Origin of the sequence: Zooshikella ganghwensis (assembly GCF_018263875.1) — a bacterium.
Lineage (GTDB): Bacteria > Pseudomonadota > Gammaproteobacteria > Pseudomonadales > Zooshikellaceae > Zooshikella > Zooshikella ganghwensis.
This window is the reverse complement of sequence record NZ_JAEVHG010000010.1, coordinates 115,344-208,111: the sequence shown is the minus strand read 5'-3', so window position 1 is coordinate 208,111 and position 92,768 is coordinate 115,344. Positions and strand designations below refer to the sequence as shown.

Genomic DNA, 92,768 nt, shown 5'->3' with positions numbered 1-92,768 from the left:
AGGTTTATGCTTGACGACGATAGCGAGTGGGCACCACCTGATTCCATCCCGAACTCAGAAGTGAAACTGCTCAGCGCCGATGGTAGTGTGGCGTTTCGCCATGTGAGAGTAGGACATCGTCAAGCGCATATTGGAAGCCCTGGTACACCGTGCCAGGGCTTTTTGCTTTGGGGTTTTTAAGTGAGATTACGGTTGGTGGTAATAAACTTGTGAACTCTTAAATAGTCTCTATTGCCTTGGTTACGTGCTAAATAAGACGCTTTAAAATGCAAATCGGCGCTTGTACATGTAAGGTTGAGCAGATATAGTTACTAACACATAAATATTCGCTAAAACTAAAAATCGCTGATTTAAAGATGTGTAATAAAACTAAAACGACAGTGGTATTTCGTGACTTAAAAAATAGTTACCACCCTGCTTTTCTTACCCTCCTCCTCCTGCCTTAGGGCAGAAATTTATTATTCCATAAAAAAATCCTTTCAGAACTATACCTATTAGCTTGAGCTTTTGTTTTGGAGTGTTTTGCTATGAGCGAAAACCAGGTAATTATCTTTGATACAACATTAAGGGATGGGGAGCAGAGCCCTGGCGCATCAATGACGCGTGAGGAAAAATTACGTATTGCCAGAGCTTTGGAGAAAATGCGAGTTGATGTGATTGAAGCGGGTTTTGCAATGGCTAGTCCTGGTGACTTTGAGTCAGTGAAAAATATTGCTGGTCACATTAAAGATAGTATTATTTGCAGCTTAGCCAGAGCATTAGATGCTGACATTGATCGAGCAGCAGAAGCATTAAAACCAGCAAACTCAGCGCGTATTCATACCTTTATTGCAACATCACCAATTCATATGCAATACAAATTGCGTATGACCCCTGAGCAAGTTATTGATCAAGCCGTTCATGCGGTTAAGCGTGCAAGAAACCATGTAGAAGACGTCGAATTTTCTTGTGAAGATGCGGGACGCTCTGAATTAGACTTTTTATGTCGTATTATTGAAGCAGCGATTAATGCTGGAGCCAAGACAATTAATATCCCTGACACAGTGGGATATGCCATTCCGCACCAGTTTTCTGAGACAATTTCGCAGTTGCTGAATCGGATCCCTAATGCAGACAAAGCGGTATTTTCAGTACACTGTCATAATGACTTAGGCTTAGCTGTGGCAAATTCAATAGCGGCGGTAGCCAGTGGTGCTAGACAGGTAGAGTGTACGATCAATGGCTTGGGTGAGCGTGCAGGGAATGCCTCTTTAGAAGAAATAGTAATGGCTATAAAAACACGCCATGACTTACTCAACGTCGATACTAAGGTTGATACGACTCAAATCGTACCTACTTCTAGGCTGGTATCAAGCATCACAGGTTTTTCTGTCCAACCTAATAAGGCGATTGTAGGAGCAAATGCATTTGCTCACGAAGCAGGTATTCACCAGGATGGAGTGTTAAAGCATCGAGAAACCTATGAAATTATGCGTGCAGAGGATGTAGGGTGGAATGCCAATAAAATGGTTTTAGGTAAGCATTCTGGTCGTAATGCATTTCGAGCAAGGTTGGTTGAGCTAGGCATCGAGTTTGAGTCAGATGCTGAGCTGGCAGTTGCTTTTGGTAAGTTTAAGGAACTGGCAGACAAGAAACATGAAATTTATGATGAGGATTTGCAGGCCCTGGTGAGTGATACTCAACACTCAGAGCTTGTTGAAAACTATCGGCTAGTCTCTTTGGAAGCATATTCAAAAACAGGAGAAACGCCTATAGCTCATGTTACTCTTGAGATTGATGGGAGTGAGCAAACAGCTTCTGAGCAAGGGGATGGCCCTGTTGATGCAATATTTAAAGCTATTGAAAAAATGGCCTGTTCAAATGCGAATTTACAGCTTTACTCGGTAAATGCAATTACTGGTGGTACTGACTCACAGGGTGAGGTTACAGTTCGTTTAGAGCGTGATGGTCGAATAGTAAATGGCTCTGGGGCTGATACTGATATCGTTATCGCTTCAGCTAAGGCATATATTAATGCATTAAATTTGATTACATCAGATGCTTATCGGGCACACCCACAAGCAGCTGATGTTTAAGAGGTAATGTAGTGTGATTGAGCAGCAGCGTCAGGAGTACTTAAAAGCGATGGGAATTACCTCATGGTATTCTCGTTATTCTTTGGCTCATGCGCTGCCTTCAAACCCTTTGTTATGGACAGACGTTTCCACACCAAGCATAAATCAAATAGAGGCTGATGATACTAAGCGTGTTGATTTTCAGGAAGCAGGAAGTACTGCAGCTACAAACTTGCCAAATCTTCACGGCTTTTTACATACACCTAAGCGTAGTGAAGAAAAGCGTTCCTTACAGAAGCAGACAGCAGTATTAAGCCAGCAGCTTAAGTCTGTAATCAATACAGATGAAAGCCCTTCTTCTCAGGATTTAAAAAATAATCAACAGGTTGAGTCAAAAAACAAAGCTACGGATGTGTCTTCGGCTCAACCAGTTAGTAGCAGGCAGCCAGTACCGACATTTCGATTGGCAGTTTGTACTTGTCAGGATGCATTGATTATTACTGATTTACCCTATTCTTCCAGAGAGGGCTTCACTAAGCAGCATCAGAGCTTATTGATGAATATTCTTGCCGCTTTAAATTGGTCAGTGTCATTAAAGGATATTAATATTTTTAGCTGGCCTTTTACTCATCAGCAAATGATTGATCAGCACCGACAGATTGCACTTGATGCCCTTTCCCGTTATTTAGACTGTCATTACGATTATAATAATCACACAAATATTCTGTTGCTAGGTCGAGATGCTGCAGAGTTTACCTTGAATGCTGATAAACCTTTTGAACAGTTAAGGGGAAAGCAGAAGGTTAATAACGATAAGCAGCGAATTGTTGTCACGTACAGTATCGATGAACTATTGAAAATTCCTCAGTATAAGCGTGAAACATGGGTTGACTTAGTCACGTTGGTAGCCGGACAATAAAGATCTTGGGGTGAAATGCTCAGTGTCAACGCAAGAAATTGAACTGATTGTGCAGCCAATGACAATAAATAATTTGGACGCTGTATTAAGTAATGAAATGGAAGCTTATTCTCACCCGTGGAGTAAAGGAATCTTTCTGGATTGTTTACAGTCTGGCTATCACTGTAATGTACTGTACACACAAGAAAAAGCTGTTGGCCATAGTGTTTTGATGACAGTAGTTAATGAAGCTCATCTGCTAAATATTACTATCGCTCCTTGCTTTCAAGGGCAAGGTTTAGGGTGTTATTTACTGGATGTACTTATTGAGCATGCTAAACATTTAAATGCGACAACGATGTTTCTTGAAGTTCGTGAGTCTAATCATACCGCAATTGCACTATACCAAAGAGCTGGGTTCAACGAGGTAGGAATACGAAAAAACTATTACCCTTTGGCAAAAGGGCGTGAAAATGCAGTATTAATGGCATTACCACTGACTTCAGGTGGGTAGCTGTGTCATTCCACTCTTCGCTACTGACTTTCCACCAGTTATGGTTAGGTACTGTAATTTTTAGTGTTTTTTTTATTGTTGCGGTTGTCGCTATGCCGTGGCGATTGTGGTTGCAAAATAATACATGGCAACAGGTCACTTTTGCATCTTCCGTTGCTTTACTCGTTTTGTGGTTGATCCATAAAACGATAGTGCCAGGGTTAAGCTTTCACTTTCTGGGTATGGTTGCTTATACCCTGGTTGTTGGCTGGCCGTTAGCGCTGATTGGGGCTGCGCTGGTACAGTTTTTACTTACTACTGTTGGTATAACTGATGTCGCTAGTGTGGGGGTCAATAGCCTAATGGTTGGAATACCTGTCTTGATAACACAGTTGATGTTGCAGTGGGTTGAAGCCCGTAAGCCTAAAAATGTCTTTGTTTTTATATTTATTGTGTCGTTTATTCCTGCATTATTATCAACATTAATTGTACTAACTTTAGCGTTACTCTTGATGACTTGGGCTGGTAGTCAGTTACCTTTTGGTGTCAGCTGGGAACTTTTGGCTTTCGCTCCATTAGTTATGCTGCCTGAAGCTTTCATCAATGGCATGATAATTTCTGGATTAGTTGTTTATTATCCTGAATGGGTAATAACGTTTAATGAAAAGCGTTACTATCACAAATAACGCTATGTTAAACCCCATCAATATTACTCACGAACGGGTCGTTTTTGAAGTTTACGCTGCAGCGTTCGGCGGTGCATACCTAATTGGCGAGCAGTAGCTGAAATATTGCCCTGATTAGCGGTGAGTACTTGTTGAATATGTTCCCACTCAAGCCTATCAACAGACATTGGACGCTCTTTTACTGGTTGCTCAGGATTGGCGGCTTTGCATAGTAGCGCAGAAATGATTTCGTCTGCATTGGCTGGTTTGCAAAGGTAGTTGCTTGCACCTAGTTTTATAGCTTCAACAGCAGTTGCGATACTTGCATAACCTGTCAGAATGACAATTTTCATTTCTGGATTAGATGCTCTGAGAGACGCAATAAGGGCTAGCCCAGAAGGTCCCTCCATTTTCAAATCAACTACCGCAAAATCAGGGCTATGTTTAAGCAGTAAAGACTCTGCTTTTGGCACATTATCCGCAGTTAAAACATCAAATCCCCGTTTACGCATAGCACGAGCAAGCACTTGTAAAAACGTAAAATCATCGTCCACTAATAACATCTTAGGCGTAGCTTCATGTGCTGACATGTTGACCTCAAAATCTCTCTGATTTATCTCCCCTTTTATATAAGAGGATATGCTCATTGTTCACTTCTTTATTTTATAGGGCACTGACTACTGATCAGAAACTAGCGGCAGGCGAATATCAGTCAATGTGCCACCACTGGGTACATTAAATAAATGAACGGTACCTCCTAAGCGGCTAATTGTAGCTTTACTCAGAGATAAGCCTAATCCAAGCCCCGTTGATTTTGTTGATATAAATGGTTTGCCTAGCTGTTCTGCAATTTCTAGCGATATTCCTGGTCCATTATCGAAAAGCTGTATGCTAACCATTTGCTCAGTTTTGCATATCTGTATGTTGACCTGAGATGCACCTGCTTGTTGAGCATTATCTATCAAATTCAAAAAGGCTTGGTATAGCGCTAGATCACATTCTATTTTGTTTTCTTCAATGGGGTGGATGAATTGTATTGAGATTGGAAATGAGGGTTTAAGCAGTTGATATTGGTCGGTGAGATGCTGACAAAAGTCTGAAAGGTTGACGGTAGATTTTTGTTGGCTGGCTTCAGCTGCATTTACAAGGTTTTTTAGCAGCTTCCTGCAGTGGGTTACTTGCTGTTCTATACACTCAAGGTCTTGATATAACTCGGTGTTTTGTTGATGTTCGTTTAGTAAGTCATGAAGAAGTACAGATATCGTGGAAAGTGGGGTGCCAAACTCATGAGCGGTTCCTGCCGCAAATGTTGCCACAGTCATTAGTTGCTCATTATGAAGGTCTTCTTCTCTTTTTTTGCTGAGTAACTCATGTTGGAGTGCTACTGTTTTGGACATTTTAACAATGAAGTAAGTAACCAGTAAGGCACTGAACATAAAGTTTATCCACATACCAGCAATATGCAGGTTGACCATGCTGATTTGTCCCTTTTCAAGAAAAGGAACTGGAATAGCAATAGGCAATGGCTGGTAAAAGAATAACAACCCGCTATAGGCAGCAATACTGATAGCGGTAACGGTCCAAGTATAGAGCCAGGGCAAAATGGCTGATGAAATAATTATCGGAATCAAATAATAAAAAACAAAAGGATTACTGGCCCCTCCACTAAAGTACAGCAAAATAGAAAAGCTAATAACGTCAAAAAGGAGTTGAGCAAAAAACTCTCGCTCTGTTACAGGTAGCTGTTGGTATGTTCGAATCCAAGTGAGTAGCGTGATAATGGATACAATGAGCATTGTTGAGCCTAGTGTCCAACCATCAAGGATCACTTTGGCCCAGAGCATATAAGCTAAGGCAATGCTTTGGCCACATAACGCCAAGAACCGAATAAAACAAAGGCGGCGCAGATTTTGTCGGGAAGGTGAAAATGAGAAAGGCTTATCAAACATAGGCTCATTAATGTTGAAAGTTGAGTGTGTTTGATTATTGTGCGGCAAAAAAAAAAGGCAGGCTAATTTAATTTGCCTGCCAATAGAACCTTATGAGCATGTAAACCAGGGGTGAACGGTTATCGCCAAAACCGATCACTGATCACAACCCTATATAAATCGCCTAGCACAGAGTTGTGAGGGTTTAACAACATGTGAACGAGGCTAATGTTACATGGCTGAAGCAACAATGTGTATGCGACACAGTGTCGCACCAAAGATCAGCCAGTTTGGGAGTAAATTTGAACGGTAAATTGGTGTGGATAGTTTGAACAGCTTTAGTATGTTTTTTATGAAATACTCAATAATAAAGTAGAGGTGGGTGTTTAATAAATATACAGAAAAACATTTATGATCTAACCTAAAGAGGCAGGCAACATAAGCAACCATGTTTGTGAATGATGCTATAGCCAGTAGTAATAGCAGGTTATTATGTTGTCTGCCTCTTTTAGCCAACTCATTGTTATATTCTTATTTTTCCTCATCACTTCCTGCCTTAAAGGCTTTGCAAGCTGGTTATCTATGTTTCCGATTACGACAGTATGGATGTTTCATAGAGATTTTTATTGTAACATTTACTCGCTTTAAAACAGCATATATCCCTAATGATGAGAGTAATAGTGACGAGAGTAAATGACGTATAAAGTTCGCACACCTTTATTTCCTCTTTATCATGATGTGCGCTCCCTCATGGGAGCTATTTCAGGGGTAGAAAAAAAACGCGTCATACAGCTTAATAATGCGATTAAAGAGCAGGTGGGTAGTCCTCAACGAACTGTTGATTGGGGGGATCCTGATAGCTGGATTGTGGATCGGTTAACAGGAGATTCTGCAGGACTTGCTTTGCGAATCTGGCATTTTGGTGATCCTCCTTTAAATCCCAGGCATATGTATGGTGCCTATCTATTTATTAATAATTATGGGTTACTGAAGCCTGATTTGGATGGTAAGTATCAAATAACAGCTAAAGGACAAGCTTTTTTAGCAAAGCGCCCAGAACTTCTTAGAGAGTTAGATGGAACTGAAGGGGTATTGTATATTCTTGAGTTATTATCCGTTAAAGAAAAAGCAAAGACCAGTGAGCTGCTGACAGACTGGCATATCTATTTACAACAAGTGTCTAAAAATAATACTAAAAGTACAGCAAAAGATGCATTGCGACGCCGGTTATTGAATTTAGTGGAGCGACAGTTAGTTGAGCGAGTAGGTAACTATTTTCATATCGTGAAACAAGGACGTGACTGGTTATCAAAAAGCCTGCCTACTTTGCAGGATGATCCAACACGAGAGGTCATTACTGCCTTAAATGCCTATAACGAGAAACAAAAAGAAGCATTGCACCAAGCGTTATGTCAGATGACCCCGCTCCAATTTGAACGGTTAATTGCTGAACTATTGGAAGTGATGGGGTATCAGGATGTTGAATTAACCAAACCCTCTGGTGATTTAGGCGTCGATGTTGTGGCTAATGTACAGGTAGGCATCACGACAGTTCGGGAGGTGGTTCAAGTAAAGCGCATGACTTATACGACACTGACCCGGCCATTTATAGACCAATTACGTGGTGCATTACCTTATCATAAAGCAATACGAGGTACTTTAATTACCCTTGGGCGGTTTGCAAAAAACTGTGCAGAAGCAGCCCTCTTTCCAGGTGCTTCCCCTATAACACTTATAGATGGTGAGCGACTATTAGAATTGCTTATTGCTCATGAAGTTGGGATTCGAAAACGTAGTATTGAGATGCTAGAAGTGGATTTTGCATTAGTAGAGGAAAGTGAAGAAAACCGAGCACAACTATATGAATTGGTCGATTAGCTTTATCGTTAAATTCATATAAATAAAGTGTACTTTCTGCAGAAGAAAGTACACTACACATGTCTTATAGTGCGAATACTAAGACGTTTTTTGGCTTAAGCTTTTACAGCTCACATCGGTGAGTTAACTAGCTCAAAGCTTCGAGGTCCCATAATGGTAATATCTGTCCACTTGATGATGCCAGCATTTTTAGCAAAGTAAATACTGCCTAACCCTGCATCATAGCAGCGGTGAGGACCTGTGAAAAAGCTAACTTCAGTGACATCAGTAAAGGTACCAGCTGCCGTAGACATTTTTTTATGATGCTGTTTTATTACAGTACCTGCTGCACAAAGATATCCTTTGTAAGCGTTGGTTGTGCCAACGTCTTGCGAAAAGTCTACGTAAAGTTTAGCCTTTTGGTTTTCTTCATCCCATACATAAAGTTTGCCATCTTGTTCAGGGCGCAGCCAAACCTTACCTAAGCCTGGAAAACCATTATATAAAAACCAACCATCAGCTTCTCGTTCTACTGAAGCACTCGCATGTTGGCCAGTATAGGATAAATCAACATACTCCATTTTTTTACCAGCAAAGGCAGGCAGATAAGTATCTGCTTGGCTTAAAGCGGGTGTTAAGAGTGTGGCAAGTATAATGGGTGTAAGCTTTACTGATTTAATCATTATATATCCCCCAAGTTGTAATCTATTATTATCGTGATAAAACTATACGACACATGAATTATTATAATTTGATTTGTGTCAAATTGTAATAGTTTAATACTTTGCAAAAGAAGTGGGTATAAGTAGTTCTATAGCCCTATACCCACCGCAAAGCTTTTTTAGGAAAGATCATCAAGCGATAAAGCTAAACGTGTTATGACAGAGTGTCAGTTACATCTAAAGCTGATTCTGCTTACTGTAATATGGTCAGGTGTTAGAGGTTTACGATCTTTAGTTATTATCTGAAAAGCTAATTTGTCATTTTTATCATCAAGCATTGAAACATCAACGCCTGCTTTAAATGCAAATGTAGCATTGGGTTCTATTTCAGTATCGGTAGGCCCATAGCGAAATACAAAAGGAGGTTGCTCTCTATTAGGAATTGACCATATACGTGGTTTAACTTCATTTGAAAACACTAGATTATTACCAGATATATTCGTAAAGGTTATTTGAACAGCAACTCTTTCTACATCTTTAAATGAATCAGTTGTAAAGCCGTGTTCATTAGTATTAAGTGTTGTTGGACATACTGGATCAGGAGTAGGGTCTGGTGGTAATGGGTTGGCAGAAAAGTTACCATCTGCTTGCCCTGTATAGACAAGAATTAATTTTGCACCTTTAGGTGAACGTAAAATAAGCACCTTATCAGCAAGCCCATCACTTGTAACATCTGCAAATGACTGATAGCTATTACCAGGGCTAAAGTCAATAACATTAGGTTTATGGGTGATACCTTCTTTAGCAAAATAGCCTGTGCCTGTACCTAAGAAGGCAACTGAGATTCCCTGTTTTTTTATTGAAATCAAGTCCTTAGTGCCATCGCCATTTATGTCTGTCAAAAAGTAGTTACTTGGAGGTGGTGGCTCGTCTAGTAATGATAAAGTATTAGTTTGGCTCCATGATGAGGTGATAGTTAAGCTCGCAAGTAACGCAATCTTTGGCATATAGTATGAGAAATTTTTCATTTGTTATCCTTAACAGTAGATTCCATTGCAGTTGTATGTGGCTAATCTTATACCTAAAACGAAGGGTTCTTAGAGTGGCAATTAAATGCTCCTCAGCAATTGCTCATGCATTGTTCTACTTCATGGCTACTGTTTTAAATAATAACACTATATATAAATATAGTTATGTAGATATTTACGCTAAAAACAGTGCTAATTATTAACTATCTAAATAATATTTTATGGTGGAAAGATTTTTGTTGTTTAATTGGTTGCTGGTTGTAATAAATATTTATTACTGTATTTTTTGTTTGGTTATGAGTTTTATTGGTTGTGAAAAATATTAATAGTAAATTTATAAAACATCGTAAAATAATAGCGGTTCAATTAACGCTATATTGATTCAAAAAATAAGTTGTATATTTTACGTTAGGCTAATGTCTTAATATTTAGAAAGGGGGGATATCGCCTGTTTTATTTTTGTGGCAATTACATCGCAGTGCTTCAAGATACTTTGTGAAAGGAATAATATATAAATTGGATGGTTGATGCTTCCCCATAGGCACTTGAATGAAAGATCGCTATAATGGTTGGCTTTATGATGCCCATGCATCCTGACTTAAGAGCGGCTGAGCACCAAACAGCGTCCAAAGTGAAGATCTAGACTATGTCAAACACACAGTTTGTTGATGAAGTAAAGCGCAGAAGAACATTTGCAATTATTTCACACCCTGATGCCGGTAAAACAACGATTACAGAGAAGTTGCTGCTGTTTGGAAATGCCATCCAGTTAGCAGGGACGGTGAAAGGTAAGAAAGGCTCCAGAATGGCTACCTCAGACTGGATGAGTATGGAGCAGCAACGGGGTATTTCTATTACCACATCGGTGATGCAGTTCCCTTACCATGACCGTATGGTTAACTTACTAGATACTCCAGGTCACGAGGACTTTTCGGAAGATACCTATCGCACATTGACTGCCGTGGACTCAGTGTTGATGGTGATTGATGGTGCTAAAGGGGTTGAGGACAGGACCATTAAGTTGATGGATGTTTGTCGGCTGCGTGATACCCCAATCTTCACCTTTATCAATAAAATGGATCGTGAAGTACGTGAGCAAATTGAAGTCCTTGATGAAATTGAAAGTATATTGAAAATCCAGTGTGCGCCAATAACATGGCCTATTGGTATGGGGAAAAACTTCAAAGGAGTGTACAACCTGTATACGGATACAATCCATGTGTTCACTTCTGGGCAAGGTCACCGTATTCCTGACGATATCAAAATCCATGGCCTTAACAGTGATGAGGCAAAAGCGGTTCTGGGGGATTTGCTGGATGACCTCATTGATGAGATAGAGCTGGTTAAAGGTGCCAGCCATGAATTTGATTTGGATGCGTATTTAGCAGGAAAAATGACACCTGTGTTTTTTGGTACAGCATTAGCGAATTTTGGTGTAAGGGAAATGCTTGATGACTTCGTTAAGTGGGCGCCAGAACCTCAGTCTCGGACGACAGATATCGCTGAGGTTGATCCGTACTCCGAGACTTTTTCAGGTTTTGTATTTAAAATTCAAGCCAATATGGATCCAAAGCATCGTGATAGAATCGCTTTTATGCGAGTTTGCTCTGGTAAGTACACCAAGGGAATGAAAATGCGTCATGTGCGGATTGGTAAAGATGTTAAAATTTCCGATGCGGTTACATTTTTAGCGGGCGATCGTGAGAATGTAGAAGAAGCCATTTCTGGTGATATTATTGGCTTGCATAATCATGGCACAATTCAAATTGGTGATACATTCACTACAGGGGATCATTATAAATATACTGGTATACCACACTTTGCCCCTGAACTGTTTAAACGTGTTCGACTTAAAGATCCGCTAAAGTTAAAACAGTTACAAAAAGGCTTACAGCAGCTTTCAGAGGAAGGTGCTACCCAGCTATTTATGCCGTTGAATAATAATGATCTTATTCTTGGTGCAGTAGGTATTTTGCAGTTTGAAGTTGTCGCTCACCGTCTTCGAGAAGAGTACAAAGTAGAGTGTATTTACGAACCTGTTAATGTAAATACTGCTCGTTGGGTTGAGTGTGATGATCCTAAAAAACTAGAAGAGTTTAAACGAAAAGCTGCCGATAACCTGTCACTTGATGGGGGTGGTTTTCTGACGTATTTAGCGCCTACACGTGTTAACTTATCCTTAACGGAAGAGCGCTGGCCTGAGGTGCGTTTTAGAGCAACAAGGGAGCACTAAGTTAGCACTGCTAATTAAATATATATCCACAGTGAAGGATTTTTAGGGTGAGCGCTATGGATAGCGCACATAAAATTGATTCGCGAAGGGTATAGAATATAAAAAAATAGCCCCAGCTTCTTGTGATGAGTAACTGGGGCTATTGATTAAAACAACTTGACAGGGTTATTATTTGTTAGAAATAAAATATTCAATGAGCTAAAAGCTATTCAGTTACATATTAATTAGTATAGCTTTTAATAATTTCGTCTATTTTTCCATCTTTTTTTAGTTTTTCAAGCTGAATATGATATTTTCCTTTAAAATCATTAAGAAACTTAAATTTTCCTGAATTTTTGGTAAAACCAAGATAACCAAAATTACCACTAACCGTGGCGCCGCGAGTAATACCACTCCCTGAGTACTTTCCGGCTTTTTTCAAGTTGCCTAGTTCCCACTCAATAGACAGTGCATCGTTGATATAACAGTCAATACGTTTATTGATCAATTTAAGCAGATTTTTATCATTTCCTTTTGTTTCACTAAGCTTTATTTTACCGGCATAAACAGCTTCCTTAAACTTGTCACCACCAATTTCAAAACCAGAATTTCGGCCTATCGTTAAGCCATGGTAATCATCTGGCCAATTAGGGCGGGGGTTGGTAAGTACTTTATCTGTGCAATAGGCCGCTACTTCCTCAGAAAGGATTGGCATGGAGTATTCCATGTAGGGGCGGTTAGCATGTTTATAGGGTGGGTATAGTGCAAAGGATTCACTTTCTTCCATCATTTTCAACCCACGCTTCCAAGGAACGCCTTCAATCGTCACTTTGTAATCAGGCATACCGTCAAAGACTGCACGAAGAATATCAGTATAAATACCTGTCATTTTTCCATCTTTTTTATAGGAGTAAGGAGGATAAGCTTCATCAGCGATAACAGTGACGGATTCTGCAGCAATAACGAGTTTAGCTAATACTAAGTTACCAACAAGAGTAATAAAAATCATAATTTTATGCATGACAGCTCATTCCTTTTTTATGAAAAGATAAGTCTTTAAATTTTTAGTTCAGACTCTGTCATTCGTAAAGTAGAGATTTATTTGAATGATGGTTTAATTAAAGAGTTAAATAAATGGTAGTGTGTTCATGAGTCAATTTTTTCAACGCAGTTTTGCAGGCAGGGGTTTTGGGAGGAATGTGTGAGGTGGGATACTCCTATCGTAACTATACTCTTCGTTTCGTGAGTAATGCCTACGATAGGAGAAAATATATTTGAAAGTAAGAGTTATTATCTGAGTTGTTATTTTTGAACGTGCTTCATATCACCTCTAGGATTCGGTGTTTTCATAATGGAAGCATCTACAGTTAATTGCTCACCATTGCTAAAAGTTAATTTCAGGGTTGTTTTGCTGCCGGCTTTGCTAGGCTCGTTTAAACCTAAAAACATTATATGCAGCCCTCCAGGTTTTAGATGTGTGCTGCCTTCAGCAGGAACCATGATTTCTTTTTGCTGAATCATTTTCATTACACCTTCGCTCATTTTGCTCAAATGTAGCTCAACATTCTTGGCAATCGGGCTTTCAGCTTTAATGAGGCTCACAGGTTGTTTGCTATGATTATGAATTTGCATATAGCCTGCAGTATTTTGAGCCGTTGGTGGCATTGCGCGCACATATACATCACTCACAGTGATCGCTTGTTCTGCGTTGGCACTATGACTCAGCATAGTCAGTGCGAGGGCTAGGCTTGAACTTAACAAGTTTTTACGTGCAGTTGATGATGGGTTGATGCTCATGTTTCCCTCTTATATCTCCATGTTTTAGTTGTCGTTAAGTACTGATCGTAGTGCTTCAATGAGCATTTCAGTTGAAATGGTATGAGGCACGACATGACGAAGGATGCCCTGCTTATCGATTAAATAAAAGTTAGAGCTATGGTCTAACGTATACTGCAAAGCTGAACCTTCGATCATCTTACGTTGATAAATCACCTGATACTGGCTCGCCACATTGCTAATGCGTTCTGAAGTGTCACTTAACCCTTTAAACTCAGGTAAGAAGAATTGGGCATAGGTGTTAACCGTGTCAGCAGGGTCTCGTTCAGGGTCAAGGGTAATCATTAGTCCTTGAATTTGTGCTTGCTCGCTGGCTGTTAGACGTTTAATTGCATTTGCTAGTTGACTTAGACCTGTTGGACATACATCAGGACACGCGGTGTAACCGAAATAAATAGCAACAGCTTGCTTATCTTTAAACGAAGAAAGTGAAACGGTTGATTGGGCAGAGTGGAGCGTAAAGTCTGGTGCTTGTTCATCAATCATTAGGTTATGATGGGAGGTGGGTAAAGATTCAGTGTAAAAAAACTGAAAATAAGCCGTAATAATAATCGCAAGTATTAGTAAATATTGTGCAGCAAGAATAGCTTTCTTAGGTGTCATCGTTAGGTATTAAATCAATTAGAATTTGGTGTATACCTGTTGGGGTATGTAGCCGTATATCAGCCTGCCACTGCATACTGGGATCAATGGTGCAGTAACTAAGAATGACATTACCCTCAAACTGTTGAGGTGCAATCTGCTTCAGCTTGATCGGTAGTAACCCCATATTCATTGTTTTACCAACCAATTGCAGAGTGACATAGTTTTGATCTGTAGCCTGGCTTTGATCTGTAATCTGGCCAAGCTTAACGTTGAATGTTATTGGCTTATCATAAGGCAGCGACGTGGGCGTAACCTGTAAATGTGTAAATACAGGTGATGAATTAGTGAGCAAGCAGGGTTCAGTCGTTAGTTGGCAGTGTTGGCTTGATGTACTAACAAAAGCGTTATTTTCTTTTAACAACCAACGAGGCAGTATAATAACGGCTAACAAAATTAAGCCTAATACTACCAGTGAAGTACTTGTGCGTTCTGCTGTAAGCCATTTAGATACGATAATCATTTTCAACGCCGATTATAGAAGTATTAGTAATAATAAACAGCCGTTAAGGTGCGACATATTGTCACACTTCCTCAGTGGCGAGCAAATGAAATAAGTAGGTGTTAATTAAGCTATTACTTAACTGGTATGTATTGGATTGGTTTTAAATTAACCATGCTAATTTTAAGGTTAAAGGTCACGAATAGCAGCCAGAAAATGGTTAGTTCTCAGTATATTTCTGGTATGAATGTTTGTTCGTGATAGGGGCGTCTTACATACTTAATGCTTTCTTCTGGTTCCGGTAAGTGTATTTTTTTAGGAAGTACGTCCTTGTAGTCAATGGTGCTTAATAAGTGTGCAATACAATTCAAACGAGCACGTTTTTTATCATCGGCATCCACGACGTACCAGGGCGCTTGTTTTATATCGGTATACGCAAACATTTTATCTTTTGCTTCTGAGTATTTATGGTAAAGACGCCTAGACTCCAGATCCATGCTACTCAATTTCCAGCGTTTTAAAGGGTCATTGATTCTAGCTTCAAATCGTTTACGTTGTTCTTCTTCACTGACAGAAAACCAATATTTGATAAGAATAATACCGGATCTGACGAGCATTCGCTCAAATTCTGGACAAGAGCGACTAAACTCAATGAGTTCATGCTCATCACAAAAACCCATTACCGTCTCAACACCCAGTCGGTTGTACCAGCTGCGGTCAAAAAGGACGATTTCTCCACCCGCGGGAAGGTGAGCGACATAACGCTGAAAATACCACTGAGTGCGCTCTCGTTCTGTTGGGGTAGGTAGTGCTGCGACTCTACAAATTCGTGGACTCAAAAACTCAGTGATGCGTTTAATAACACCACCTTTACCTGCAGCATCTCGACCTTCAAAGATCACGACAATTTTAAGATGCTTTTGTTTTACCCATTCCTGCAGTTTGACTAATTCTACTTGAAGTTTCACTAATTCACGCTCATAGCGGCGCTTAACTTTTTGCTTTTCTGTCTTCGACATTGCTTTGGGATCAGCTATTCCTCGGTAAATAGCCTTATTACTCTTGGTTTTTTTGCTATGCTTTGGGTCAACCACTAGTTTGTCTCCCAAGCTGTTGATTATAAAAAAGTCAATGCCAGTCAGTTAGGTACATTTAATCAATAACTGGACATGTTCAATTTTATGCCATATATGAAATAGATAAGCCTATTAAAAAAATAGCATTACCAAATACTATTTGGCGAGAAACCATTATTTAATGCTAAAAAAACTTTTACTGCCTACCATTCTTATTTTACTTGCCTATGGCTTTTGGATAAGCCCTGACTTTAAGGTTGTTTCTGCTGGTGTAGCGGTTTTCTTGCTCGGAATGATTTTTTTAGAACAAGGGTTTAAAGCTTTTACAGGAGGTATTTTAGAAAAAATACTCCATTTCTCTACAAATAAGATGTGGAAAAGTTTGACATTTGGCATAGTTTCGACTTCGTTACTTCAGTCGAGCTCTTTAGTATCGGTTATTGCTATATCATTTTTAAGTGCAGGCCTAATAGGTCTAAGCCAAGGTATAGGTATCATATTTGGAGCCAATTTAGGCACTACGACAGGTGCATGGCTGGTAGCTGCATTTGGCTTAAAAGTCAATATAGGTAGCTATGCGATGCCTTTTCTTGTGTTTGGTTTAGTATTCCTATTCGATAAAAATAAAGCTCTGCAGGGTATTGGTAATGTGTTTATTGGGGTTGGTCTGTTGTTTTTAGGCATTCATTATATGAAGGAGGGGTTTGAAGCATTCCGAGCTAGTGTGGATTTATCTCAGTTTGCAATGACAGGCACCTTAGGTCTTTTGTTTTATACCTTGATTGGCATTGTTGCTACGGTGGTTATGCAGTCAAGCCATGCAACGTTGATTTTAATTATTACTGCACTAGCTTCACACCAAGTCAGCTACGAAAACTCGCTCGCTGTTGCTATTGGCGCAAATGTAGGCACAACAATTACAGCAATATTGGGGGCATTAAGTGCAAATATTCAAGGCAAACGACTGGCTGCAGCACATTTAGTATTTAACTTATCAACAGGTGCCATTGCTTTATTATTTATAGAACAGATGGTTTGGGTGGTCAGTCATTTATCCAATGTTATCGGAATTGATTCGAATAATTACACATTGCAGCTAGCGCTTTTTCATACTGTTTTTAATACGATTGGTATTGTTGTATTGCTACCATTTTTGGGGCATTTAGTGAAAATGCTCATAAATTGGTTACCTGATATTAGGGGTAATGGTGTATCAATAAGTACGGAAGGTAAGGCCATTCATCGTGCAAAATTTTTAAATGAAATTTCACTTAACTATCCCGAAACTGCTATTCAAGCAATGGTGAAGGAGTCAGTCCATTTATTTCAAAATGCTTATCAGATAGTCTCTTTGGGGGTGTTTGTAAGAGCGTTAGATATTAAAAAAACTAAAGAACTGAAAGAGTTATTAAATCTTGAAACTGAGCTGGTCACCGTTAGTATTGATGAACTATACCAGCGGTATATAAAAGGTATTTATGCTGATATTTTACGTTATGGTAGTCAAATTGAAGCTGGGCTTAGTGTGGAGCAAAGTACACAAGTATTCTCTCTGAAGCTTGCCTGTAGAAAAATTGTTGATGCTATCAAGGATATAAAACACCTTCATAAAAACTTAGCAAATTATGTAAAATCTGATGATGAGGTAGTGAGGGAGCAATATGATTTGCTGAGGCTTCGTGTGATCATTATTTTGAAACAAATTTATGAGCTTCGATTATTATCTGATGCTGATGAACTGACCACAAAAACTGACTTAATAAAGCTGGCGATTGCTAAACAGGATATTGGCAGTAATGGAACATTGGAGCAGTTGATACGTAAACATCGAATTGATCCTCTAGTCGCAAGCTCTTTGATTAATGATAGTGGCTATGTTCACTCTATTTGTAATAATCTTGTGGATAGTGTTATTGGTATCTTTCGTCGTGCAACAGGTGATATTATTCTGGCAGAACAAGAAATGGAGCTTGATCAAGATGAACTAATGGCAATCCTGAAAAAGCATAAGGGGTCGCGTTAGATATTTAGCTTATTTCAAATGATTTGACTAACTTAAGCTTCTTTATGAAAGAAAAATTAATTAGACGTTTAAATAAAGTTAAAGCCTTTTTGGATAGTTCTTATGCGGAGCAAAAGGAACAGCAAGACTCCATAAAAAAAGTACTAAAAAAATTGAAACAAAAGCAAAAATCCTTGGAAAAAGAATTAGATGATGAGAAAAGCAAAAGACGTCGAGCAGAGCTTCAGGATGAGATTGCTATTATCAAAGAGCGACGCAAAAAGGGTATTCAGGCATTACAAGATTTAAATGGTAAACCATCTGAGTAAGTTCTAACCTCTTGAGTGTAATCTTGGATATTATCGCTTGAGAAAGGTATAACGCATAAAAATAGCTAAAAGTTAGCTATATTAGTCGGCTATATTGCCGTATTTCATGTCAAAGGAGCTACCCTGTCGTGTATTTTGATAGTCACTGCCACCTTGATTTCGAAGCCTTTGATCAAGATCGTACGGAGCTTTTAGAGCAATGCGCTGAGCAACAGGTAACCAGTCTATTTATCCCAACGATCACTCAAGCAAACTGGGCCAAGTTACTGGGGCTGCTACGTTTAATTCCTGGTCAGAATACAGGCGTAACCTGTGTGGGCGGGTTAGGTTTACACCCTTACTTTTTAGCACAACATATGGAGCAACACTTATTAGAGTTAGACAGCTTGCTCGCTCAGCAGCATCCAGGCATTGTTGCGGTGGGTGAAATTGGTCTTGATTACATGCTTAAAGAGTTAGATGTTGACTGCCAGGTCAACTACTTTGTTGAGCAGGTTAAGTTGGCTGAAAAACACAGCTTGCCTGTAGTGATGCATGCTCGTAAATCCTTTGATCAACTGACCAAAATACTCCAAGACCATCCGCTAACCAAAACAGGTATTATTCATGCGTTTGCGGGAAGTAGTCAACAAGCTCACCGGCTGATAGAGATGGGTTATAAGCTTGGGTTTGGAGGAGCAGTCACATTTGATCGAGCAACTAAGTTAAGGTCTTTAGTGAAAACATTGCCGGTAGAGTCCCTGGTATTGGAAACGGACGCACCAAATATGCCTCCTGCTTTTGCGCCAGATGAAAGAAACTCACCATTAAATATACCTAAAATTGCATCAATCATTGCTGATATTCGAGGCGTGGCTATAGAAGAATTAGCTGAAGCATGTGCACAAAACTCAAGAGAAGCATTTGGTCTTCTGTAATAAGTGTTCATCTATCTAGGGTATTCAGTTGTTTTTGCCCCAAACACTTACTGAAAGGTGCTTGGAGCAATAGTGAGATATTTGCTGTAGCATAAGATAAGGCTATATAGCGATACATTTACTGGTTTAGAGTGTGTGTCTTTCTTGCCAGTAAATGCGCAAGAGCAAGTATATAGCGTACGGAATAAGCAACAAACCAAGTATGTTTTGTAGTTCGGCATAAAGTGAAAACATAGTATTCACCACTATCTTAAGTTACATACCTACAAGTATAACGCATAAAAAACAAGTTATGACAGCTTGTTGAATATGTACTGTTTGACTCTTTAAAGGTGGAGGCTATAGCAAAAGGTTAGGGGTAAAGCAAATACGAGGCAAAAATCAGCGAAAAAGAAGAGTTCATAGTTAATAAATAGGTGTTTTCTGTGAGCTGTCTGGAGAGCTACCTTTGATAGGCATTAATCTGATTTAGGTACTATTTTCGCTTTGTTAAATGCTTTGCAGTTGATTTATGGAGTGTTATAAGGCGGCATAGACAAATGTAGGATAAAGAGCACCACTATGCTTTTTTTCTGTGATAGCTGTTTAAGCGTTATATTCATAACCCAGCGAGTGTTTATAAAAATTAAGGTGCTACTGTGAAACTTGCGGTAGCGACTTTAATTAGTAAAGCAGTGCTGTTGGTTGATTATATTAATATGTAGTAGCTGTTTAGTTCTCATGTAGTCCCTTATATACTATGGTTCTTTGTGTAGAGCTTCCTCGTTATCACAAGTAATCGCTATTTTTGAATTGCTCTGTAGTGAATATCAAGTGCGGATAATTAAATCGCTAGACGAGGACTGCTTGGTGGATTTGATGCCAGAAAAATTATTAAATGGGAAACGCTAGTAAGCCATGCGTAAAGTAGGTAATTTCGTTCTGTTAGAGGGTTAGTGATTTGTTATTGGTTTTAAACACCCTTCGCTAAGAGTATACGATGGCTTGTACGTCAGTTGGTGATCAATTGACAGTCTCAGAAAGGGCTAATGATAATGGGCGTATAACAGTGTATAGCGTAGTCGTTGTGTACAGGATACTGAGTAAATGAAAAGAGTCTATCAACAACTGCTTGTCGCAGCTTTTTCGGTGTTTGTTACCGCATGTTCGCTGAGGCCCAGCCATGAAGACTTTAGTCCTCGGTGTAGTGGTGTTGCATGTGATAAAGTAGCAGAACGAGAAAATTTATCTAACTTCAGCCCAGCTAAAATATTATCGGGTACCGTCAGTATAGGGCCTTATCACTTTAATGTACCGGCAGAAGGGAGGGCTTACCAGAAGCGTAGGGGAAGAATACAAATTGTATTTCCTGATAAGTCTGGCATTTTGTTCAATATAATGTACGCTGACGACTTCGACTTAGAACATTTTGCTCATGTGTTTGATGAAAGCCAGTATACGGTTGCAGACTATCCGCTAATTATGTTTATGAAGCGTGACAGTGATCCTGAGCCCGAAAATATTTATGATGGATATATCTGGCGTCTGGCATTAAATAATAAAGGTTATATGCTACGTGAGCAGCTCTATTATCATCAAGTGGATCAAAACTTAACAATATACTTTGGTCGTGCGGCTATTGGGCCGATCAGTCAAGTAGCGTTTATTGCGGATAAAAGATACCCTGGGCAACTGCTTAAAATATTGGGTTATCAATTAGAAATGGCGACGTTTAAAAGCATTTTAGCTTCAATGGTTACCAAGTAAGCAGAGAGGATAAATGGAATAGTATGCAGATGACTATTAAACTAGGCGCGCTATAAATAAAGTGAATGCGCGCCGCAAAGCAAGTAGAAGCTAGATCATTTCCTTTGGTACTTGATATTTAATCTTACGTTTTTGGTCTTTCATAGGAATTTCATCAGCAAGCTTAGCTGTAGCTTCACAATAAGCGGCACCTACCAAATGTCTTACTTTGGATTTTTCTGCTTCAAACCAGTCATCTGAGATTTCTAGCTCAACTTCATTAAACTGGTAGAAATCAGTGTTTTTCGGGTCTTCAACTAAAAAACAGAAAAGTCGACAATCATCAATTTCAGGCTTTAAGCCCTTATTAGTCAATGCTTCTAGCATATTGCGAAATGCTGGGTCAGCATCTGGATTACTTCGAATAACTTTACCTTGGTGTATATTAATGGCTAATTTAGCATCACGACTGTTACGAGCGCGCAAGCATAAATATTTTTTCATCTAACACTCACTTAAAAGACTTATTTGACCCAATAATGATCTTAGTTTTTTCAGCCATAACATTAAATTTTAAATCATAAACTAACATGATAGGGTGTGTTGCCCTTACTTGCATAAAAATATGATTTAAATGAATACTGCAAATTAATCCTGGCTGCACTGTTTTAAACAAATAAAAATTCAAAAATTAATACAAATTTACATATTCTACGTGCAACAAGCAGCTTAACAAGGTATAACTTATGAGGTTATTTTTACCTTTTACGGCTTTTGTTACGCGCAAACACACCCACCCCAAAAGCTCTTCTAGTGGTTATCATTTAGCAATATCGTTTGAGATACTTATCTTATATATGCTCAAAACGTTTTGCCTGACAACAATACCAAAAGCCCCTTTGTAGTGGGTATAAGACACTGGATTACTAAATTTAAGTCGTAAGATTTCAGAAGTTTCTGAGTGCAAAGTATCATTCCTAGCTATAGATTAGCTTTCAGGATAGATGTATTCATACGACCAAACTAAATTGTTATATTGGCTATACGTGGAGCCAATAACTACTCAGTGTCTTGGGTTATTATGTTGTGCAAGTTGCAACATACCTTGTGTTAAACACACTGTCAACGACAACTACTAGCCATATACACAAGCTACTGCTAATGGTATGACCAAGCAGGAATACAATTGTAGAGTAGCAGAGTTGTTGTCAGTGCTTAGCAACCTTGCTTATTTCAACAACATAACCCTTTGAAAGAATAAGGATGTACTCTACCTGAGTTCAGGGCCGTTGGTCAACCTTTGCTATAACTTGAGGTAACAGAATAAGTCTATACTAACAATATTAACACTGGTTACTTATTGGTGCCAATTCAATTTGCTTTTTATATGTCCTTAGAGCAATCTTTTTTTAGAGCTTATTGTCTTTTTTGTCATTAATTATCTATATATTCTTTCAACCTGCTACATAAAGGTCTCATTAGAACATTTAATTGCAGCCCTAGTTATACAAGATAACATGGCCTATCTGATAAGGCAGACTATAAAAAAACTTCAGTAAGGGTATTATGTTTGAAGTAGTATAGTGAGGAGAATAGGCAAGGATGTAAAAGGTTACATTAGAGTCCGATACAAACATTCAGGAACTGATGTTTAAAAACATTAATCTTCTGTCGCTTGAGAAGCTGTAACTTGGTAGTGATTAGTAAAGGTATTACTAATGCATTAAATGTTAAGAGTAAGTGAGTATTATCCTACAGTATTATGGCGTCGGTTTAACGGGTTATATATACCCTCCACAAACCAGTTTTATGCGTGCTACCCATAGCGTTTACCTTAACGGGACAGCAATGCTGTACTAGTCTGTTCAATACATAAGTGGGGTTTATTGCTCTCTAATGGGCATCGAGATCGAAGCTCTTGACTGCCAAGAATGGTGGGAATGCAGTTGATGCATAATGATTTGCATGTCATGTAGTGGAAGAATTGCTGAGCAGCACGTAACTACTATCTCAGTTACTTATTTAACCACCAAGTATTGCTGTGATGTCAATTACAGTCGCTACTGCAAGTTCCGCTGTAGTAAATTTGCCTAAGGGCTTCATCGCTTGGTGGCCCAGCTAGTACTTTTAAAAAAGTTTTGGTTGTTACTTCTAGTTTTTATAGCCGATTTTAGCCTACTAAAAAACTTCGTTTTGGGTATATTATTATTCATTTTTAGAAAAATAAAATCATAGTATACCCAAAACGAAGGGTTTTTATACCCCAAGGGTGCGGCCGTCAAGCGAGGAAGCCTCAGGAGCTTATATTAATAAGTGACTGGGCTGGCTGCTAAATGCTCCTCAGCAATAGCACCTGTATTGTTCTACTATATGATATGCGTGTTATATGAGTCTTTTTTGTACTGTAAGTAAATTATGATTTTGAAAATATATCTTTAGCAGAATCTTTTCAAGCATTTGTTGTTTGTCGCCTTTCCTTAAAACTCCACTGCTTAATGGTTTCAGCATTGAGTTTAATCAATAAATTAATAAGACAAAACACGTATTTTACATGCGTATTCTAAAACTATAGTTTAAGCAGAGAGGGTTATAATGGCAGCATTTCAGTTTTATATGCCTACAGTCAATTATATGGGGTATGGCTGTTTGCAAGATGCAGTAAAAGATATTGCCAGCCGCGATTTCAAAAAAGCTTTATTGGTTACTGATCAGGGGCTTTTGAGTACAGGCCTTGTGGATAAAGTAACTACTTTATTCTCGCAGCACGGTTTACAGGCGGTTGTATATGATAAAACTCGGCCTAACCCGAACATTACTAATGTTAAAGAAGGACTTCAGCTACTGAAGGATAATCAATGTGATTTTGTTATCTCTTTAGGCGGTGGGTCTCCTCATGACTGCGCTAAAGGTATTGCTTTAGTAGCAACGAATGGTGGGGAAATTAAAGATTATGAGGGGCTGAATAAGTCAGCAAAGCCACAACTGCCTCTTGTTTCTATTAATACCACAGCGGGTACAGCAAGTGAAATAACCCGTTTTAGTATTATTACCAATGAAACAACACATATTAAAATGGCTATTGTGGATAAGCACACAACACCTATTATCTCAGTCAATGATTCAGAGTTGATGATGGGTATGCCAACAGCTCTGACAGCAGCCACTGGTATGGATGCACTAACTCATGCTGTTGAGGCCTATGTTTCAACTATTGCAACACCTGTGACTGATGCCTGTGCATTAAAAGCGATTGAGTTGATTAGTCAGCACTTACGCAATGCTGTGGTTGATGGCCAAAATAAAGAAGCCAGAGAGGGTATGGCCTATGCTCAGTTGTTAGCAGGTATGGCATTTAACAATGCAAGCTTAGGTTATGTTCATGCCATGGCGCATCAATTAGGTGGATTTTATGATCTTCCGCATGGTGTTTGTAATGCAGTGCTTCTGCCGCATGTTCAGGTTTACAATAGTCAAGTATGCCCTGAACGACTAAAAGATGTTGCAAAAGCGATGGGGTGTGATATTCATGACCTTGACGCCAGTGATGCGGCCGCAGCTGCGATAACGGCTATGAAAAAGCTTGCTGCGGATGTCAACATTCCGGCTGGTTTAACAGCGTTAGGTGTAAAGCAAGAAGACCTGGCGACACTAGCAGATAATGCATTAAAAGATGCTTGTGGTTTAACCAATCCCAAGCAAGCAACTCATGAAGAGATTGTTGAGATTTTTAAAGCTGCGATGTAGTAAACAAAAATAGCAAGGGGGCCTCTTAATTAAGCTGTTTTCAATAAGAGGCCTGCTAAGTTGCACAGGTACTTATGATAGTTATAAGTACCTGTTTTATTAACTGACCAACAAAGTTTGCTTTCTACTGCCTTGAATGAATAAGTGTGAGCAACTTATCATTGTCAGTGAAGTGTACGGATCTTCTGTTATTCATCTTCTCAATTTTTCCTGCCTAGCTAATTTTCTTCTCTATAATAGCAGCCCGCAAAGTCATTTATTTTGTTTATTGACCCGTAGCGTCATACTGTAAGAAGTTAGATAAATAAATTTATCCATGGTTGGGGCAACTTTGTGGAAATAAAATTGTAAATGTGTGTATTTTTGTGAGGAATGTAAGTACAGCTTCCAGAAAAAAATGAGAACATTGCCAATAATTTATGCTTTACCTTTTTAATTGAGCAGACCTTTCACTGACTATTTTTAGGGTTTGTTGTGGCATTCTTCACCCCAGTTACTAATTGCTATAAGTAACTGGGGCTTTGACACTTCAAGGATGGCCTTAAAAAACTTTGTCATGGGTAAAATAAAAAAGAAAAGTATTAATTCTTACAAATTTGAATTGGTTGGCTTTTTAATAAACTTGTCTTCTGTGATGTATTTTATTGCATCACAAATAAGCGTATATGCTCCAAACTAAAAGATGGTACGTGAAGAGGATAGGATAAGTATGTGAAAAAAATCTCACTGAACTTGTTTGGCTTTAGAACATTTTTAACCTTAGAACCTTTTTTAGCTTTAGAAGTAGTAGGATGCAGTCAATTAGCTTTCATGTAAATCACTGGTACATGTGGACACCTGCGTTAGAGATGGGAAGCCATAGAATTAATTGGCACGAAACTAAACAAGCATTTAAAACAGATAATAAGCACCCAGACTATTCGATTATTCCTGCTGTATATAGACGTCGGTTAAGCTCATTAGGAAAGTTAGGGTTATATGTAGCCTTAAAATGTTTAGAACAGGTTCAATCTGCCTCCATGCCGTGTGTTTTTGGTTCTCGTCATGGCGATACACAGCGCATGCTGCAAATGTTAAAAGACCTGAGGGAACAAGAATATATTTCACCCATACATTTTAGTCATTCTGTTTATAATGGAACAGCGGGTATTTTATCCATACTGACAAACAATACATCTGCTATTTCGGCTGTGTCCTCTGGGCGTTCTACGTTAGCTGCAGGTTTTTTGGAAGCTTGGTTGCAACTACGATCGCAACCAGAAAATGGGTGTGTCTTATTTGTTTATTATGATGAGCCATTAACTGACATGCTAACGGAATTTACTGACGAGAAGCCCTTTCATGGGGCTTCAGCATGGGTTCTATCACTGCCTGATAATAGGCAAAGTTCTAATATTTCAATGAGTTGGCAGACCATTATTGACCCATTACATGATAAATTATCACAGCCAGAAAAGTTTATGGAATTTTGGTTAGATCCAGAAAAAAAGGAAATGTGTCACACTGAAAGTACAATGCGCTGGAAGTGGACTAAAGCATGATAAACAGGTCACATCTCAAATTGAATTATTACTGGCGTATTGTTGCAACGGGTTTTGGCTTTGCATTGTTTGGGATTGGAGGGTTGTTTATTGCCCTGGTAATATTTCCTTTCATTTTAGTCAATGCAAAAAGTAAAGACCAACGAAAGCTTAAGGCGCAAGCACTCATTTCTAAAAGCTTTCGTTTCTTTATTAGTATTTTACGTAGCTTAGGTGTGCTTACTCTTACAACAGCTAATATTGAAAAATTAAAAAGTGATAGTGGTATAATGGTTATTGCCAACCACCCCACGTTATTAGATGTTGTTTTGCTTATTTCTTATCTTCCACGTGTAGACTGTGTAGTGAAAGAAGCATTATGGCATAACCCTTTTTTAAAAAGAGTAGTACAAACAGCAGGTTATATTAGTAATTCAACACCAGAGCAGCTATTAGATGACTGTGTTGATACATTAAAAAGAGGCAATAACTTATTAATATTTCCTGAGGGGACGCGCACTGAACCAGGTAAGCCGGAAGTATTCCGTCGGGGGGCCGCAAATATAGCTCTTAGAGCGCAAGTTTCAGTGCGATTAGTATATATCAGTTGCCAACCCAGTGCATTAAGCAAATCGCATCGTTGGTATCAAGTACCCAAACGCAAAATGCATTTTACAATAAAGGTGGGGGACTGTTTGGAAACAAGTAATTTTATTACAAAAAATGAACCGTTAAGCATTAGTGCCAGACGTTTAACGCAGTATTTGCAAAAATGTTATCGCCAAGGGGAAGTACTATATGAATCCGTTGCGTGAAGAATTAAAGCAGCTAATTATTTCGACACTTGAGTTAGAGGATATTTCATCATCTGATATTAACAGTGATGATCCTTTATTTACTAATGGATTGGGGCTTGATTCTATTGATGCATTGGAGCTAGGTCTAGCTTTGAAGAAAAAATACCAAATAAAGCTAGAAGCAAATAATGAACAAAATAAAAAGTTTTTTTACTCAGTTAATACCTTAGCTGAATTTATACAGGCACAACGTAGTGTATAGAAAAGACCAAAAATGCTGGTCACGCTAAGTAAGTCAGCCACTGTATATGAGTAATAAGTAGGTTATATATGGATACAAAACAAGCAATATTTGAACATGTAAAAACAGCACTAGTCGATAAATTTGAAGTCCCTGCTGAGGCAGTTTGTTTGGAAGCGACACTATATGAAGACCTTGACTTGGACAGTATCGATGCTGTTGATTTAATAATCACACTGCAGGACTATACCAAGAAAAAAATACAACCTGAGTCATTTAAACAGGTAAGGACGATTCGAGATCTAATTGAGGCGACTCAACAGTTGATGGATAATTCATAAATAGAAGTCGTTTAATCATGAATAGTGATAACAAGTCACTGAACATGAAGCATTCAACGATGACAAAGTCAAAGCTATACCCAATAAGAAGGGTATATATGTGTGACAAAGTAACTTATGAAAAAAAAACTAGGCTTGTTACTTGGGGTTGTTTTATTTATTTACCCTCTTTGGGTTTACTGGGGAATAAATCATCTTGATTTTCGATGGGTAGCTTTTGTTTTATGTATTTTCTTTATAGTACGACTTTGGTGTATTCGTAATGTGCTGACTAAAGCTATGAAGACACAACTCTGGTTAGCTTCTATGATAGGCATAGCAATTACAGGAGGCAGTGCAGTCAGTGCTAATGAGGAATTACTTAGATTCTATCCAGTCTTCGTAAGTATAGGGTTTTTGTGCTGGTTTGCTTTCAGTTTATGGTTTCCACCAACAGTTATAGAGGTGTTTGCTCGCTTAAAGAAGCCAGATTTGAGTGAATATGCTGTGCATTACACACGACTTGTTACGATATGGTGGTGCATGTTTTTTATAATTAATGGCACTATTGCGACATGGAGTGCAGCTGAAGGTTCATTGACTTTTTGGGCTATTTATAATGGTTCAATTAGTTATGTATTTATGGGTATTTGGTTTGCCATTGAGTGGGTTTTTCGTAAATGTGTTATAGAGCCAAGGGATAACGAATGAAGGTTGAGCTGCCTAAAGATTTGAGTGAGGTTTTAGTCGATCTGTGTCAGCGGACTGAGCCAGTTTTTGTCTCACTATATGACGACGAAATAAGATGGCAGTCATTGTTGCATGCTATTAATCATTTACAACAAGAAATACACCATTCGTCAGCGCAGCGTTATGCAATTTACTGTGAAGATATTGTTTTATTTACTGTAGCGTTATTCGCAGTTACGTTGGCTAAAAAAGAGGCTGTATTACTTCCCAATGGCCAGCCAGCTTTCTTAGCATCCATTGCGCATGACCTAGATGTGCTATTAACCGATAAAAGCAAAGTACCCAGTATTCTTCCTATTAAAAAAGTTCCATCTATAACACCCTATATAAAACCAAATACTATTACGCCTGCAGTTAAAGTTGGCTCTTCAGAATACGATAATTTGAAGATTCACTTTTATACATCAGGTAGTACAGGTCAGCCTAAGCAGGTGACAAAAAATTGGATAAATCTAGTTGAGGAAGTAAAAGCGTTGCATCAACGTTGGTCTAGTCAGGTAAACGAAGGGTACGTTATAGGCTCTGTATCATTTCAACATATCTATGGTTTTCTTTTTCGCGTGCTTTGGCCGCTTTTTAGTGGACGCCCTATTATTCATGAAACCGTAAGTTATCCAGAGAATTTACTAACCGCTTTAGATAAATTTTCTTCTTTAATTTGGGTGAGCAGTCCAGCTTTGTTAAAGCGTTTTGATATAGATTGCTCTCCTGGAAGCTTAAAAGGCATCAAAGCCATATTTTCTTCTGGTGGTGTTTTACCGCTATTATCCGCACGTCACATTCAGCGCTGTTTTGGCTTTCTTCCTGTTGAAATCTATGGAAGTACTGAAACAGGGGGGATTGCTTATCGGCAGCAAGTCTGTATTGATACACCCTGGCAAAGTTTTCCAACTGTAAATTGGCGAGTGACTGAGAAAGACACGCTGAGTATCAATTCTCTCTATATGAGTAATGAGGAATGGTTTGATACTGAGGATAAAGTACAGCCTGTTACCGAAAACACATTTCATTTGCTGGGACGAGTGGATCGCATTGTTAAGATTGAAGAGAAGCGTGTTTCCCTTGTTGAAGTAGAGATATGCTTGGAGAAGCACTCCTTTGTTGAAGATATCGCTGCATTAGCTGTTGATGATCACCGACAGTATTTAGCGTGTATTGTTGTATTGAGTGCATTAGGTGAAGCGTTCCTAAAAGAGCAAGGGAAATTAGCGCTAAATCAAGTTTTTAGAAAATACCTTGAAGGCTATTTTGAAGCTATTGTATTGCCTAAAAAGTGGCAATATGTTGAAGAATTACCGCTTAGCTCAGAAGGAAAGCTGGTGCACGCTGAGTTACAAAAATGGATACAATGACAATGAATGACCAGCCATTATTGCCTGAAATAATTGAAGTAAGCAAAAATCATAATGTTGAATTAACAACTATTGATATAAAAATTAATATTAAACCTGATAACTTATTTTTTGAAGGGCACTTTCCTAATATGCCTATACTGCCGGGTGTTGCTCAAGTTCATTGGGTTATGTTATTCGCTAAAGAATATTTATCAGTAACATTTAATGTTCATCGTATTGAAGCCATTAAATTTCAGCGCATTATTCAGCCAAATAGTCAATTAACACTTCAATTAATTGATAATAAGTGTGGAAAGCTTAGTTTTTCTTATAGAGCAGGTGATGTAGTTTATGGTAGCGGACGCATTATCTATGACCAATAATGCCAGTACATTTCGTCCGTGTATTATAATACCCATTTATAATCATGGAGAAACAATTAAGCAAGTAATTGATGATTTATCCTCATTAAATCTGCGTGTCATTATTGTTGATGATGGTAGTGATTTAACCACCCAGTATGCTTTGAAAAAGTTAGTCTCTCAATTTAAATCTGTGAGTGTGACTAGGTTTGATAAAAATAAAGGTAAAGGTGCAGCTCTCATTAGAGCCTTGTCACAAGCTTATATAGAGGGCTTTTCTCACGCATTGCAGGTAGATGCAGATAAGCAACACCACTTACCTGATGCGGTTAAACTGTTAAAGAAAGCAGAGGAAACTCCAGATGCTTTGATCACTGGGGTACCTATTTATGATAATGATGTACCAAGGTTACGTTTTTATGCTCGTTACCTAACTCACTTTTGGGTTTGGCTAGAAACGCTTTCCTTCGAAATTCAAGACTCTATGATTGGTTTTAGGGTTTACCCAGTTAAAAGCGCCATGAATGTTATTCGACAATGTCGATTACCGCATCGAATGGCATTTGATACAGAAATTATGGTGCGGCTTTTTTGGGAAGGAGTACCCGTTTACTCAATCCCTACTCCTATTTCTTATCCTAAGCAGGGAAAGTCCCACTTTAAAATGTTTTGGGATAATGTCGGCTTAACTATTATGCATACCCGTCTAGTATGTGGAATGCTAGCTCGTTTACCTAAACGAATTATAGGAAAAAATAAAGTTAAACGATCTACTCACTGGAGTTCATTCAAAGAACAAGGTGGTTGGCTGGCATTGACACTTACCTTTTGGACATATCGTTTGCTTGGTGAAAGAGGGTTACGAGGTCTATTATATCCAGTAATTAGTTATTATTACTTGATCTCTTCAAATGCAAGAAAGGTGTCATCAACTTTTTTACAACAAGCATTTGCTTACAAATCAGCAAGTGAGCCTACTCCTGTTGCATTAACTAAATCCAGGCACAGTTTCCTTCATTTTATGCGTTTTGGCGACCAGTTTATTGATAAGGTTGCTATTTGGACAGGGAAAATCAGTAAAGACAATATTGTTATGCATAATGCCGACAGCTTTGTCCATGGTCTTGAGCACGATAAAGGTTGTATTCTTGTATCAAGTCATTATGGCAATAATGATGTTTGTCGGGCAATTACACAGGGCAAGTATGCTCGTAAATTTAACGTACTCGTTCATTCTGAGAATGCGGTTAAATTCAATCAGTTTTTAGCGAAATTAAATCCAGATACGCAAATTAATTTAATAGAAGTCAATACAATAGATATGACTGTTGCCATCAGTCTAAAAGCCAAAGTTGATGCTGGCGAAGTTATCATTGTTGCAGGTGATAGGGTCCCTATCACAGGATCAGAGCGAGTGTTAACTTGTGACTTTTTAGGTAAACCTGCTTCTTTTCCACAAGGAGCCTACTTACTGGGTTTATTGTTAGAATGTCCGATTTTTTTGTTGTTTTGTGCCAAGGATTACAAACAAAAAAAATATCATATGACTTTTAACAAGATTTTTGATGGTGAAAAGATACCTAGAAAAGCACGTAAGGCAACGATCGATATGCATTGTCGTCACTATGTGAAACAGCTTGAAAAGCATGTACTACAGGATCCTCTGCAGTGGTTTAATTTTTTCGATTTTTGGAAGTCGAATACAGTTGAATCTAAGTATCCTGAAAAAAATCATAAAGGGTGTAGTGTGAATACAACGGACCGTAAGGGTAACTAATTTATTATGAACAAAAAAATAATCACTTTTGGAGAAGCCCCCCTTGTTATCGAGGATATTATCTCATTAGCTCAAGGGAGTGCTTTAGCCTCGCTTAGTAATACAGATGAGTATAATCAAAAAATAAAGGCTGGAGTTGATTATTTACATGCTTTACTGACTAAGGAAGGTGAAATTTATGGTGTTACCACAGGTTATGGTGATTCATGTACAGTCGGTGTTCCACTGAATCGCGTTCATGAGTTACCTATTAACCTGATGCGTTTTCATGGTTGTGGATTAGGTGATGTTTTTTCTGAAGAAGAAAGTGCTGCAATTTTAGCTGCTCGTTTAGCTTCATTAACGCAAGGTTATTCAGGGGTAACACCTGAGTTATTGAGTTTATTAGTATTATTACTCAACAAGCGAGTATTACCCATTATTCCTCAGGAAGGTTCTGTGGGCGCGAGTGGAGATTTGACACCATTATCATATGTTGCAGCAGTGTTAATGGGAGAGCGTGAAGTTTGGTATCAAGGACAACGATTACCGACAGTAGATGTATTTGAGCAGTTGAATATTCGCAGCATATGCTTGCAGCCTAAAGAAGGATTGGCCATTATGAATGGTACGGCAGTAATGACTGCTTTGGCATGTCTTGCATATAGCCGTGCTACTTATTTGTCAAAACTCACGACACGTATTACAGCAATGATGTCTATTGCTTTAGGTGGAAACCCTTATCACTTTGCTGAAGGGTTGTTTGCAGTTAAACCTCACCAAGGTCAAAACCAAATTGCAGCCTGGTTAAGAGCCGATCTAGCTGTGGCGGATAAACACGATACTGAAAAAAGACTACAGGACCGTTACTCCTTACGCTGTGCTCCCCATGTTATTGGTGTTTTACAAGATGCACTGCCTTGGTTTAGACAGTTTATTGAAACAGAATTAAATAGTGCAAATGATAACCCCATTGTCGATGGTATTAACGAGCGCATTTACCATGGAGGTCATTTCTATGGAGGGCATATTGCCTTTGCTATGGACAGTATGAAGCAGGCCATTGCGAACCTTGCTGATTTGCTAGATCGACAAATTGCTCTGATTATGGATACGAAATTTAACCAAGGACTTCCTGCGAACCTATCTGCGGCAACTTCATCTCATGCAATGATTAACCATGGTTTGAAAGCTGTGCAAATTGGAGCTTCCGCTTGGACTGCTGAAGCGTTGAAATTAACAATGCCAGCAAGTGTTTTTTCTCGATCAACAGAGTGCCATAACCAAGATAAAGTCAGTATGGGAACAATTGCCGCGCGTGATTGTTTACGTGTATTACAGTTAACTGAGCAAGTTGCTGCTGCAGGCTTGTTAGCTGTTCGTCAAGCGATAGGTATTCGTCATCAACAAAATGATACAGATGATAGTACGTTAACATTTCGAGTGCAGGAAATGTATGAGGCACTAACTGAAGATGTTGAGTTTATTGTTGAAGATCGTCCGTTAGAAACGGAGCTAAGATCACTGACATTAGCTATTCAAAAGCAGAAGTGGTGCTTATATGAAGCATGATGTTTATACATCTTTTCAAACTCATTGCTTATCAGTTGAAACCTTAATTAATGTACCTTTTTTTGATGTCGATTCTATGGGTGTTACTTGGCATGGTCATTATTTAAAGTACTTTGAACTAGGGCGATGTGATTTATTAAAAAAAATAGATTATACCTATCAGCAAATGAAAGCGTCTAATTATATTTGGCCTATTGTTGATTTACGCATTAAATATATTAAATCTGCTCGATTTGATCAGGTCTTGAAAGTAATTACTGAGCTTGTTGAGTATGAACATCGCTTAAAGCTTTCATACAAAATTGTGGATGTGGACGGAGAGCTGTTAACTAAAGCCACTACCATACAAATGGCTGTTGATATGATCACGGGAGAAACACTTTTCTGTTCTCCTGAAATTTTAATAGAAAAGGTTAAGGCTTATTATGCTGCGCAGTAAAGTAATTACTTTTTTGGTTTTATTTTTTGTCTCGCTACCTTTCATCGCCAAAGCAGCTTCTACTGAAAATGAGGCATTTTGGCAATATTGGCAGAACCAAATGTTAGCGAAAAGTCTTTCTGGAAAATTTTTACAAGAAAAGCACATTGCTGTATTAAGAAAACCGCTGGTATCTAAAGGTACATTTAAAGTTGAGAGTGATAAGGTTGATTGGATGATTAGCTTTCCCATTACAAAGCATTTTACCTTTGATCAGAATGGTATCGTTGATCACTCAAAGTCGACCAATCAAGCAAATGTAATCAGTAATGATCAGGCGCTAAAGCAGTTTAGTGCTATATTTAGGCCGTTGTTTACTGGAGATAAAACTCAATTACAGCAGTTTTTTTCTATTAATATCAGAAAACTAAGCGAAGATAAATGGGAGTTAGACTTACGTCCTAAGGATGAGTTATTACGTAAAGGGTTAGTTAATGTTGAGCTTTTGATTAATCAGGTAGTTAACATTATCCGTATTACTGAAACAAATGGTGACAAGACTTTGATTAAGTTACTTGATGTACAGACAGTTAGTACACAAAATTGAAAGTCAGGTTAGATGATTTATGAAGTTGAGGTTTTTTAGCTGGCTATTCATTTTATTCATTGTTTGTGCTTTATTCATAGTAAAGCTACTGCAAGGTGATGTGATTGAAACTAATATCATAGCACTGCTCCCAAAAACAGAGCAACAGCCAGATATTAGCCAGCTATCGTCAAAATATATAAGCAGTCATAATTCAAAGGTAGTTTTTTTACTTGGTCATAAGGATAAAGCACAAGCTATTCAGGTAGCAGAGGCATTTGCCAATAAACTTCGTCAAAGTGAGTTATGGAAAAATACAGTACTACGTCATGATCACTCGAAGCAACAGGCTTTCTACAGCTTTTATTACCCGTATCGTTATCATCGATTAACCACTAGGCAGCAACAAGCGCTTGAAACAAGAATGCTTGCTGACTGGGAAGGTGCTATTCAGCAGCAGCTGCTGAATCCTGCACATATGATTAGCAGTAGTTTACTTCAAAGTGATCCTCTATTCTTATTAAAAGAACAACTTCAACAGTTAACCCCGGCTACTAATAATCATTTTTCAATTGTGGATAACTTGCTGATAGCAGAAGCCGATGGCATCTACTATGTATTAATGAATTCAGAAGTCACGTTTGACGTATTTAATTTAAGGTTACAAAAACAAGCTGTTGAGGGGGTAGAAAGGTGGGTTGATCAGCTTAAAAGTCAATATGTTTCAACAGAAGTTGTATACTCTGGTGTTTTATTTCACGCAGAGGCAGGTGCCAGGAATGCGCAGTCCGATATTAGCTTTATAAGTATCATTTCACTGATTGGTATTTTTATTTTGTCGAGTGCTATTTTCCGCTCTTTGCAGCCTATTGGATTTTGTTTGTTAACGATCAGTGTGGGGATACTGGTTGCATTTACTCTGACTAGCTACTTGTTTGATAAAGTTCATTGGTTAACATTAGTTTTTGGGGCTAGTTTAATCGGTATTTCAGTTGATTATACTTTTCATTTTTTTACTGCGCGTCAGGCTGAGGAAACTAACTTTTCGCCTATGCGAGTTATTAAAAGAATTACACCTGCTGTTGGGTTAGGTATGTTTTCCAGTGTGATTGGTTATACGCCAATGATGACAGCTCCTTTTCCGGGTATAGTACAAATTGGCTTTTTTTCAGCAGTAGGTTTACTTTCAGCATTTTTGACAGTTATTTTATTTTTACCTTATTTATGTCAGCAGCCCAGCAAAAATAAAGGCTTTATAAACCTGAGCTTTTTTATTTCCTTACACCAATATCATTTACAATGTGCTTCAAAAACACTGTTATGGACAATGATGATATTGAGTTTAGTGGGAGCTGCTCTCTTATTCACTAAGTTGCCTGTGAATGACGATATTCGGTTATTACAACAGCTTTCCTCTGAGCGCCAGCAGCATGATCAAAAATTAAAGTCACTGACAGGGCAAAATCCGATTAATCAGTTTTATATTGTAACAGCAAAGACAGAAGAGCAACTATTACAGAAACAGGAAAAGTTGTTAACTGAACTTGTACCACTGATAAAACAGGGAGTATTAAGCCATGTCAGTAGTGTTGCTCAGTGGGTTCCTTCAAAGCAGCAGCAAATACATAATTTAAAGTTATTACAGAAAAATATGCCACCAGAACAACTCGACCAGTTGTTAAGTAAATTAGGATATACAAAAGACGCAAAACAAAAGGCATTGCAAGTTTATCAGTCAAAAACTCAATTAGCTTCATTTAAGAGTGATTCTGAAGCCTCATCCTTGTTGACAGTACGTCATTGGCTGTCAAGTCCAGTGAGTCAATATGTTAGTGCTTTATGGCTTGGTAAGTATACACAGGGCTATGCTGCGGTGATGCAATTAGTGGATGTTAAGGATATAACTGTAGTACGTGACTTAGCAAGTAAAGACTCAGGTATATATTTCATTAGTAAAGCGGATGATATTACAACTGTGCTATCTCGCTATCGTCACCTTATCGTTAAACTGGCATTTATAGCTTACTTATTTATTTATTTATTCTTGGGCTGGCGCTATGGGTGGTTGAAAGCATTACTTATTATACTGCCACCGTTAACGGCAGCATTAACGGCAATAGCTTTAGTGGGAACCTTTCTTCAGCCAATAAATTTATTCAATATTTTGGCATTTATTTTGATAATGGGGGTAGGAATTGATTATACAGTTTTCTTGCAAGAAGATAAAAAACATCGTTTAAGCACTTATATTGCAATTTTACTATCAGCAGGTACCACAGTTTTAGCCTTCGGTTTACTATCGTTAAGTTCTACTAATGCAGTTCAAACTTTTGGCTTTACTGTTCTAATAGGTATTTCATTAGCCTTTATTTGGGCTCCCTGCAGTTTGAGGAAAAAGATTAGTCACTCTCTAACTGAAAATGATGTTAATCAACAGGCTAAGAGGCACTCGTGATGAAGAATATGCTTTTGCAACCCGGTAAGCAGTCTGTTGATGTGTTAATTATCGGAGCAGGACCTGCTGGTTGTGTTGCTGCTGCCTATCTTTTAGAACAGGGGATAACGGTCAAGATACTCGAAAAAAGCCAATTTCCTCGTTTTTCTATTGGTGAAAGTTTATTGCCCCAAACGATGGAGATATTACAGCAGACTAACTTATTACAGCCTGTCATAGAGGCTGGATTTCAATATAAAAATGGATCGATATTTCGTTGGCAGGACGAGCAGGTTGAGTTTGATTTTAGGGAAAAATTTTCACCAGGCTGGGGGATAACATATCAGGTCCAGCGTGATAAATTTGATTCAATACTCGCCAGTCAAGTTGAAAGTAAAGGTGCAGAAGTCATTTATCAAGCCACAGTCAAACATATTGACTATATAGATGGTGGAGTTCGTGTTGCTTGGTATGATGGTGATGGTAATGTTCACTCTGAAACAACTCAATTTATTTTGGATGCTAGTGGCTTTGGGCGTGTACTCCCTAAATTATTAAAGATTGAAGAGCCCTCAAGCTTGCCATTTCGGCAGTCGTTATTTACCCATGTTATTGATCAAATACCCTTGACAAGATTTGATCGGAATAAAATTATTATTACAGTGCATCCTCAGGATACTCAGACATGGATGTGGTTAATCCCTTTTGCTGATGGATCTTCGTCGTTGGGTGCTGTTGCTACTCCTGAATTTTATCAACAATTTGCGGGATTAAGTCCCGATCAAATGCTTGAACGTATTTGTCATGCAGATTCTTATTTATCAAATCTTTTAAAAGGAGCACGTAATAAATATTCTGTAAGGCAGATAGGGGGTTACTCATCTAGTGTTAAATCTTATTACGGTGATCGATATGCTCTGCTGGGTAATGCCGGTGAATTTTTAGATCCTGTTTTTTCTTCAGGAGTGACTATTGCCTTTAAGTCAGCTCAATTAGCGTGTGATGTTTTAACAAGGCAATTTGCAGGGGAGCCTGTTTGTTGGCATCAACAGTTTGTAGAGCCTTTGTTAGGAGGTATAAATACTTTTAGAGCATTTGTGGATGCTTGGTATGCAGGGGCATTATTGCCAATATTGTGTTATCCCAAGAAGGACCCTGATGTAACTGCAATGATTAGTTCTGTATTAGCAGGTTATGCTTGGGATACGCGTAATCCTGTAGTACAGGATGCACGAAAATTTCTACGACTTATCTCAGGGTTATGCCAGTGATGAATGTCTATTTATTTGGTAAATTAATTGCACAGCTAAAAATGTACTTTTTTCAAATAAAAAAGGCTGTTAACGATAATGTGCTTAATGCTCGGTTGTTACTTTTAATTTTCTGTTGTTTTTTATTTGCTGGTTGTAATCACTGGTCTGAAAGAAGTGAAGTCAATAGACTGAGTAATAATAATGATTCCTCAAAGGAGTTTACGCCAACCCTATTACCAGGATTAACGTGGATTAAAAAGCCTTTTGTACTGACTCAAAATATATCAATCCTATTTAAAGGTAAACAGCTTTCATTGCTAACACAAACAGAAGTAACACCTAAACGGATTACAATTGTAGGGCTAAGCCACTTAGGACAGCATTTATTTACGGTATCGTATAATGGAAAGGATATTGAGAAAAAGTATTATTTACCTGAAGCACCTGTAGACTTAAATTATATCATGCAGGATTTTTTGTGGGTTTATGCCCCTCTGTCGGTCTTACAGCAACGTTTACAGGTAAAAAATTATTTAATTCGTGATGAAATTGTTGCATCTCAACAGAGCAATCAATTAAGCGAAGTGAATGAATCAAGTGCCTTAAAGAAACGTTTTATTAATTCTCAGCAGCAACAAACAGTCATCAGTTATCGGCAACGTCGACTTAATCAGTGGGATGTTCAATTAAAGAGTTCAGTTCGTCACTATGAAGTACAAATTATAACAGTGGAGCAACAGCAATTATGAGCTCATCTCAGTTTGGTTTAACTGCTGTGGGTATGACTTGTAGCCTGGGTAGTGATTTATCACAAATAGCTGCGCGATTATTCAGTGGTTGGCAGCAGGGAATAAAACCATCTTGTCAGTTCACCCCTGATAAAGAAATAGCCGTGGCGGCTGTTAATGATGTACTACCTGCAATAGAGCTTGCCGATAAACAATACCACTGTCGAAATAGTCAGCTTTTGCAAGCTGCTATTTTGCAAATAGCTGATCAAGTAGCTGAATTGTGTCAACGGTATGGCGCTGACCGCATAGGTGTTGTTGTTGGTTCAAGTACAGCAGGCGTTTGGGAAGTAGAAAAGGCAGTTGCCTGTTATCAGCAAACGAATAAGTTACCTGATGTATTCCATTATACACAGCAGGAAATGGGAAGTGTTGCAGCATTTGTAGCACAAAGTCTATCACTATCAGGAATTGCCTATACGGTTTCTACAGCCTGCTCTTCCAGTGCAAATGTATTTGCCAGTGCCCAACAACTCATTAAAAGTAATTTGTGTGATGCGGTGATTGTTGGGGGAGCAGACAGTTTGTGTCAATTAACCGTGAATGGTTTTATGAGTTTAGAGTCTGTTGCAAAAGGTGTTTGTAATCCTTTCAGCTTGAATCGATCAGGTATTACCTTGGGTGAAGGTGCTGCTTTGATGGTAATGGAACGTGAACCTGCAGAGATTAACTTTTTAGGTGCAGGTGCTGCATCGGATGCGCATCATATATCTGCACCGCATCCTGAGGGTGATGGCGCTAAGCTGGCAATAAAGCGAGCACTGCAAAATGCAGAGATTGATGCAACGGATGTAGACTATGTTAATTTACATGGTACGGGTACCCAGCAAAATGATGCGATGGAAAGCTTAGCCATGCAGGCTATTTTTTCTCAGGGTGTTCCTGCTAGCTCAACCAAAGGCATGACTGGGCATACATTAGGTGCTGCTGGTGCGATTGAGGCAGCTATTTGCTGGTTAACATTATCGAAATCCTATAATCCTCAACGTTTATTGCCCCCTCATCTTTGGGATCACTGTTTGGATCCTCAACTACCCTCATTAGCGCTGGTAAAAGCCAATACTTCGTTGAATTCCTTAAATGTTGCCATGAGCAATTCATTTGCCTTTGGTGGTAATAATGTCAGTCTGTTATTTGGAGTGAGCTAATGGATGTGACAGCTATTCCTATCACGAAACTTATTCCGCATCGTCAGCCAATGTGTTTAATTGATAGCGTTGTTGCATTTGCTGATAAAACGATAGTAGCTGCGTTTACGGTGAATACGAATAATATTTTTTTAACCGATGAAGGTTATGTGCCGATATGGGTTGGGCTAGAGTATATGGCTCAAACTATTGCGACTTATACAGGACTAAATCATTACCTCAAGTGTGAACCTATAAAACCTGGGTTTTTACTAGGTACGCGTCGTCTTGAAACTAAGGTCGCAGGTTTTTTTCTGCAACATACTTATTGGGTTTCCGCGACTGAAGTCTATGATGACAATGGATTAAGTGTTTTTGAGTCCATAGTGCACCCCGCTCAAACTGAAAATATCCCCTTAGCTGAAAAATCGAAAGTTGATAAATGGCTAGCGCGTGCTTCAGTTAATGTTTTTCAACCCGATGATCCTTCTCAGATGCTACAGCAGTCAGTGTTATGAATAAAAGTGTATTAATTACAGGTGCAAGTCGCGGTATTGGTAAAGCAACAGCTGTCATGCTCGCCCAACAAGGGTATGAAGTTGTTATTAATTATCGCTTAGGCAAACAGGCGGCGGAAAAAGTATTAGCAGATATTTTGGCTCAGGGCGGGCGAGGGCGACTGTTACCGTTTGATATTAGCGACCGTAGTCAGGTACAACAGGCTATTGAAAACGATATGGCTGAGCATGGTGTTTATTATGCTGTGGTGTGTAATGCTGGAGTGCATAGTGATAATGCTTTTCCGGCAATGGCTCCTGAGCAGTGGGATAGTGTTTTAAGTACTAATCTAGATGGTTTTTATAATGTATTACACCCTGTGATTATGCCTATGGTTCGGCAACGTCAACCGGCTCGTATTGTTACATTATCATCAGTATCTGGTGTGCAAGGTAATCGAGGACAGGTGAATTATAGTGCGGCTAAAGCAGGGATTATTGGGGCGACAAAAGCCCTGGCATTAGAGCTTGCAAAGCGCAAAATAACAGTTAACTGTGTTGCACCTGGCTTGATTGATACGGATATGACCGAGGCTGTGAGTGACCAGCTGTTAAAGGAAATACCTGCTAAGCGAGCTGGCTCTGCAGAAGAAGTAGCCGCAACTATTGCATTTTTACTTTCACCTGCGGCTGCTTACATTACTCGACAAGTGATTTGTGTTGATGGAGGGTTGAGCGGATGAAGCGTGTTGTTGTTACAGGCATGTCTGCCTTAACCTCACTGGGAGATAATTGGGAAAGCGTGCTATCGGCTTTACGCGCTAAAAAAACAGGTATTTGCCAAATGCCTAGCTGGGAGCAATATGAGGGGTTGTTGACTAATCTTGCTGCACCTGTCGTAGATTTTACATTGCCAAAACATTACACCCGTAAAAAAACGCGCAGTATGGGTCGGGTATCGCAAATGGCAACATTAACCGCTGAACGTGCTTTAGACCAAGCAAAATTACTAGAATCTGAGCAAATCAGTTCTGGGGCAATGGGTATTGCTTACGGTTCATCAGTAGGGAGTACATCGCCTATGGTGGGTTTTGGTCGTATGTTAAGTGATCATACGACACAAGGTATTAGTGGGACCAGTTATATACAGATGATGAACCATACTGCTGCAGTTAATATGGGGTTATTTTTTGGCATTAAAGGACGAATAATTCCAACTAGCAGTGCCTGTACATCAGGTAGTCAAGGACTGGGTTTTGCCTATGAAGCCATTAAATATGGTTTGCAACCATTAATGCTTGCTGGTGGCGCTGAAGAGTTATGTCCAACGGAAGCGGCAATTTTTGATACCTTATATGCAACAAGTACATGCAATGATACTCCACAGTTAACCCCAAGACCATTTGATAAAAATAGAGATGGGCTAGTGATTGGAGAAGGGGCCTGTACTTTTGTTTTAGAGGACTTAGAGCATGCATTGCGTCGTGGTGCGACGATTCTTGCAGAAGTGGTTGGTTTTGCCACAAATTCTGATGGTGCGCATGTAACTCAGCCTCATGCCTCGCAAATGGCAGAAGCAATGCGCATTGCGCTTAGTGATGCAGGGCTGACTGCGTCAGAAATTGATTATATTTGTGCTCATGGTACAGCTACTACGCGAGGTGACATTGCGGAGAGCCAGGCAACATATGATGTATTTGGTGGTAATACGCCTATTAGCTCATTAAAAAGTTATTTTGGCCATACTTTGGGGGCATGTGGGGCTATAGAAGCATGGCTATCTATTAACATGATGCAGGAAGAATGGTTTGCTCCAACAGTCAACCTTGTTAATCCTGATCCAGAATGTGCACCTCTGAATTATATTATGAGTGATGGTATGGTACGACACTGCCAGTACGTAATGAGCAATAATTTTGCGTTTGGTGGGATTAATACATCACTGATTTTCAAGCGTTGGCTTGGCGAGTAAGTAGTTAAACTCTTTCCTAGATTTCATTAAAACTGAGCTGAATCCTTCTCCATCAGGTGATGATGGAGAAGAAAACAGTTGCAACGTGAAGTGCCTAAAGTGCGAAGTCTTTAAGCTTTTTCAGAGGCCGAACTTTAACTTGCATAGAAGCTGGCTTGGCTTTAAACATCATTTCTTCTCCCGTGAAAGGATTGACACCTTTACGGGCTTTAACTGCTGGCTTTTTCTTAGTTGTGATTTTGAGAAGGCCTGGAAGGGTGAATTCACCACAACCACGTTTTTTGATATGACGCTCAATTACCTCGCTTAGTCCATCAAGTACGTTAGAAACATCCTTTTTGGTAAGGCCAGTGTTTTCGGCAATTTCATTAAGGATTTGTGTTTTAGTGTAGCGTTCTGTGATTGCTGTTGCTTTCTTGGCTGCGGCCATGACATTACCCCTTCATTAGAGTTACAAGGAAAAAATAATACAACTATTGGTTTATGACAATTAGAAAAACAATTCTTTGAGTTAAATTTTGTTTTCTTAGTAGTTTTGTGAAAGCTGTAATAGTAATAGCTTAGCTTAGTAAGTGTCTATCTTACTAGAAAAAGGCGCAACCTTTAGTCTTGTTCACTAGCTTATATTTGCTTGTACAGTAGATAGTCATTGCATGAAAGATGACAGTTTGAGTGTATTGTTTGAGCTATTTTTGGGGTTAAATAGGACCTTATGAGAAGTGTTGGACATGATTATTTCGCTCTTTAAGCATTTGTATAGTTACATTGTGGGGGTAGCAAAGGCTAGTACAAAGCTTCGGTCATAGTACAAAAGTTTCGTTTCCTTTAGGCAGATTGTGGGTATCTGTTTAGCCAATTATGTGTCATAAAGGGCACTGCAGGGATAGCCAGTGGCCTATTTCATTTTTATACTTGTCTTGCCAAAGCTTTGCTGCATCCATATAAGAGTGCCGGTCATACTCATACAAAGCAGATGCTTCAGAGATCATTTGATTAGTAAAACTGATACGTTTTATAAGCTCAAATGCACAAGGCCATACTTCAGGGAATCGCTTTGATACTGCTTTTTTTAGCCAGCCATTTTTAGGGTTGCCGCAATCCATTGTTTCATAGGGGTTTGGTCCCCACTTAGGGTCAGATGTGCAGGATGGCTCATAAGGAGGAAACTCGACAAAACGACCTTCTATACGACTTTCTACCCAGTTCGGTGTCCAGTTGAAAATGAGTAAAGGTGTTTGTTTTTTTATAGCCAGTAAAATGGTTGGCTTAAAGGCTTCGCCACCAATTTTCTTTAATAAAAAGTTAAGTTTGAGAGAGCGGATACGCTTACCCTCTCGTTTATCCCAGGGCCCCGTAATATAAACACCTTTTTCGCCTGAATAGTCCATGATAAAAAGGTGGGAGCAGCTATTCAGCGATTTCCAGTTAGGTAAGCCTTTACACATCTTTTCAACATATGCTGGATACCACCACTCTTCTCTTGTCGTTGCGCTGTGGTTTCCTGCATCAATGATAAGTTTTTGTTCAACCATTCGTAAAAAGTCTCTGGCCATAGAGCCTTCCCAGACTTCAAGTTGTAAATCTATTTCTCCTAGCCGAATGGCTCCCCATTGTTTAGCGGTGCTGATTTCTCGATAAAAAATGTTATAGCCTTGTTTTTCCAGTAAGTTACCAATTGCATAAGATAGTACAATTTGACTAGCCCAGTCGTTTAGGGCAATGGTTATATGGGCTGACTTTTGATCGTGAGCCGCAGATGTTATAGGTAAATAGTATAAGAATAAAAAAAGTATTGGGTATATTTTCATAAGAGAAAGATCTTAAGCTGTGTATTCAATTTGCAAAGAAAAAATGCTTTAAAACTTATAGGTTAGCAAAAGAGTACATCACCCTATACCTTGGACAGATCAATTTTATACATGGTCATCTATAGCGCTTACTCTAATAGGCCAGCGAATCTGCGCTAATGGACGCATTAGTAAGATTTGTTGTCAGGACTTAAGTTGGTTCACGAAAGGTATACCAGTTGTACCGTTGGTTGGAATAATCTTCTGAAGATTATCTACTTGACAGTTGCCCCTAAAGATACTTCGCTGTGGGTATATTATACTGTTTAGTTGAATAAGTATTAGGCGTATTAATGGATAAAATTTTGGCGTGAAATGTTAATGTAATGGATATACTTGCAGATAGTAACTTGTGTAAAAAAATTTGATAAAGCAAAAGGATATTGCCGAACTATTCAGTTTGAGCCTGAAAAGGAATTTTTGTAATGTACTCATCACAGGGATATATCCAAAATACTATGCATAGAGGCCGAGTACTAATTGTTGATGATGACCCGTTAAATCTCAAGATTTTACATAATATCTTGCTAGACGATTATGATGTTTTTATTGCAAATAATGGAAAACAAGCTCTTAATTTTTGTAAAAAGGAAGAGATGCCTGATTTAATTTTACTTGATGTTGTTATGCCAGGTGTAAATGGCTTAGATGTTTGTAAATGCTTGAAAAGTAACGAGTCTACCGAAGATATACCCGTTATATTTATCACATCCCAAAATACTATTGAACAGGAAAATATGTGTTGGGTTGTTGGCTGTACCGATTTTATTCCTAAACCTGTAAATCATTTAACACTTAAGCATCGAGTGAGAACTCATTTAATGATGAAACGTCAAGCTGAGCTACTGAAAAAGTACGCTTGGCTTGATGGTTTGACAGGTGTTTGTAATAGAAGATATTTTGATGAGCATTTTAAAAAAGAATGGCGAAGGTGTATGCGCAGTGTGGCACCTTTATCATTAATCATGTTTGATATTGATTATTTTAAAAGTTATAACGATACCTATGGCCATCTAAAAGGTGATACATGCTTGTGTCGTGTGGCTGAAACTATAGCAAGAAGACCACAGCGGGCAGGAGATCTAACAGCCAGATATGGTGGAGAAGAGTTTGCGGTTATTTTACCTGAAACATCATTACAAGGGGCTGTTTTTCTCGCAAAGGCTATTGGCGAAGAAGTACAAGCACTAAATATATCTCACTCATCATCAGCAGCTAGTAAAAAAATTACACTAAGTGCTGGTGTCGCGACAGTAATACCTGATAAAAGCGCTCAACCCGCTCACTTAATTCAAGATGCGGATGCTCAGTTATATCGTGCTAAACGCAATGGTAGAGCACAGGTTTGTAGCACTTTAAATGAGAGTAACTTTGTTTATGTCAATAGTATACCCTTTACGAATCATTTATAGGGCTTGTTGTTCGTGTTTTTGACCATCAGTGTGGAGGGAATGCAGTTTATGCTGCGTCTTCCCGTCGCTTATTATTGTAACCACCCAACAGCGCTCTTTATCAATTAAATGCGCTACCTATAAATATTCATGGCTGACTGTAAATGAATACTATAATTTAATATGTTTCACTATTAGTGAGCATGCTATAGCTCTGGCTTGTTTAAACTAAATTATATAAAAGGTGATCGAATGTTCCTAAAAAAAATATTGCTGACTTATTTTATGTTTGCATCTTTCTCAGCTGTTGGTAATGAAACTTGGTTGATAACATCCTTGAATTGGGAGCCTTATTCTGGTGATGAAATGACAAATCAGGGGAACTCCATTCAAAAACTACGAAATATCTTAAAAAAAGATGGTATCACTCTGAATGTAGAGTTTTATCCTTGGAAGCGTGCTCAAGAGATGGCTTTAAAAAAGGGGTACATTGGTTATTATCCCGCTTGGCCCGAGGAAGTAGGACAGGGGTTTGTTGCCTCAAAGCCGGTTGACTGGTCTGAGATTTCAGTACTTAAACGAACCGGTGCAACAGTTGAATTTTCCACTATTGATGAATTATTTGAAAGATATGATGTGGGTATTGTTAAATCCTATGTATATCCTAACGAAATTAGCCAGGCAATGAAAAAATATCCTAGCCATGTTGAGGGTGCATCAAATGAAATGTCATTATTGAAGAAAATATCTAAAGGAAGAAATAATGTTGCGATCACGGACCCAAACGTAATGCTTTATTTGGCAGATAAAAATGGAATATTGAATATAGAATTAGTTAAAACCTTAATGCAAAAAGAATTGGTTGTTGCATTGAGAAATGATGACGAAAATAAAGCGCGTATAGAGCGTATCAATAAGTTGTTGAGTGAAATAAATAACTAGTAACTCTGGAGTATCGTATTATATGAGTTTTTAAGTCTTACTCTGGAAAAATGTAATTTATATGAGTAAAGCAATATTTTTTCTTACTTTATTGGTAGTAACGCTAATCACAGTGCCACTACAAGCTAAAGACATTTGGAAAATAACCTCTCTTAATTGGGAACCATACTCTGGTGATGCTATGACACACCAAGGAAATTCCATCCAAAAATTAAGAGCAATTTTGAATGCAGAAGGCGTTAAACTTGTTGTTGAGTTTTATCCTTGGCTACGTGCTAAAGAGGTTGCTCGAAAGAAAGGTTATATTGGCTACTTTCCTGCATGGCCTGAGGAGGTAATTGAGGGCTTTGTAGGATCAAAACCTATTGATTGGTCTGAAGTCGCTGTTATGAAAAGGGGGGATACTCAGGTTGAATATAACTCAATTGATAAGCTATTTGAAGTGTATAGTATTGGATTGGTAAAAACCTATATTTATCCCGAGATAATAGACTCAAGAATACAAAAATACACTAAAAATATTGAATGGTCATCTAATGAATATTCATTGCTTAAAATGTTAGCGTCGGGTAGAAGTCATGTGGCAATAACTGATCCTAGTGTTATGTTGTACCTTTCTGAAAAAGAGGGGATTTCGGATATCGAAGTATTAACTGTTTTAATGGAAAAAGAGCTGGTTATTGCCTTTCGAAATGATGAAGAAAATCTTAAAAAATTAAAGTGGTTAAATAATTTTTTGATCAAACTGCAAAATTGAACTTAAATTGCAACTGCCGTCTCTCTAAAATAAAGCTAAAAGAAAAGGATGCACAAGAATATTCTTCTTATGCATCCCATAGTATGGGGATTTAGCTATCTTTTAAACTCGCCATATCGATGACAAACCGATATTTTACATCACCTTTTTTCATCCGTTGGTATGCTGTATTAATATCTTGAATGTTAAGCATCTCAACATCACAGTTGATATTATGCTCTGCGCAAAAATCCAACACCTCTTGTGTTTCAGCTATTCCACCAATCAGGGAGCCTGTAAGTATACGGCGTTTCATGACTAACACACTGGCTTGTAGTGCCGGTTCAATGGGCTCTAATAGCCCAACTATGATATGAACACCATCATATTTAAGACAGTTAATGTATGGGTTTAAGTCATGTTGGACAGGTATTGTATCTAATAAAAAGTCAAAAGTTTCTGTTGCTGAAGACATCTGCTCTTGATCACTGGAAATAATAACATGATCTGCACCTTGTTTTTTAGCTTCTGCTACTTTGCTTGCTGAACGAGTAAAAATAGTTACTTCAGCACCCATGGCTTTGGCGAATTTTACGCCCATGTGACCTAGGCCACCCATACCTATAATTCCAACTTTGTGGCCTGGTTGGATATTATAATGCTTAAGCGGTGAGTAGGTGGTTATACCTGCACAAAGAATCGGTGCTGCAGTGGCTGGATCAAGTTGGTTGGGTATATTTAAAACAAAGCGCTCACTAACAACAATCGTTTCAGAGTAACCGCCAAAAGTAATATGTTGATCATGGCGATCCTGTCCATTATAGGTGCTGACCATACCTTCTTGACAGAATTGTTCCACACCTTCATGGCATGCTGAACATGTACGACAGGAGTCGATCATACATCCCACACCGACAATATCACCTTCTTTATACTGAGTTACACTTTTACCTACAGCAGTTACATGGCCGATAATTTCATGCCCAGGAACCACAGGATAAATACTCATGCCCCAGTCATTTTCTGCAAAATGAATATCAGTATGGCATACACCACAATAGTCTATTTCGATAGCTACATCATCGTCTCTGAGCGCGCGTCGCTCAATATTATGAGGTGCTAGACCTGATGTTGCGGATTGTGCTGCATAGGCTTTCGTTAGTGTCATGTGAGTATTTCCCTATTTAAAATTAAGGAGGGAGTCGCCGTAGGCGATTTGGCTTTATTGTGAGGGTCCTTGTTTTTTTTGCCATCAACAAAAGTATGGTATTTTTGCCAATTCCTCCAGATTTATTATCCTTGATTGAATCAGGGGAGCTACTGGCAGCATACTGAGTCGTCAAGTGATTCGTAAAGTATAGGTTTAATATGGGTTGTCCTGAGATGTTGGCGCTAACTCGCCAGCTCGTAAAACATGATGGAATCTCCGAAACGCTGTTGCCTGAAGTGTTCCTTTTTTCAAGCCATAAACCACAACCTAGGGTTCCTTTAATGTATCAGCCTAGTCTGTGTATTATTGCTCAGGGGCGAAAAATCGGCTATTTAGGTGATAGGGAGATTCATTACGATGAGGGTCATTATTTAGTACAAACCTTACCTTTACCTTTTGAGTGTGAAACCTTTGCATCTGAAGAGACACCATTATTTGGTATTTCTGTCAGTATTAATGCGGCTACATTAGCGGAGCTGGTTTTAGCATTGGCTGGTCCGCAATCGAAAGAGGGTAATGCAGAGCTGCCAAAACCTATGGATTCTGTGGCCATGACGATTGGTATGGAAGAAGCCGTTATAAGGCTGTTAAGGGCTTTACATGATCCTCAAGCGGCTAGAGTGGTGGGAAGTAATAGAGTAAGGGACGTTATTTTTGAAGCACTTCAGGGGGCACAAGGGCCTGCACTAAAGGCTTTGGTTCAAAACCAAGGACATTACTCGCGAATTGTACAGGTTTTGACTCAAATGCATTCAGAGCTGGCAGATGAAATTTCCGTTGAACAGTTAGCGCGTCGGGCAAATATGAGCTTATCAACATTTCATCATCATTTTAAACAAGTTACTCGTTCTTCTCCTATACAATATCTAAAAAGGCTTCGTCTTATAAAAGCACAGCTATTACTGAGTCATGATGAGTTAAATGTCACTCAAACGGCATCTGCAGTAGGCTATAAAAGTGTTAACCAATTTAGCCGGGATTATAAGCGCTATTTTGGGGTGAGTCCTATCCAGCATAAAGTCTAGGTAAGATAGGACTCAGACATATTAATCCGTTAAGCTGATTGCTGGATTGGCCTCATCAAGAAAACCATCATCTTTTATTTGTTTTAAAAGGTAACGATACATATTCTTACGTACTTTGGGTACCACTGAAAAGTCATGGGATGGGAAAGCAAATATCATAGGTAGCCATTGAACTAAAGTTACAGAGTCCTTCAAAAGGTATTTTTTCTGACGACCTTCTTTATTCTGAATAATAGCATTTACTTCATAGTTAGATGTTGCCCAGGATGGAATTGTATATAGGCTTAAACCAGTAATAAATGCTGGTATAAGGGCTGCAGGGTTACCTGCTTCAGTGATTATTAGCTCAAGTTTTAATTCAGCCTCAGGATCATTCGCTGATATACGGCTAAAATAACCTGATTTTTCAAGAACAGTTGTAAGTTCACCTTTAATAATATTTTGAGCAAATTCTGGTTGCTTCGATGGTTTTGAAAATCCTCCTTTTGCTAGAGAAGTAAAAGAAAGTGATTTTTTATTTTTGATATTAATATTGGTTTTATCTAGCGATGTACTGGGGATATTACCTCCTTCGTACATTGCGCAGCCAGACATAAGAGAAATTAAATATATAATTATTAGCGTTGAAAGTTTATTCATTTTTTACTGCTATTAAGTAAGGATAGAGTTGGTGATTAAATGGAGGTATTCTAGTAGTAATGTTTAATTTTTAAATGGTTTTCAAGATACTCCTGAATATAAATGATTTAAGTCAAGATTAGAGCAGGCTGCTCTGTGGGTTGGATGCTGAGAGTAGATTTAGGAATGCTAAGTTTTATTGACGCCAAAATAAACGTAAATGGTGGCGCGCAGGTTTTCAGGCAAAAAAAAGACCGACATGTTGTCGGTCTTTTAAAATATGGTAGCTACGAGTGGATTTGAACCACTGACCCTCGCATTATGAATGCGATGCTCTAACCAACTGAGCTACGTAGCCAAAGGATGGCGCGTATTTTAGGGGTTTTATGTTTAATGTCAACCCCTTGTCATGCTCTTTTTAACCTATCGATGTTTATAGCCCTTTCTTGCGTTATATATGCTTGGCAAAGGTTATAGGTTACACATTAAAACGGAAGTGGATAACATCACCATCTTGTACAATATAGTCTTTACCTTCAAGGCGCCATTTTCCAGCTTCCTTAGCACCCTGTTCACCATTGTGGGTAATGTAGTCATCGTAGCTGATAATTTCGGCTCGAATAAACCCTTTTTGAAAGTCTGTATGGATAACACCCGCAGATTCAGGGGCTGTTGCACCAATTTTTGTGGTCCAGGCTCTTACTTCTTTTACCCCAGCAGTAAAATAAGTTTGTAAGCCGAGTAATTGATAGCCTGCTCTGATTACACGATCTAAGCCAGGTTCTTCCATGCCCAAGTCAGCAAGGAATTCATCACGCTCTTCATCTTCAAGTTCTGCAATTTCCGCTTCAAGTTTATTGCAAATAGGAACAACCACTGCGCCTTCTTGAGCAGCAATTTCTTCGACCACTTTTAAATATGGGTTGTCAGTAAAGCCATCTTCGTTGACATTGGCAATATACATGGTTGGCTTTGTCGTGAGCAGGTGAAATTGCTTGATTTGAGCATGCTCATCTTCAGTGAGGGAGAGTGAGCGAACTGGAAGGCCTTCGTTCAAGTGAGGTAAGAGCTTTTCAAGCATTGCTTTTTGTTTTATTGCTTCTTTATCGCCGCTTTTGGCAACTCTCACGAGGCGCTGCAATTGACGCTCAACACTTTCTAAGTCAGCCAGTGCAAGTTCAGTATTAATGACTTCGATATCTCTGGCAGGGTCCACCTTGTTAGCTACATGAATGACGTTGCTATCTTCAAAACAACGTACAACATGAGCAATTGCGTCAGTTTCACGGATATTAGCAAGGAACTGATTACCAAGCCCTTCGCCTTTGGATGCTCCTTCAACCAAGCCGGCGATGTCAACAAACTCCATACTGGTAGGAATTACACGCTCTGGCTTTACTATCTCGGCTAATGCGTTGAGGCGAGGGTCAGGCATAGGAACTACACCTGCGTTAGGTTCAATTGTGCAGAAAGGAAAGTTTTCAGCGCCAATACCAGCTTTAGTCAGAGCATTAAAGAGAGTGGACTTACCCACATTAGGTAAACCAACGATACCGCAGTTAAAACCCATGGTCTGTGTTCCTTTCGCTTGAAAAGTAAGTTTAGCCTTTAAAACGGTGCAACTGTTGTACTGCTAATTGCCAAGAGCCAGTGATTGCTTCAGGTAACAGGTGAGTTGCCTCATGCGAGACAGCATCGATTAAATCCTGCTCTTGTCGTGGCGCTCGACTTAACACAAAGCCAACAACCTGTTCTTTAATACCTGGATGACCAATACCAATGCGCAGGCGAAAAAAGTCTTTGCAGTTTCCCAGTTTATTAATGATATCTCGCAGGCCATTGTGGCCACCGTGACCACCACCCTGTTTTAAACGGGCAATGCCTGGAGCTAAATCTAATTCATCATGGGCAACAAGAATGGCTTCAGGAGGGATTTTGTAAAAGTTAGCGTAAGCTTGAACAGCTTTGCCGCTGAGATTCATGTACGTTGTGGGGATAAGTAGATGTAGGGTTCGCCCTTTAACCTTTACTTGTGCTACCTCACCATGGAATTTCTTCTCAGGGTGGAGGGTTGTACCGAACTTACGGGCTAACCCTTCAACAAGTATGGCACCAGCATTGTGCCGAGTATTAACATACTCGGCACCAGGATTCCCTAGGCCGACAACTAACTGAATGTTTGCTTCGGGGATCATTTTAGCCATGTTGGCAAAACCTCAGACTACTCTTCAGTTGTTTCTTCGTCAGAGCCTTCTTCAGCAGAAGCACGCGTAGCTTGTACAACTGCAACGGTATTATCGTGGTCTGCCCCATGAGAGAGTTCAACGAGCTCAACACCTTCAGGCATTTTCAAGTCAGACAAGTGAACACTTTGACCCACTTCGATGTCGGTCATATCAACTTCAATAAACTCTGGCAGGTTAGCTGGCAGACAGCGAACTTCAACTTCAACAGCTGAGTGAGCAACTACACCACCGGCTTTTACGCCAACGCTCTTATCTTCGTTAATGAAGTGTAAAGGTACGTGGGTAGTGATTTTTTGGTTAGCACTTACACGCAAGAAGTCTGCATGCATGATGAAACCTTTAGCAGGGTGACGTTGTAAGTCTTTCAGTATTACCTGCTCTTGCTGGCCATCAAGCTCTAGAGTCAGGATATGAGAGTAGAAAGCCTCATTTTCGAGCGCTTTAGCGATATCTTTTTGAGGTACAGAAGCTTGCGCAGGTGCTTTTTGGCCACCATAAATAATAACTGGAACTTGTTGCGTTTCACGACGCAGGCGGCGGCTCGCACCTTTCCCTACATCTTCACGCTTTTCCAGTGTTAAAGAAAATTCGTTAGACATTGAAGAACTCCTGAATAAGGTCAAATCCACTGTGGCATCTCGCGACCAAGAGCACAGCAATAAATTGCCACAAAAAAGGCGCGCGAATAATAACCTATTTCTTAGGCTTTTGCTCGCATTTTTTAAGATTTTGATGGCAATTGAGGGGCATAGGGGTAAGTAATTTACCCCCATAAGTATAGAGCTTTAGCTAATAATCAGCGAAAGAGGGCGCTGATTGATTCTTCATTACTAATTCTGCGTACGGACTCAGCAATCAGGTGTGACATATCCAGCTGACGGATTTTACTACACTGTTTAGCGGCTGAAGAAAGAGGAATGGTATTGTGGACAACCAGCTCATCGAGTTGAGAGGAGTTAATGTTATCCATCGCACGGCCAGAGAGTACAGGGTGTACACAGTAAGCCAGGATTCTGGAAGCGCCTTTTTCTTTCAATACGCGTGCTGCCTGGCAAAGAGTGCCTGCAGTATCAACCATGTCATCAACCAGAATACAGGTACGCCCTTCAACATCACCAATAATGTTCATGACTTCAGCCTGATTGGCAGCTGGTCTTCGCTTATCAATGATAGCTAGATCTGTGTTGAGTTTTTTGGCGATTGCACGAGCGCGGACCACACCACCAATATCAGGAGAGACAATAATAAGGTCCTCAATACGTTGCTGAGAAATATCATCCAGCATGATGGGGGAGCCATAGATATTGTCTACAGGAATATCAAAGAAGCCTTGAATCTGATCTGCATGTAAATCAACTGTTAACAGCCGATCAACACCTACTGCAGTGATCATATCAGCCACTACTTTGGCGCTAATTGGGACTCGGGTAGATCGGGGGCGTCTATCCTGGCGAGCATAGCCAAAATAGGGAACAACAGCAGTAATACGGTTGGCGGAAGAACGGCGTAAGGCATCAGCCATAACGACCATTTCCATCAAGTTGTCATTGGTAGGAGCACAGGTGGATTGAATAATAAAAACATCTTTACCGCGGACGTTTTCATTAATTTCGACAGCGATTTCACCATCACTGAAACGACCGACGTAAGCGCGACCAAGAGGAATACTTAAGTGATCGACAACCTTTTGAACCAGATCCGGGTTTGAATTGCCCGCAAAGACCATCATTTTAGACACGGTAATTACCTTTTTGGGTCATATTTTTTGATGGGTTGGGATAGGTGGTGTGAAACTTAATTTGGCTGGGGTGGGAGGATTCGAACCTCCGCATGACGGGATCAAAACCCGTTGCCTTACCGCTTGGCGACACCCCAGTGTCTTGTGTGTTACCGGGTGCGAATTATATTGAATTCGTCCGGCTTTGCAAGTGTTTGTGTAATATTGACTGGTTACACCCTCTTGCAAGGAAGGCTTGCAGATCACCCGGTAGCTGCTTAAAAGCTCGTTCGGCGCTGTTTTTATCTGCAAATTCAGCAAATAGACAAGCACCTGTTCCGGTCAATCTTGTCGGGGCGAGATTATTAAGCAATTTGAAAACTTTATCAACCTCTGGATAACGCTTTCTAACAATTGCCTCGCAGTCGTTTCTAGCACCCCGCTGCAAGTAGGCGGCAACTGTAATAGGATCAGAGTCTCTTGTCAAATCTGGGTGTTGAAAAATTTCGGCTGTACTGATGTGGCAGTTTGGCTTTACCAGAATAAACCAAGGTTCTGGCAGTACTACTGGAGTTAGTTGTTCACCCACACCTTCTGCCCAGGCTGCCTGCCCATGAACAAACACAGGGACATCAGCCCCAAGCTGTAATCCAAGTTCGGCAAGTTTTTCATTAGAGAGACGGGTTTGCCAAAGTATGTTCAAGCCATGTAAAACGGTTGCGGCATTAGAGCTGCCTCCCCCAACACCACCACCCATAGGTAAGCATTTGTGAATTGAAATATCGACACCCAGGGAGGTATTGGTTGCTAACTGTAGTATTTTGGCAGCTTTGATCGCTAAGTTATCGTAATCAGCCAAACCCGCAAAAGGTGTCAGTAAGTTGAGTTTCCCATCATCACGCACTGTCATGGTGATGTCATCAGCTAAATCAAGAAACTGAAACAGGGTTTGGAGCTGATGGTAGCCATCAACTCTGCGCCCTAAGATATGAAGAAACAAATTAAGCTTTGCGGGTGCGGGGAGTGTTAGCTGCTGCATAGGCTGAAATAAAATGAGTCTCGATTAAAAGTGCCATTCACTAATAATGAACGTTAATTTGTACTGGTCATTACTGACTCTGATCTTTCTAGGCAGCCATAGGTTATTAAACTGCTGATAATCGAAATACTTAATTTCCCAGCCATTTTGTTTGATTTCTGCCAGCAGGCCCTGTTCGTTCAGATTAGGTTGGGTATCACTGGATGGGTCAGGAATGCCTTTAATCCAGTGTTGCATATTAGAAATAGGCAGTGTCCAGCCAAGCTCACGAGCGAGTAGTTGTTCTGGGCTGTCAGCGGTAAATAGTCTTGAATCAGCTGTATTCATGACAACCCAGCCTGGTTTGCCCATGATTTCAGCAACACCCTGACCTAAAGGTCCAGATAGACGAATAGTATAAAGGTGGTTTTGTTGCTCCCAGTCCAAGTAAGCACTAGAGCTGTCATTTGGCGTACGAATACCTAGCTTACCTTCTAATGACCAGGTATCAATTTTCGATAATTGTTGCTGGTGCTTCAGCCAAAACTTTTCTCGCTCGCTTAAGTTAAGCGCTTGTTTTTCTTTATCGAAGGGCCAGTAGTCTGTTTTGACACTTTGTAATAAAGAACACCCACTGGCAAGTAACGCCAGTGTCACAATAAGAAATAAGCGAAATGTCTTCATAAGATTGTTTGGTTAAGGTCTATGGTTTTTGGACATTGAGGCGTTGCATTGTACGCTGCAGAATTTCACTATCTGGCTTTTCTTGCAAGGCTTTTTGCCAAACATCGAGCGCTTCTTGTTTTTTGCCCAATACCCAGAGCACTTCACCGAGATGTGCTGCAACCTCATGATCTGGAAAGGCTGCAAACGCTTTGCGAAGCAAGGTTAATGCTTGTTGATGGTTGCCAAGTCGAAACTCTACCCAACCCAAGCTATCAATAACCGCAGGGTCATTGGGTGTAATACTGTAGGCTTGCTCAATTAATTTTTTGGCTTCTTGCAGGCGATTGGTTTTATTGGCGAGAGTATAACCAAGCGCATTGAGGGCAAGGGCATTATTGGGGTCTAGCTTAATAATTGAGCGAAGATCTGACTCCAAAAGGTCAAGGTTGCCCATTTTTTCAGCAACCATGGCTCTCGCATATCGTAGGTTAATATGATTGGGTTCTGTTTGTAATGCTTGGTCAAGCGTTTGCTTGGCCTCTGGGTAGGCCTGCTGGTTGCTGTAGGCTTCGGCCTCAATCATATAAAGTTGCGCGGATAGCTTAGGGAAATCTTTACGGGCCTGATTAAAGTAATCAGTAATAGCTTTGGTTTGCTTTTGTTCTAGCAAGATTAGCGCTAGCTGATAGTAAGCCTGAGAAAACTCCTGGCTTGGCTCAACCTTTGTGTAAAACTGGATGGCTTTATCAAACTGTTTTTGTTCTTCTGCAATCCGACCTAGATAATAATTAGCAGCATTACTGAGTTGCTTATCACTTTGCAACTGCTTGAAATAGCTTGCGGCCTTTTCGTACATTTCATTTTCGAGGGTAATCAGACCCAGTGAAAAAATAATTTTGGAGTCATTAGGTGATAATTTTTGCAGTTCAGTAAACTGAGTTTGAGCGTCTTCTAGTTTTTTCTGATGTATTAGGGTGCGTGCGTATAGAAGACGAAGGCGTACATCTTCCTTATGACTCTTTATGGCTTTTGCCAGGTAGTTTTCAGCTTCTTCATACTGTTTGAGGTGAATGAGTAAGCGGCCTTTGAGGTTGATGACTTTGGGGGAAGGCTCACTGTCATCCAGTACTTCGTCAACAAGTTCCAGACTTTGCTGATACTGTTCATTTTGTTCAAGCAATAATGCTTTGGCAAAGCGCAGTTGTGTGTTTTCAGGATGCTGTGCTAGTGCCTGGTTAAACATGGCTATGAGTTTAGTGCGCTCTGAGCTAGGTAATTCAGCGGCATTGAGGGCGATAAAGTCAAAGTGGGTTTCACCATCTAATGCCAGAGACTCAAGCATTGCCTGCAAGGCTGCTTCAAACTGACCGTTATAGCTTAAGTGAATAGCTTTGGCTTGGAGGGCGCGGGTATTGGCCGGATCCGTTTCACTCCATAAAGAGGCTGCTTGTAGGGCAGCCTGCTTGGCACCAATATATTGGGCAATTTGATAGGCACGTTCAGCCACACCTGGGTCTTTAGTTTTTTGTGCTTCGCGTAGGTAATTTCCCAGGCCAATATCAAAGCGCTGCTGCTTATTTGCCAGTTCAGCTAATAGCAATGCGTATAGAGTGTCAGGAGTGAAAGAGGCTGTAGGGGGGGCTTCAGTTTGCTGTGATGCTTTTTTATCCTCTGAAGGCTTTAGCCCGGTACAACCTGCAAGTGTGGCACAAAGCGTAACTGTTAATAAGAGTGTTCCATTGCGAAGTGTGGTCATCAATGTTTAATACCTACGTAATCGATAGTTCGCCAGTCACTTACCAAGCGCAGAAAAGCGCCTCGCCAGAAAAAATTGCTTTGAAGACTGATGCCTTACTTCGCGCATGGACCACTGGGTAAATTCTGACTTATCTTAGAAAGAAACATTCTCATGTTTTTTTGCATATTCACATTGGCAGTTTTAGGGGTATTCTGCAAGTGTAGACTGATTGATTGATAAACTGTTCAATGTGGATGCAATATTTTGTAATCCTAACAGGCTGGTTGCAGTTATAGGTTATTCATAGGAAAATTCGCGGTCTTTACGCCTAAGAATAAGTTAAGTTCGGTATTGTCTAGCAGTAAAAATTGATGTTGTACCCTTCGTAAGGGGTATATTGATGCTGTGAACAGGTCCTGATAATTAGTGAAGTGATATGGGTTTTTTGGCACTGGGAATAAATCATAATACAGCAAGCATTGCGATGCGTGAGCGAGTATCGTTTACGCCTGAGCGACTGCAAGATGCCTTGCTGTCTGCCCAGAAAATAATGGGAGTTCGAGAAACAGCCATACTCTCTACCTGTAACCGGACAGAAATTTACTGCTCATTAGACCAAGTTGAGCCTAAAGTATTACTCCATTGGCTTTCTGAGTATCATCATTTACATGATGAAGATGTGAGCAATTACATTTACTGCCATAAACAAGAGCAAGCAGTTCAGCATCTTATCCGGGTAGCCTGTGGTTTGGATTCAATGGTGCTGGGAGAACCGCAAATTCTTGGGCAGATTAAAACGGCTTATGCGCAAGCACAAGAAGCAGGAACTGTTGGACCGGCATTACGACGCTTGTTTCAGACTTGTTTTTCTGTTGCCAAGCAAGTACGAACTCAAACCAGTATTGGACAAAACCCTGTTTCAGTAGCTTATGCTGCAGTGTCACTCGCTCGGCAAATCTTTGCTGATTTATCAGAAACATCTGTTCTGCTGATTGGCGCTGGAGAAACCATTGAGCTTGTTGCTCGCCATTTGTTTGATATCAATGTTAAAACCATTATTTTTGCCAATCGAACATTAGATCGAGCTGCGAAATTAGCAGATAAGTTCAATGCGCAATCAATTGCTTTAGCTGACATTCCTGATTATCTTCCCAAGGTGGATATAGTCATTGCTTCAACAGCCAGCCAGCTGCCTGTGCTTGGCAAAGGGGCTACTGAGCGAGCATTGAAGGTGCGTAAACACCGGCCAATGTTTATGGTTGATCTAGCAGTTCCTCGGGATATTGAGCCCGAAGTCAGTGAGCTTGCTGATGTATATTTATATACCGTTGATGATCTTCGTGAAGTGATTGATGAGAATGTTCGGCAGCGTGAGCAAGCTGCATCGGAGGCCGAGAAGCTGGTATTAGAAGGTGCTGCAGAGTTTATGCTCAAGCTCAAAGAGCTTGATGCGATTGATGTGCTGAAAGCCATTCGAAAAAAAGCGGATATGCTCAAGGAAACTGAATTAGAGAAAGCACAACGTCAATTAAAAAATGGGGCAGATCCGGAGGCAGTGTTAGCTCAGTTTGCACATGCACTAACGAATAAATTAACGCATGCGCCCAGTGTGCAAATCAAGAAAGCAGGGGCTGAAGGAAGAATGGATTTGGTTAACTGGGCACAGTACCTGTTTGAAACAGATCAATAGCCCTTGCGCTAATTCTTGTAATTTTTGTTAAGTATTAACACTTGAAAGTCTGAGGATCATGAAGCCTTCTATTCACGCTAAATTAGAAAACCTGGCCGAGCGCTATGAAGAATTGGCCGCCCTCCTAAGTGATGCAGAAGTCATTACCGACCAGGAGCGATTTCGTAAATTCTCTAAAGAATATGCAGATTTAGAGGATGTTGTCAGCTGCTTTAAAAAGTATCAACAAGCCAAAGAAGATCACGAAGAAGCTGAAGCTTTAGCCAAAGATGGCGATGCAGAAATGCGAGAAATGGCTCTGGAAGAGTTAGTGGCAACAGCAAAGCTTATTGAAGAGCTTGAGCAAGCATTACAGGTTTTATTATTGCCTAAAGACCCGAATGATTCTCACAATATTTTCCTAGAAATACGTGCTGGAACAGGTGGTGATGAAGCCGCTATCTTTGCCGGTGACTTGTTCCGTATGTACAGCCGTTATGCTGAGCAACAAAAGTGGAAAGTGGAAGTAGTTAGCACCAATGAGGGTGAGCATGGCGGTTATAAAGAAATTATCAGTCGGGTAGTGGGTGAAGGTGTTTACGGTATGCTCAAGTTTGAGTCAGGTGCTCACCGTGTTCAGCGTGTGCCTGAAACTGAGTCTCAAGGCCGTATTCATACTTCAGCATGTACTGTTGCGATCATGGCTGAGCCTGATGAAATAGAGCAGATAGAAATCAATAAAGCCGACTTGCGCGTCGATACTTTCCGGGCATCTGGAGCGGGTGGACAGCACGTTAACAAAACAGACTCTGCTATTCGTTTAACGCACTTACCCACAGGGATTGTCGTTGAATGCCAGGATGAACGTTCTCAGCATAAAAACCGAGCAAAAGCGATGTCACTGTTAGCGGCGAAATTAAATTCTGCTGCTGAAGAAGTTGCGCGGAAAGAAGTGGCTGACCAGCGTAAGAGTCTGGTGGGTAGTGGTGATCGTTCGGAACGGATTAGAACGTATAACTATCCACAAGGCCGGGTTACGGATCACCGTATTAATCTAACACTGTATAAGTTACCAGAGGTAATGGAAGGTTCTTTAGACTCTGTAATACAGCCATTACTTCATGAGCATCAAGCCGAGCTACTGGCATCCATGAGTGATGACTGAGTTAACGATTGCTCAAGCCCTGGCGATGGCGGGTGATCTGAAAACAGTTTCTAGTGAGCCTCAAGTTGATATTGAGCACTTGCTTTGCTTTGTATTAAAGCAACCTCGGAGCTACTGCTTTACCTGGCCAGAAAAAACACTGTCTTGCGAACAGCAAAAAGCTTTTTTGGCATTGTTGGATGCACGTAAAGCGGGACAGCCTGTCGCTCATTTACTTGGGGAAAGGGGATTTTGGAAATTTGATCTTGAGGTATCAAATGCTACCCTCATCCCTCGCGCTGATACGGAATTATTGGTTGAGAAGATTTTGCAGCATCATGCAAAAGAGCAGAGTAACCAAGTGTTGGATTTAGGTTCTGGTACAGGTGCTATTGCGTTGGCGCTTGCCTATGAGCGACCTCATTGGCAAGTACTGGGGGTGGATGTGGTGCCTGAGGCGGTAGCGCTGGCAAGGCGAAATCAGCTGCGTGTCGGCGTCAATAATATTCAGTTTCTTGAAAGTGACTGGTTTTCAGCAATTTCTGAAGCGACACGCTACAACATAATTGTCAGTAACCCTCCGTATATTGATGCCTTAGACCCTCATTTACAGCAAGGTGATGTGCGCTTTGAGCCAAAATCTGCTTTGGTGGCTGCACAAAATGGTATGGCGGCTATTAATCATATTGCGCAATTAAGTACTTGCTACTTGAAGCCAGGTGGGTATTTGTACTTTGAGCATGGTTTTCAGCAGGCTGAAGTGGTACGACTGTTGTTAACTAAACTGGGTTATACCCATGTTCAGTCCGCATTCGATTTTGGTGGACAGGAACGAATTACTTGGGGAATATGGCCATCGTCCTAAGCTAAACCCTTTTTGGGTAATTTAATCGTGTCTATTAAGTCATCAACTGTTGTATTTCACTTTTTATGGTTATGCTGCAATGTTTAGCAATGACTTGCCTGTTCAGATGCAGTGAAGAGGCCAATCTGTCGAAGGAAAATACCTTATGCTAAGTGATGAAGAGCTGCTTCGGTATAGCCGTCAGATTATGCTGCCAGAAGTAGATATCCAGGGGCAGGAAGCGTTAGCAAAAAGCCGTGTTGCAATTATTGGGCTTGGAGGGTTAGGTTCACCTGTAAGTATGTATCTTGCAGCTGCTGGAGTGGGTGAACTAGTACTGGTCGATTTTGATCAGGTGGACCTGTCAAATTTACAACGACAAATTGTGCATACTTCTGACTCGATAGGTGTGGATAAAGTGCTTTCAGCAAGTAAAGCACTTAAGCAGCTTAATCCTACAACACACATTTTCACGATTAAAAGTAAGTTTACTCAAGCGCAGTTACCGGATGAAATTCTGCAGGCTGATGTTATTGTTGATGCAACAGATAATTTTAATACACGTTATGTGCTGAATCGTTTCTGTGTACGTCACAAAAAACCACTTGTTTCTGGGGCTGCAATTGGTTTGTCAGGACAAGTGACGGTATTTGATTCGCGGCAGCCAAACTCTCCATGCTACCACTGTTTATACCCAGAAGGACATGAAGAACAACCCATGACCTGTAGTGAGTCTGGTGTGTTAGCGTCAGTGGTGGGAATGATTGGTACTGTTCAGGCTACAGAAGTGATTAAACTGTTAGTTGGTTTTGGCACTACATTGGTTGGACGCTTACTGGTTTTGGATGCAAAGTACATGGATTGGCGCTCATTGAAGCTAGCGAAAAATGCTCAGTGCCAAGTTTGTGCTGATCAGAAGTCATAAGCCGTATTTTGCGGATAGATGTTTATGAACATTTAACCTGATATTGCAACAATTTTTTAAAGAATCTCCAGAATCTTCAGATTGCAACAGTGCTGTGATAATGAACAGCATAAAGGTAAGTACCTATTTGTCTTGTTAATATATGCTGGTTTTTTAATATAGCTTAAGATGCTAACTATAGGTTTCCGGTGTTGTTTATTCAGGGGTATCAATGATTGAAAAAATAAAGCACTTTTTACATACAGAGTCAGCGGGCGGCATAATTATGGTGGTTGCTGCTATTTTGGCACTGATTTGTGTTAACTCACCACTTTCTTACTATTATGACCAGCTTCTCTCTGTTGAACTAGTGATTAAAATTGGCACACTGGGTGTCGATAAACCCATTTTGTTGTGGATTAATGATGGCTTGATGGCTGTTTTTTTCCTGGTTGTTGGGCTTGAGGTAAAGCGAGAGTTTTTGTCAGGGGAGTTATCTTCTCCCAGTAAAGTGCTCTTGCCTTCGGTAGCTGCAGTGGGAGGTATGGTTGTACCTGCTGCGATTTATGCCGCGATGAATTACCAAGACCCTTTGGCACTTCAGGGGTGGGCTATACCAGCTGCAACTGATATTGCATTTGCGTTAGGTGTGCTCTCTCTATTAGGCAGTCGTGTTCCTCCTTCATTAAAAATCTTTTTAATGGCTCTGGCAATTATTGACGATTTAGGGGCCATTATTATTATTGCGTTATTTTACTCTAGTGATTTATCAATCGAGTCGATAATTGCTGCTTCAATTTGCCTAGTGATATTAGTGCTGCTTAATCGCTTTAAAGTGTTGCGTTTAGGGCCATACATGGTTGTGGGAACCATTATGTGGGTCTGTGTGTTAAAGTCTGGTGTTCATGCAACGCTAGCAGGCGTGCTTATTGCGTTTACAGTACCATTAAGAACCGGAGACCACACAGTCCTTTCGCCCTTACATAAGCTTGAAACGGGACTTCATAGTTGGGTTGCTTTTGCTATTTTGCCTATTTTTGCTTTTGCAAATGCGGGTGTTGGCCTAAGCATGACAGACTTAAAATCAGTCACTGATCCCATTCCTTTAGGTGTTATTGGCGGACTTTTTATTGGTAAACAACTAGGTGTATTTGGTTTTACCTGGGCTTTAATTAAGCTTGGGCTGGCAAAACTACCTAGTCATGCAACGTGGCGACAGTTGTATGGGGTTTCTTTGTTGTGTGGTATTGGTTTTACTATGAGCTTGTTTATTGGTTCACTGGCATTTGAACAAGTTGGTGGTGATTATCTAATGACAGATCGTATTGGTATTTTATTTGGCTCTTTACTCTCAGGTGTTATTGGTTATCTTGTGCTGAAGGGTGCTCCTAATAATACAAAGTCATTTGCCAACTGAGGACTATGAATGGAAGGACGTGCAGTACTTTTAGTGAATCTTGGCTCACCTGATTCGCCATCAGTCAGTGATGTTCGTCGTTACTTAAATCAATTTTTGATGGATAAGTATGTTATTGACCTACCTTATCTGTTGCGTCGGTTAATCGTCAGCTGTTTTGTACTGCCGCGTCGCCCTAAGCAGTCTGCTGAGGCTTATGCAAGTATTTGGTGGCCCGAAGGGTCACCATTAAAAGTATTAACGGAGCGTTTAACCGAACAATTAGCAAATAAAACACGAGCAGTATGTGTGCGTTATGCTATGCGCTATGGCTCTCCTAGTATTGAGCAGGAGCTCATAAGCTTAGCGAGCCGACCTGATGTGACAGAAATATTGGTTGTACCTCTTTATCCGCATTATGCAATGTCTACGGTTAAAACATGTGTTGTTGAGCTGGAGCGTATTACACGAGACCAAGATATACGCTTACCTGTTTATGTTCATCCCGTGTTTTATGAAGATGAGGCTTATATTGGTGCTTTGTATGACGTTGCTAAGCCATTTTTACAGCAGTCTTATGATCACTTGCTATTTAGCTATCATGGTGTACCAGAGCGACATATTCGAAAAGATGATCCGACAGGTTCTCACTGTTTGTCTTCAGCTGATTGTTGCCAACAAAGCTCAGTTGCACACTTAACTTGTTATCGCGCTCAGGTCCTGAAGACCACTGCGGCCTTTGTTGCAAAAGCAGGCATTGAGCAAGACAAATACTCTGTTGCTTTTCAGTCTCGCCTGGGTAAAGCAAAATGGTTGGAGCCTTACACTAATAAGCAGTTGGTTTCATTGGCAGAGCAGGGTGTAAAAAAACTGCTGGTTATGTGTCCTGCCTTTGTATCTGACTGCCTGGAAACACTAGAAGAAATTGCTATACAAGGTGAGGAAATATTTAAGGCTGCAGGAGGCGAGTCATTAACGCTGATTCCTTGTCTTAATGATCATGAGACTTGGGCAGAGGTGTTAGCGGCATGGTGGCAAAAGTCACCTGCCAAGCTGTCTAGAATTAAAGGTTAGGGTTAATATACCCAATACGAATGGTTTTTAGGTGCGGCCATCGAGTGACGAAGTCCCATGAGCCTATATTAGTAGGTGATTGGGGTGAGGAGAGAAGATAACAAAACCTAGAAATCATTCGTGAAGGGTATAGTAAAAAGGTAAATGATTGGGCACCAGTATCACAGCAGGACTAGCTAGATAATGGTGCCTGACTTTATTAGCAGCTATGGATTTGAGCGCATAAACCGAATCAAGCTTTGGTCGTTAAACATGCGACTTAAGCCGTCATTTAACAGGTCATTAATAATCTCTTGGTTTTTCACATCAGAAGGTGCTTTTACAACACGGTGTTTAGCTGAAGATTGATAACGGCCGGTGTATCGTTTGAAACCAATTTCGACAACAGCCTTAACGGTGGCTGAAACATTAACTTGAGTTACATAGTTACTATCTGGTGTATCGTAGTTTATTTCATCAATGTAAACATTGAATTTGACACTAGGGTTTTGGTTGTCGATTTGCATTTCCATTTGCAGTAAACCTTGTTCTACAGCATGTTTGATAGCTCTCGACAGGTCATTTTGAATAGTGATTGTGCTTGTTTTATCGTATAGCCCACCTCGTGTACCAAGCACTTTAGTAGGACGACTATCCTCAACATTAACCATTACTGTGCGCTGAACAACAGGTACACGTGTTGGCAGAGTAATTGTAGGGTTGACATTAATTTGCTGAGGAGACAAGACGCAGCCAGTCATGGTAAGTAGTATGGATAAACCCAGGCATACTGCAGATATCGTTCTTTTCATCATACTAGTTCATCGCTATGTCAGTCTTAACAAACACATTGTGTAGCTTTCGCCATTTAAGTAAAAATCAAAACACTAAGGTAGTGTTTTAGATAGAGGTTAAAAAAGCATTGAGATTGCTTTTAGATCATAATCATCTTTATTTAAACACACTATACCCACAGCAAAGTGCATATTGTAGCAGTATAAAAAACAGAGAGACTGATTAAACGTCAGGTCACTCACTTTAGACACTGTTTTAGCCTTTTATGTGAAATTTATCACTTTGTGCTTTGCGTTGGGTTTTTCTACCTTTGGTGGTTTATAGTTGTGAGTTAGCGTCAAACACTACTGAATAGTAATGTCATCGTGATTATCTTTTTGCAACTGGTTTAGTTTTTTGAGAAAGCGTTTGGCTCGATCAATGTGATTATGAAGTTCCTGGCTCTTGGGTGACAGTTTTAAAAGTGGTTTCCAGGTTTCAAGCGCTTGCTCTGGGTAGCCAGTACTGTACAGCTCAATGCCTTTTTGGGTTTGAGCTTGAACATAGTATTGGGTTTGTTGTTTTAGCGCTTTTCGCTGTTTTTTAAGGTCAGGATCATTGGGCGCCATTTTCTCAATTTCACTGAATAGGGACTGGGCAGACAAAAAGTCTTGTCGCTGTAATGCCAAAGAAAAACGTTCCTGAAGTTTACTCAGCTGCTTGACGTTATTCGCCGCTTTTTTACTTTGTTGATTTTCTTGTTGACGTTGTTCTGCTTGCTCAGCCAGACGCTCTGCCTGCAATGGTTTAACGGGGGCGCGTGCCGCAAGAGCCTCTTGCTGTTCTTGTGTGGCAATTTGGGTTAACTGCTTTTTAAGCGATGTAATGCGCTCTTCGTCTGCTGTGTGATAGGGTAACTTGTTTGCCAAATGCAAGCAGGCGAGTCCACGTTGGGAACGTTTTAAAACGACGGCATTATCTGCACATTGTAATAAGAAATAATAAAGCTCACCTTGTTTGGCTTTGGCTGATTTGAGCTGTTGGCGAATATGTAAATTGGTTGGATCAGCTTCAGCCATTTCTTCAAGTAAGCTTATTTCATCACTCAGTACCGTAGCTTGTAATAAATAAAGTCGGTTCTGTAGTTTAGTGATATGTATATCACGTTGTGATCGTGTTTGTTCAAAAGCAGCCTGCAGTTTTTCATCATCAGGCTTGAGCATTAACGCTTGCTCATAGCGGGTAAGCGCTGTATGCCACTTTTGATTGGCGGCAGATGCTTCTGCTTCTGCAGTTAACGTCTCAATATTTTGTGTGGGGTAGGGAGGTTTTTCTCTGTAAGTGAGAAAAGCTTGAGGTAATCTGCACCCTGCAAGCTGTATACAGCATAATACAATTAAAATAGGGAAGCGAAATGACGAGTATCTCATTGGTCTTGCGCCTCATGGAGAATCTTTTTGACTAATTCTCGCATTGTCTCGTGATATTCTCCTGTGAGATTGGTCACGCGAAAAGCTTCAATTTCTGTTGCTTTACCTTTAAGCGATAAACTGCCATGGTGCTGTACGCAAACTTTGTCTTTTACTGTTGGATGTTCATAAATGCTGGAAGGGATAATGATTTGCCCAGAACCAGCTTTGTCAGCTAAGCGAGAGGCTAAGTTAACCGCATCGCCAATGACGGTATACTCCAGGCGTTCATTAGCACCAAGTAAACCTGCTAGCATTAAACCACAGTTCATTCCAATTCGTACATTAACAGGGAATAAACCATTCTCTTGTCGTTTTTTATTCACCACGCGAATCAATTTTTGTACTGCAACAGCATAGGCAATAGCATTTAAACGATGGTTGGCATCTGGGGTTGGTGTACCAAATACGACCATTGCACAGTCGCCAATAAACTTATCGACAATGCCCGAAAACGCTGTACTACACTCATAAAAGTAACTGAAATACTCATTGAGCATGGCAGCCACATCTTTGGGGGACATATTTTCTGATAAGCTGGTAAAACCAACAATGTCGACAAAAACGACAGTTGCTTCGACCTGCTGTCCACCGCCAATGGTGACTTCATCCATTTTTTCTAACAGCTGTGTTGCCACGCTTTTTGAGACGAAGCGAGAAAAAATAGACTCAATCTGTGAGCGTTCACCAAAACCTTTCGCTAGCGTTTTCATGCTGGCAGCGAGATAACTAAGCTCATCCTGTGATAAAGCCGTGTTTTTTTCTTCTCTGCCATGGCTTAGTGCTTCGGAAGCTGCATTCATCAGGCTATGAATGGGTCTTGATAGCCGGCGTCCCATTACAATGGCAATAAAGCTCATCAGTAATGACAGGATCACGGTGGTGAGGATAATCCCTTTTACTGAGCTGCGAACCACTTCAAACATGCGAACTTGACTGAAGCTAACCATCGCATAGCCTGCAACAACATCCTGAAATTGGATAGCACTAACAAAAGCAACCATTTCTGCTTTTTCAGAATGACTTCCTGGCTTTTTCCACTCGACACGAAAAGTATCATTGGGTAGGCGGTTATCCTCGGTGAGTAAATTTTTGACAGAGGCTTGTGGAATATAGCCTTGGGCGACCATCAACTCACCATTGTTGGTGTATACGGCCACACCTTTTATATCGGACTCATTTGAGAGATTGTTGGTTAACACCTTTAGCCCAACGAGATCATCGGTAAATAGGGGTTCTTGTGCTGCGGCTGCAAGCTGGTTAACGATGGTGGTACCAAAATCATCAACTTGCTCTTTCATGAGTCGGTACTGATTGGTAGTGATCACTGTGCCCATGATGGCCATACCAACAGTCATTGTTAAGGTCAGAATAAAAGCGAGTTTATAGGCAATTGGTAAACGTATACTTTGCCAGACAGAAGGTGTCTGTGATATGGACGTTGGAGTTGACGTATTAATTGCGTTTGACAATGTCTGGTCCAGATAGCAAATTGAGTTATACCTAAATGTTGGCTGTTGTTTGTGTCGTGTTAACAGGCCCTAAGCAGTAAATAAGACAGCTTATTGCTATTAAGTTGCTTTTTAGTAGAGGAATGCTCCTGAGTAATACAAAAGGCTGGTCATAATTTAAACATGTAATAGCTGTGATAAGCTATCATTGTTTGCTTAAGAAGTGCCCTCATGTTATTGCCAGCCTTAATTTCTGCCTTGTCAGATAACTGCGTTACTTTTAACAGTGTGATTGGAAGTACAGTCTATCAAGACACTTTTCTAAAGGGCAGTAAATCACTAAAAGACTGCAGATAAGACCTTTAGTTTATATAAGGTTTGCCTTAACTAAAATAAAAGCCGTCAAATAATGGCCGTTATTGGTCGTTTTGTGGAGCGTATTATACCAGTTATGTATGTGGCATCTTGCTAAATAATTTTGTTCTATGTCTCATTTTGACTAAGAGCAAGTTCTAATATGTGGCTTAATTTATGAGCTGCTGAATATCAAAAGCTTATTTCTTGTCAGGCAGTCAATACATCAAGTTTAAGTACTATCTGAGAGTGACCGTTAATAGGGGATCACATTACTAGTACTTCGAGTACGTATATAAGAATAAGTTAGATTTATACTCACCATTTTTAATATCAATGGGAACACGCAGTCAAATGGGTTTGATTTCGGTATAATGAAAGCGCTGTACTTATCAAGTCACAGCAATCTCAACGCGTGAAGCTATAAACATACTAAAAGCACCTTAGAGAGCCGAAGCAGTTATGACTGTACATACCCATGATGTATTGATCGTTGGCGGTGGCGTATCCGGTACCGCACTCCTCTATGAACTTGCAAAATTTACCAACCTTAAGTCTATTTGTTTAGTTGAGAAGTATTATGACTTGGCTCAGGTGAGCTCCAAGGGCAGTAATAACAGTCAGACAATCCATTGTGGTGATATCGAGACCAACTATAGCTTAGAAAAGGCAATTGTCGTCAAACGTGCTGCTGATATGCTTAGAACCTATGCTTTGCAGCTACCAAAAGAAGAGTATGAGCAAATCGTATTCAAGTACCCCAAAATGGTACTAGGTGTTGGTGCTAAGGAAAGCCAGTTTCTGCGCGAACGCTATGATGTGTTTAAGCATCATTTTCCCAGTATGGAGTTGTTTGAGAAAAGTGATATTGCCAAAGTTGAGCCAAATGTTGTTAATGTCAATGGTCGAGAACGGCCAGAAGAACTGGCAGCATTAGGTGCTGTTGATGAGTACACCGCTGTCGATTACGCCACACTCTCTCGCTCTTTTGTAGCACAAGCCAAGCAGGCTCAGGATAAGTCAATTGATATTTGCTTGGGTACAAAAGTTGAGGACATTCGTCGAGATGGTGAACGATTTAGAGTTGTTACTGACAAAGGCGATTATTATGCAAAGTTTGTTGTTGTTTCTGCTTGTGGGCATAGTTTGCTCTATGCGCAGAAAATGGGGTATGGCTTAAACTTTTCTTGTATGCCAATGGCGGGGAGCTTTTACTTCACCCCTAAGGTATTAAATGGAAAAGTCTATACTGTTCAAAATGATAAACTCCCGTTTGCAGCAATTCATGGTGATCCTGACGTATTAGTTGATGGCAAAACACGTTTTGGACCAACCGCGCTACTGTTACCTATGTTGGAGCGTTATAATCCCAGTACTATTTTAGACTTTTTTAAAGTACTTCAACTGGATAGTGCTGTCGTTAAAGTATTTTGGGATTTATTAAAAGTACCTGATATTCGTAATTACATATTTAAAAATATGTTATTTGAAGTACCTTATGTGCGGCGCAGATTATTCTTAAAAGATGCCCAAAAAATTGTTCCCTCTTTGACATTGGCTGATGTTTCTTTTGCTAAAGGATTTGGTGGTGTAAGGCCACAGTTGATTGATAAAGAGAAAAAACAGCTATTGATGGGAGAGGCTAAAATTAAAGAAAAAGGCATTATTTTTAATATGACGCCATCTCCAGGTGGGACTAGTTGTTTAGATAATGCTGAAAAAGACCTGCAATCAATCGTAGATTATTTAGGTTGTGAGTTTGATGAAAATAAATTTAAAGAAACGCTATTTAAGTGATTAATGATTAATCAGGCCCGAAAAGGGCCTTTTTTGTGCCCTATTACAGATCACATTGCGCCTTCATTGGGCATCTAACAAGGATAAGTTCGTATTTTCAGGGAATGGCTGTAGTTAGTTTTTTAGCCAAATTGAAAAATTATATTTGTGCTGACTAAGCTCAATTATCGTAGTGCGCTAGGGATATACGCGTATTTTTCATTTCCCTTTTACTCTTGGATCTAAAGTTTAATGTATGGCAGATCAACCTGGCATCCTTTATGCAGTGAATAGAAAGTGTTAACTCCTTCCAAGTTGTTATCTTTTTATAGCAGTGACTTGTTCGCTGCTTTTTTATTTTAGCTCACCTAAATTAGATGCTTCTAATTGTTAAAAGGAGAGCTTCCCAGATTAAACTGAGTTAGTTTTAGTGAAGTTTTTTGATGTTTATTTTCCTTTCTTACGAGAAAAACAACCTTAAGTAAGCATGGCAACCTAGTGTTCTAGGTACCCGACAAGATGGGTATATATTAGATAAATCTTTATTTTGAGCATTATACCTCACTCGCCTTTAGTAAACTTAGTTTGCTGACTGTATAATAATTATCTAGAATGTAACAGATTGTTTATTTTTGATGTGTTTTATTTTATAAAAAGAGATGAATAGGTTGTGTACCGATGAGCTTTCAGAGGATTTAATCTGAAGCTTGTACCCTTGTGCTAGTCATTATTAGAGGGAGTGTTTCGTCTTGTTGCCAGGGGACTGCTATTCAGTCACTCAGGAAGTAATCCATAAATTGCATTACTTACTTTTGGCGCAGTCAGCACTTTTTAATTTAGTCAAACGCGACTGTCTTTCCTGAACAGAAGCTTGGCCCGCTAATTATGACTCTCTATGGGTATTGCGTAGTAAACGCCAAAATAATGAAAACATAATGAAAAGTTGATTGCGTTTGTTTTGCCAATAGGAGTCTTGACTATGATATTAAAAAAGATTTCACGTGCTGTGTGTATGTCTTTTCTGTGTGTAGGCATTGCCGCACAGGCTGCTGTCGTTCCAGAAGGGGTTAAGTTGGATGAAGAGCAGCGGTTAGTTCGGGGCAATGGTTCAGAACCTGCTTCTATCGATCCTCAAAAAATTGAAGGAACACCTGGTTCAGCTATTGCGCGGGATTTGTTTGAAGGGCTTGTTTCTAATGCTCAGGATGGCAGTGTAATACCAGGAGTAGCTGAAAGCTGGGATGTAAGTGAAGATAAGATGGTGTATACCTTCAAGTTACGTCAGGATGCGCGTTGGTCTAATGGCGATCCTGTGACTGCTGAAGACTTTGTATATGCTTTTCAGCGTGGAGTTGACCCTAAATTAGCCTCTAATTATGCGTGGTACTTTGAACTAGCGGCCATCAAAAATGCAGGTGCTATTATCAATGGCAAAGAAGATAAGTCTAAATTAGGCGTAAAAGCGGTTGATGATCATACTTTCCAAGTTACCTTGGAGAAGCCTTTACCTTACTTTGTTAAAATGATGGTGCATACGACCACATACCCAGTACCTAAGAAAGTAATAGAAAAGCTTGGAGATCAGTGGACTCGCCCCGGAAAAATGGTATCTAACGGTGCATTTAAGTTAAAGAGCTGGGTAGTTAACGAAAAAATTGTCGTAGAGCGTAATCCAAATTACTGGAACAATAAGCAAACTGTATTAAACGAAGTTGTCTTTTTACCTATTCAAGAGCGCAATGCTGAGCTTGATCGTTACCGTGCAAATGAAGTACATCTGACCTATGAGCGGTTACCTATTGAGCAGTTTAAACGTATTAAAAAAGACATGGCTGACGAGTTACACATTACCGGTCAGGCATCAACTTACTACTACAGTTTCTACACACGTAAAAAACCATTTGATAATGTCAAAGTAAGAAAAGCGTTATCATTAGCCATTGATCGGTCCATTATTACTGACAAAATCCTAGGTATGGGCCAGATACCAACCTTCAATCTTACACCTGCTAATATTGATGGGTTTAAAGCACCTGAGAATAAAATTGCTAAGTTATCTCAGAAAGAACGCAATGAAATGGCGAAAAAATTATTAGCTGAAGCCGGATACTCAAAAGATAAGCCATTGTCTTTCACGCTGTTGTATAATACAGATGACAATCATAAAAAGATTGCAGTAGCTATTGCATCTATGTGGAAAAAAACATTAGGTGCTAAAGTTTCACTTGAAAATCAGGAATGGAAAACCTACCTCGATAATAAGCGTTTAGGTAATTTTGAAGTGGCTAGGGCAGGCTGGAATGGTGATTACAATGAAGCATCAACAATGCTTGATTTAATGACCTCTAAAAACACGTTGAATGATCCAAAGTATAACAATCCTGAGTATGACCAGTTGCTTGTTAGTGCGATTAAAGCTGAAAATCCTGGTGAGTTTTACATGAAAGCAGAGCAACTGCTTGCCCGTGATATGCCTATTGCCCCCATTTATCATGATGTAACAGCCCGTCTTGTTAAGCCGTTTGTTGGTGGTTATCAAAACCAAGATCCACTGAATAATATTTATTCAAAAGATTATTACATCATCAAACACTAAAAATATAAAGTATATCTATAACGAGGTTATAAAAGGAGAGTAACCATAAACATTAGCTCAGTAATAATAGTAAAAGCTATTTGTTATTGAGCTAACTTGTTGGTTATAGGACTTAAAAAATCGTTATAGTGATAAGCGCTGGCTCAGACTTTTATTTAATAATTTAACATTTTTAGAATAAAAACTGGCCAGCAATTGCTACGGCGGGATCAGTTTATGTTAAAGCTAATTATGCGCAGACTTGTTATTGCTGTGCCCACCTTATTGATTTTGATTGCCATTTCTTTTTTTCTGATGCACTCCGCACCAGGAAGTCCATTTACCTCTGAAAGAGCACTCCCTGCTGAAGTGCTTGCAAATATTGAAGCAAAATATCATTTAAATGAACCTGTCTGGAAACAGTTTTTTATTTATCTTGGAAATTTATTACAAGGAGATCTAGGTCCTTCATTTAAGTATAAGGACTATACCGTTAATGAATTATTAGCGCAGGCGTTTCCTGTTTCAGCCAAGCTAGGTATTGCGTCTTTTATTGTCGCATTGGTTTTTGGGGTGACATTTGGGGTTGTGGCTGCCATCAGACAAAATACTTGGATTGACTATACAAGTATGACAGTAGCTATGACGGGGGTAGTCATTCCAAACTTTGTGTTGGCACCGCTTATGGTGTTGGTATTTGCCATTATGTATCGATGGCTTCCAGCAGGTGGCTGGAACGATGGACAGTTTAAATACATGATTTTGCCTGTTATTGCAATGGCAACACACTACATTGCTGCGATAGCGCGTATAACACGTGGGAGTATGATTGAAGTATTAAACAGTAATTATATTCGAACAGCGCGTGCAAAAGGGTTGCCGGGTAGCTATATTATTTTTCGCCATGCATTACGTCCGACGTTGTTACCTGTTGTATCTTATTTAGGTCCTGCATTTGTCGGTATTATTACTGGATCAGTTGTCATTGAAACCATTTTTAATATTGGTGGCGTTGGTCAGCTGTTTGTGAATGGTGCGCTAAATCGTGATTACTCAATGGTGATGGGATTAACCATTTTAATCGGTGTTTTAACAATTAGTTTTAATGCTATTGTCGATATTTTATATGGACTTATCGACCCTAAAATTCGTTATGCATAAAACAATATGTCTTCACTGAGGTGGACAGAATACTCAAGGGAGTGACTGTTATCAGTGAAAGGCAAAAAATAATGCCGGTGAGAGAAGAGATAAACACATGTTAACGCTAACCAAAAAAATTGATGCATTGGATAACCTGGTAGAGGCTTCAGAAGTAAAAGGGCGAAGTTTATGGCAAGATGCCTGGATTCGTTTCATTAAAAATAAAGCAGCTATTTCTAGCTTAATTTTATTGTTATTAATTACCATAATGACATTTATTGGTCCCAGTATTAGTGAATATGCTTATGATGATACAGACTGGGGGGCAATGGATGTAGCACCATCAATGGATGATGGCCATTACTTTGGCACAGATAGTTTAGGTAGAGACCTCTTTGTTCGCACAATGATGGGTGGACAAATATCGATGCTTGTTGGGGTTTCTGGTGCATTAGTGGCGGTTATTTTTGGCACCCTTTATGGCGCTATTTCTGGCTTTGTAGGAGGGAAAGTCGATAACTTGATGATGCGTACTCTTGAAGTCTTGAACTCATTTCCTTTTATGTTTTTTGTCATATTATTGGTGACATTTTTTGGGCGGGATATTCTACTCATTTTTGTGGCGATAGGTATGGTGTCGTGGTTGGATATGGCCAGGATAGTGCGTGGACAGACCTTAAGTATGAAAAATAAGGAGTTTATTGAAGCGGCTCATGCTTGTGGTGTGCGTACCAGTAAAATAATAACACGACATATTGTTCCTAATGTGTTGGGCGTTGTGGTTGTTTATGCAACATTATTAGTACCAAGTATGATTTTATTTGAGTCTTTTTTGAGTTTTCTGGGATTAGGTATACAAGAACCACAAACGAGCTGGGGTGCCCTTATTTCAGAAGGACGTAAGACCATGGATTTATACCCATGGCAATTATTGTTCCCTGCTGGATTTCTAGTAGTGACACTATTTTGTTTTAATTTTATTGGTGACGGTTTGCGTGATGCATTAGACCCCAAAGACCGCTAGGGAGAAGATAGTATGTCATTGCTGGCAGTAAATAATTTAAAAGTTCAGTTTACTACGCATGATGGTGTAGTAACCGCAGTAGATGATTTAACGTTCTCCTTATCTGAAGGTGAAACATTAGGTATTGTAGGTGAGTCAGGCTCAGGAAAAAGCCAAATGGCATTTTCTTTGATGGGGTTACTCGCCAAGAATGGTAAAGTATCAGGTTCTGCTGAGTTTGAAGGACAAAATATTCTGAACTTACCTGCTTCAGCGTTAAATAAAATTCGTGCAGAAAAAATTGCGATGATTTTTCAGGATCCCATGACTTGCCTTAACCCTTATATGAAAATTGGTAAGCAGTTAATGGAGGTCTTGATTCTTCATAAAAATATGACGAAACAGGAAGCAAAAGCTGAATCTATTCGTTTATTAGATGCTGTAAAAATTCCTGAAGCTAAAAAACGTTTTGATATGTATCCTCATGAGTTCTCAGGAGGAATGCGTCAACGTGTTATGATTGCAATGGCCTTATTATGCAGTCCTAAACTGCTGATTGCGGATGAGCCTACCACCGCGTTGGATGTAACGGTTCAAGCTCAAATTATTACTTTGTTGCAGGAGCTGAAAAAGGAATTTAATACAGCAATTATTATGATCACTCATGACTTAGGCGTTGTAGCAGGGCTTTGCGATAAAGTCATGGTAATGTATGCAGGCCGTACGATGGAATATGGCTCTGTTCAGGATGTTTTCCACAAGCCAACACATCCTTATACAAAAGGTCTGCTTGCTTCAATTCCTGACTTGGAGTTTGATCAGGCTGAGCTTCAGACAATTCCCGGTAATCCTCCCAATTTATTGAGCTTACCAAAAGGTTGCCCATTTCAAGAGCGCTGCCAATACGCTGTAGACCTGTGTCGAGCAGAGAAGCCCGCCTTAACAACATTTAATCAGTATCAACAACGTGCTTGTCACCTGACCGAGGAGGCTGTTGCATGATGGCGCCACAAAATGTTATTGCCCAAATCCGTGATTTGAAAGTGCATTTTCAGGTAGATAAAGGACGGCGCTGGCCTTGGGAGCCTAAGCCTGTTTTGAAGGCTGTTGATGGTGTGAGCTTTGATATTTATGAGGGCGAAACACTTGGTGTTGTCGGTGAGTCGGGATGCGGTAAGTCAACATTAGCGAGAGCATTAATTGGGCTGATTCCTGCCCAAGATGGCCAAGTACTTTGGTTAGGGCAAGATTTAACCCAGCTTGATGAAAAAAAACTACGCGTGAAACGTCAGGACTTACAATTTATATTTCAGGACCCACTAGCCTCATTAAATCCAAGAATGACTATTGGTGAGATCATTGCAGAGCCTTTGATAAGCTTTTATCCCCACCTTTCTCGGAGGAAGGTTGAGGAAAGAGTGAAGTCAATGATGAAGCGCGTTGGCCTGCTACAAAATGTCATTAACCGTTATCCTCATGAATTTTCTGGTGGTCAATGTCAGCGTGTTGGTATCGCACGAGCACTTATTTTAGAGCCAAAATTGGTAGTGTGTGATGAGCCGGTCAGTGCACTGGATGTTTCTATACAAGCTCAGGTTGTTAACTTGTTGAAAGAGTTGCAACATGAAATGGGGCTATCATTGGTGTTTATTGCGCACGATCTGAGTGTTGTAAAACATATCAGTGACCGCGTGATGGTGATGTATTTGGGGAATATGATTGAACTCGCTGAAAGACACGAGTTGTATGATAACCCTTTACACCCCTATACCAAAGCACTGCTTTCTGCTGTACCTGTTCCTGATCCTGAAAAAGAACGTAATAAGCAAATACAGTTATTAGAAGGTGATTTACCTTCACCTATCAACCCACCTGCGGGCTGTGTTTTCTGTACCCGTTGCCCTATTAGTGATGAGCGTTGTTTCAGTGATCGTCCGAAACTGATCGCGCGTGATGGGCACCGTGTGGCATGTCATAAAATAGAAGAGTAAGTGGTTTTTGCTGCTTCTCTTAAGAAACAAAAAACGGCAAGTGTGAACTTGCCGTTTTTTGTTTCTTTTTACTGTAAATGGGAGGTATTTATTTGTGAGTCGCACCCATCTTTTCCATTGCTTCAACATAGGGAGCAGCTTCAGTATGCTGACACAAGAGTGACAAGAACGCCTCCCCTGACTGATTCTTAACGTTAATGTCATAGCCAGCCTTGACAAAAAAATCTAAGAAGCGTGCGAAATCATCTTCTCGTAAGCTTTGATAGGCTCGCAGTAAAATATAGTAACCTACCGGAGTATCATCTGCGGGACGGGCTTCAAGAAGTGTTTTCAGGCGGTCATCACTTAGTGTCTCGCCGATTACTTTTTGCTTGTCTTTTTTCATGCTATTCACAGTATATTTAATGTGCAACAAACCCTAACAATGATTAAAGGGTATAGCTAGACCTGTATTATTCTTCTATATGCATGAATGTAAAAGACTTTATTATAATTTTTAATGATAAGATTATACTGAATTATTTTTACTGCTTATGATTGTATGCCAGCAGAGCTATTTCTAACCTCCCTGATGATTCAAGTTAAACACTGAGAATATTCTTATAAATCTGAAAATAGGGATAATGCTGACAATTATGAGTTTTTCACTTGCTCATGATGCGGCTTAATAAGTACTCATCCTCATTTGTTATATAAATTAGAAATAAATCTCGATAATTATATTTCAATAATTTTTATAAATACATTTTGTTTTGAGAATAGCGTCAAAACAAGATTATGAAATAGTGAGTATAAATTGCGTGTGTTAATTACCCTCAATGTGTAATAAAGAGTAACAAGGATGCGTCATAAAAAAATTGCTATAGCCGTTGCAGGTTTTGTTTTTGGCTCCGTCATTATAGGCATTTTTAAATTAACTGGCTCGAATAGTGTAACTACCCCCATTGAAATAAGTGAAAAAAATGTAAAAACGCTTGAGGGGAATCAGGGTTTAGATTTGCCCCCTATACAAGAAAAGACAGTGAGTCAGAAAAAAGAAGAAAAGGAGCAGTTGGTCACTCATTATGAGGCTAACACATTATGGAGCTTGGATGAGTGGCAGCCGACTTATGATGATGAAGGTTTAACTTATTATGAGACGGAAACTGATTCGACAGTTTTTTCTTCTTTACAACCTGGTCAAACACTTACATTTCAGATACCACAAGAACAGGTTCCATTTACAGTAACCTTTTCCAACAAGAAAAAAGGATTTGGAGATATAGACATTGTACGTGGTGATATTCCTAATACAACGCAAGGTGCCTCTGTAATCAAAGGTAAAATTGATACTCATCTTACCCTTATTACTGCTAGCTCAACCTATACCATTATTGTTGATAATGAAACAGGAAAAACAAAAATAATTGATGAAAAAGAGCGCGCTAAGAAACAATTTATTGATGAAAATGATGGTTTGATCCAGCCCAAAGTTGAAGAAGCTCTGCCTCCAGGAATGGATAAAAGCCAGTTAACAAAAAGTAATGTTCATACACATGAACATTCCTAATACAAGTAAAAGCCGATACTAAATCGAGGGAAACTATGAAAATATTAAAAAATAAAATGATTGGGTTAAGTACAGCGGTGGGGCTTTCATGCTTGTCTATGCTAGCTACTGCAGAAGCTAAAACATTAGATATGTTGTTGTTGTATACTCCTGAAGCGACAACAACATGGGAAGGTCGAGATATTAATGCTCGAATTAATAGTTTTGTAGAGTACTTTAATCGTACTCTAAAAAATAGTGATGCAGGGTTTGATGCTAGAATTGTTCATATTCAGCAAGTGGACTGGGCTGGTGATCTTAATCGAGCAACTAATCAATCATTAAGTCAAGTAAGCTATGATCAGCGGATTAATCAGTTACGTGATAAATATGGTGCTGATATTGTTTCCGTTGTTTATAAAAACCCTCCTGGGGAATCTTGTGGTATTGGCTGGATTTCAAGTGGCGCTAATGATGGTTCTTTTTACCGTAATTCTGCAAGAGGGGATCATGGTTATAACCTGTCAGCAGTAAATTGCTATATTTATATAGTTGCGCACGAAACAGGCCATAATATGGGGCTTCGCCACTCATTACCTCAGGATAATGAAAGTGGTTATAATCCTTACTATCATAGTTTAGGTGCGTTCACATTTAGTCGAGGTTGGGGGGAAAATAACTCATTCCATACACCGATGGCTTATCCTTCAGCGTATGGTACATGGAATGTGCAACCGATTTTCTCTAATCCCAGAAAATATATCTGTGAAGGTCGCGCTTGTGGTAGCAGTAATGTTGCGGATGCGAGTAGGGCATTATCAGAAATGAGTGATCAGCTTGTCTCTTTTCGTCCTACCAAGGTGTCGAATACGACAAACACAACAACGGTGAATCCGCCCGTTAATATACAACAGAAGATTGATTTTACATATGACTTTGCAAGATCAATGTCTGGGTGGAATAGCTTTTATAGTTCACTGAACTATGCTTACGATCATCGGAACCGAGCCAACCAAATATTGGAAGTTAAAAATACAGGTTATTACTGGACTGGTACTATTGGTGATGTGAAAGAGCATATTAAAGCAGGTGAAAACTTCCAGTTAAGCTTTGATACGTGGATAAGCAGTGCAACGCCGTTGTATGCATATCTTTATATTGTGAATACCAGTGGTCAGTATCAATGGATTCCTGTTAGCACACAAAGTGTTCCTGGGTGGCGTTGGACAACCTTGCAAGGCGTAGTTAATATTCCAAATCAAAATATTAAATATGCTGAGCTTTATATGTATAGTCCTGCTCATAAAGGCTTCTTTATTGATAATGTAAGAATAAAACAACTATAGTCATATCTTGATTTTTTTGGTTAAAGCCACACTCAGTGTGGCTTTTTTTGTTTGCCCGGCAAAGCCTGCAACCCAGTGGTTCGAGCCTTTTTAGAAAGCGGCATCACGGAGGATGCGAGATATGAGGCAAGCTCAATAGGCAGTTCCCAGGGAGGAGTCAACCGCCATTTAAATTCATAAACATGAAGCGTTGGCGAAGTGCTCGCAGCCCGTTAGCGAGTTACGCTATGCTAAATAATGGGTTTCACAGAGAGTATAAATTGGTGGATATGGCCGCTACAGGAGTAGGCATTTCTGTTTCAGTGATCTGAATAATTAATTGCAGGAGCCGTATACGAGATCCGTACATACTGTTCTGTGAGAGGGATAAGGTGTAAGCCTCACCCTACTCAATATAGGTTATGTGGTACTAAAAAAATGATGTGCTATTTTAAAAGCGCTTTAACATGCTTTAAAAGGAATTAAGTGAATCAGTCAGTTCAGTAAATTATATTCGCTATTAATGATAGGATTACCCCAAAATCACTATCATTAATAGCAACGGCCTTCAGAAAACAAAATACCCATTACTATCAATTAGATATCTTAAATTTTATTGTATTAATCTGGTTCAAATAGTGAGAATCAGTTAAAATAAATCTGAGTGACGTGCACTAATAGTTGGCTGTAAGGAAAGAATGAATTCCAGACGAGTACCTGTCTTGGGTTATAGAGTGCCATAACCCAGAATTTAAACCTGGTACATGTGCTGAGTGGCTAGCAGGCCGTTTACCAAATCCAGTGGAGGACTTAGAACAATGGTCAGCCTAGTAAAACACGTAGATTATTGAGCTGTTATGTTTTATGGAGTCTTATGCTTAAGTCCTTTTTGGTATTATTGATAGAGATTTATCAAAAGTACATTTCTCCTTATAAGGGATACAGATGTGCGCATGGGGTATTTTATAAGGGGGATTCATGTTCTTGTGCGGTAAAAAAAGTTATCCAACGACGTGGTTTAATTAGAGGCTACAGCGATATAGGGAATCAATTTGCACGGTGTTCCTACGCATATGAAAGACTGGAGGAAGAAAAAGATAAAAAAAGAAGAAAAAAGGACAATTGGATGGCAGATTGTCTGGAGTTACCATGCAGCGTTATTTATTGTATGCCTTCACCTAAAAAGTGGTGCAAGGGTTCTGATGTAGATGGTTGTGATTTACCTTGTTATTGTTTGTAAGGTGTTTAACATAACAAAAGGGTCAAACTGACGCCTAGCGGCGCAGTTCTCCTAAGTGTTAGTTGCTATTAGGTCAAGCTATGTATTCTTGTCCAAACTGTAATGAAGAAACATTTTCCATTTTGGATAAGTTTAAATCGTACAGCTTAAAACCGGCTAAGTGTGTCAAATGTGGAGAACTGGTAAGCCCCAAGGGTTGGAACTCTGCACTACCTGTTTGGTGTACTTGTGGTTTTGTTTGTGGCGCATATATTAAAATCATGGGCTTCAATTATTTTAGCTTTAATCGTTATCGTTTTAGCATCATGTATTTCCTTTCATAGGGAGCCGATGGCTAAGGTAAATATTGAAAAAGCAAAAAATCAATATTGGTTGGCATTTTACATTCTCTTAATTATTTTAGTTTGGCTTATGTATGATGGTTTTCTTAGATAATACAGTAACTAACAAAGCTATCAACAGGACATTACTTTCGTCACTTAGTTTTTGTGCTTGAATAGTAAATAAATCCAATCAACTACAATTCGTCAGCTATAACGGCGTTAAGTGAATATGGAAGGTATGGATATAAAGAAAAAAAACCTAGCACCATTGATTAGCGCGTTTTTATTTTACGCAGCTAGTATTTATTGCTTTATGTGGGCAGCATCCTCTTTTAGCTTGTCGTTCACAGTTTGTAATGGCGAAAGCAGTATTTTTCATGAAATCCCTCGTTGCCGATGGCCTTCAATAGCAGGTATCGGTTTTTGGGGTTTTGGTATCCTGGGTTTTGCGTTGTTATCCGTATGCATATATCGCATGGTAAAAAAGAATGGCGAAAATACTTAACAAGGCAACGCACATTTCGTGCCTAAAGGTACTCCATTCAGACAACCCAAGCTTTGCTTGGTGGCTGCGACATTACGTTTCTTGAGAAATTATGGATAAGAAAAGAGTCATTGAAAAACTAAGGCGTGGTGCAAAGTCTTTGGAGCCAAAGAAGCTAAATGTGCTTTCAACTCCAATAGACTTTCGTATAGGCTATATTTCAGAGAAAGAAGGTTTAGTTCCAACCTTCGTTAGGTTTCAACGTACTCCAGTATTTGTGTCGCCGGAAATTTACTTGAATATAGAGCATATTCATCATGCTGAAGTAGCGGCAAAACCGCACCCTAGTCAAGTGGATCGTGTGGCAGTACGTTTTACGCAGCAAGGTATAGAACGAATAAATGCGCTGGTGGGTTGTCCAGATTTACCTACACTAGTAATTTATATAAACAATGTTTCGGTAGCTAGTATTTCTATAACATCAAAATTACCTGCGGCTCCCGTTGAATTTAATATATTTGAATCTGATGAAGAGGCTGAGTATTTTGTTAGCCTAGCAAATTCAGTAAAAGCATAACAAGACGATGCGGTTGAATATAGGCATTATGTCTAGTCAAGGAATCGAGTAATGTACGAATCATTTGATGATTACAAAGGGTATATGGAGGAAAACAAAGATAAGTTTCCTAGCCATGTATTTGAATTTGCCACTGATGTTTACCGTCATCACTTAGATAGTCCACATTCCTTACATGATTCATGGATGACTTCAGTAATAGTCAGGGAAAATAGGAATCCAGAGCGCCCATTTGATCCGGAGCCTACAATTGAAATTGAATTGCTTGGTCAGAAGCATGATCGGTCAATTAACCTAAGTTATTCCGGTATCGAAAGATACACTATCGAAGGGCTAAAGAATCCTTACAATTGGGGTGACACCTATCAAGGTGACATTAGTTGCCATGAGGTGAGGTTAAGTGCAGAAGGTTTTCTCATCCACGAAATACTGTTCGTGTCTGAGTCAAAAATTACTATTATTTGCAAAGACTTTCAGTGCTCTGAGAGGTTGCACACCTAACAAGTAAAGGCATGCGATGCTTCGGACCGATGCACGTTATACATCTTAAAGCACTTGGAGCCTCCATGGTTGTTAAAATATGTTTAGTGAAGTCGAACAGTTTGTTTTAGGTAACAATCAAGCTCATAATTTGGTTGACTACTAAAGAACGTCTGCGGCACTCCTTACCAAAGCGCTATGAAGTAACATGTTCTGGAAGAAGAAAGATACATATAAGCTCATTCCGGTTCTTCCGACCAGTTATCGCAATATATTTATTAGGGCAATAGAGATTTCGACTGATCCAATAGTGTTGATAAATAATAAAATTATTAATGATTATTCTGAGGCTGGAATGTTGACACGTAGACACATACTAGAGTGCCATTCAATTGAAGTAAGAGATGGAGTGGTTGGAGTTGTTGGGTTTCATGATCACCCAAAAGAAATGTGGATAAATGAAAACTATCGAGAGTTTGCATGTTATTGCGAAGGCATGCATTGGCTCACCATTCAGGGACCAGCTTCTTAAACAGGGGGTAGGGGCGCCGCAGAAAAAACGTGCGACTGGGACGTTATGTTTGAAAAGTTATGAAAAAATTAGTTTTTCTCTTCATATTTTTATTTGGTGTGTGTTCTATATCACCACTATTCCTCTATTGGTATGGCTTGTCATATATTAATGAGGAGTTTGAGCCATCTAATATTCGACTATCTCCAGAGTTAGAGCAGAAGATATGGGGTAAGGAAAGAGAGGTCGGAAAGCCAAGAGTAAAACCAGTAACGCCCTACGGTTATATCGCATTTATATATTGTAATGTGAATGCTGATCTTAACTCCCCTGAGTGTTTGAAAAAATATCCTGGGCTGAGAACTAGCGCTTTAGCTATAAAGTCACAGGTAGCTCAGCAAGTGAGAGGTGAAGGCAATATTGTATGGCATTTGTCATGGATATCCTCTTCAATTTGGGTTACTCGCAATTGGGATATTCATCAAATATTGGCAACTTATAATAAATCAAGTACATAACAGGTTGTTCAAGCTGATGCTTGGCAGCGAAACCCAACGCAATGATTATGTGTCACTATGAATTTGGATCGAATAGAGAAATACGAAGATATTATTGAGCTCGATGACAGTGCAGGAAGTAAGTTAGTCGATCTGGCAGAAGTTGGAGATAGTGATGCCCTATATGTATTGGGCATTGCATATTACGACGGAGACCTTCCTCCAAGAAGAACTGATGAGGGAGTAAAGCTCTTAAAAAAGGCTAGTGACTTAGGGCATATTAAAGCGAGGCATGATTTAGCTTGTTTTCACTATTATGGTTTTAATTTGCCAGTCGAATTTCAAAGCTATGAGAAAGCTGTTGAACTATTTGAACTTAACATCAACGAAAACTATGTTCCTTCGTTAGTATTTTTGAGTTCAATGTATCAAAAGGGTGAAGGTGTAGAAGTAGATATAAAAAAGGCTGCAAAGCTTCTAAAATTGGCTATGGACAATGGCTATGTGCCAGAAAGCACGTTACAAGGTCATTAATAATTTCCCACTCTGTGGGTTTGGATTTGCAACAAGCTGCTGGCCTTTAATGTCGGTGATAGGTATACGGAAGAGTAATTTTGCTTAAGTTCTCCAATATTTTGGCTTGGTTAGTCGGTGGGCTGTTTCTATTATCGTTGTGTTTTCGTGCCTTCGTATATCCGCATATGTATATAGCTCCTGGGGATCCTTACGGCATATCTGATGTTATTGAACTGTTTCTGGGATTACTGTTTATAACGTTAATAGCAGTTGCTGGATTGACTTCTCTATTTCTCCTTGTCAGAGGGCGAGTGGGTGAACGTAAGTCAGGAGTTTTTTTGATTGCATTTTGTGTTGCTCTGCTGGTGGCTATGGGGCCTGCTCGTGAACTGGCTTTATCAGTGTGGTAGCGTTGCAAGCAAAACAATCAAACACTTGCCCCTTAATTTGGCGCTATACGAAAAAAGGAAGAATGTGGAATATAATGATGACTATGGAACCTGTGAAGAAACTTACGTTACTTTATTAGTGTATCCGGGTGAAATTCCTTTTAGTGAGATTTCTTTTATTTTAGGTCTGACACCAACAAGAACATCTAAAAAGCAGGATTTTCCTAGAAAAAGAGTTAATGGTTGGTTCTACTCAACGCAGAAAATTATTCAGTCTAGAGATTGTAGACGTCATATTGATTTTATTTTGGATCAGATCATCGAGCGCAAAGATGCTGTTCGTTATCTTAAACAAAAAGGTGTGAAAATTGAGATGACTTGTTGTTGGCATTCAGCTTCAGGGCATGGCGGTCCAACAATCTCTCCTTATCAAATGAAAAAGCTGGTAGAATTGGATATTGAAATATGGTGGGATATTTATTTTTCTGATGAAGATTAATTGTATAACAAATAGTAGCAAAGAATATTTTTCTGTGTGTTTCTTGTGTTTAATAGTACAAATTTTTTAATTCATAAAAATATCTTTGTTCTAGGTGTTATACTTATATGGTGAGCACATGGTAATATTTTACATAACTGGTGTACTTATATTAGTTGCAATCTACATATTCATTGATCACTGTAGGATGAAAAAGATATCCCATGAGCGTGGTGAACCAAATATTTGTGAATATGCTAGGTCTTTCGATTTTAGAAATGTAGACACAAAAATAATACGAGAAGTTTGGAGTGAGATTCAACTTTCGTTAGGAAATTATAATGGTAGACCTTTTCCAGTTAAGGCTGATGATACATTCGATAGCATTTATAAAATGGATCCTGATGATCTAGATGATATCTATTGGTCTGTAGCTGATCGCTTAGGTATCGATACAGAAAACCCTGAAGGGAATCCTTATTTTAATCAGATTAGGTCTGTTAGAGATCTAGTGATGTTCCTTAATCATCAACCACGAATAAAAAAATATAACAAGGTACTTTAGCGTAACTAAGTGCTAAGTACTTCGCCCATTAGTTGAGTGTTAAGCATAAATTATGGAACAAAGAGTAGCAAGGTGGATTACTCACATTGTAGGTGGCTCGTACATAGTAGCTGCAATGCTGATCGCATTGATCTGGTTTATTGTTTCAATAGCTAAAGGCGACTTTGATATTTTGCTTAGCACCACTACCCTTAAAGTGATTTTCTGGGGCTTACTCTATATCTTTTCAATATACTTGGTGTATTCGCTTAAAGGTAAAAATATAAAGCGTCGCTTAGCAAGTTGGTCATTTTCAGTCTTATTTCATGTGAGTCTATTGTTATACGTCGCAATAGTCTTCGATGCAGGTGTTGCAGTATTTATAATCGGTATTCCAGAAACAATTATTATTTTTCTAAGTTCTATCGGCTTGGCATCATGCATATGGTCACATTACCAGCATCATAATGGCAGAGCCATTAGCAACGGATGATAATATCACTAACAAGATACTTTCATACTGGCATGGTATCGCTGCACTAATAAAGAACACCACTACGTACATATGAATATAGCGCTAAAAACAATTATTACTGCCATTTTTGTTTCAGTTTTATGCTTTGCTATTTCAAGCACAGTGAATAAAGCATGGCTTACCGTTTGGTTTTTGCTGTTTTTCTTTATTGGAATACCTTTTAGTTTTCTTGTGCTAAAAGATTTATTGGTTGTGTTTGCACCAAGGTGGATTGGCCCTTCACAGCTTCTTTTGCATATTTGTGCGTTATTTGGTGCTCTGGTAGGTTATGGACTTGGTGCCATGGCGGTCAGTACTGAACATCAGATGGCTCATTTGCACCAACTTATGGTGGTAGTCTTTCCGCTAATGGTTTATGCCACTCCGTTACTAATGACTTTAAATGGGATTCCATTATCACGAGTTAAAAGGTTTTATTTTAAATCCCACGGAAATGAGTAAAGTACCAAACAAAAGGTTGCAGTATGTTCCAGCCTGAGGCTTCCAGCAGACCTAGTCAAGCTTCCCTTATCTATACCCTTCACGAATGATTTCTAGGTTTTGTTATCTTCATTCCTCAACCCAATCACCTATTAATATAGGCTCATGGGGCTTCGTCACTCGATGGCCGCACCTAAAAACCATTCGTACTGGGTATAGGTCGCTGAGCCCAGGGAAAATTTAAGCAGATTTCCATGATTTTTTAGCTTTGGCTTAAGGTTCTAGTGTTTAAAATGATACAAGCTCATACCTAGTCATTTGCTTGTTTAGAGTTATTTTTCGTTTATACTCCATTTGGTTTTTATTCCTATGGGAGTATTATTTGTGTCATTAAAAGGTAAAGCTAAAGAAGTATTAAAAATTATAGAGGAAGGAGGGTATTACTCGGTTGATGAGAGTTGGGTTGATATACGTCAGTATATAGAATATTCAACAGCTAACTCAAAAACCTATACACCTAATCAGTTTGATGAGCTAACTGCAGAAAACAATATAAGCGGAAATAAACCAGAAATTGAAGTAACTGATGAAACGACTCAAATAGCCGCTGGACGTCTTTTTGCTGAAAATCAAGATGGCTTAGTGCTTCTCAATTTTGCATCAGCCCGAAACCCTGGTGGTGGTTTTATAAATGGCGCTAAAGCACAAGAAGAAGACTTAACACGTTGTTCAACACTTTACAACTGTTTGTTGTCTCAAACAGCGTATTATGAAGCGAATAGAAATCAGCAGTCAATGCTTTATACTGATCATGTTATCTATAGCCCTAAAGTTCCATGGTTTAGAACAAGAAGTAGAGATGAGCCAAACCAATTATTTTTCGCCTCTGTTATTACTGCTCCAGCACCAAATGCAAATCAAGCCATTAAGCGTGGAGAAAGAGTTGATGCTATAGAGCATGCCTTAAATCGAAGGTGTGGACAAGTGCTTGGGGTTGCTAGAGATAATGGTTGTAAAAATCTAGTTCTTGGTGCATGGGGGTGTGGAGTTTTCGGAAATGATCCAACTATGGTAGCTAAGTCATTTAAGTATTGGTTGAATACACCAGCTTTCTCATCAGCATTTAATAAGGTTGTATTTGCAGTTTATGATAGGTCAAAGACAAAGAGTATTATTGGTGCCTTCAAAGAAGTACTTGGTTAAATCTGCTATTTCGATTAACTTTTATGAAAGCTATGACATGGTTTAATTAGTATGAGCTACCTGCATCTGTTTCTAAAAATAGTTGGTCTAGTACTAATCATTTGCACTGGATATACAATATACGCATGGTCTGCATCCGCAGATGAAATTGAAAAAATCTGTAAAAGACTTAATAGCTCTCATACACTAGAAAAAATAAAGAAAGAAATTTTTGATAGCCAGTTTACTTCGATATCAGGCCCATTTGAAGATAGTAATCAAAAATATTTTTTGATTTATAGTACATATAGCTTTGGACGTTATACCTGTTCATTACAACTTCGTGAGGGTAGTGTAAATAAAGAATAGTTTGATCATTTTTAGAGACTACGCATATGCAGTACTTAATGATTATATCTTTTTTTTTATTATTTAATTTGAGGAATTAAGAATGGGCAAAACTATAGCAATCGCTATCTTATGTATTTTATCAACAAATACTTTAGCGTTAAGGTTTTCAGGCAACCCAACTGATGTTGAGGTAGATGGAGACAGAGTGTTTTTTAAAGTTAACGGTGGAATGCCACATGTTAATACAAGCTGTACCTCGAAGTTTAGGTATGAGTTTATTGGCGATAAAAATATGGGACTATCCGTATTGTTGGCAGCTCAAATATCGGGTAAAACTTTGGAATATAATTTAGTCGAAAATAAGTGCTATGCTAATTATTCTGGAATTAGTGCTGTAAAAGTTAAATAAAACATGGCTCTATATGCTCCCCCCCCTAGGAATCCATATAGAGCATTAAATAATATAACGATCGGTTTTTATTTTTTGAGCCAGTTGGTCAAAGCTTAACTGTAAATTGGCTATATAGTCAGTAGCATTGGGTGCTGATGGTACTGGCTGACCAATTACAATATCCGAAAAAAATGGAACAATGACCTTTTCACCTTTAGGTAGTGTCTTGCCAAGTCCGTAGATAAAGATAGGAGTAACTGTACACTCTGCATGAGCTTGACTTAAATAAAAAATACCTTTCTTTAATGGTTGTCGCTGCTCAGGTTCACCTCGGGTTCCTTCGGGAAATAAAATCAGTATTTGGTTGTCAGCTAAGGCTTGATGGCAAGGCTGTAAGAGGTCTTCTTTGTTTGTCAGCGTGTTTCGTTCTATGGGAACAAGATCTAATATATTTTTCGAAAACCAGGAAAGGAAACGATTTCTAAAAAAATAATCTGCTGCGGCAACTGGTCTTACCATAGATAATGTTTTGAGTGGATATAGGCTCATTAATACAACTGCATCAAGATGACTGTTATGATTAGCTACAACAATAGCTGGTCCAAAGCAAGGTAAGAGCTCCCTGTTATAAATACGTAAACCAATTAAAATAGTAATGATTGGCTTTATTAGCAACGCAAAAAAGAGCAATTTAAGCCATTTCGTTTTTTTAGGTTTAGTAGTGCAAGTAGTAGACATAGTGAAAAAATAATGGTGTGGTATAAATTAGGCTATCAACTCGATCAAGGATGCCGCCATGTCCAGGAATGAGGGCACCACTGTCTTTGATATTTAAGTCGCGTTTAACTGCAGAGATAGAAACATCGCCAATAAAGCCAAATGTTGCAATCATTAATCCTGCGCCTATGCTTTCCCATACAGTAAGAGGGGTTAAAAAGGGCGCTAACAAATAGGCTAACAATGTAGTAATGATTAAACCACCAATAAACCCCTCTGTTGTTTTTTTAGGACTTACTGTTGAAAGTACAGGATGTTTACCCAATAACTTTCCCCAAGTAAATTGCATTACGTCGTTAAACTGAGCAAGTAGTACTAAAAATAAAATAAATCCATAGTTGCTTGCATGTTCGTTAACATGTTCAGGGAGCTTTAAAAAATACGCCATGTGACTTAAACAGAAAACGGTGAATAAAAGCAACCAGTTTATTGTACTTGCAGCTGTCATAAACCCTTTGGTATTACCTATTAATACCATACGCATAGGTAAAAAAAGTGCCATATAAAGCGGAATAAATATAATAAACATGCCATACCAGCCAATATAGATCCAGTAAAACTGAAGAGGAATGGCAATATAGGCCCAAAAAATGGGGCGATGATCTGTACGGCGGGTTGGAATCAATGATACAAACTCTTTAAAGGCAAAAAAGCTAAGGAAACCTATAGCTGTTATGGTAAAACCTTCAGGAACTAAAAATGCCCCGAAAATGATGGTCACCATTACCCACCACGCATTAATTCGTTTGGTTAGCTCCTGGTAATCATGGGCTGCTAAGCGGTGCTTTAAACGGTAGATGAGTAGTGATCCAAGGCACAGTAGGCTGTATATCCCTCCAAAAGTGATAAAAATGATATTGGGTATACCAAATAGCGGGTGGTTCATAAAGTTCCCTTAAAAAGTATATTTTGAGAAGTATACAGTATATCGTTCTATAGCAAGATGAAGGGACGTCTTTGTCAGTGGTGAAATAAGTATACAGTGTTGTGAGTATACAACGAATTGAGTTCAAGAGAGTAATGTGAAGAGTAAAACAGATACTTTGCATATTCGTGTAAAAATAAGTTTGATTTTTCAAATTTATTGCAGAAGGAAAACTATGCTGTGAGTTTTCTCCCATTATGAACAGTTTTGTCGTGTAATACTCCTGATCAAACGTTGTTCCCTGTGTGATGGGAATAGCCAATGAAGGAGTATTATGGGATGAGTCATAATGGGTATGGAGAGAGTCAAACTTTCCCCAAAACGTCAGCAGCTTACAGCACAAATATAAAGCAAACTGAAGTAAGCAATGCCAAACAAGTATTTGGTGTTTTATCGATTTCCTCTACATTAGCGATGCGTCATCTAGATAATCATGACGCTTTTATGAACGGCGCTAGAGTGCTTGATATTAAAGCGGTCGCCAAACTGATTAAAAGGATGACATACCGTGTGCAATTAGGTGATCAACACGCGGATAAAAAAATAAAACAATGGGATAAGTTAATACAAGAGCAGCATCAGCACATGGAGCAGGCGATAACTCAAATTAAAATTGATTTATCAGGGCATTTACCCCAATGTACAACGGCTATAAATAATAAAGTTCAATACAATATCCATTGGAATGACCCACTTGTTTGGAATTTATTGAGAATGGTTATGTTGTTAGATCATGGCTGTATGTTAGTGAATGAAGCAAGTAGAAGGCAGTTGATTGACTCACGACAGCAGAAAAAATGGTACTCTGAGTTGGGGAAACCGTTAAGAAAGGCAATGCGAACTATCGCTGAAACAGCTATGCAAAATAAGAGTAAGTCCTTGGGGATTTTAGCACAGGTTGGAGGTACCCCCTTAGTTGATACTGCTTTGCCAACACATACGGTTAGCAAGGCTTCTGAAGTGCAATATTCTTAGTGTGATTATGTATTTGACGATGCATTAAAGGGTTCAGTAAATGTAAAGTGAGCTAGTCTAATAAGTAAAAGATACCGCTTGATAGACACTGAAACCTCTAATGGACATATTGAATCAAAAAGTCACACTATTGAGTAAAATACCATTAACGCCTCGAGTGTTATGGCTACGCTTTCAACTATCTGAACCACTTTTATTTCAAGCAGGCCAGTTCATCAAGCTTGAGTGGGATATTAACGGACAACATGTTGCCAGAAACTATAGTATAGCTTCACCTCCCTACCAGGGGATGACTTCATTTAGTCTTGTTGCAACCTTACTGGCTAATGGTGTTGCATCAACTCAATTTCAGTTTGCTCAGCCAGGTTGGCAAACTTCATTAAAAGGGCCTTATGGTCGTTTATTGTTACCCAAAGCAGTTGAGTGTCCATCACAGCTTATTTTAGTGGCTACAGGTACTGGAATAGCACCATTTTATGCTATGTTGCCTGATTTAGAAGAATATCTGAAATGTGGCTGTCACGTAGATTTGTTTTTTGGAGTTAGAAATAGCGAAGAATTATTTTTCTTTTATCCTTTTAAAGTGCTTGCTGAGCAATATAGTCACTTTAATTTTACGGTATGCTTCAGTCGACAACAGACGACAGAATCAGCATGTTTGCATTCAGGATATGTACAGCAGTACTTGGTTAATATTGATGTTCATCCTAATGCGTTAGTTATGCTGTGCGGTCATCCTGACATGGTGGATGGTTGCTTTACACTTTTTACGAAAGATAAAGGTTTAAAAGCTTCTCAAATAAAACGTGAAAAATACATTCTTAATCATTAGTTTTCATTCGGCAGATGATTTTTTGTCCAACTTCTAGGGTCAAGTTGGTAGTAACTTTGTAGAACTTGAAATAATGCAGGATTATGCGTGGCTAGCTGATGAGGGTGAGTAAAAAATGTTTCAGTGGCAACGGCAAAAAACTCTGCGGGATTTGTAGCACCATATTGATTAATCACGTGGGGGATACCTACTATCACTTCATGTCGTAATCGAGCCAGCTCTTCAGCCATCAAATGACTCCAGTGTTGAAAGCTGTGTTTGGGTCCTAAAATAGGGATACCATCGGTATAGCCATCTTCTGCATCCAGCTGATGGGCGAACTCATGAAAGGTCACATTTTGCCCTCGTTGTGGGCAACGGCTATCGTTGATAACATCATCCCAGGACAGAATAATGCGCCCATTATGCCAAGACTCTCCCAAACGATGAGAAGGAGCATTAGAAATAATACCTTCGTTAGAATACTGAGCATTTGGGACAGTGAATGCACCAGGATAAACCAGTATTGATTGTAACTTGCTGTACCATGCTCTGGGTTGATTAAGAATGAG

The 92,768-nt window shown here is 39.4% G+C and carries 92 protein-coding genes, 2 tRNA genes and 1 rRNA gene (1 of these 95 only partly in view); 65 read left to right on the top strand and 30 right to left on the bottom strand.

What is annotated here, in order from left to right; translation table 11 throughout:
• Positions 1 to 9: 9 nt before the first annotated feature.
• From rrf to KHS79_RS15290, 5 genes are all read left to right on the top strand, one after another.
• A 5S ribosomal RNA gene (rrf, locus tag KHS79_RS15310) occupies positions 10 to 125 on the top strand.
• A gap of 402 nt (positions 126 to 527) precedes the next feature.
• The gene (locus KHS79_RS15305; protein WP_212720101.1) at positions 528 to 2,075 is read left to right on the top strand and encodes a 2-isopropylmalate synthase; all 1,548 of its coding nucleotides are present in this window, start codon (positions 528 to 530) and stop codon (positions 2,073 to 2,075) included.
• 13 nt (positions 2,076 to 2,088) lie between these two features.
• Positions 2,089 to 2,973 carry a uracil-DNA glycosylase family protein gene (locus KHS79_RS15300; protein ID WP_212720100.1) on the top strand — a complete coding sequence of 295 codons (885 nt, stop codon included), beginning with the start codon at positions 2,089 to 2,091 and terminating at the stop codon, positions 2,971 to 2,973.
• A gap of 22 nt (positions 2,974 to 2,995) precedes the next feature.
• Positions 2,996 to 3,466 (top strand): ribosomal protein S18-alanine N-acetyltransferase, encoded by a 471-nt coding sequence (rimI, locus tag KHS79_RS15295; protein WP_212720099.1) that lies wholly within the window; start codon positions 2,996 to 2,998, stop codon positions 3,464 to 3,466.
• A 2-nt stretch (positions 3,467 to 3,468) separates the two neighbouring features.
• A complete protein-coding gene (locus tag KHS79_RS15290; protein WP_212720098.1) occupies positions 3,469 to 4,131 on the top strand; it encodes an energy-coupling factor ABC transporter permease in 663 nt (220 codons plus the stop codon).
• 23 nt (positions 4,132 to 4,154) lie between these two features.
• Here KHS79_RS15290 and KHS79_RS15285 read toward each other — a convergent pair whose 3' ends face one another.
• The gene (locus tag KHS79_RS15285) at positions 4,155 to 4,700 is read right to left on the bottom strand and encodes a response regulator transcription factor (protein WP_027710033.1); all 546 of its coding nucleotides are present in this window, start codon (positions 4,698 to 4,700) and stop codon (positions 4,155 to 4,157) included.
• Positions 4,701 to 4,787: 87 nt separating this feature from the next.
• Positions 4,788 to 6,059 carry an ATP-binding protein gene (locus tag KHS79_RS15280; protein ID WP_027710034.1) on the bottom strand — a complete coding sequence of 424 codons (1,272 nt, stop codon included), beginning with the start codon at positions 6,057 to 6,059 and terminating at the stop codon, positions 4,788 to 4,790.
• 672 nt (positions 6,060 to 6,731) lie between these two features.
• On the opposite strand from KHS79_RS15280, the gene KHS79_RS15275 reads away from it, so the two are divergent.
• On the top strand, positions 6,732 to 7,916 hold the full coding sequence (locus KHS79_RS15275) for a restriction endonuclease (protein ID WP_212720097.1): 1,185 nt from the start codon (positions 6,732 to 6,734) through the stop codon (positions 7,914 to 7,916).
• Positions 7,917 to 8,026: 110 nt separating this feature from the next.
• Here KHS79_RS15275 and KHS79_RS15270 read toward each other — a convergent pair whose 3' ends face one another.
• Together KHS79_RS15270 and KHS79_RS15265 are read right to left on the bottom strand one after the other, a co-directional pair.
• A complete protein-coding gene (locus KHS79_RS15270) occupies positions 8,027 to 8,578 on the bottom strand; it encodes a hypothetical protein (protein ID WP_212720096.1) in 552 nt (183 codons plus the stop codon).
• 206 nt (positions 8,579 to 8,784) lie between these two features.
• Positions 8,785 to 9,585, bottom strand: coding sequence for an FG-GAP repeat domain-containing protein (locus tag KHS79_RS15265; protein WP_212720095.1), 801 nt, complete (start codon positions 9,583 to 9,585; stop codon positions 8,785 to 8,787).
• Positions 9,586 to 10,231: 646 nt separating this feature from the next.
• Between KHS79_RS15265 and KHS79_RS15260 the strand changes: the two genes are divergently transcribed.
• On the top strand, positions 10,232 to 11,818 hold the full coding sequence (locus KHS79_RS15260; protein WP_212720094.1) for a peptide chain release factor 3: 1,587 nt from the start codon (positions 10,232 to 10,234) through the stop codon (positions 11,816 to 11,818).
• A gap of 220 nt (positions 11,819 to 12,038) precedes the next feature.
• On the opposite strand, the gene KHS79_RS15255 is transcribed toward KHS79_RS15260, so the two are convergent.
• The 5 genes from KHS79_RS15255 to ppk2 all read right to left on the bottom strand — a co-directional run bounded on the left by KHS79_RS15255 (position 12,039) and on the right by ppk2 (position 15,811).
• Complete coding sequence (locus KHS79_RS15255; protein WP_212720092.1) at positions 12,039 to 12,818, bottom strand: substrate-binding periplasmic protein; 780 nt, start codon at positions 12,816 to 12,818, stop codon at positions 12,039 to 12,041.
• 281 nt (positions 12,819 to 13,099) lie between these two features.
• Positions 13,100 to 13,486 (bottom strand): copper chaperone PCu(A)C, encoded by a 387-nt coding sequence (locus KHS79_RS15250; protein WP_165773492.1) that lies wholly within the window; start codon positions 13,484 to 13,486, stop codon positions 13,100 to 13,102.
• Positions 13,487 to 13,618: 132 nt separating this feature from the next.
• Complete coding sequence (locus KHS79_RS15245; protein WP_212720090.1) at positions 13,619 to 14,236, bottom strand: SCO family protein; 618 nt, start codon at positions 14,234 to 14,236, stop codon at positions 13,619 to 13,621.
• Complete coding sequence (locus KHS79_RS15240) at positions 14,226 to 14,738, bottom strand: hypothetical protein (protein ID WP_212720088.1); 513 nt, start codon at positions 14,736 to 14,738, stop codon at positions 14,226 to 14,228. The genes KHS79_RS15245 and KHS79_RS15240 overlap by 11 nt, the downstream gene beginning before the upstream one ends.
• Positions 14,739 to 14,944: 206 nt before the next feature.
• A complete protein-coding gene (ppk2, locus tag KHS79_RS15235; RefSeq protein ID WP_212720086.1) occupies positions 14,945 to 15,811 on the bottom strand; it encodes a polyphosphate kinase 2 in 867 nt (288 codons plus the stop codon).
• 163 nt (positions 15,812 to 15,974) lie between these two features.
• Between ppk2 and KHS79_RS15230 the strand changes: the two genes are divergently transcribed.
• The 4 genes from KHS79_RS15230 to KHS79_RS15215 all read left to right on the top strand — a co-directional run bounded on the left by KHS79_RS15230 (position 15,975) and on the right by KHS79_RS15215 (position 20,787).
• Positions 15,975 to 17,816, top strand: a complete 1,842-nt coding sequence (locus tag KHS79_RS15230) for a Na/Pi cotransporter family protein (RefSeq protein ID WP_212720084.1) — start codon at positions 15,975 to 15,977, stop codon at positions 17,814 to 17,816.
• Positions 17,817 to 17,860: 44 nt separating this feature from the next.
• On the top strand, positions 17,861 to 18,124 hold the full coding sequence (locus KHS79_RS15225) for a hypothetical protein (RefSeq protein WP_212720082.1): 264 nt from the start codon (positions 17,861 to 17,863) through the stop codon (positions 18,122 to 18,124).
• Between the two features lie 128 nt (positions 18,125 to 18,252).
• Entirely contained in the window at positions 18,253 to 19,041 is a 789-nt protein-coding gene (locus tag KHS79_RS15220; protein ID WP_212720080.1) for a TatD family hydrolase, read from the top strand.
• A gap of 1,086 nt (positions 19,042 to 20,127) precedes the next feature.
• Positions 20,128 to 20,787, top strand: coding sequence for a hypothetical protein (locus KHS79_RS15215; protein WP_212720078.1), 660 nt, complete (start codon positions 20,128 to 20,130; stop codon positions 20,785 to 20,787).
• Between the two features lie 90 nt (positions 20,788 to 20,877).
• Here the strand turns inward: KHS79_RS15215 and KHS79_RS15210 are convergent, their stop codons facing one another.
• Positions 20,878 to 21,270 (bottom strand): hypothetical protein, encoded by a 393-nt coding sequence (locus KHS79_RS15210; protein ID WP_027709533.1) that lies wholly within the window; start codon positions 21,268 to 21,270, stop codon positions 20,878 to 20,880.
• A 2,088-nt stretch (positions 21,271 to 23,358) separates the two neighbouring features.
• Here KHS79_RS15210 and yiaY point away from each other — a divergent pair.
• The 19 genes from yiaY to KHS79_RS15115 all read left to right on the top strand — a co-directional run bounded on the left by yiaY (position 23,359) and on the right by KHS79_RS15115 (position 42,237).
• Complete coding sequence (yiaY, locus tag KHS79_RS15205) at positions 23,359 to 24,510, top strand: L-threonine dehydrogenase (RefSeq protein WP_212720077.1); 1,152 nt, start codon at positions 23,359 to 23,361, stop codon at positions 24,508 to 24,510.
• 791 nt (positions 24,511 to 25,301) lie between these two features.
• Positions 25,302 to 26,051 carry a beta-ketoacyl synthase chain length factor gene (locus KHS79_RS15200; RefSeq protein ID WP_212720076.1) on the top strand — a complete coding sequence of 250 codons (750 nt, stop codon included), beginning with the start codon at positions 25,302 to 25,304 and terminating at the stop codon, positions 26,049 to 26,051.
• Complete coding sequence (locus tag KHS79_RS15195) at positions 26,048 to 26,845, top strand: lysophospholipid acyltransferase family protein (protein WP_212720075.1); 798 nt, start codon at positions 26,048 to 26,050, stop codon at positions 26,843 to 26,845. Before KHS79_RS15200 ends, KHS79_RS15195 begins: the two co-directional genes overlap by 4 nt.
• Positions 26,829 to 27,089 carry a phosphopantetheine-binding protein gene (locus tag KHS79_RS15190; protein ID WP_027708830.1) on the top strand — a complete coding sequence of 87 codons (261 nt, stop codon included), beginning with the start codon at positions 26,829 to 26,831 and terminating at the stop codon, positions 27,087 to 27,089. The genes KHS79_RS15195 and KHS79_RS15190 overlap by 17 nt, the downstream gene beginning before the upstream one ends.
• 68 nt (positions 27,090 to 27,157) lie before the next feature.
• Positions 27,158 to 27,409, top strand: coding sequence for an acyl carrier protein (locus KHS79_RS15185; RefSeq protein WP_212720074.1), 252 nt, complete (start codon positions 27,158 to 27,160; stop codon positions 27,407 to 27,409).
• A 117-nt stretch (positions 27,410 to 27,526) separates the two neighbouring features.
• Positions 27,527 to 28,099 carry a COG4648 family protein gene (locus tag KHS79_RS15180; protein WP_212720073.1) on the top strand — a complete coding sequence of 191 codons (573 nt, stop codon included), beginning with the start codon at positions 27,527 to 27,529 and terminating at the stop codon, positions 28,097 to 28,099.
• Entirely contained in the window at positions 28,096 to 29,490 is a 1,395-nt protein-coding gene (locus KHS79_RS15175) for an AMP-binding protein (RefSeq protein WP_212720072.1), read from the top strand. The genes KHS79_RS15180 and KHS79_RS15175 overlap by 4 nt, the downstream gene beginning before the upstream one ends.
• Entirely contained in the window at positions 29,478 to 29,855 is a 378-nt protein-coding gene (locus KHS79_RS15170; RefSeq protein ID WP_212720070.1) for an ApeI family dehydratase, read from the top strand. Before KHS79_RS15175 ends, KHS79_RS15170 begins: the two co-directional genes overlap by 13 nt.
• Positions 29,824 to 31,611, top strand: coding sequence for a glycosyltransferase family 2 protein (locus KHS79_RS15165; RefSeq protein ID WP_212720069.1), 1,788 nt, complete (start codon positions 29,824 to 29,826; stop codon positions 31,609 to 31,611). Before KHS79_RS15170 ends, KHS79_RS15165 begins: the two co-directional genes overlap by 32 nt.
• 6 nt (positions 31,612 to 31,617) lie before the next feature.
• Positions 31,618 to 33,162, top strand: coding sequence for an HAL/PAL/TAL family ammonia-lyase (locus KHS79_RS15160; protein WP_212720068.1), 1,545 nt, complete (start codon positions 31,618 to 31,620; stop codon positions 33,160 to 33,162).
• A complete protein-coding gene (locus KHS79_RS15155) occupies positions 33,152 to 33,601 on the top strand; it encodes an acyl-CoA thioesterase (protein WP_212720067.1) in 450 nt (149 codons plus the stop codon). The genes KHS79_RS15160 and KHS79_RS15155 overlap by 11 nt, the downstream gene beginning before the upstream one ends.
• Positions 33,588 to 34,187 carry an outer membrane lipoprotein carrier protein LolA gene (locus KHS79_RS15150; RefSeq protein ID WP_212720066.1) on the top strand — a complete coding sequence of 200 codons (600 nt, stop codon included), beginning with the start codon at positions 33,588 to 33,590 and terminating at the stop codon, positions 34,185 to 34,187. The genes KHS79_RS15155 and KHS79_RS15150 overlap by 14 nt, the downstream gene beginning before the upstream one ends.
• A 19-nt stretch (positions 34,188 to 34,206) precedes the next feature.
• Positions 34,207 to 36,621 carry an MMPL family transporter gene (locus tag KHS79_RS15145; protein ID WP_212720065.1) on the top strand — a complete coding sequence of 805 codons (2,415 nt, stop codon included), beginning with the start codon at positions 34,207 to 34,209 and terminating at the stop codon, positions 36,619 to 36,621.
• Positions 36,621 to 37,871: an NAD(P)/FAD-dependent oxidoreductase gene (locus tag KHS79_RS15140; RefSeq protein WP_233468442.1), complete on the top strand. Its 1,251-nt coding sequence runs from the start codon at positions 36,621 to 36,623 to the stop codon at positions 37,869 to 37,871. The genes KHS79_RS15145 and KHS79_RS15140 overlap by 1 nt, the downstream gene beginning before the upstream one ends.
• Positions 37,871 to 38,602 (top strand): DUF3261 domain-containing protein, encoded by a 732-nt coding sequence (locus KHS79_RS15135; protein WP_212720064.1) that lies wholly within the window; start codon positions 37,871 to 37,873, stop codon positions 38,600 to 38,602. The genes KHS79_RS15140 and KHS79_RS15135 overlap by 1 nt, the downstream gene beginning before the upstream one ends.
• Positions 38,599 to 39,789 (top strand): beta-ketoacyl-[acyl-carrier-protein] synthase family protein, encoded by a 1,191-nt coding sequence (locus tag KHS79_RS15130; RefSeq protein ID WP_212720062.1) that lies wholly within the window; start codon positions 38,599 to 38,601, stop codon positions 39,787 to 39,789. The genes KHS79_RS15135 and KHS79_RS15130 overlap by 4 nt, the downstream gene beginning before the upstream one ends.
• Positions 39,789 to 40,286 carry an ApeP family dehydratase gene (locus KHS79_RS15125; protein ID WP_212720060.1) on the top strand — a complete coding sequence of 166 codons (498 nt, stop codon included), beginning with the start codon at positions 39,789 to 39,791 and terminating at the stop codon, positions 40,284 to 40,286. The genes KHS79_RS15130 and KHS79_RS15125 overlap by 1 nt, the downstream gene beginning before the upstream one ends.
• Positions 40,283 to 41,008 (top strand): 3-oxoacyl-ACP reductase FabG, encoded by a 726-nt coding sequence (fabG, locus tag KHS79_RS15120; RefSeq protein ID WP_212720059.1) that lies wholly within the window; start codon positions 40,283 to 40,285, stop codon positions 41,006 to 41,008. Before KHS79_RS15125 ends, fabG begins: the two co-directional genes overlap by 4 nt.
• Positions 41,005 to 42,237: a beta-ketoacyl-ACP synthase gene (locus KHS79_RS15115; protein ID WP_212720058.1), complete on the top strand. Its 1,233-nt coding sequence runs from the start codon at positions 41,005 to 41,007 to the stop codon at positions 42,235 to 42,237. The genes fabG and KHS79_RS15115 overlap by 4 nt, the downstream gene beginning before the upstream one ends.
• A 94-nt stretch (positions 42,238 to 42,331) precedes the next feature.
• Here the strand turns inward: KHS79_RS15115 and KHS79_RS15110 are convergent, their stop codons facing one another.
• Entirely contained in the window at positions 42,332 to 42,667 is a 336-nt protein-coding gene (locus KHS79_RS15110) for an HU family DNA-binding protein (protein ID WP_027708843.1), read from the bottom strand.
• Positions 42,668 to 43,100: 433 nt separating this feature from the next.
• On the bottom strand, positions 43,101 to 44,045 hold the full coding sequence (locus KHS79_RS15105; RefSeq protein ID WP_212720057.1) for an ABC transporter substrate-binding protein: 945 nt from the start codon (positions 44,043 to 44,045) through the stop codon (positions 43,101 to 43,103).
• A 464-nt stretch (positions 44,046 to 44,509) separates the two neighbouring features.
• On the opposite strand from KHS79_RS15105, the gene KHS79_RS15100 reads away from it, so the two are divergent.
• From KHS79_RS15100 to KHS79_RS15090, 3 genes are all read left to right on the top strand, one after another.
• Positions 44,510 to 45,496, top strand: a complete 987-nt coding sequence (locus KHS79_RS15100) for a GGDEF domain-containing response regulator (RefSeq protein WP_212720055.1) — start codon at positions 44,510 to 44,512, stop codon at positions 45,494 to 45,496.
• Positions 45,497 to 45,727: 231 nt separating this feature from the next.
• The gene (locus KHS79_RS15095) at positions 45,728 to 46,417 is read left to right on the top strand and encodes a substrate-binding periplasmic protein (RefSeq protein WP_212720053.1); all 690 of its coding nucleotides are present in this window, start codon (positions 45,728 to 45,730) and stop codon (positions 46,415 to 46,417) included.
• A 61-nt stretch (positions 46,418 to 46,478) separates the two neighbouring features.
• On the top strand, positions 46,479 to 47,174 hold the full coding sequence (locus KHS79_RS15090) for a substrate-binding periplasmic protein (protein ID WP_212720051.1): 696 nt from the start codon (positions 46,479 to 46,481) through the stop codon (positions 47,172 to 47,174).
• 91 nt (positions 47,175 to 47,265) lie between these two features.
• Here KHS79_RS15090 and KHS79_RS15085 read toward each other — a convergent pair whose 3' ends face one another.
• A complete protein-coding gene (locus tag KHS79_RS15085; RefSeq protein WP_212720049.1) occupies positions 47,266 to 48,321 on the bottom strand; it encodes an NAD(P)-dependent alcohol dehydrogenase in 1,056 nt (351 codons plus the stop codon).
• Positions 48,322 to 48,521: 200 nt separating this feature from the next.
• Here KHS79_RS15085 and KHS79_RS15080 point away from each other — a divergent pair, with 200 nt between their 5' ends.
• Complete coding sequence (locus KHS79_RS15080) at positions 48,522 to 49,388, top strand: AraC family transcriptional regulator (protein ID WP_212720047.1); 867 nt, start codon at positions 48,522 to 48,524, stop codon at positions 49,386 to 49,388.
• A 21-nt stretch (positions 49,389 to 49,409) separates the two neighbouring features.
• Here KHS79_RS15080 and KHS79_RS15075 read toward each other — a convergent pair whose 3' ends face one another.
• The 10 genes from KHS79_RS15075 to KHS79_RS15030 all read right to left on the bottom strand — a co-directional run bounded on the left by KHS79_RS15075 (position 49,410) and on the right by KHS79_RS15030 (position 57,409).
• A complete protein-coding gene (locus KHS79_RS15075) occupies positions 49,410 to 50,027 on the bottom strand; it encodes a hypothetical protein (protein WP_027708196.1) in 618 nt (205 codons plus the stop codon).
• 260 nt (positions 50,028 to 50,287) lie between these two features.
• Positions 50,288 to 50,364 (bottom strand) — tRNA-Met (locus KHS79_RS15070).
• 120 nt (positions 50,365 to 50,484) lie between these two features.
• Positions 50,485 to 51,576 (bottom strand): redox-regulated ATPase YchF, encoded by a 1,092-nt coding sequence (gene ychF, locus KHS79_RS15065; RefSeq protein ID WP_027708195.1) that lies wholly within the window; start codon positions 51,574 to 51,576, stop codon positions 50,485 to 50,487.
• Between the two features lie 31 nt (positions 51,577 to 51,607).
• Positions 51,608 to 52,201 carry an aminoacyl-tRNA hydrolase gene (pth, locus tag KHS79_RS15060; RefSeq protein ID WP_212720107.1) on the bottom strand — a complete coding sequence of 198 codons (594 nt, stop codon included), beginning with the start codon at positions 52,199 to 52,201 and terminating at the stop codon, positions 51,608 to 51,610.
• 26 nt (positions 52,202 to 52,227) lie between these two features.
• Positions 52,228 to 52,851 carry a 50S ribosomal protein L25/general stress protein Ctc gene (locus KHS79_RS15055; RefSeq protein ID WP_212720046.1) on the bottom strand — a complete coding sequence of 208 codons (624 nt, stop codon included), beginning with the start codon at positions 52,849 to 52,851 and terminating at the stop codon, positions 52,228 to 52,230.
• A 197-nt stretch (positions 52,852 to 53,048) separates the two neighbouring features.
• Positions 53,049 to 53,990: a ribose-phosphate pyrophosphokinase gene (locus KHS79_RS15050; RefSeq protein WP_027708192.1), complete on the bottom strand. Its 942-nt coding sequence runs from the start codon at positions 53,988 to 53,990 to the stop codon at positions 53,049 to 53,051.
• A gap of 62 nt (positions 53,991 to 54,052) precedes the next feature.
• Positions 54,053 to 54,127: transfer RNA gene (locus tag KHS79_RS15045), tRNA-Gln, on the bottom strand.
• A 26-nt stretch (positions 54,128 to 54,153) separates the two neighbouring features.
• Positions 54,154 to 55,008, bottom strand: coding sequence for a 4-(cytidine 5'-diphospho)-2-C-methyl-D-erythritol kinase (gene ispE / locus KHS79_RS15040; RefSeq protein WP_212720045.1), 855 nt, complete (start codon positions 55,006 to 55,008; stop codon positions 54,154 to 54,156).
• A gap of 24 nt (positions 55,009 to 55,032) precedes the next feature.
• Positions 55,033 to 55,671: a lipoprotein insertase outer membrane protein LolB gene (gene lolB / locus KHS79_RS15035; protein WP_212720044.1), complete on the bottom strand. Its 639-nt coding sequence runs from the start codon at positions 55,669 to 55,671 to the stop codon at positions 55,033 to 55,035.
• 19 nt (positions 55,672 to 55,690) lie between these two features.
• Positions 55,691 to 57,409: a tetratricopeptide repeat protein gene (locus tag KHS79_RS15030; protein WP_212720043.1), complete on the bottom strand. Its 1,719-nt coding sequence runs from the start codon at positions 57,407 to 57,409 to the stop codon at positions 55,691 to 55,693.
• A gap of 418 nt (positions 57,410 to 57,827) precedes the next feature.
• Here KHS79_RS15030 and hemA point away from each other — a divergent pair, with 418 nt between their 5' ends.
• From hemA to hemH, 6 genes are all read left to right on the top strand, one after another.
• Positions 57,828 to 59,081, top strand: a complete 1,254-nt coding sequence (gene hemA, locus KHS79_RS15025; protein ID WP_212720042.1) for a glutamyl-tRNA reductase — start codon at positions 57,828 to 57,830, stop codon at positions 59,079 to 59,081.
• A 58-nt stretch (positions 59,082 to 59,139) separates the two neighbouring features.
• Entirely contained in the window at positions 59,140 to 60,225 is a 1,086-nt protein-coding gene (prfA, locus tag KHS79_RS15020) for a peptide chain release factor 1 (RefSeq protein WP_212720041.1), read from the top strand.
• Positions 60,218 to 61,069: a peptide chain release factor N(5)-glutamine methyltransferase gene (gene prmC, locus KHS79_RS15015; protein WP_212720039.1), complete on the top strand. Its 852-nt coding sequence runs from the start codon at positions 60,218 to 60,220 to the stop codon at positions 61,067 to 61,069. Before prfA ends, prmC begins: the two co-directional genes overlap by 8 nt.
• A gap of 145 nt (positions 61,070 to 61,214) precedes the next feature.
• Complete coding sequence (locus KHS79_RS15010) at positions 61,215 to 61,973, top strand: HesA/MoeB/ThiF family protein (protein WP_212720037.1); 759 nt, start codon at positions 61,215 to 61,217, stop codon at positions 61,971 to 61,973.
• A 211-nt stretch (positions 61,974 to 62,184) separates the two neighbouring features.
• Positions 62,185 to 63,369, top strand: coding sequence for a Na+/H+ antiporter NhaA (gene nhaA / locus KHS79_RS15005; RefSeq protein ID WP_051311349.1), 1,185 nt, complete (start codon positions 62,185 to 62,187; stop codon positions 63,367 to 63,369).
• 9 nt (positions 63,370 to 63,378) lie between these two features.
• Entirely contained in the window at positions 63,379 to 64,422 is a 1,044-nt protein-coding gene (hemH, locus tag KHS79_RS15000; RefSeq protein WP_094788583.1) for a ferrochelatase, read from the top strand.
• A 206-nt stretch (positions 64,423 to 64,628) separates the two neighbouring features.
• Here hemH and KHS79_RS14995 read toward each other — a convergent pair whose 3' ends face one another.
• The 3 genes from KHS79_RS14995 to KHS79_RS14985 form a co-directional block, all read right to left on the bottom strand.
• Complete coding sequence (locus KHS79_RS14995; RefSeq protein ID WP_212720035.1) at positions 64,629 to 65,216, bottom strand: YajG family lipoprotein; 588 nt, start codon at positions 65,214 to 65,216, stop codon at positions 64,629 to 64,631.
• A gap of 324 nt (positions 65,217 to 65,540) precedes the next feature.
• Positions 65,541 to 66,605, bottom strand: a complete 1,065-nt coding sequence (locus tag KHS79_RS14990; protein ID WP_212720033.1) for a tetratricopeptide repeat protein — start codon at positions 66,603 to 66,605, stop codon at positions 65,541 to 65,543.
• Complete coding sequence (locus KHS79_RS14985) at positions 66,602 to 68,116, bottom strand: adenylate/guanylate cyclase domain-containing protein (RefSeq protein ID WP_094788580.1); 1,515 nt, start codon at positions 68,114 to 68,116, stop codon at positions 66,602 to 66,604. The genes KHS79_RS14990 and KHS79_RS14985 overlap by 4 nt, the downstream gene beginning before the upstream one ends.
• Positions 68,117 to 68,911: 795 nt before the next feature.
• Here KHS79_RS14985 and KHS79_RS14980 point away from each other — a divergent pair.
• The 6 genes from KHS79_RS14980 to oppF all read left to right on the top strand — a co-directional run bounded on the left by KHS79_RS14980 (position 68,912) and on the right by oppF (position 76,937).
• A complete protein-coding gene (locus tag KHS79_RS14980; protein WP_212720032.1) occupies positions 68,912 to 70,246 on the top strand; it encodes an FAD-dependent oxidoreductase in 1,335 nt (444 codons plus the stop codon).
• Positions 70,247 to 71,204: 958 nt separating this feature from the next.
• Entirely contained in the window at positions 71,205 to 72,821 is a 1,617-nt protein-coding gene (locus tag KHS79_RS14975) for an ABC transporter substrate-binding protein (RefSeq protein WP_094788578.1), read from the top strand.
• 216 nt (positions 72,822 to 73,037) lie between these two features.
• On the top strand, positions 73,038 to 73,961 hold the full coding sequence (oppB, locus tag KHS79_RS14970) for an oligopeptide ABC transporter permease OppB (RefSeq protein ID WP_027708179.1): 924 nt from the start codon (positions 73,038 to 73,040) through the stop codon (positions 73,959 to 73,961).
• A 97-nt stretch (positions 73,962 to 74,058) separates the two neighbouring features.
• On the top strand, positions 74,059 to 74,967 hold the full coding sequence (gene oppC, locus KHS79_RS14965) for an oligopeptide ABC transporter permease OppC (RefSeq protein ID WP_027708178.1): 909 nt from the start codon (positions 74,059 to 74,061) through the stop codon (positions 74,965 to 74,967).
• A gap of 12 nt (positions 74,968 to 74,979) precedes the next feature.
• Complete coding sequence (oppD, locus tag KHS79_RS14960) at positions 74,980 to 75,948, top strand: oligopeptide ABC transporter ATP-binding protein OppD (protein ID WP_094788577.1); 969 nt, start codon at positions 74,980 to 74,982, stop codon at positions 75,946 to 75,948.
• Entirely contained in the window at positions 75,948 to 76,937 is a 990-nt protein-coding gene (gene oppF, locus KHS79_RS14955) for a murein tripeptide/oligopeptide ABC transporter ATP binding protein OppF (RefSeq protein ID WP_407704228.1), read from the top strand. The genes oppD and oppF overlap by 1 nt, the downstream gene beginning before the upstream one ends.
• 88 nt (positions 76,938 to 77,025) lie before the next feature.
• On the opposite strand, the gene KHS79_RS14950 is transcribed toward oppF, so the two are convergent.
• The gene (locus KHS79_RS14950) at positions 77,026 to 77,322 is read right to left on the bottom strand and encodes a PA4642 family protein (protein WP_094788576.1); all 297 of its coding nucleotides are present in this window, start codon (positions 77,320 to 77,322) and stop codon (positions 77,026 to 77,028) included.
• Positions 77,323 to 77,778: 456 nt separating this feature from the next.
• Between KHS79_RS14950 and KHS79_RS14945 the strand changes: the two genes are divergently transcribed.
• The 17 genes from KHS79_RS14945 (at position 77,779) to KHS79_RS14865 (ending at position 88,726) form a co-directional block, all read left to right on the top strand.
• Positions 77,779 to 78,486, top strand: a complete 708-nt coding sequence (locus KHS79_RS14945) for a hypothetical protein (RefSeq protein WP_212720031.1) — start codon at positions 77,779 to 77,781, stop codon at positions 78,484 to 78,486.
• Positions 78,487 to 78,521: 35 nt separating this feature from the next.
• Entirely contained in the window at positions 78,522 to 79,811 is a 1,290-nt protein-coding gene (locus tag KHS79_RS14940; RefSeq protein WP_212720030.1) for a zinc-dependent metalloprotease family protein, read from the top strand.
• Between the two features lie 853 nt (positions 79,812 to 80,664).
• Positions 80,665 to 81,030, top strand: a complete 366-nt coding sequence (yidD, locus tag KHS79_RS26375) for a membrane protein insertion efficiency factor YidD (RefSeq protein WP_212720029.1) — start codon at positions 80,665 to 80,667, stop codon at positions 81,028 to 81,030.
• Between the two features lie 552 nt (positions 81,031 to 81,582).
• The gene (locus KHS79_RS14930; protein ID WP_212720028.1) at positions 81,583 to 81,858 is read left to right on the top strand and encodes a hypothetical protein; all 276 of its coding nucleotides are present in this window, start codon (positions 81,583 to 81,585) and stop codon (positions 81,856 to 81,858) included.
• Between the two features lie 91 nt (positions 81,859 to 81,949).
• Positions 81,950 to 82,414: a hypothetical protein gene (locus tag KHS79_RS14925; RefSeq protein WP_212720026.1), complete on the top strand. Its 465-nt coding sequence runs from the start codon at positions 81,950 to 81,952 to the stop codon at positions 82,412 to 82,414.
• A 51-nt stretch (positions 82,415 to 82,465) separates the two neighbouring features.
• The gene (locus KHS79_RS14920; protein ID WP_212720025.1) at positions 82,466 to 82,915 is read left to right on the top strand and encodes a hypothetical protein; all 450 of its coding nucleotides are present in this window, start codon (positions 82,466 to 82,468) and stop codon (positions 82,913 to 82,915) included.
• 187 nt (positions 82,916 to 83,102) lie between these two features.
• Entirely contained in the window at positions 83,103 to 83,426 is a 324-nt protein-coding gene (locus KHS79_RS14915; protein ID WP_212720024.1) for a hypothetical protein, read from the top strand.
• A gap of 59 nt (positions 83,427 to 83,485) precedes the next feature.
• On the top strand, positions 83,486 to 83,923 hold the full coding sequence (locus KHS79_RS14910; protein ID WP_212720023.1) for a hypothetical protein: 438 nt from the start codon (positions 83,486 to 83,488) through the stop codon (positions 83,921 to 83,923).
• A gap of 57 nt (positions 83,924 to 83,980) precedes the next feature.
• Positions 83,981 to 84,436: a tetratricopeptide repeat protein gene (locus KHS79_RS14905; RefSeq protein ID WP_212720022.1), complete on the top strand. Its 456-nt coding sequence runs from the start codon at positions 83,981 to 83,983 to the stop codon at positions 84,434 to 84,436.
• Between the two features lie 80 nt (positions 84,437 to 84,516).
• Positions 84,517 to 84,828: a hypothetical protein gene (locus KHS79_RS14900; RefSeq protein WP_212720021.1), complete on the top strand. Its 312-nt coding sequence runs from the start codon at positions 84,517 to 84,519 to the stop codon at positions 84,826 to 84,828.
• Entirely contained in the window at positions 84,803 to 85,306 is a 504-nt protein-coding gene (locus KHS79_RS14895; RefSeq protein ID WP_212720020.1) for a DUF4279 domain-containing protein, read from the top strand. Before KHS79_RS14900 ends, KHS79_RS14895 begins: the two co-directional genes overlap by 26 nt.
• 118 nt (positions 85,307 to 85,424) lie before the next feature.
• Positions 85,425 to 85,850: a hypothetical protein gene (locus KHS79_RS14890; RefSeq protein WP_212720018.1), complete on the top strand. Its 426-nt coding sequence runs from the start codon at positions 85,425 to 85,427 to the stop codon at positions 85,848 to 85,850.
• Between the two features lie 52 nt (positions 85,851 to 85,902).
• Positions 85,903 to 86,322, top strand: a complete 420-nt coding sequence (locus KHS79_RS14885; RefSeq protein ID WP_212720016.1) for a hypothetical protein — start codon at positions 85,903 to 85,905, stop codon at positions 86,320 to 86,322.
• Positions 86,323 to 86,466: 144 nt separating this feature from the next.
• Positions 86,467 to 86,805 (top strand): hypothetical protein, encoded by a 339-nt coding sequence (locus tag KHS79_RS14880; RefSeq protein WP_212720014.1) that lies wholly within the window; start codon positions 86,467 to 86,469, stop codon positions 86,803 to 86,805.
• A 363-nt stretch (positions 86,806 to 87,168) separates the two neighbouring features.
• Positions 87,169 to 87,987: a TIGR02452 family protein gene (locus KHS79_RS14875; protein ID WP_212720012.1), complete on the top strand. Its 819-nt coding sequence runs from the start codon at positions 87,169 to 87,171 to the stop codon at positions 87,985 to 87,987.
• 51 nt (positions 87,988 to 88,038) lie between these two features.
• Positions 88,039 to 88,335: a hypothetical protein gene (locus tag KHS79_RS14870; RefSeq protein ID WP_212720010.1), complete on the top strand. Its 297-nt coding sequence runs from the start codon at positions 88,039 to 88,041 to the stop codon at positions 88,333 to 88,335.
• Positions 88,336 to 88,417: 82 nt separating this feature from the next.
• A complete protein-coding gene (locus tag KHS79_RS14865) occupies positions 88,418 to 88,726 on the top strand; it encodes a hypothetical protein (protein ID WP_212720008.1) in 309 nt (102 codons plus the stop codon).
• Between the two features lie 45 nt (positions 88,727 to 88,771).
• On the opposite strand, the gene KHS79_RS14860 is transcribed toward KHS79_RS14865, so the two are convergent.
• Together KHS79_RS14860 and KHS79_RS14855 are read right to left on the bottom strand one after the other, a co-directional pair.
• Positions 88,772 to 89,446: a lysophospholipid acyltransferase family protein gene (locus KHS79_RS14860; RefSeq protein WP_212720006.1), complete on the bottom strand. Its 675-nt coding sequence runs from the start codon at positions 89,444 to 89,446 to the stop codon at positions 88,772 to 88,774.
• Positions 89,424 to 90,371: a phosphatidate cytidylyltransferase gene (locus KHS79_RS14855; RefSeq protein WP_051311741.1), complete on the bottom strand. Its 948-nt coding sequence runs from the start codon at positions 90,369 to 90,371 to the stop codon at positions 89,424 to 89,426. The genes KHS79_RS14860 and KHS79_RS14855 overlap by 23 nt, the downstream gene beginning before the upstream one ends.
• Before the next feature lie 300 nt (positions 90,372 to 90,671).
• Between KHS79_RS14855 and KHS79_RS14850 the strand changes: the two genes are divergently transcribed.
• A complete protein-coding gene (locus tag KHS79_RS14850; RefSeq protein WP_212720004.1) occupies positions 90,672 to 91,385 on the top strand; it encodes an AcaB family transcriptional regulator in 714 nt (237 codons plus the stop codon).
• Between the two features lie 100 nt (positions 91,386 to 91,485).
• Positions 91,486 to 92,217, top strand: coding sequence for an FAD-binding oxidoreductase (locus tag KHS79_RS14845; RefSeq protein ID WP_212720002.1), 732 nt, complete (start codon positions 91,486 to 91,488; stop codon positions 92,215 to 92,217).
• Here KHS79_RS14845 and KHS79_RS14840 read toward each other — a convergent pair.
• Positions 92,214 to 92,768, bottom strand: partial view of a M90 family metallopeptidase gene (locus KHS79_RS14840; RefSeq protein WP_051311742.1) — the 3' portion only. 303 nt of this gene lie beyond the right edge of the window; 555 of the gene's 858 nt are visible here — the last part of the coding sequence; its start codon lies off the right edge, out of view — the gene reads right to left on this strand; it ends in the stop codon at positions 92,214 to 92,216. The two genes, KHS79_RS14845 and KHS79_RS14840, sit on opposite strands and share 4 nt — an antisense overlap.

What these genes read in the sequence shown, in the direction of transcription:
- KHS79_RS15305 (WP_212720101.1), top strand. Translation starts at nt 528, where the DNA reads ATGAGCGAAAACCAGGTAATTATCTTTGATACAACATTAAGGGATGGG.
- KHS79_RS15285 (WP_027710033.1), bottom strand. Translation starts at nt 4,700, where the DNA reads ATGTCAGCACATGAAGCTACGCCTAAGATGTTATTAGTGGACGATGAT.
- KHS79_RS15280 (WP_027710034.1), bottom strand. Translation starts at nt 6,059, where the DNA reads ATGTTTGATAAGCCTTTCTCATTTTCACCTTCCCGACAAAATCTGCGC.
- KHS79_RS15275 (WP_212720097.1), top strand. Translation starts at nt 6,732, where the DNA reads ATGACGTATAAAGTTCGCACACCTTTATTTCCTCTTTATCATGATGTG.
- KHS79_RS15270 (WP_212720096.1), bottom strand. Translation starts at nt 8,578, where the DNA reads ATGATTAAATCAGTAAAGCTTACACCCATTATACTTGCCACACTCTTA.
- KHS79_RS15265 (WP_212720095.1), bottom strand. Translation starts at nt 9,585, where the DNA reads ATGAAAAATTTCTCATACTATATGCCAAAGATTGCGTTACTTGCGAGC.
- KHS79_RS15260 (WP_212720094.1), top strand. Translation starts at nt 10,232, where the DNA reads ATGTCAAACACACAGTTTGTTGATGAAGTAAAGCGCAGAAGAACATTT.
- KHS79_RS15255 (WP_212720092.1), bottom strand. Translation starts at nt 12,818, where the DNA reads ATGCATAAAATTATGATTTTTATTACTCTTGTTGGTAACTTAGTATTA.
- KHS79_RS15245 (WP_212720090.1), bottom strand. Translation starts at nt 14,236, where the DNA reads ATGACACCTAAGAAAGCTATTCTTGCTGCACAATATTTACTAATACTT.
- KHS79_RS15240 (WP_212720088.1), bottom strand. Translation starts at nt 14,738, where the DNA reads ATGATTATCGTATCTAAATGGCTTACAGCAGAACGCACAAGTACTTCA.
- KHS79_RS15230 (WP_212720084.1), top strand. Translation starts at nt 15,975, where the DNA reads ATGCTAAAAAAACTTTTACTGCCTACCATTCTTATTTTACTTGCCTAT.
- KHS79_RS15225 (WP_212720082.1), top strand. Translation starts at nt 17,861, where the DNA reads ATGAAAGAAAAATTAATTAGACGTTTAAATAAAGTTAAAGCCTTTTTG.
- KHS79_RS15215 (WP_212720078.1), top strand. Translation starts at nt 20,128, where the DNA reads ATGAAAAGAGTCTATCAACAACTGCTTGTCGCAGCTTTTTCGGTGTTT.
- KHS79_RS15210 (WP_027709533.1), bottom strand. Translation starts at nt 21,270, where the DNA reads ATGAAAAAATATTTATGCTTGCGCGCTCGTAACAGTCGTGATGCTAAA.
- yiaY (WP_212720077.1), top strand. Translation starts at nt 23,359, where the DNA reads ATGGCAGCATTTCAGTTTTATATGCCTACAGTCAATTATATGGGGTAT.
- KHS79_RS15200 (WP_212720076.1), top strand. Translation starts at nt 25,302, where the DNA reads ATGCAGTCAATTAGCTTTCATGTAAATCACTGGTACATGTGGACACCT.
- KHS79_RS15195 (WP_212720075.1), top strand. Translation starts at nt 26,048, where the DNA reads ATGATAAACAGGTCACATCTCAAATTGAATTATTACTGGCGTATTGTT.
- KHS79_RS15190 (WP_027708830.1), top strand. Translation starts at nt 26,829, where the DNA reads ATGAATCCGTTGCGTGAAGAATTAAAGCAGCTAATTATTTCGACACTT.
- KHS79_RS15185 (WP_212720074.1), top strand. Translation starts at nt 27,158, where the DNA reads ATGGATACAAAACAAGCAATATTTGAACATGTAAAAACAGCACTAGTC.
- KHS79_RS15180 (WP_212720073.1), top strand. Translation starts at nt 27,527, where the DNA reads ATGAAAAAAAAACTAGGCTTGTTACTTGGGGTTGTTTTATTTATTTAC.
- KHS79_RS15175 (WP_212720072.1), top strand. Translation starts at nt 28,096, where the DNA reads ATGAAGGTTGAGCTGCCTAAAGATTTGAGTGAGGTTTTAGTCGATCTG.
- KHS79_RS15170 (WP_212720070.1), top strand. Translation starts at nt 29,478, where the DNA reads ATGGATACAATGACAATGAATGACCAGCCATTATTGCCTGAAATAATT.
- KHS79_RS15165 (WP_212720069.1), top strand. Translation starts at nt 29,824, where the DNA reads ATGGTAGCGGACGCATTATCTATGACCAATAATGCCAGTACATTTCGT.
- KHS79_RS15160 (WP_212720068.1), top strand. Translation starts at nt 31,618, where the DNA reads ATGAACAAAAAAATAATCACTTTTGGAGAAGCCCCCCTTGTTATCGAG.
- KHS79_RS15155 (WP_212720067.1), top strand. Translation starts at nt 33,152, where the DNA reads ATGAAGCATGATGTTTATACATCTTTTCAAACTCATTGCTTATCAGTT.
- KHS79_RS15150 (WP_212720066.1), top strand. Translation starts at nt 33,588, where the DNA reads ATGCTGCGCAGTAAAGTAATTACTTTTTTGGTTTTATTTTTTGTCTCG.
- KHS79_RS15145 (WP_212720065.1), top strand. Translation starts at nt 34,207, where the DNA reads ATGAAGTTGAGGTTTTTTAGCTGGCTATTCATTTTATTCATTGTTTGT.
- KHS79_RS15140 (WP_233468442.1), top strand. Translation starts at nt 36,621, where the DNA reads ATGAAGAATATGCTTTTGCAACCCGGTAAGCAGTCTGTTGATGTGTTA.
- KHS79_RS15135 (WP_212720064.1), top strand. Translation starts at nt 37,871, where the DNA reads ATGAATGTCTATTTATTTGGTAAATTAATTGCACAGCTAAAAATGTAC.
- KHS79_RS15130 (WP_212720062.1), top strand. Translation starts at nt 38,599, where the DNA reads ATGAGCTCATCTCAGTTTGGTTTAACTGCTGTGGGTATGACTTGTAGC.
- KHS79_RS15125 (WP_212720060.1), top strand. Translation starts at nt 39,789, where the DNA reads ATGGATGTGACAGCTATTCCTATCACGAAACTTATTCCGCATCGTCAG.
- fabG (WP_212720059.1), top strand. Translation starts at nt 40,283, where the DNA reads ATGAATAAAAGTGTATTAATTACAGGTGCAAGTCGCGGTATTGGTAAA.
- KHS79_RS15115 (WP_212720058.1), top strand. Translation starts at nt 41,005, where the DNA reads ATGAAGCGTGTTGTTGTTACAGGCATGTCTGCCTTAACCTCACTGGGA.
- KHS79_RS15110 (WP_027708843.1), bottom strand. Translation starts at nt 42,667, where the DNA reads ATGGCCGCAGCCAAGAAAGCAACAGCAATCACAGAACGCTACACTAAA.
- KHS79_RS15105 (WP_212720057.1), bottom strand. Translation starts at nt 44,045, where the DNA reads ATGAAAATATACCCAATACTTTTTTTATTCTTATACTATTTACCTATA.
- KHS79_RS15100 (WP_212720055.1), top strand. Translation starts at nt 44,510, where the DNA reads ATGTACTCATCACAGGGATATATCCAAAATACTATGCATAGAGGCCGA.
- KHS79_RS15095 (WP_212720053.1), top strand. Translation starts at nt 45,728, where the DNA reads ATGTTCCTAAAAAAAATATTGCTGACTTATTTTATGTTTGCATCTTTC.
- KHS79_RS15090 (WP_212720051.1), top strand. Translation starts at nt 46,479, where the DNA reads ATGAGTAAAGCAATATTTTTTCTTACTTTATTGGTAGTAACGCTAATC.
- KHS79_RS15085 (WP_212720049.1), bottom strand. Translation starts at nt 48,321, where the DNA reads ATGACACTAACGAAAGCCTATGCAGCACAATCCGCAACATCAGGTCTA.
- KHS79_RS15080 (WP_212720047.1), top strand. Translation starts at nt 48,522, where the DNA reads ATGGGTTGTCCTGAGATGTTGGCGCTAACTCGCCAGCTCGTAAAACAT.
- KHS79_RS15075 (WP_027708196.1), bottom strand. Translation starts at nt 50,027, where the DNA reads ATGAATAAACTTTCAACGCTAATAATTATATATTTAATTTCTCTTATG.
- ychF (WP_027708195.1), bottom strand. Translation starts at nt 51,576, where the DNA reads ATGGGTTTTAACTGCGGTATCGTTGGTTTACCTAATGTGGGTAAGTCC.
- pth (WP_212720107.1), bottom strand. Translation starts at nt 52,201, where the DNA reads ATGATCCCCGAAGCAAACATTCAGTTAGTTGTCGGCCTAGGGAATCCT.
- KHS79_RS15055 (WP_212720046.1), bottom strand. Translation starts at nt 52,851, where the DNA reads ATGTCTAACGAATTTTCTTTAACACTGGAAAAGCGTGAAGATGTAGGG.
- ispE (WP_212720045.1), bottom strand. Translation starts at nt 55,008, where the DNA reads ATGCAGCAGCTAACACTCCCCGCACCCGCAAAGCTTAATTTGTTTCTT.
- lolB (WP_212720044.1), bottom strand. Translation starts at nt 55,671, where the DNA reads ATGAAGACATTTCGCTTATTTCTTATTGTGACACTGGCGTTACTTGCC.
- KHS79_RS15030 (WP_212720043.1), bottom strand. Translation starts at nt 57,409, where the DNA reads ATGACCACACTTCGCAATGGAACACTCTTATTAACAGTTACGCTTTGT.
- hemA (WP_212720042.1), top strand. Translation starts at nt 57,828, where the DNA reads ATGGGTTTTTTGGCACTGGGAATAAATCATAATACAGCAAGCATTGCG.
- prfA (WP_212720041.1), top strand. Translation starts at nt 59,140, where the DNA reads ATGAAGCCTTCTATTCACGCTAAATTAGAAAACCTGGCCGAGCGCTAT.
- prmC (WP_212720039.1), top strand. Translation starts at nt 60,218, where the DNA reads ATGACTGAGTTAACGATTGCTCAAGCCCTGGCGATGGCGGGTGATCTG.
- KHS79_RS15010 (WP_212720037.1), top strand. Translation starts at nt 61,215, where the DNA reads ATGCTAAGTGATGAAGAGCTGCTTCGGTATAGCCGTCAGATTATGCTG.
- nhaA (WP_051311349.1), top strand. Translation starts at nt 62,185, where the DNA reads ATGATTGAAAAAATAAAGCACTTTTTACATACAGAGTCAGCGGGCGGC.
- hemH (WP_094788583.1), top strand. Translation starts at nt 63,379, where the DNA reads ATGGAAGGACGTGCAGTACTTTTAGTGAATCTTGGCTCACCTGATTCG.
- KHS79_RS14995 (WP_212720035.1), bottom strand. Translation starts at nt 65,216, where the DNA reads ATGATGAAAAGAACGATATCTGCAGTATGCCTGGGTTTATCCATACTA.
- KHS79_RS14990 (WP_212720033.1), bottom strand. Translation starts at nt 66,605, where the DNA reads ATGAGATACTCGTCATTTCGCTTCCCTATTTTAATTGTATTATGCTGT.
- KHS79_RS14980 (WP_212720032.1), top strand. Translation starts at nt 68,912, where the DNA reads ATGACTGTACATACCCATGATGTATTGATCGTTGGCGGTGGCGTATCC.
- KHS79_RS14975 (WP_094788578.1), top strand. Translation starts at nt 71,205, where the DNA reads ATGATATTAAAAAAGATTTCACGTGCTGTGTGTATGTCTTTTCTGTGT.
- oppB (WP_027708179.1), top strand. Translation starts at nt 73,038, where the DNA reads ATGTTAAAGCTAATTATGCGCAGACTTGTTATTGCTGTGCCCACCTTA.
- oppC (WP_027708178.1), top strand. Translation starts at nt 74,059, where the DNA reads ATGTTAACGCTAACCAAAAAAATTGATGCATTGGATAACCTGGTAGAG.
- oppD (WP_094788577.1), top strand. Translation starts at nt 74,980, where the DNA reads ATGTCATTGCTGGCAGTAAATAATTTAAAAGTTCAGTTTACTACGCAT.
- oppF (WP_407704228.1), top strand. Translation starts at nt 75,948, where the DNA reads ATGGCGCCACAAAATGTTATTGCCCAAATCCGTGATTTGAAAGTGCAT.
- KHS79_RS14950 (WP_094788576.1), bottom strand. Translation starts at nt 77,322, where the DNA reads ATGAAAAAAGACAAGCAAAAAGTAATCGGCGAGACACTAAGTGATGAC.
- KHS79_RS14945 (WP_212720031.1), top strand. Translation starts at nt 77,779, where the DNA reads ATGCGTCATAAAAAAATTGCTATAGCCGTTGCAGGTTTTGTTTTTGGC.
- KHS79_RS14940 (WP_212720030.1), top strand. Translation starts at nt 78,522, where the DNA reads ATGAAAATATTAAAAAATAAAATGATTGGGTTAAGTACAGCGGTGGGG.
- yidD (WP_212720029.1), top strand. Translation starts at nt 80,665, where the DNA reads ATGCTTAAGTCCTTTTTGGTATTATTGATAGAGATTTATCAAAAGTAC.
- KHS79_RS14930 (WP_212720028.1), top strand. Translation starts at nt 81,583, where the DNA reads ATGGAAGGTATGGATATAAAGAAAAAAAACCTAGCACCATTGATTAGC.
- KHS79_RS14925 (WP_212720026.1), top strand. Translation starts at nt 81,950, where the DNA reads ATGGATAAGAAAAGAGTCATTGAAAAACTAAGGCGTGGTGCAAAGTCT.
- KHS79_RS14920 (WP_212720025.1), top strand. Translation starts at nt 82,466, where the DNA reads ATGTACGAATCATTTGATGATTACAAAGGGTATATGGAGGAAAACAAA.
- KHS79_RS14915 (WP_212720024.1), top strand. Translation starts at nt 83,103, where the DNA reads ATGTTCTGGAAGAAGAAAGATACATATAAGCTCATTCCGGTTCTTCCG.
- KHS79_RS14910 (WP_212720023.1), top strand. Translation starts at nt 83,486, where the DNA reads ATGAAAAAATTAGTTTTTCTCTTCATATTTTTATTTGGTGTGTGTTCT.
- KHS79_RS14905 (WP_212720022.1), top strand. Translation starts at nt 83,981, where the DNA reads ATGAATTTGGATCGAATAGAGAAATACGAAGATATTATTGAGCTCGAT.
- KHS79_RS14890 (WP_212720018.1), top strand. Translation starts at nt 85,425, where the DNA reads ATGGTAATATTTTACATAACTGGTGTACTTATATTAGTTGCAATCTAC.
- KHS79_RS14885 (WP_212720016.1), top strand. Translation starts at nt 85,903, where the DNA reads ATGGAACAAAGAGTAGCAAGGTGGATTACTCACATTGTAGGTGGCTCG.
- KHS79_RS14870 (WP_212720010.1), top strand. Translation starts at nt 88,039, where the DNA reads ATGAGCTACCTGCATCTGTTTCTAAAAATAGTTGGTCTAGTACTAATC.
- KHS79_RS14865 (WP_212720008.1), top strand. Translation starts at nt 88,418, where the DNA reads ATGGGCAAAACTATAGCAATCGCTATCTTATGTATTTTATCAACAAAT.
- KHS79_RS14860 (WP_212720006.1), bottom strand. Translation starts at nt 89,446, where the DNA reads ATGTCTACTACTTGCACTACTAAACCTAAAAAAACGAAATGGCTTAAA.
- KHS79_RS14855 (WP_051311741.1), bottom strand. Translation starts at nt 90,371, where the DNA reads ATGAACCACCCGCTATTTGGTATACCCAATATCATTTTTATCACTTTT.
- KHS79_RS14850 (WP_212720004.1), top strand. Translation starts at nt 90,672, where the DNA reads ATGAAGGAGTATTATGGGATGAGTCATAATGGGTATGGAGAGAGTCAA.
- KHS79_RS14845 (WP_212720002.1), top strand. Translation starts at nt 91,486, where the DNA reads ATGGACATATTGAATCAAAAAGTCACACTATTGAGTAAAATACCATTA.